65 protein-coding genes and 1 pseudogene (1 of these 66 running past the window's edge) are annotated in these 115,343 nt (G+C 59.5%); 35 read left to right on the forward strand and 31 right to left on the reverse strand.

Annotation, left to right across the window (positions count from 1 at the left end; all coding sequences use genetic code 11):
* Window positions 1-45 precede the first annotated feature (45 nt).
* Genes TBK1r_RS17765 through TBK1r_RS17775 form a run of 3 tightly spaced genes read right to left on the reverse strand, consistent with a single transcriptional unit; the run spans window position 46 to window position 5,547 of the window.
* Entirely contained in the window at window positions 46-936 is an 891-nt protein-coding gene (locus tag TBK1r_RS17765; protein ID WP_145213362.1) for a hypothetical protein, read from the reverse strand.
* Window positions 937-990: 54 nt separating this feature from the next.
* Complete coding sequence (locus TBK1r_RS17770) at window positions 991-2,457, reverse strand: DUF1501 domain-containing protein (RefSeq protein WP_145213365.1); 1,467 nt, start codon at window positions 2,455-2,457, stop codon at window positions 991-993.
* Window positions 2,458-5,547, reverse strand: a complete 3,090-nt coding sequence (locus TBK1r_RS17775; RefSeq protein ID WP_145213368.1) for a DUF1553 domain-containing protein — start codon at window positions 5,545-5,547, stop codon at window positions 2,458-2,460.
* Between the two features lie 114 nt (window positions 5,548-5,661).
* Between TBK1r_RS17775 and TBK1r_RS17780 the strand changes: the two genes are divergently transcribed.
* The gene (locus TBK1r_RS17780) at window positions 5,662-6,432 is read left to right on the forward strand and encodes an AraC family transcriptional regulator (RefSeq protein WP_145213371.1); all 771 of its coding nucleotides are present in this window, start codon (window positions 5,662-5,664) and stop codon (window positions 6,430-6,432) included.
* Here TBK1r_RS17780 and TBK1r_RS17785 read toward each other — a convergent pair.
* The 3 genes from TBK1r_RS17785 to TBK1r_RS17795 all read right to left on the reverse strand — a co-directional run bounded on the left by TBK1r_RS17785 (window position 6,424) and on the right by TBK1r_RS17795 (window position 12,318).
* The gene (locus TBK1r_RS17785; RefSeq protein ID WP_145213374.1) at window positions 6,424-9,483 is read right to left on the reverse strand and encodes an efflux RND transporter permease subunit; all 3,060 of its coding nucleotides are present in this window, start codon (window positions 9,481-9,483) and stop codon (window positions 6,424-6,426) included. The genes TBK1r_RS17780 and TBK1r_RS17785 overlap by 9 nt on opposite strands.
* A 92-nt stretch (window positions 9,484-9,575) precedes the next feature.
* Complete coding sequence (locus TBK1r_RS17790; RefSeq protein WP_145222788.1) at window positions 9,576-10,841, reverse strand: efflux RND transporter periplasmic adaptor subunit; 1,266 nt, start codon at window positions 10,839-10,841, stop codon at window positions 9,576-9,578.
* The gene (locus tag TBK1r_RS17795) at window positions 10,834-12,318 is read right to left on the reverse strand and encodes a TolC family protein (protein ID WP_145213377.1); all 1,485 of its coding nucleotides are present in this window, start codon (window positions 12,316-12,318) and stop codon (window positions 10,834-10,836) included. The genes TBK1r_RS17790 and TBK1r_RS17795 overlap by 8 nt, the downstream gene beginning before the upstream one ends.
* Window positions 12,319-13,285: 967 nt before the next feature.
* Here TBK1r_RS17795 and TBK1r_RS17805 point away from each other — a divergent pair.
* A complete protein-coding gene (locus tag TBK1r_RS17805; RefSeq protein WP_419581477.1) occupies window positions 13,286-16,792 on the forward strand; it encodes a PVC-type heme-binding CxxCH protein in 3,507 nt (1,168 codons plus the stop codon).
* A 3-nt stretch (window positions 16,793-16,795) separates the two neighbouring features.
* Here the strand turns inward: TBK1r_RS17805 and TBK1r_RS17810 are convergent, their stop codons facing one another.
* On the reverse strand, window positions 16,796-18,274 hold the full coding sequence (locus tag TBK1r_RS17810) for a sulfatase (protein WP_145213380.1): 1,479 nt from the start codon (window positions 18,272-18,274) through the stop codon (window positions 16,796-16,798).
* A gap of 109 nt (window positions 18,275-18,383) precedes the next feature.
* Here TBK1r_RS17810 and TBK1r_RS17815 point away from each other — a divergent pair, with 109 nt between their 5' ends.
* From TBK1r_RS17815 to TBK1r_RS17835, 5 genes are all read left to right on the forward strand, one after another.
* On the forward strand, window positions 18,384-18,650 hold the full coding sequence (locus TBK1r_RS17815) for a hypothetical protein (RefSeq protein WP_145213383.1): 267 nt from the start codon (window positions 18,384-18,386) through the stop codon (window positions 18,648-18,650).
* Window positions 18,651-19,057: 407 nt separating this feature from the next.
* Window positions 19,058-19,456 carry a BlaI/MecI/CopY family transcriptional regulator gene (locus tag TBK1r_RS17820; RefSeq protein ID WP_145213386.1) on the forward strand — a complete coding sequence of 133 codons (399 nt, stop codon included), beginning with the start codon at window positions 19,058-19,060 and terminating at the stop codon, window positions 19,454-19,456.
* Window positions 19,453-22,179: a M56 family metallopeptidase gene (locus tag TBK1r_RS17825; RefSeq protein WP_145213389.1), complete on the forward strand. Its 2,727-nt coding sequence runs from the start codon at window positions 19,453-19,455 to the stop codon at window positions 22,177-22,179. The genes TBK1r_RS17820 and TBK1r_RS17825 overlap by 4 nt, the downstream gene beginning before the upstream one ends.
* A 41-nt stretch (window positions 22,180-22,220) precedes the next feature.
* Window positions 22,221-24,680, forward strand: a complete 2,460-nt coding sequence (locus TBK1r_RS17830; RefSeq protein ID WP_145213393.1) for a DUF1549 and DUF1553 domain-containing protein — start codon at window positions 22,221-22,223, stop codon at window positions 24,678-24,680.
* Between the two features lie 75 nt (window positions 24,681-24,755).
* Window positions 24,756-26,024, forward strand: a complete 1,269-nt coding sequence (locus tag TBK1r_RS17835) for a DUF1501 domain-containing protein (RefSeq protein ID WP_145213396.1) — start codon at window positions 24,756-24,758, stop codon at window positions 26,022-26,024.
* Between the two features lie 47 nt (window positions 26,025-26,071).
* Here TBK1r_RS17835 and TBK1r_RS17840 read toward each other — a convergent pair whose 3' ends face one another.
* Window positions 26,072-28,960 (reverse strand): PVC-type heme-binding CxxCH protein, encoded by a 2,889-nt coding sequence (locus TBK1r_RS17840; RefSeq protein ID WP_145213399.1) that lies wholly within the window; start codon window positions 28,958-28,960, stop codon window positions 26,072-26,074.
* Between the two features lie 282 nt (window positions 28,961-29,242).
* On the opposite strand from TBK1r_RS17840, the gene TBK1r_RS17845 reads away from it, so the two are divergent.
* Both TBK1r_RS17845 and TBK1r_RS17850 read left to right on the forward strand, forming a co-directional pair.
* On the forward strand, window positions 29,243-33,343 hold the full coding sequence (locus TBK1r_RS17845) for a ThuA domain-containing protein (protein ID WP_419581478.1): 4,101 nt from the start codon (window positions 29,243-29,245) through the stop codon (window positions 33,341-33,343).
* Between the two features lie 115 nt (window positions 33,344-33,458).
* Window positions 33,459-35,483 (forward strand): sulfatase, encoded by a 2,025-nt coding sequence (locus tag TBK1r_RS17850; RefSeq protein WP_419581479.1) that lies wholly within the window; start codon window positions 33,459-33,461, stop codon window positions 35,481-35,483.
* A gap of 322 nt (window positions 35,484-35,805) precedes the next feature.
* Here TBK1r_RS17850 and TBK1r_RS17855 read toward each other — a convergent pair whose 3' ends face one another.
* Window positions 35,806-36,792, reverse strand: coding sequence for a PDZ domain-containing protein (locus TBK1r_RS17855; protein ID WP_145213405.1), 987 nt, complete (start codon window positions 36,790-36,792; stop codon window positions 35,806-35,808).
* 691 nt (window positions 36,793-37,483) lie between these two features.
* Here TBK1r_RS17855 and TBK1r_RS17860 point away from each other — a divergent pair.
* Window positions 37,484-38,080, forward strand: a complete 597-nt coding sequence (locus tag TBK1r_RS17860; protein ID WP_145213408.1) for a hypothetical protein — start codon at window positions 37,484-37,486, stop codon at window positions 38,078-38,080.
* A gap of 48 nt (window positions 38,081-38,128) precedes the next feature.
* On the opposite strand, the gene TBK1r_RS17865 is transcribed toward TBK1r_RS17860, so the two are convergent.
* Entirely contained in the window at window positions 38,129-40,930 is a 2,802-nt protein-coding gene (locus tag TBK1r_RS17865; RefSeq protein ID WP_145213412.1) for a sulfatase-like hydrolase/transferase, read from the reverse strand.
* A gap of 94 nt (window positions 40,931-41,024) precedes the next feature.
* On the opposite strand from TBK1r_RS17865, the gene TBK1r_RS17870 reads away from it, so the two are divergent.
* The 6 genes from TBK1r_RS17870 (at window position 41,025) to TBK1r_RS17895 (ending at window position 53,254) form a co-directional block, all read left to right on the forward strand.
* Window positions 41,025-41,633, forward strand: a complete 609-nt coding sequence (locus TBK1r_RS17870; RefSeq protein WP_145213415.1) for a sigma-70 family RNA polymerase sigma factor — start codon at window positions 41,025-41,027, stop codon at window positions 41,631-41,633.
* A gap of 233 nt (window positions 41,634-41,866) precedes the next feature.
* Window positions 41,867-43,735, forward strand: coding sequence for an EF-hand domain-containing protein (locus TBK1r_RS17875; protein ID WP_145213418.1), 1,869 nt, complete (start codon window positions 41,867-41,869; stop codon window positions 43,733-43,735).
* Window positions 43,736-43,982: 247 nt separating this feature from the next.
* Window positions 43,983-46,547 carry a serine/threonine-protein kinase gene (locus TBK1r_RS17880; RefSeq protein WP_145213421.1) on the forward strand — a complete coding sequence of 855 codons (2,565 nt, stop codon included), beginning with the start codon at window positions 43,983-43,985 and terminating at the stop codon, window positions 46,545-46,547.
* Window positions 46,548-46,747: 200 nt separating this feature from the next.
* Window positions 46,748-47,626 (forward strand): C1 family peptidase, encoded by an 879-nt coding sequence (locus tag TBK1r_RS17885; RefSeq protein WP_145213424.1) that lies wholly within the window; start codon window positions 46,748-46,750, stop codon window positions 47,624-47,626.
* Window positions 47,627-47,920: 294 nt separating this feature from the next.
* Window positions 47,921-51,631: a S8 family serine peptidase gene (locus TBK1r_RS17890; RefSeq protein WP_419581480.1), complete on the forward strand. Its 3,711-nt coding sequence runs from the start codon at window positions 47,921-47,923 to the stop codon at window positions 51,629-51,631.
* 9 nt (window positions 51,632-51,640) lie between these two features.
* Window positions 51,641-53,254: an MBL fold metallo-hydrolase gene (locus TBK1r_RS17895; RefSeq protein ID WP_145213431.1), complete on the forward strand. Its 1,614-nt coding sequence runs from the start codon at window positions 51,641-51,643 to the stop codon at window positions 53,252-53,254.
* 18 nt (window positions 53,255-53,272) lie between these two features.
* On the opposite strand, the gene TBK1r_RS17900 is transcribed toward TBK1r_RS17895, so the two are convergent.
* Complete coding sequence (locus TBK1r_RS17900; RefSeq protein WP_145213434.1) at window positions 53,273-54,553, reverse strand: polysaccharide pyruvyl transferase family protein; 1,281 nt, start codon at window positions 54,551-54,553, stop codon at window positions 53,273-53,275.
* Window positions 54,554-54,669: 116 nt separating this feature from the next.
* Between TBK1r_RS17900 and TBK1r_RS17905 the strand changes: the two genes are divergently transcribed.
* The 9 genes from TBK1r_RS17905 to TBK1r_RS17945 all read left to right on the forward strand — a co-directional run bounded on the left by TBK1r_RS17905 (window position 54,670) and on the right by TBK1r_RS17945 (window position 64,711).
* The gene (locus TBK1r_RS17905; protein ID WP_145213438.1) at window positions 54,670-55,068 is read left to right on the forward strand and encodes a hypothetical protein; all 399 of its coding nucleotides are present in this window, start codon (window positions 54,670-54,672) and stop codon (window positions 55,066-55,068) included.
* 254 nt (window positions 55,069-55,322) lie between these two features.
* Window positions 55,323-56,477 (forward strand): ABC transporter permease, encoded by a 1,155-nt coding sequence (locus TBK1r_RS17910; RefSeq protein WP_145213441.1) that lies wholly within the window; start codon window positions 55,323-55,325, stop codon window positions 56,475-56,477.
* 22 nt (window positions 56,478-56,499) lie between these two features.
* Complete coding sequence (locus TBK1r_RS17915; RefSeq protein ID WP_145213444.1) at window positions 56,500-57,027, forward strand: hypothetical protein; 528 nt, start codon at window positions 56,500-56,502, stop codon at window positions 57,025-57,027.
* 2 nt (window positions 57,028-57,029) lie between these two features.
* On the forward strand, window positions 57,030-58,589 hold the full coding sequence (locus TBK1r_RS17920; RefSeq protein WP_145213447.1) for a permuted SH3 domain-containing protein: 1,560 nt from the start codon (window positions 57,030-57,032) through the stop codon (window positions 58,587-58,589).
* Complete coding sequence (locus tag TBK1r_RS17925) at window positions 58,590-59,321, forward strand: ABC transporter ATP-binding protein (protein WP_145213450.1); 732 nt, start codon at window positions 58,590-58,592, stop codon at window positions 59,319-59,321.
* Window positions 59,322-59,562: 241 nt separating this feature from the next.
* Complete coding sequence (locus tag TBK1r_RS17930) at window positions 59,563-60,696, forward strand: ABC transporter permease (protein WP_145213452.1); 1,134 nt, start codon at window positions 59,563-59,565, stop codon at window positions 60,694-60,696.
* Between the two features lie 215 nt (window positions 60,697-60,911).
* On the forward strand, window positions 60,912-62,288 hold the full coding sequence (locus TBK1r_RS17935) for a neutral/alkaline non-lysosomal ceramidase N-terminal domain-containing protein (RefSeq protein WP_419581481.1): 1,377 nt from the start codon (window positions 60,912-60,914) through the stop codon (window positions 62,286-62,288).
* A gap of 219 nt (window positions 62,289-62,507) precedes the next feature.
* The gene (locus TBK1r_RS17940) at window positions 62,508-63,719 is read left to right on the forward strand and encodes a sialate O-acetylesterase (RefSeq protein ID WP_145213458.1); all 1,212 of its coding nucleotides are present in this window, start codon (window positions 62,508-62,510) and stop codon (window positions 63,717-63,719) included.
* A gap of 56 nt (window positions 63,720-63,775) precedes the next feature.
* Window positions 63,776-64,711 (forward strand): hypothetical protein, encoded by a 936-nt coding sequence (locus TBK1r_RS17945; protein WP_145213461.1) that lies wholly within the window; start codon window positions 63,776-63,778, stop codon window positions 64,709-64,711.
* Window positions 64,712-64,803: 92 nt separating this feature from the next.
* On the opposite strand, the gene TBK1r_RS17950 is transcribed toward TBK1r_RS17945, so the two are convergent.
* Window positions 64,804-68,043: a hypothetical protein gene (locus TBK1r_RS17950; protein WP_145213463.1), complete on the reverse strand. Its 3,240-nt coding sequence runs from the start codon at window positions 68,041-68,043 to the stop codon at window positions 64,804-64,806.
* A gap of 136 nt (window positions 68,044-68,179) precedes the next feature.
* A complete protein-coding gene (locus TBK1r_RS17955; protein WP_419581482.1) occupies window positions 68,180-68,590 on the reverse strand; it encodes an FKBP-type peptidyl-prolyl cis-trans isomerase in 411 nt (136 codons plus the stop codon).
* Window positions 68,591-68,833: 243 nt separating this feature from the next.
* Here TBK1r_RS17955 and TBK1r_RS17960 point away from each other — a divergent pair, with 243 nt between their 5' ends.
* Both TBK1r_RS17960 and TBK1r_RS17965 read left to right on the forward strand, forming a co-directional pair.
* Window positions 68,834-70,648: an ABC transporter substrate-binding protein gene (locus TBK1r_RS17960; protein ID WP_419581483.1), complete on the forward strand. Its 1,815-nt coding sequence runs from the start codon at window positions 68,834-68,836 to the stop codon at window positions 70,646-70,648.
* The gene (locus TBK1r_RS17965) at window positions 70,645-72,753 is read left to right on the forward strand and encodes a methyl-accepting chemotaxis protein (protein WP_145213466.1); all 2,109 of its coding nucleotides are present in this window, start codon (window positions 70,645-70,647) and stop codon (window positions 72,751-72,753) included. The genes TBK1r_RS17960 and TBK1r_RS17965 overlap by 4 nt, the downstream gene beginning before the upstream one ends.
* On the opposite strand, the gene TBK1r_RS17970 is transcribed toward TBK1r_RS17965, so the two are convergent.
* The 6 genes from TBK1r_RS17970 to TBK1r_RS17995 form a co-directional block, all read right to left on the reverse strand.
* Window positions 72,672-74,306, reverse strand: a complete 1,635-nt coding sequence (locus TBK1r_RS17970; protein WP_419581484.1) for a PAS domain-containing sensor histidine kinase — start codon at window positions 74,304-74,306, stop codon at window positions 72,672-72,674. The genes TBK1r_RS17965 and TBK1r_RS17970 overlap by 82 nt on opposite strands.
* A gap of 131 nt (window positions 74,307-74,437) precedes the next feature.
* Window positions 74,438-76,312: a C45 family autoproteolytic acyltransferase/hydrolase gene (locus TBK1r_RS17975; RefSeq protein ID WP_419581485.1), complete on the reverse strand. Its 1,875-nt coding sequence runs from the start codon at window positions 76,310-76,312 to the stop codon at window positions 74,438-74,440.
* An 82-nt stretch (window positions 76,313-76,394) separates the two neighbouring features.
* On the reverse strand, window positions 76,395-77,819 hold the full coding sequence (locus TBK1r_RS17980) for an MBL fold metallo-hydrolase (RefSeq protein WP_145213472.1): 1,425 nt from the start codon (window positions 77,817-77,819) through the stop codon (window positions 76,395-76,397).
* 34 nt (window positions 77,820-77,853) lie between these two features.
* Window positions 77,854-78,678, reverse strand: coding sequence for a sulfite exporter TauE/SafE family protein (locus TBK1r_RS17985; RefSeq protein WP_145213475.1), 825 nt, complete (start codon window positions 78,676-78,678; stop codon window positions 77,854-77,856).
* A complete protein-coding gene (locus TBK1r_RS17990) occupies window positions 78,666-79,220 on the reverse strand; it encodes a rhodanese-like domain-containing protein (protein WP_145213478.1) in 555 nt (184 codons plus the stop codon). The genes TBK1r_RS17985 and TBK1r_RS17990 overlap by 13 nt, the downstream gene beginning before the upstream one ends.
* A 123-nt stretch (window positions 79,221-79,343) precedes the next feature.
* Complete coding sequence (locus tag TBK1r_RS17995) at window positions 79,344-79,679, reverse strand: ArsR/SmtB family transcription factor (protein ID WP_145213481.1); 336 nt, start codon at window positions 79,677-79,679, stop codon at window positions 79,344-79,346.
* A gap of 183 nt (window positions 79,680-79,862) precedes the next feature.
* On the opposite strand from TBK1r_RS17995, the gene TBK1r_RS18000 reads away from it, so the two are divergent.
* The 5 genes and pseudogenes from TBK1r_RS18000 to TBK1r_RS18020 all read left to right on the forward strand — a co-directional run bounded on the left by TBK1r_RS18000 (window position 79,863) and on the right by TBK1r_RS18020 (window position 85,269).
* Window positions 79,863-80,858: a potassium channel family protein gene (locus TBK1r_RS18000; RefSeq protein WP_145213484.1), complete on the forward strand. Its 996-nt coding sequence runs from the start codon at window positions 79,863-79,865 to the stop codon at window positions 80,856-80,858.
* Between the two features lie 119 nt (window positions 80,859-80,977).
* A pseudogene (locus TBK1r_RS38650) lies at window positions 80,978-81,624 on the forward strand (CNNM domain-containing protein); the annotation flags it as partial.
* On the forward strand, window positions 81,610-81,966 hold the full coding sequence (locus TBK1r_RS38655; RefSeq protein WP_419581572.1) for a transporter associated domain-containing protein: 357 nt from the start codon (window positions 81,610-81,612) through the stop codon (window positions 81,964-81,966). The pseudogene TBK1r_RS38650 and the gene TBK1r_RS38655, both read left to right, overlap by 15 nt.
* 163 nt (window positions 81,967-82,129) lie before the next feature.
* Complete coding sequence (locus TBK1r_RS18015) at window positions 82,130-82,993, forward strand: 1-acyl-sn-glycerol-3-phosphate acyltransferase (RefSeq protein ID WP_145213490.1); 864 nt, start codon at window positions 82,130-82,132, stop codon at window positions 82,991-82,993.
* A gap of 17 nt (window positions 82,994-83,010) precedes the next feature.
* Entirely contained in the window at window positions 83,011-85,269 is a 2,259-nt protein-coding gene (locus tag TBK1r_RS18020) for a TIGR00730 family Rossman fold protein (protein ID WP_145213493.1), read from the forward strand.
* On the opposite strand, the gene TBK1r_RS18025 is transcribed toward TBK1r_RS18020, so the two are convergent.
* The 5 genes from TBK1r_RS18025 to TBK1r_RS18045 all read right to left on the reverse strand — a co-directional run bounded on the left by TBK1r_RS18025 (window position 85,270) and on the right by TBK1r_RS18045 (window position 90,657).
* Window positions 85,270-86,331, reverse strand: a complete 1,062-nt coding sequence (locus TBK1r_RS18025; RefSeq protein WP_145213496.1) for a CNNM domain-containing protein — start codon at window positions 86,329-86,331, stop codon at window positions 85,270-85,272.
* 135 nt (window positions 86,332-86,466) lie between these two features.
* Window positions 86,467-87,480: a twin-arginine translocation signal domain-containing protein gene (locus tag TBK1r_RS18030; protein WP_419581486.1), complete on the reverse strand. Its 1,014-nt coding sequence runs from the start codon at window positions 87,478-87,480 to the stop codon at window positions 86,467-86,469.
* A gap of 30 nt (window positions 87,481-87,510) precedes the next feature.
* A complete protein-coding gene (locus tag TBK1r_RS18035) occupies window positions 87,511-88,101 on the reverse strand; it encodes a hypothetical protein (protein ID WP_145213502.1) in 591 nt (196 codons plus the stop codon).
* Window positions 88,004-89,530, reverse strand: a complete 1,527-nt coding sequence (locus TBK1r_RS18040; RefSeq protein WP_145213505.1) for a PhnD/SsuA/transferrin family substrate-binding protein — start codon at window positions 89,528-89,530, stop codon at window positions 88,004-88,006. Before TBK1r_RS18040 ends, TBK1r_RS18035 begins: the two co-directional genes overlap by 98 nt.
* Entirely contained in the window at window positions 89,527-90,657 is a 1,131-nt protein-coding gene (locus TBK1r_RS18045) for an NHL repeat-containing protein (RefSeq protein WP_145213508.1), read from the reverse strand. Before TBK1r_RS18045 ends, TBK1r_RS18040 begins: the two co-directional genes overlap by 4 nt.
* 293 nt (window positions 90,658-90,950) lie before the next feature.
* Here TBK1r_RS18045 and TBK1r_RS18050 point away from each other — a divergent pair, with 293 nt between their 5' ends.
* A complete protein-coding gene (locus TBK1r_RS18050; protein WP_145213510.1) occupies window positions 90,951-92,375 on the forward strand; it encodes a TonB-dependent receptor in 1,425 nt (474 codons plus the stop codon).
* A 43-nt stretch (window positions 92,376-92,418) separates the two neighbouring features.
* Here the strand turns inward: TBK1r_RS18050 and TBK1r_RS18055 are convergent, their stop codons facing one another.
* The 6 genes from TBK1r_RS18055 to TBK1r_RS18080 all read right to left on the reverse strand — a co-directional run bounded on the left by TBK1r_RS18055 (window position 92,419) and on the right by TBK1r_RS18080 (window position 101,922).
* Window positions 92,419-93,126: a hypothetical protein gene (locus TBK1r_RS18055; RefSeq protein WP_145213513.1), complete on the reverse strand. Its 708-nt coding sequence runs from the start codon at window positions 93,124-93,126 to the stop codon at window positions 92,419-92,421.
* Window positions 93,127-93,442: 316 nt separating this feature from the next.
* Window positions 93,443-95,698, reverse strand: a complete 2,256-nt coding sequence (locus TBK1r_RS18060; RefSeq protein ID WP_145213516.1) for a glutamine synthetase III family protein — start codon at window positions 95,696-95,698, stop codon at window positions 93,443-93,445.
* Between the two features lie 488 nt (window positions 95,699-96,186).
* Window positions 96,187-98,163 (reverse strand): MutS family DNA mismatch repair protein, encoded by a 1,977-nt coding sequence (locus TBK1r_RS18065; RefSeq protein ID WP_145213519.1) that lies wholly within the window; start codon window positions 98,161-98,163, stop codon window positions 96,187-96,189.
* A gap of 18 nt (window positions 98,164-98,181) precedes the next feature.
* A complete protein-coding gene (locus tag TBK1r_RS18070) occupies window positions 98,182-99,816 on the reverse strand; it encodes a hypothetical protein (protein WP_145213522.1) in 1,635 nt (544 codons plus the stop codon).
* A 168-nt stretch (window positions 99,817-99,984) separates the two neighbouring features.
* Complete coding sequence (locus TBK1r_RS18075; RefSeq protein ID WP_145213525.1) at window positions 99,985-100,938, reverse strand: EamA family transporter; 954 nt, start codon at window positions 100,936-100,938, stop codon at window positions 99,985-99,987.
* 405 nt (window positions 100,939-101,343) lie between these two features.
* On the reverse strand, window positions 101,344-101,922 hold the full coding sequence (locus TBK1r_RS18080) for a hypothetical protein (protein WP_145213528.1): 579 nt from the start codon (window positions 101,920-101,922) through the stop codon (window positions 101,344-101,346).
* A 387-nt stretch (window positions 101,923-102,309) separates the two neighbouring features.
* Here TBK1r_RS18080 and TBK1r_RS18085 point away from each other — a divergent pair, with 387 nt between their 5' ends.
* A complete protein-coding gene (locus tag TBK1r_RS18085; protein WP_419581487.1) occupies window positions 102,310-112,290 on the forward strand; it encodes a S8 family serine peptidase in 9,981 nt (3,326 codons plus the stop codon).
* Window positions 112,291-113,036: 746 nt separating this feature from the next.
* Window positions 113,037-115,169, forward strand: coding sequence for a glycosyltransferase family 2 protein (locus TBK1r_RS18090; protein ID WP_145213535.1), 2,133 nt, complete (start codon window positions 113,037-113,039; stop codon window positions 115,167-115,169).
* 9 nt (window positions 115,170-115,178) lie between these two features.
* On the opposite strand, the gene TBK1r_RS18095 is transcribed toward TBK1r_RS18090, so the two are convergent.
* Window positions 115,179-115,343, reverse strand: the final stretch of a protein-coding gene (locus TBK1r_RS18095) for a class I SAM-dependent methyltransferase (protein WP_145213538.1). The gene runs 951 nt beyond the window's last position; the window shows 165 of its 1,116 coding nt (coding positions 952-1,116); its start codon lies off the right edge, out of view; it ends in the stop codon at window positions 115,179-115,181.

Raw genomic sequence — 115,343 nt, forward strand, 5'->3', positions numbered from 1 at the left:
CGATTGCATCGTGAACTCGTCAACAACCACCGGTAGGAGTAGTTGCTACTTCGCTTGCTTGACAAGGTGGATCGCGCGGACGTCGAATAAGGCACCTTTTGCGATTCTCGTAGCATCGATTCGCAATTGATACGTTCCCGGCTCGCTGACGGTGAGATCGCCGAGGTGGTTCCAGCGAAAGTTTTGAAAGTGCCCCGTGTCGATCGTTTGAAACGGCAGTTCGGCGACGATGGTCGCTTCGTCGCGAAGTGTGATCACGGCATCGCTGCCCCCCTGGCCTTGACCACAGCCTTGCAGCACCGCCACGGAATAACGCCCCGGCTGGTCCAGTTTCAAATCCCAAGTGGCATAGTCCTTGGCAACAGTCCAATAGCCGACGGTGTTCTTGTACCACTGTGGCTCAAAACGCAGCTTTTCGCCGAAGGTCGCAGCCTGATGCGCAAACAGCATGACCGAACCGTCGCCGTCAGGTTCCGCCGGCGAACTTTCACCGGGCAACAGCGGATCGCCGTCGAACACGACTTGGATCATCGAACCCGAATCGACAGGGGTTTTCCAGGAGAACCGCCAATGGTCCGGCTCAGGGACAAAATTAAGCTCGCGTTCGGCATCGCCGTGCCAGCGCAACGAACGGATTGGGGCGCAAAGCCGCGGAAGGTTGAGTTTGCGTGCTTCGATCGATTCCGCAGTCGGCTGCAACCACAACGTTTGCCCGTCGCGATAAACGTTCAACGCGTCGCTGCTAAGCGAAGCCATCCACTTCGCACTGTCCGGCATACTATCCGGCAGACTGTCCGGCAGATCCCTGGGCCGGTCAGCCGGTCGGGACGGAATCGAATCGGTCGATTGGCCGCTGACCGTTGCGATTGGCATCCAAGCTGTGGTGAAGGCGACAAACGCGATCAATACGATTGGGGTTGGGACGATGAAGTGCATGGTATTTGGTTGGACCGATGATGTTTCAAACGTGGGAGAGGCTTCCGCTTGAGTCTACGCCAGGATTTCGTTGACAACCCGTGCCGGTTCGACACCGGTCAGCCGGGCGTCCAAGCCTTGGAATTTGACAGACAGGCGGTGGTGGTCAATGCCCATCAAATGTAACAACGTCGCGTGGAAGTCTCGCACATGAACGCCATCGGCAACCACGTTGTAGCCGAACGGACAGGTTTCGCCGTGATTGACGCCGGGCTTCACGCCGCCGCCGGCCATCCACATGGTGAAGCAACGCGGATGATGGTCACGTCCGTAATTGGTGGCCGTCAACGTTCCTTGAGAATAATTCGTCCGTCCGAACTCGCCGCCCCAGATCACCAACGTGTCGTCCAGCAATCCGCGCTGCTGCAGGTCTTGCAGCAGTGCGGCGGACGGTTGATCGGTGTCCCGGCATTGGGTCTTCATGCCACCGGGGATGTTCCCGTGGTGATCCCAACCCTGGTGGTAAAGCTGAATGAAGCGAACGCCGCGTTCGGCCAACCGCCTGGCCAACAGACAATTGGCGGCAAACGATCCTGGTTTTGAAACGTCGGGTCCATAGAGATCTTTGACGCTTTGCGGTTCGTCGGCAAGGTTGGCGACATCCGGAACGCTCGATTGCATTCGATACGCCATCTCGTATTGTTCGATTCGCGTCGCCAGTGCGGGGTCACCCAATCGATCCTGTTCCAGTTGGTGCAAATCGTTGAGCCGATCGAGCATGTTGCGTCGGCTGCCCGCCGAAATACCAGGCGGATTGGACAGGTACAACACCGGCTCTTTGCCCGAGCGAAACTGGACGCCTTGATAACGTGCGGGCAGGAACCCCGAGCCCCACAACCGCGAATACAGTGGCTGGCCGCCTTTGCCTTTGGTCACCAGCACAACAAAGGTCGGCAGGTTGTCGTTCTCGCTACCCAGGCCATAGTGCAACCAGGAACCGATGCTGGGTCGGCCGGAGAGCTGGTTGCCGGTTTGCAAAAACGTGATCGCCGGATCGTGATTGATCGCTTCGGTGTACATCGATTTGATCACCGCGATCTGATCGACCTGCTTGGCCATGTGCGGCATCAACTCGCTGACCCAGGTGCCGTTTTCGCCGTGCCGATTGAACTTGTACATCGAACCGGCCAGCGGCAAAATCGCTTGATTACCCGACATGCCCGTCAAGCGTTGGCCTTGACGAACCGAGTCCGGCAACGGTTCACCCTGTTTCTCATTGAGCAGCGGTTTATAGTCCCAGGTTTCCAGCTGCGAGGGTCCGCCGGCTTGGAACAAATAAATCACTCGTTTGGCTTTCGGTGCGTGGTGAGTCGGGTTGACCACTCCGCCGCTGGGGATGCCGGGACCGTGCGAGCCGGCTGGGGCGGCGGCGGCAAGATCGCGTTGCAGCATGTGCGCTGCGGCGATCCCTCCGAACCCCATGCCAAACTGTTGCAGCCAGTGTCGTCGTGTGGTTGAAAAGTCCATGTCGTTACCGCTCATTTATCGGAGCATGATGGATTCGTCGTAGGCAAACAGGGCTTGAACCACGATGGTCGTCGCCGCCACATCCGTTCGCTCGGCCGCATCCTGCAGCGGCTGAGCGCCGACGTTGAGAAACTCGTCGGCGAGAGAATCGTTCTTCGAAAAATACGTCTGTTGTTCGTGATACAACTGGTTGATCACCTCTCGTTCACCGTCATTGGGTGGACGGCTGAGAACTTTGCGGAACAGTTCGTTCCAGCGTGCATCGTGGTCATCGGGATGCGTTTGCACCAAGGATTCCGCCAGCACACGTGACGCTTCGACGTATTGGGGGTCGTTTAGAAACACCAGTGCCTGCAGCGGCGTCGTCGTCAGCTCGCGTCGGGGCGTGCAGCTTTCGCGGCTGGTCGCATCGAGCGTCAACATCGTCGGCGGCGGTGCGGTCCGTTTCCAAAACGTGTACAAGCTGCGTCGGTACAGCCCGTCGCCCGTCGATTGGTTGTACGACTTGCCGGTGCCTGATTCTCGCCAAAGACCTGCCGGTTGGTACGGCATCACGCTGGGTCCGCCGATCTTTTTGACCAGCAATCCGCTAGCCGCCAGTACGGTGTCACGCAGCTGTTCGGCGGAGAGTCGATGCTTGGGGCCGCGAGTCAACCAGGTGTTGTCGCGATCACGCTGATAAAGTTGAGGGTCGTCGACTTTGGAAGACTGGCGATACGTCGACGAAAGCACGATCTCGCGACACAGCCAATGCAGATCCCAATCGTTGTTCATCAGCGACCGAGCGAGATGGTCCAGCAACTCGGGGTGCGTGGGTGGTGTTCCTTGGGAACCAAAATCTTCCAGCGTGACGACGATGCCGCGCCCAAAGAACAAATGCCACATGCGGTTGGCGATCACCCGGGACGTCAGCGGGTTCTGCGGATCGGTCATCCACTTGGCCAACGACAAGCGGTCGCCGTCGGCCTCGGGCAAGCCGCCGGCCAACGCGGGGGTGCCGGGGGAGACTCGTTCTGTCTTGTTCGTATATTCGCCACGACCGAGTACGTGCGTCGGCGGCGCGTTTTCGTAGTGACGCATCGTCATGATTTCTCGCACCCCCGTGACAAGCTCGTTTTCGATCTCGCGAGCTTTCGCCAGTCGGCGCCGCGCCTGGGCGACGGTTTCGTCAGCGGTGAGCAATTGATGCTGCAACGCGATCTCGGGGTCGACGGCGGGAGGAGTGTTTTCAGGTTGTACGGCTGCGAAGATTGAAAGCACCTCGGCCGTCGAGAGTTCGACGTCAAAGACTTTCAGGTCATCGACGCATCCGCCGCGGAATCCGATATCACGAAAACGCGCGCCCAACGCCAGCGACACTCGATCGACATCCAGATCACCCCATTCTGTTCGTTGCCGCACGTCGCGTGTCAGCTGGTCGCGAATGACTTCCACCTCGACGGATTTTCCGTTGACGAAAATCAGCACCCCGTCGGCACGACCGCTGCCGTCGTGCGTCACCGCAAGGTGTGTCCATCGTTCGGTCGGAATCTGTTCGACCGAACGGACCCTCATCGCATTGCCGGGCCAAAAGTGGATCATCGAGAATTGCGGGTGACCGTCGTCGAGGGTCAGTTCCAACCCACGGAAGGCGGCGTCTTCGGCGGCTCGGGATTGGTGCAGCACCATCATTCGCGGCCCTTGCGATTCGGGGCGAACCCAAAGGCTGTAGGAGAATTCCGATGTCCGCCCGAACAGGGGAGCGTCCTTGCACTCGATCGCGTCGTCACCGTTACAGACGGTCGCCTTGCCGACGACGCCGTCGACCGTTCCTTCCAACGGTGAAGCGAACACGGACTCACGGGGATCGGGCAACGTTTCGATCCATTCGTCCTGGCGCGACTCCCACTCAATGCGTGCCGTTTGGATCGCGGCCTCCAGCGATGCTTCGGCTTCCGCGATCGCTTGCTTTGCCGCTTCGTGCTTCTGTTGTTGGTCACCTTCATACAACAACATCGCCGGTGTGGGTGCGGAGAAGGTGAAGTGCGAGTAGAGGCCGAGTTCGTCGATGTCGGAAAAGTACGCCGAAAGCTGATAGAACTCCTTTTGTTTGATCGGGTCAAACTTGTGGTCATGACAGCGACAACATTCCATGGTCAGCCCCAGGAATGCGGTGCCCGCCGTCGTCGTCCGGTCGGTGATGCCGGTCAAACGAAATTCTTCAGCGACACTACCGCCTTCGTTGGTTTGTCGGTGCAGTCGATTGAATGTCGTGGCCAACCGCTGTGAGACCGTTGCATTGGGGATCAGGTCGCCGGCGATTTGTTCGGTGATGAACTGGTCGTACGGCATGTTGGAGTTGAATGCTTCGATCACCCACTGCCGCCACGGCCAGACTTCCATCGGAATATCGTTTTGGTAACCGAACGTGTCCGCATACCGCGCAACATCCAGCCACATCACCGCCATCCGTTCGCCGTAAGCCGGAGATGCCAACAGACGCCCCACCACTTTCTCGTACGCATCGTCTGACGAGTCGGCCAGGAACGCGTCCAGTTCAGACAACGTCGGTGGCAGCCCGGTCAGATCGAACGTGACTCGCCGCAGCCACGTCGCCTTGTCTGCTTCTTGGTTCGGCCGGAACTTTTTTTCCCGATGCTTCTGAGCCACGAAGGGGTCGACGGAGGTCCGCGGCCAATCATCCGCCGACTCTGGAATCGCAATCATCTCGGGCAGCGGTTCGAACGACCAATGCTTTTGGTATTCACCGCCCTGACGAATCCACTCCGCGAGCAACTCCTTTTGTGCCGCCGTCAGCGTCTTGCCGGTTTCCGGTGGCGGCATCAGCATGTCCGGATCCTCCGACACGATTCGCTCGATCAACAGACTTTCGTCCGGTTCCCCTTCGACGATCGCACCGTAGTCCAACGCGGGCTCACGTTGATCCAGCCTCAGATCTGCGGCACGGGTTTCTTCGTCCGGACCGTGGCAGGCGAAACAGTATTCCGACAAGATCGGGCGGATCTGCGAATTGAACGAGATCGGCGTCTGACACCATGCGGCCGGGCCGCCCCCGAGGGCCAGGGCCAAGCAGGCAGCGATGGTAAGATTTTTCAGTGCAACCATGTCGCAAGGATGAGGGGAAGGAAATGGCGGGAGGGCGTAGGGGAGCCTGTCATTATCGCAGTTTTTGACGGCGGGTCTTGTACCTGCTTGGATGGATTTTGGTACGATTTGCCGATGGCAAAGACATCCCCCCCGACCACCGGCAAGGCATTCCGCGATGCCTTTCTGAGGCAAAACCCGGGTGTCCGCAGTGTCACCGAACTGTTCGAGTCGTTGCCGCTGGTGCTCTTTTATGCCAAGGACAGCCAACAGCGCTACATCGCGGTGAATCCCCGCACCCTGACGGATGTATTCGGCTTGACCGACGTCGAAGAGCTTTACGGACGCACCGACAGCGAATTTCAACCGCCGGCGTTGGCCGACGCCTACCACGCCGAAGACCGACGCGTGATGCAATTAAAACGCACGATTCCGAATCAAGTCTGGCTGGTGCCACACGTCCGCGGTACGCCGCAATGGTATGTTTCGACCAAGACGCCGCTGTTCTCTGCCGACCAAGAAGTGATCGGGATCGCCGGCGCGATGTACCCGATCGCGACCCCCGCCGAAGAGGCCTCGTTCTTCAGTGAATTGGCACCCGCGATTCGGTTCATCGATGAGCATTATGCAACGCCCCTCTCGATGAAGGCGTTAGCCGCGATGACCGGTTTGTCCACGTCACAATTCAACCATCGCTTTCGTAGCGTGCTGCGAATGTCACCGACGGAGTACATTCTGTCACGACGCATCCAAGAGGCGCGAGACCGATTGACGCGGACGTCCGAATCAATCACCAACATTGGAGTCGAAGTCGGGTTCTTTGATCAGAGTCACTTCACCAAACGATTTCGCCGTTTCACCGGCATGACACCGTTGGCCTATCGCAAACGATTTCGGTCACAGTGAACGGCCGGCAGGTCGTCGGATGTCTTCAAGGATCAGGTACAGACAGGGGACCAGGACCAGGATGATGGCGGTGGCGAACAAGATGCCGAACCCGAGCGAGATCGCCATCGGGATGATGTATTGGGCTTGCAAAGAGTCTTCGAAAATCAGCGGCATCAACCCGCCGAAGGTGGTCAGCGTCGTCAATAGGATCGGGCGAAATCGCCGCAGCCCGGCTTGAGAAATCGCTTCAAACGCCGAGCGACCTTCCACGCGTCGGCGGTTGGCGTAGTCGATCATGATCAACGAATCGTTGATCACCACACCGGACAGGGCGATCACGCCCATCAGACTGACCAGCGACAAGTCATAACCGAGCAGGATGTGGCCGAGCACCGCACCGACGATCCCGAAAGGAATCGCGACCAACACGATCAAGGGTTGAACGTAACCGCGAAACGCGATGGCCAACAACGAATAGATCACCGCCAGGGCAAGACCGAACGATCCCCAAAGCGAAGCGGTCGCCTGACGCATCTCCGCGTCACTGCCTTCGAAACTCCACGTGATGCCGGGGTAGTCGGCGCGCAACCGGGGCAACGCTTCGGTGCGCAGCGCTTCGATCACTTGAGTCACCGCGCGTTTGGGTTCGACATCCATTGACACGTTGATCACCCGTCTTCCGTCGCGGCGGTCGATCGATCGAAAGGCCAGCGATTGCTCGAGTTCCGCGACGTCCAGCAGCGGCACTTCGGCCCCCGACGGCGTGCGAATGATCATGTCTTCGAGGTTGTAAATGTCTTCACGCTGGTCCTCGGGCAACTTGACGCGGACTTCGATTTCATTGGTGCCGCGCAACAGCCGCAGCGCCAGTGAACCGAAGAACGCGCCGCGAAGCTGTTCGCCCAATTCTTCATCGGTCAGCCCGAGCGCGCGGCCTTCGGGGCGGAGCCGAAAGTCGTATTGAACCTTGCCCTTGTTGTAGCTGTCGCTGACATCGCGGACGTTGGCAAAGCTTTCACATCGCTCGACCAAGGCTTGCGATGCCTTTTCCAACACGCCGATGTCGCTGTGGCTGAGGTCGATGCTGATCGCGCGACGAGCCCCGCCGGGACCTCGTTCGGCTTCAAAGGTCACTTGGCTGACGCCCGGCAAGTCCCCGATCGATTCGCGCCACAATTCGATCACTTCACCGGCGGTCATGTCGCGTTGATCCGGCGGCTTCATCACGATTTCCACATCGATAAAGCTCTCTCCACGGACGTTGGTCTTGATGCCCTCGGCGACTTTGTACAGGTCGTGCTCTTCGAACATCCGCAGACTGGCATCGGTCACGGCCTTGGCGATTTCGGCCGCTTGGGCTTGCGTGGTCCCGACCGGCATTCGCACACCGGCTTCGATTTCATCGGCGGAGACTTCGGGCATCAGGATCATGCCCATGTGGGAACTGGTGGCGTAGCCGCCGACGACCAGAAACAGACCCAGCGCGGTCGAGGCGGTGATGTAACGGAATCGCAAACACCCGAACAGCACGGGACGGAACACCACTTCGACCAGGCGATTGAACGCCCGACCGAATGCCTGTTGGCCGCGGTGCAGCGTGGCCCCCAAGCCACGGCCTTTTCGTCCACCGGCACGGGCATGCGCCAGGTGTGCGGGCAAAATAAACAGCGATTCAACCAGTGACAGGGACAGCACCAAGATCACGACGATCGGCAACGGCCCCCAAAACTTGCCGGTCTCCCCGGGGATAAACATCAGCGGGACAAAGGCCACGATGTTGGTCAGGATGCTGAAGACGACCGGACCGGCGACCTCGCGGGTCCCGTCGATCGCGGCTTGCTCGTCGTCGTCGCTTTCCTGTCGTTTTTCGTAGACGTTTTCGCCGACCACCACCGCGTCATCGACGACGATGCCCAACACGACCAGGAAACCGAACAGGGAAATCATGTTGATGCTGACATCGGCCAGGGGCAGCAACAAGATCCCGCCGATGAACGAGACGGCCATGCCCATCATCACCCAAAACGCGAGCCGCATCTCTAGAAACAACGCTAGAATCAACAGCACGATACAGACCGCCATCACCGCGTTTTTCAACACCAGATTCAAGCGGCGACGAAACTCTTCGGCGTTGTTGCGATCGATCCGCCACTTCACGCCCGGTGGCAACACGCCTTCAAAGTCTCGCATCGTCTGATGGACCGCATCGGCAACGTCGGTCGGCGACTGGGAACCGGTACGAAAGATGTCCAGTTCCACCGACGGCGTCTGGCTGAACTGGGAATGAAAGCCGACTTCTTCGAATCCGTCACGGATCGTGGCGATGTCACCGAGGGTGACGGCCGGACCGTCACGGCCGGAGACGATTTCCATGGCCGCAAATTCATCGGCCCACTGCTTGCGAGCCTTCACCCGCAACAAAATCTCTCCGCCACTGGTTTGCACCGAACCGGCCGCCACATCCTGGCTGGACGTTCGGATGATGTCCGCCACGTCGGGCAGCGTCAGCCCGTACTCGCGCAGCCGTTGACGCGGGATCTCGACGTGCGTGACGTAAGCCGGCACCCGTCGCAGTTCGACTTGTGTGATCTGGTCGTGAGCTTGCAACTGGTCCCGCAACTGTTCGGCCAACTTGCGCAAGGACCACACATCGATGGGACCGTAGATCGCCACCTGCATCGCTTCGCGCTGTTCGGACTGCAAGCGGACTTCGGGCTGTTCGATCTGATCGGGAAACGTGCGAATCCGGCTGACCGCTTGCTCGATGTCCTGGAACGCTTTCATCCGTTGCTGGCCGGCGACGATTTCGATCAGCACTTCGCCCCGACCTTCCCGTGCTTCGCTGGTGATTTCGCGGATGCCTTCGACCGATCGAACGGCGCCCTCGATCGGTCGCAAGATTCCCTGTTCGACCTCTTCCGGCGCGGCACCGGGATAGTCGACGCTGACTTCGACGATGTCCAGTTCGAATTGTGGAAAGACTTCCTTCTGGATCACGGCGGCCGACCAGACTCCGCCACCGAGCAGAATGATCATCAGCAGATTGGCCGCGATCGAATTGCGTGCCATCCAAGCGATCGGCCCAGCTGTCGACGGGCGGGCGGGCGACGCTGGAGTCGCCAAGTCCGGAGTCGCCGTTTTTGGATTCACCGCAGGCTGCTTCACGGGGCCGACTCCCCACCGATGATTTCCTCGGGATCCGAGGCGTCGTTGATCTTGCGCAGCCCGACCCCGTCTGCGACGGTCGCCAGCGTCGTCACGACCACTTCGTCGCCGTCGTCCAGACCGCTGCGGATGTAGGCGTAGTCGGCGTCGCGAAACACGATGTCGGTTTGTCGGATCTCTAACATTCCATCTTTCATCACCCAGACCGTGTCGCTATCGCGGACCAGTTTTCGTTCCAGTCGCACCACGTCTTCGATCGGTTTGCCTTCGATTTCTGTTTCGATCAACGTGTCCAAAATCAGCGGCGGGGCGTCGGACGATTGACCGAGCGGATCGGGCACGGTGACCAGGACTCGCGCCAAACGCGTCTGCTGATCCAGCGTGCCGATCATCCGCGCGATCTGCCCCAGACGCTCGGTTCCTTCGGGCCACGAACCGGGGTTTCGCAGCCGCACGGTCGACCCCAACGCGGTGACATCAGCCGCGTCGGATGCTGCCTGATCATTGGGATTGGGAAACTCGATCCAGGGCAAGCTGCGTACCGGGACGGCGGCCATCACCCAGTACTCTTCGATGCCGACCAGTCGGGCCAGCTCATCGCCGGGTGAAACCTGCGAACCGACGTTGACCGAACGGCTTAGGATCTGGGCGTCGAAGGGGGCGCTCACGCGGGTTCGCTCCAGGTCCAACTCGGCCCGCTCGACCGCCGCCTTGGCCGCGTTGAACTCGGCTCGGATCGATGCGATTTGCGGCTCGCGCAGCACCAGCGAACGGTTGGCTTCGCCGATCGTCCCTTCCAACAAGGCGAGTTCTTTTTCGGCCAGACTCTGCCGCCCCTGCTCGATCTCCAAGGAGGCTTGGGCTTGCTCCAATTCACTCTTGCGGATCGACAGAGCGTTTTCGAAGTCGGCCGGATCGATACGCAACAGCAAGTCACCTTCGCGAACCATTCCGCCGGGAACGAATCGGGGTGAAAGCTCGATCACCTGTCCGCTGACGCGTGGGCTGAGCACGATATCCTGGGCGGGCTGGACGGTGCCGAGCACGGACAAGCGGGGACGGTATGTTCCGCGACGCGCCGTGATTGTTTCGACCAGCGCGGCCGACTTGCGGGTGGCATTGATCGTTTGCGCCGTCGGTTCGGTCCGATTGATCACGACGATGGCGGCCGCCGACGCGCCGAGGATCGCGAAACAGACGAGCACATTGGCGATCAAGCGGAGCCAACGCCAAACGGGGCGTCGTTGCTGGGCGTCATTCATTTGCATCGCGGGCGGGAAACGGCTCCACGGACCTGAGCAGTTGTTCCAACTCAGAGGCCGGCTCCGGCAGCGACTCGATCTCCGAGCCGCCGTTCGCCTCCTCGACGGACACTTCTTCAGGCACAGCCAACCCCTGGAACTCTAACGGCTCTTGCGGACGGGTTTCAAAATCTCCGGCCAACGCCAGGTACAGCGCGACGCGGATGAGCAGTAAGTCTAGTCGGGCGGCCAACGTTTCGCGCTGCAATCTTTGTTCGGCCGTGGTCGCGCTGAGCACATCCAGGTAGTCGGCCTCCCTAAACAGGTAGCGTCGACGTAGCTGATCGGAGGCCTGTCTGGCATACTCCGATTGCGCTTCGAGATGTTTCAATCGTTCCAGCTGGTAGCGTTCCAGCGCCAGATTGTCCTCGACTTCGCGGAACGCGGTCAGCATGGTTTCGCCGTACTCGTTGAACCGCTGGCGAACCAAGGCGGCGGTGCGATCGATTTCGGCGCGTCGCTGTCCGCCGTCAAACAGCGGCGCGATCAGTTGCCCGCCGATGCCGACAAACCAGTCGCGGAGCAGCGTTTCGGGGTGATCGGCGACGCTGAGCACCGATGCGCTCAGATTCAGTCGCGGGTAGCGGGCGCTGATCGCCGATGCCAGATCGCGATCGGCGGCCATGAACGCCAGATAATCGCGGCGCACGTCGGGGCGGCGTTTCAGCAATTCCGATGGCAAGCCGGTGTCCGGCAGCGGCGGCAACCCGGGCAGTTCGGCGCCCGTGTAGAAGCTGGCTTGCTGGGGCAGCTGACCGCGCAACACGGCCAATTGATGTTCCAGCACGTCGATTCGGGACTTGACCACCGCCGATTGCTCCAGGGTCGATTCGACCAATTGACGCTGTCGAAGCACGTCAGGGCCGCCGACTTCCCCGGAACCGAACTTCAGCTCTTGGGCAATCACGCCGTTGCGGTTGGTTTCAATTTGTTCTTCGACCAACGCCAATTGGGCGCGGGCTTCGATCAGCGAGAACCAAGTGCGGGCAATCTCGGCCGATAACGTCAGTGCGATCGCGTGGTAGTCCGCAGCGGTCGCCGCCGCGCGAAGCCGTTCGGCCTCGACCCGCGATTCGATTTGCCCCCACAGGTCCACCTGGTAGGACGTATCGAGCCCCAGCGTGTAACTGGTTTGATCGCTGCCGGGACCGAAAACACCGCCGATTTCGGCCACGCCGTCGATGTCCGGCCACAAGTCCGAGGCTTCGCGACGGGTCAGCGCACGCGCCGCAGCTAACCTGTTAAGCGCAGCCGCCAATGAAAAATTGTCGCCCAGCGCGGCGTCGATCTGATGGTTCAGCCCGGGGTCGTCAAACGTCGTCCACCAGCGATCGGGCGTCACCGCCGTTCCGCTGGCCGAGAAGGGCGGCGGAGACTCGGTCCGGAAGGTGCCCGCAACGTCGGGACCGGCGCAGCCGGCTACCGACGAAAGAAGCATTAAGGCGGCCCACCCAAAGAGGCGGGTCCGGACTGGGGCGAGTCTGATCATGGCCCAGATCTAGAATTCCCCGCGGGCTGGCGACAAGATCAATCGCTGCGTTGAACTCGGGCCCGCGTCGAGGGGAATCCCCCCTTCCAGCGAGACGGACACCCCGGCGTCCCCCAACGCATCGACACCGCCCCCATTGATAGCAACATCCAACCAGGGACAGACCCCATCCAACCAGGGACAGACCCCATCCAACCAGGGACAGACCCCATCCAACCAGGGACAGACCCCATCCAACCAGGGACAGACCCCATCCAACCAGGGACAGACCCCATCCAACCAGGGACAGACCCCATCCGACCGGGGACAGACCCCATCCGACCGGGGACAGACCCCATCCGACCGGGGACAGACCCCATCCAACCGGGGACAGACCCCATCCAACCGGGGACAGACCCCATCCAACCGGGGACAGACCCCATCCAACCGGGACAGACCCCATCCAACCGGGGACAGACCCCATCCAACCGGGGACAGACCCCATCCAACCGGGGACAGACCCCATCCAACCGGGGACAGACCCCATCCAACCGGGGACAGACCCCATCCAACCGGGGACAGACCCCATCCAACCGGGGACAGACCCCATCCAACCGGGGACAGGCCCCATCCAACCGGGGACAGACCCCGACCGTCGACACCGCCCCCCATTGATAGCAATAACCGGCCGGGGACAACCGGCCGGGGACAGACCCCGACCGACCGCGCTGCTAGGAGGGTGAATCGCCAAAACAGCACCTCCGCGTCACGATTCTCCACCGCGCGCGGCACGATCCCTTCTGCACTTCGCCGTCTCGATTACAATCTCCGGATCTCCGCCCAGAAATTCTCCACCGACTCCATCGTTCGCCACCACGCGCTTTCCGCACGGGCATTGTTCGCTTTCGAGAACAGCCCCCCAATCAACAAGAGCCTCATGAACATCATCCGCAGCTTCGTTGCAATGCCGAAGAACACTCTTATTCCACTGTTGCTCGTCGGCGTTTTGTCCGCAGCGGTTTTTCATCCCTCGGCCGACGCTGCTGAACCGTTCGAATTTCAGCCCAACGACGTGGTTGCCGTTTACGGCAACGGCCTGGCCGACCGAATGCAGCACGATCCCTGGGTCGAAACGGTGCTGCAGAGCCATTTGAAGGGCATGAACGTCAGCTTTCGGAACATGAGCTTTTCCGGCGACATGGTCAACAAGAGACCCCGCAACCAGGGGTTCACCAATGATGCCGAATACTTGCAACACGTGGCACCGGACGTCGTTTTCACATTCTACGGCTACAACGAATCGTTTGCGGGGCCGGGCGGTGCGGATGCCTATCGTGCCGAGCTGGTGAAATTGGTCCAGCGCTACACGGATCTGCGCAAGCAAGCGGGAAAGCAAATTCGCTTTGTCCTGTTCAGCCCCATCGCCTACGAATTCACGGGTGATCGGCACTTGCCCGAGGGGAAAGAGCTGAACGCGAACCTGGCCGTCTACAGCGAAGCGACCCGCAAAGCCGCTGCGGAAACGGGAGCGACCTACGTCGACCTGTACACGCCGACCCTGCAGTTGTTCCAGTCCAGTGCCGATCGGTACACGATCAACGGCATCCATCTGAACGGCAACGGATACCAAAAACTCAGCGAAATCATCTCCGCCGCATTGCTCGGCAAAGCCGCACCGGCCGCCGACACCTTGGGCGATGTCTACGCCGCGGTCGAGGACAAGAACTGGCATTGGCACAATCGCTATCACGCCACCGACGGCAACGACATCTGGGGCGGCCGATCCACGCTGACCTTCGTCGATGGTCAAAGCAATGCCGACGTTCTCAAACACGAATTAGTGATGCTGGACGTGATGACCGCCAATCGTGACAAAGCGATTTGGGCTGCCGTCGAAGGCAAAGAATATGTCGTCGACGACAGCAACGTCCCGCCGCCGGTGAAAGTGATCTCCAACGTCGGCGGGGGCAGCAAAAGTTCCAGCGCCGCCAAAGAAGGCAGCATCGATTACTTGAGCCCCGAAGAATCGATGGCCAAGATCAACGTGCCCGAAGGCTACGAATTAAACCTGTTTGCGTCCGAAGTTCAATTTCCCGACTTGGCCAACCCCGTGCAGATGCAGGTCGACGCCAAAGGTCGTCTGTGGGCGGCAAGCTGGAACACGTATCCCAAGTGGGAACCCGGCAAGGAGATGAACGACAGCCTGATGATTTTTGAGGACACGGACAAAGACGGCACCGCGGACATCCGCAAGATCTTTGCCCACGTCCACAATCCGCTCGGCTTCGAATTCTGGGGCGGCGGAGTGATCGTCACCTCAGGCCCCGACCTGCTGTTCTTGAAGGATACCGATGGGGACGATGTGGCGGACGTGCGTTATCCCATTCTGCAAGGGCTTGGCACCGCCGACACGCACCATGCAGCGAACAACCTGGTGTACGGCCCGGACGGCGGCATCTATTGGCAAAGTGGGATTTTCCTGGTGCACAACCACGAAACGCCTTGGAAGCAAAACCTGCACATCGGCGCCTCGGGGATGTATCGCTTTGACCCACGCACCTTTGTGATCACCCCGCACGCCGGCAATTCACCCAACCCGCACGGCACCAGCTTTGACTACTGGGGTTACTGCTACGCCAACGACGGCACCGGCGGCAAGTCGTATCAGGTGCGTCCCGAAGGCAACGGATTCAAGATGCACACCCTGCTGGAGAAAGAATTCCGCCCGGTCGCGGCAAACGCGATTTTATCTTCCCAGCACTTTCCCGAGGAGTTGCAGGACGACTTCTTGATCTGCAACACGATCGGCTTCCTGGGTGTCAAACAGTACTCGCTGGATCGTGAAGGAAACGGCAAAGACCGCGCGTTCGGACACGTTTGGGGAACGCCGGGGATTGAATTGCTCAACAGCGAAGACCGCAACTTCCGTCCGACCGATGCGGTCATCGGCGAAGACGGCGCGTTGTACGTCTCCGACTGGCACAACGCCATCATCGGTCACATGCAACACAACATTCGCGACCCCAACCGCGACCACAAACATGGACGTATCTTCCGTCTGACGGTCAAGGGTCGACCGCTGCAAGAACCGGTCAAGATTGACGGCCAACCGATCGCCGCACTGCTGGAAAACCTCAAGCACCCGGTCAACGGGGTGCGTCACCGGACCCGCGTCGAACTCAGTGCCCGTGATTCCGACGAAGTGATCGCCGCGGCGCAACAATGGATCAAAGATTTTGACCCGAACGACGAAACCGAGGCCCATCACCTGCTCGAAGCCCTGTGGTTGCACCAACAGCACGGCGTTCGCAATGAAGCCTTGCTCGACGCGCTGTTAAGCTCCGACGTCAAGCACGCCGTTGTCGCGGCCAACACGGTCAAACACTTTTGGGAGAACGTGGACGCCACCGGAGCGAGCGGATTTGCCGCACCGGCCGAAGTCGAGTTCGTCAAGTTTGATCCCCCCAAGCACCTCAGTCGCGCCGATCGCAAGGTGTACAAACTGGGCGCGGAGGTTTTCCAACGCGAATCGCACTGTGCGACATGTCACCAAACCCACGGAAAAGGAAGCGCGAACATCTATCCGTCACTGATCGGCAGCCCCTGGGTTACCGGCAGCGAAGAGCGTCTGATCAAGATGACCTTGCACGGCCTGTGGGGCAAATTGACGGTCAACGGAAAAACCTATGACCCGTCGCGCGGCGTCCCGCCGATGACCGCGTTCCGCTCGCTGCTCAACGACGAAGAAATGGCCGCAGTGCTGACTTTCGTCCGCAACACCTGGGGCAACCAAGCCTCGCCGGTCCGTCCCGCCAGCGTCAAACAAGTCCGTCAACAGACGACCAGCCGTTCGACGTTTTGGACGCCCGACGACCTGCTCGCCGAACACCCGCTCGAGCAAGCCCTGATGACGAACGATCCGGCAGCCGACGTCGAGGAGTTCTCCAATCCAGCCCTGGAAGAGGAACTGCTCGGCACGCCGACCGCAGAACTGGTCAAGGTCGCGATCGAGCAAGGGAATCTGCGAAGAGGCAAGAAGGTCTTCTACCAGTCCGCCGCCGCCTGCTTTGCGTGCCATGACCCGCCGGGCGGGGCAGGCCGCTTGGGTCCTGATCTGGCAACCCTCAAGACCAAGCTAACCGCCGAGCAACTCGTCGAGGCGATCCTGGATCCTTCGAAGTTGATCGACAAGGCGTACGCACAAGTGAGTGTGCTGACCGCCGACGGCAAGGTTCACACGGGCGTGCGGATCTCCGAGAACGACGACGAGATGGTGTTGAGAAACCTCGCCGAACCCGAGCCGATCAAGATCGCCCAAGACGACATTGAAGACGTCAAAGAATCCAAGGTTTCCCTGATGCCGGCCAACTTGGTCCGGCAACTGAAGAGCCGCAAGGAATTCAATGACCTGATGCGGTACGTCATCGAAGTGCGAAAACAATAACGGCTACTTCTTGTTCTTCTTTTTGCCCTTGCCCACGATCGCGGCACGGTTGGTCGAAAACCCGGCCGCGTCGCGTTTGGCCAATAGCCGCGTTTGCATGCTCTGGAGCACGTCGGCGTACTCGGGGTTCTGGGCCTGGTTGGTGAATTCGCCGGGATCGTTTTTCAAATCGTAAAGCTCCATCCCATCGTCACCGAAGCCCCACTGAGTGAAACGCCAGTCGTCGGTGCGCAGCGACTCCCCGCCGCTGCGGCTGATCGTGAATGCGTGATCCTTCGTCCATGCGGGCGACTCGACATCCAAGAGCAGCGGTTTCAAACTGGTGCCCTGCAGCGTTTCGGGGGCGGGAACACCGGCCAACTCGGCCAGCGTCGGATACAGATCGACCAGCTCCGTGATCTTTGACGTTCCACGACCGTGTTGGTCCTCCAGCCACGGCACACTGATGATGAACGGAACCCGCGTCGCTTCTTCGAACAGGTGCTGCTTTTGAAATTTGTGATGATGCCCCAGCAGGTAACCGTGGTCGCTGGTGAACACCACGATGGTGTTGTCCCGCAAGCCATGTTTTTCAAGCGCATCTAACACGAGTCCGACTTGGGCATCCATGTAGGACACACTGGCGTAGTAAGCCTGCAACAATCCCTTGTGCAGTTCCGGTGTGACACCATACGTGGTGCTGTTGGCTTTGTAGCCGCGGATGATTCCCGGCACATCATCAAGATCCTTCTCCGGAACCCGCGGCGCTTCCATGGCTGACCGGTCGTAGCGATCAAAGTATTGCTCGGGGGCGACCAGTGGCACGTGCGGGCGGACAAAACCCACGGCCAGAAAGAACGGTTTGTCTTTGACGCGATCGAGAATCTCGATGGCTCGGTCGGCCGCCATGCCGTCGGCGTGGTCGTGATCCCCTGTCGATGCCACCACCCCGGTGAAACTCTGCGAGCCCTTGTCTTTGGGCGACCAGTTCGTCGATTCACCCGGCGCATGATGCTCGGGTGCTTTGATATTGATCGCCTCGTCCCAAGAAAATGGATCATCGCGTTCGGCAGTGCCGGCAATGATCTCATTGGGGATTCCCATGTGATAGATCTTGCTGACGCGTCCGGCATAGTAACCTCGCTTGCGAAAGGTTTGCGACAGCGTGACCACGTTCGGCATGCTGCCGCGCAAGGTGCCTGCATTGCCGAGTGTCAGATTCGAATACGGATACAGTCCCGACATGATCGAAGCTCGCGACGCACCGCAGACCGGATACTGGCAGTGCATGTTCTCAAACTTCACACCGCGATCCGCCAAACGATCCAGGTTCGGCGTTTTGCACTGCGGGTGCCCAAAACCACTCAGCGATGTATTCAGGTCATCGGCGATCAAGAATAAGACGTTCGGTTGCTCAGGCTCGGCGAGGGCGGGGGAAGTCGCTGCCATCTCCAGCACCGTCATCCCCAGCACAGCCGCAATGGCAAGGCAGGTGTTTTTCATGAATCGATCTTGTGTTTCACTTTCGGGGAAGCCGTCCGACGAACGAACAAACGATCGCTAGAGGCCCTGTTATGATACAGCGTGATCTACGCTGCCACTGACCATAGAGATGACGAAAGCTCCGATGTTGCAAAAATCGAGATTCAGGAAATGCGTTGTTCTGTTGATGCTTTTGTCGGCGCCGGTTGCGATGCAGGTCGCGGTGGCGCAGCAATCGGTGCAACTACCCGACCCCGACGGAAAGCCGGCGGCCGCTGACAAGTCCGTCTCACCCAGCGGCGCGGGATACCACTACAACCACAACGCCGAAACCTACATGGAAGTCGGCAATGCGCTGGGCTGGGCGATGGCGGAGTTGCTCGCTGGTGAAGACTGAATCGATCCGGACGGATCGCTGCTGAAACCACGCCCGCAGACGCAAGGGGCTGCGTCGCGATCGCGTAGATGCCTGGCCGTGCTGTCAGCGGCAGGGCGCGAGCCCAATACCACGACGCTAGGCGTCGTTTCTACGGATGGGGCCCGTAGGCTCGCGCCAAACGGCTGATCATCGTTTGAGATCAGCCGGTTCGCGCCAGCGCCCGGGCCTCCTCATCGGTAATTCATTCGCGGCAATGGGCGTTTGCCTTCGGTAGCCGAGCAATACCATTTCAACGGTTCTTCGCCCGATCTGCTTGACACCTGTTCTACAACCTGTAGTATTACACCCTGTAGATAAGAGCCGGAGGTCCGTTTTAACCGACACGGGCGTCGGCGCGTGTTTTCGAGGATTCGGAGTCTGCAACGATGAAGGCGATGAAACTTGGCGGGCGACAGTTGGCGGTCATCAAATTGCTGTGGGAACGCGGCGAGATGACGATCGCCGAATTGCAGGGTGCGTTGGATGTCGAGTCGCCGCTGGCGTATTCGACCGTCGCCACCGTCCTGGCGCGGATGGAAAAGAAAGGTTTGGTAACGCATCGTGACGAGGACCGCACTTACTACTACCGCGCGGCGGTTTCGCAAGAGCGTGCGGGGCAAACGATGGTCGGCGAATTCGTCGAGCGACTCTTTGGCGGTAAACCATCGGAACTGGTCAACCACTTACTCGACAGCGATCAGGTGGACTCTAAAGAATTACAGCGGATCAAAACGCTCGTGCAGCAGCATGAAGCGAAACTTAAGAAGCAGGAAGGTCGATCATGAGCGATCTCGCAAGCCTGACAGGAAACGTCGGCGTTTTTCTGTTGACCTATCTGTTGCACTCCACGCTGGCGTTCAGCTTCGTCGCCGCAGCAACCTATTTTCTCGGACGCCGACGCAATAGCGAATTGAGGGTGCTGGCATGGAAGATGGTGCTCTGTGTTCCGGTCGTCACCACGCTCGCAGTCACGGTGATGGACGTTCCCCATTTCGGGCTCCAGTTTCCAGTGCATATCGCGGTCAGCGAAGCGGCGGGAGAAACCAGTCGCGACAATCCGACGGCGTCCCAAGAGCGAACGGTGCCGGCGCCGCTCGTGTCGAAAGATGACAATCGCCCGCAAACCGCCGACGAAACATCGGCCAGCGGTGCCGACGGGCGATTCGCTTCGACGCCGTTCACGTCGGCCCGGGTTGCTGCCAGCGGTTCACCAAACGTCTCGCCGTTGAAGCCACCGACCGCCCGCTCCGGCTGGGGAATGGTCATGACAACTTGGTTGCTCGGAATCGTCGTTGGTGCGTTGGGGCTTGGCGTTCAAATGACACGGCTGTTGCAACTTCGCGAGCGGGCCTCGACGATTTCGACCGGCGATCTGTGTCGGTCGTTGAACCGATTGCGACGCAACCTAGGGATTCGCTGCCGCGTCGATCTATTGCGGACGGCCGATCTTCCCGGACCGGTCGCCGCGGGGATCCTGCGGCCGTTCATCTTGATCCCCCAAAACATCTGTCCCGACTCGGTAGCCGTCGGCGGTCGGGATGCCTCTCCGAGCACCGGTCGTGAACTCTCAGCGTCGGAGCGTGACGCGTTATTGGCTCACGAACTGGCGCACGTGGCTCAGTGCGACGCTTTGTGGAACCTGATCGTGCAGATCATCAGCCGCGTGTTCTTCTTCCAGCCGTTGAATTGGTGGGCCGGGCGAGAGCTTCGTAAAGAGATGGACTTCCTCGCCGATGCGCAGGCCGCGCTGGTGCTCGGTCACCGAACCGGGTTGGCGCATTGCCTGATCCGACTGGGAGACCAGATGAGCCGGGCGTCTGGGCCGGTCGGGCCGGTCGGGCCGGTCGGGCCGGTGCACCTTGCGGCCGGGATGGCGGCGTTTCGCTCCACGCTCGGCCAACGCATCGAAACGCTGCTGGACACCAACAACGACTTGCGTCGTATGCCGCGTTGGAGCCGATTGGCGGCGCTCGCGGTCATGCTTTCCGGATCGATTTTGGCGACGGTGATCGTGCCCCGCGCGATCGCCCGCGCGACTGAACCATCCCCTCCCCCAACGATACCCCACGAAGGAAACGAACCTATGAAGAAGCAAGTTGCAGCATTGGCCATGGCGACCGCCTTGGTCATCCCGGCTGCCGGCGACGAACCGGCGACCCGCCCCGCATCACCACCGCCGACGACGGAACTGAAAGCCACGCCGGACGCCTTGCCGCCGGGCATTCGCAAGTTCAATGGCATGGTCGTCGGTCGGCTGGCTGCCAAGGACATCGAACGCGGTACCTTCGTCGTCCACGTCGATGCGGTCTCGCGTGTGTGGCGCAACAGTCAAGCAGAAAACCCTCAAAGCATCGTCGGCAAGTCGGTCGCCGTCGGTGGCGTGTTCGGCAAGTTTTTGGACGTCTTGGTCGTCACTCGAATCGGTGAAACGATCGAGTTTGAGTGCAAGCACGACGGTGACGGGCTGAAGTTCCCCGGTGAAATGCTCCGCAAGGTCGCCCCCTATCGACCGGAAGACTATCCGAAGTTGCCCGAATCCTTTCGCGGTTTCCAGGGCTCGGTGATCGCGGACATCGTGAAGAAAGATCCCGAAGCGTTCGAAATGATCATCAAGGTCAGCAGCGTCAAAGAGGCCTGGAACAAGAACACGGCCAAGGAACCCCGCAGCATTGAAGGCCGAACGATGATGCTAGCCGGCTTCTGGAATCGCAAGGAGGTTTATCACAGCTTTAAACCGGGTGACCGCATCGAAGTGGGAATGCAGCACATCGGCCGCCAGAGCGAGCACCTGACGGTCGCCGAATTTGTCCGCAAGGCGGATGCCGGTTCGGAAAAAGCCGCCATGGAACCCATGAAGCGGATGGAGCGAGAGTCCGCCGCGGCGGACGGCTTGGCGTCAGGGCAAAACGGTTTCTGTGGGATGCTGGTCGGACGTCTGGTCCAAAAGGACGTCGAGCGCGGCACCTTCACCATCACCGTCGATGCCGTGCCACGGATCTGGAACAAGAACCGGGTTGACAACCCCAAGGCGATCGTCGGTCAAAACGTCCAAGCCGGCGGGGTGTCCGGCAAACTGCTCGATGTCTTGGTGGTGTCCCGCGCCGGAGAGACCATCGAGTTCGGGGCGCTGCACGAGGGCGGTCCGTTCATGCGAGTCGTGGAAGTGCTTCGCAAGGTGGCTCCGGTTTCGCCCGGTGACTATCCCGAGTTGCCCGAGGCGGTTCGTGGCATCAAAGCCGTGGTCACTGCAAAGGTCGTCAAGAAGGACCAAGAGATGATGGGATTGATCGTGGAGGTCACCCGTGTCGACGAGTTGCTGCCCGGCAGTGATGCAACGGATGCCGATTCGATCGTCGGACGACGGGTGATGCTGGACGGGTTCTGGAAACGCAAAGAACTCTATCAAGACCTCCGCGTGGGTGACGTGATCCGCTCCGGTGTCGCCCATCAGCAACGGCTGAGCGACAACTTGGCTGTCGCTGAATCGGTCAAGAAGATCGACGGCTGACGCGTGATGAGAAACCTCCCCCTAAGATCAACGGTGAGTCGATGATTCGAACGGTCTTGGCCGGTATGATCGGCGTCGTGACTTGTGTGCTGCTGTCGCATCCGCCGGCGCTGCGGGCGGAAACCGTCCCGTCGGTCAGCGAACGATTTGCGGCGGCCGAGACGGACGAGACGCCGGACTTCCAGCAACACGTCGTCCCGCTGCTGGGCCGGCTGGGGTGCAACGGACGATCCTGTCACGGTTCCTTCCAAGGACGTGGCGGGCTGCAGTTGTCCCTGTTCGGTTATGACTTCCAGATGGACTACCGCTCGCTGACCGACCAGACCTCCACCGGCGGCGACGGCCAATCCGACCGACGCGTCGATCGACGGCGGCCCGACGAAAGCCTGGTCTTGCAAAAACCGTTGCTGCAGGTCGACCACGACGGCGGTGATCGATTCGCCGAGGGATCGTGGGAGCATCACCTGTTACGACGTTGGATCGAAGACGGTGCCAAGCCGATCACGCAACCGCGTGTGCTGTCGCATCTGGAAGTCCAGCCGGCGGAAGTCGTCTTTGATTCTGGCGCCGCATCGGTGCCATTGAGTCCGGTACCGCTGCGAGTTGTCGCCGTCTGGGAACAGGGCCTGCGCGAGGACGTGACGCCGCTGTGTCGGTTTCGCACCAACGATGACTCTGTCGTCACGGTCGATTCCGATGGTCGATTAACCTCGACCGGCCCCGGCGATTCGCACGTGGTCGTGTTCTATGACAACGGGGTGGCGGCGGTGCCGGTGCTGCGTCCGTTGAACGATGCCCCGGACCGGGCAAGACGCGTCAACGATGCCGAAACGCAGCCGCCCAGTGTGGATCGATTCGTCCTCGCCAAACTGGACAAGTTGGGCATCGTCCCGTCGGACGTTTGCAGCGATGCGGAATTCTTGCGCCGCGTCAGCATCGACGTTTGCGGCACGTTGCCGACGCCCCAGGAGGTCGAGTCGTTTCTGGCCGACCGCTCGACCGACAAACGAGAACGCAAACTCGATGAGCTGTTGGAACGGCCCTCCTATGCGGCTTGGTGGGCCAACAAGCTGTGCGATTTCACCGGCTGCAACCCGAATCAACAGGCCGAACTGGGCCAGGAAACGTCGGTGCAGTGGTACATGTGGGTGTACCAGCGATTGCGTGAGAACGTACCCTACGACGAATTGGTGCGCCGGATCGTTTTGGCCAAGGGCCGTGAGTCCGGTCAGTCGTATCAGGACTACGCGCGTCAAGTCTCGGCGTATTTCCGTGATGATTCACCGGCCGACTTTGCCGAACGTGAAACGATGCCGCACTACTGGACACGTCGCAGCATGGAAAAGCCCGAAGATGCGGCGCAAGCGTTTGCGCAAAACTTCTTGGGCCTTCGTTTGCAGTGTGCCCAGTGCCACAAGCACCCCTTCGCGCCATGGACGCAAGGTGACTTCAACGAATTCAGCCGCTTCTTCGAAAACGTCGAATTCGGTGTCGAGCCGACGTCGCTGCCGCAGTACCGCGAATTGGCCAAGCAGGTCGGCTTGACGGTGCGAGGCGACGAGGGCACCGCGATTCGCAGCGACATCCTCCGCCAAGCCCAAAAGGGACGCATCGTTCCGTGGCGTGAACTGTACATCGACGCGCGCCCCGAGCCCGAGTCATTGTCCTTGTTGCGCAGCGGTTCGGTCACCTTGCAGGGGAACGATGATCCGCGTGAGCCGATCATGAATTGGATGACCGACCCGGCGAATCCGTGGTTTGCCCAAGCAATCGTCAACCGCGTTTGGGCGAGCTACTTTCACGTCGGCATCATCGATCCGCCCGATGATTTGAACCCGGCCAACCCGCCCAGCCATCCAGAGTTATTGGATTGGCTGACGCGCGAGTTCGTCCGACAAGACTACGACCTCAAATGGTTGCATCATCAAATTGCCACCAGCGACACGTATCAACGCAGTTGGAAACCGAACGAGACCAATCGCGATGACCGTCGCAATTTCAGCCGTGCGATTCCGCGCCGCCTGCCCGCCGAAGTGGTCTATGACAGTATCAAACAGGCGTTTGTGGCGAGTGATAAACTGATTGAAGTCCGCACCGATTTGACGCGACGTGCCATCGGGCACCTGTCGATGCGACTGGCCGGAACGCACGCGATGCAGGTGTTCGGCAAGCCGGATCGTGCGGTCAATTGCGACTGCGAGCGTGTCAACGAGCCGACCCTGTTGCAAGCGGTCTATCTGCAGAACGACCCGCTGGTGGATCAACAGCTCGAATCGAGCGGCTGGCTGCAGGAAATCCAAGCTCGCGAAGATGCCGGTGTTGCCTTGGATCCAACACGACTGATCGAAACCGCATGGTTGAGAACGGTCAGCCGGCCGCCCACCGATAAAGAAGTCGCTCGAGCCGAGCAGCATCTTGCAGCCGGCGACTCAACGACCAAGGCGATGCGCGACTTGCTGTGGTCACTGATCAACACGAAAGAGTTCATCTTGACGAAATAGCAAACTGATTCACGCCCACCAAGCGGCCTGAACGATCACGATTCCAATCTCACCAACAACGCAAAAGGCACATCGATGACTCTGAACCGAAGGCAATTGTTGCAAGTCGGCGCGCTCGGCGGCAGTCTTTCGCTGAGCCAGTTTCTGCGTTCGAACGCGGCCGCAGGCCACGCCGACTCGGGACGGTCCGCCATCCTGGTGTTCTTGGGCGGCGGTCCGTCGCACCAGGATACGTTCGACATGAAACCCGACGCGCCGGTCGAATACCGTGGTCAATTCAAACCGATCAGTACCCGCGTGCCCGGCATTCAGATCTGCGAGCACCTGCCGCGGTTGGCGCAGCGCACCGACAAATTGGCCATCATCCGGGGCATCACGCACAGTTTGGCCGATCACGGGCTGGGCACGCGGTACCTGATGACCGGCAATTTGCCGACTCCCGTTGTCAGCTATCCGATGTATGGGTCGGTCGTCAGCCGCGAGTTCCCTGCCGCGGCGGACCTGCCGTCATTCGTTTCGATCGATCGTCCTGTCGAGGGCCCGGGATACTTGGGCACGCAATACGGACCGATGTCGACCGGCGAAAAACCGCGTTATGGCCAGCCGTTTCGCGTCCGCGGCATCACGCTTGATGGCAGTCTAACGGTCGATGATTTCCGATCGCGACATCAATTGCGGGCGGACATCGACACCGCGTTTGACGGCTTCGAAAACCTGGACGACGCCGTCAGAGGATTGGATCGTTTCGCCCAGCAGGCGTATCGGATCATCAGCTCTCCGCGTTCGCGTGACGCGTTCGATTTGACCCGTGAACCGGAACAGCAGATTGACCGTTTCGGTCGCCACGAATACGGCCAGAGCACCATGTTGGCGGCGCGGTTGATCGAAGCCGGAGTGCGTTTCGTCACGGTGTTGTTGGAAGGCTGGGACACGCACATGGACAACTTCAACACGCTCGGCCGCGAATTGCTGCCCCAGCTCGACCAAAGTCTTTCCGCCATGTTGGATCGGCTGGAATCACGCGGTTTGTTGGAATCCACGTCCATTCTTGTCACCGGCGAATTCGGTCGCACACCGAAAGTCAACTCCAACGCCGGTCGCGATCACTGGTCTCGGGCGATGTGCGCGTTGATGGCCGGCGGGTCAGTGTCGGCCGGGCAAGTCGTCGGCGCGACGGACGACAAAGCCGCCGGCCCGGCCGGTGAGGGATTCACCCCCGACGATTTGGCCGCCACCTTTTTTCAAAACATCGGCATCGATCCCAAAACCGAGTACCAGGCCAGCGTCGGTCGCCCGATCACCCTGATCCGTGACGGATCGCCCATCCCCGGTGTGCTGAGTTAATGCGGCCGATGATGTTGGGGTGATCCATGACGAGACAGCGTCGACGACTACTCCGACGCGATCGGGCCTTGGGTCATCAGATAGGCGAACAAATTCGTGACGTCGGCTTCGCTCAGATAGGTCAGAATCCCGTCGGGCATCAATGATAATTGGGACAGTCTTCGTTCGGCGATCAATCCCTTGTCGACTTGTTCCACCCGCTTCTGCGTTTGCAGCGTGATGACGTTTTCGTTTTCGGCCGTCACCACGCCGGTCAAGACGCGTCCGTCGTCCAACAGCAAAACGCTCATCCGATACGCCGCCGGCACGACCGAACTGGGGTCAAAGATGTTGCCGAGCAAGTAGTCCAGGTTGTGCCGATCGCTGCCGGTCAGGTTGGGGCCGATCGGCTGGCCGTCACCGTAAAGCTGATGACAGGAAGCACATTGTTGCAGATAGATCGCTTTGCCCGCGACCGGATCGGCCGCCGCGATGCGCTGGGCGGTCATCCGTTTTTTCCATTGCGCCATTTCCTGCTTCTTCGCTTCGGGGGTCTCACGAACATTCCCCCAAACCTGTTGCAACCGCTCGCTCAGTTTTGCATCGCCATGGTTCTCGATCTGGCGTGCCTGGTAAGGCGAAATCGCGTCGGCCGGAATCTCACCCGCTTCGATGGCGTCGAGCAGATCGAATGCGTGCTGCTTTCTGGCGATCAATGAATCGATCGCGGCGTTGCGGTCCACGACGGACCGTTGCCAGCGATTGATCAGACGGAGCGAAACCCCTGGCGCCTCGTAGTGTGCCAACGCGCGAACGACCTCGCCCGCGATGACTTTGTCATTGATCGCGGCGAACAGCTTGGGCAGCAGATCTTCGCTCGGCTGTCGCATCAGACTGTCGATGGCTGCCCGTCGATTCGCCGGATCCGCCTCGGTGTCGAATGCCAGCTTGACGACGACTTCACGAGCACGCCCGTCGCCGAAAACCAACGAGAGTTCTTGAACCAATTGTTTTTCAAGGGACGAACCGTCACGCTGCACCGCGGCCACAACCGCATCCCAGTTCGAGGGCGCCGCGGCGCGAGCTCGGCCCCGCAGTCCCTGCCCCAATCCTTGCAGCACTTCGGGACGAATGCCGGTCCGGTGCGTTGCCAGAACCGACGCAAGCAAGCGTTCGACTGCTGCAGGTCGCTCGTCGAGTGATTCGCCGAGCCGACGTGCAATCAGGTGGCGGAGTTTGGGAATCCGTGTGTGCATCGCCAAACTCACCGCACCATCGGCGTGCTCGACCACCGCTTCTTCAATGCCGTACCAGATCATCAACGGTTGTTGACGGTCATCGGCATCCTCGCCTCGCGCGCACAGTGACGCGGCGACTTCGATTCGACGATCGATCGGCAGACGTTGCAAGCCCGCGGCCACTTCGACTCGCACCAGACCCGACGAGTCGGTTCGGGCAATGCGAATCAGACGATCGATCGCTGTTGACTCCGCGTCAAGATCTTCACACAAGAAACGCACGCCCATCGCGCGGCGGGCGTCGTCCTCGGAATCGAGCAGTGCGTTGATGTGCTCGATCCCAAAATCCGACCGCGCCCGGGAGGTCAACCAGTCGCCGTGTTCGGGTTTTACGTCGCCCTTGGCATCGCCCTCATAGACCACTCGATAGATCCGGCCGCTGGACCGGTGCAGCCCGGTGTTGTCGTGGCACTCCCCGGTGTCCGACCAATCATTGATCCACATCTGGCCATCCGGCCCGGCGAGGACGTCCAACCCGCGGAAGAACGGATCTTTCATCAACATGAAATCTTCGCCGTGATGGGCGACATAACCACAACCATCACGCTCCAAGAGATCCCGATTGATGCGACGGCCGTGAAGGTTGCAGGTGAACAGATTGCCCGCGTACTCCTCGGGCCACACGCCGCTTTTGTAGATCAGGCATCCCATGTGGGCGTGCCCGCCGCCGAGCGCCGACGTGCTGCTGCTCAGGCCGTCGCGGATCGTGTTCCAGTCTTCTTTGCCGGTATCCCAATGAAAGTGATCCGCGGTTTGCGAGATCACGTCATAGGCATGCGGATTCACCGCGGCGCCGAACATGCGCTCGTAGTAAGCACCGGGCAAGGCGTGCCACAGATGGCCGATCACCGTGTTGGTGTAAAACAACTGACCGTCGGCGTTCCAATCCAGCCCCCAAGGGTTCGTTCCGCCGTAACAAAACACTTCGAACGACTTCCGCTGCATGTGATAACGCCAGATCGCGGTGTTGACCGGCGTGCGTCGATTGTCGGGCGTTCCCGGTTGACCGACCATGGAGACGGACAAAATTCCATGCCGACCGTACAGCCAACCATCAGGTCCGACTTTTAAACCGTTGGCGACATTGTGGCTGGTCGTGTCGACTTCAAATCCGTCCAAGACCACTTCCGGCTCGCCGTCGGGAACATCATCCCCATCGGCATCGGCGATAAACAGCAATTGCGGTGGACACAGCGCATAAACACCGCCGTCGACGCAAGCGACGCTGGTCAAACGATTTGCCTGGTCCCAAAACACGTCCCGTTTATCGGCCCGTCCGTCGCCGTTGGTGTCTTCCAAGATGATGATGCGATCGCGCAGATCCTCCGCCCAACGATCGGGTCGCTCGGAGTACGTGTAGCACTCGGCGACCCACAACCGGCCGCGACCGTCAAAGCACATCGCAATCGGTTGCTGAACGTCCGGTTCGCTGGCGAACACTTGGCAGCGAAACCCAGGCGGCAACACCGCCGTCGCCGCCGCCTGTTCGGCCGACATCGGCGAGGTCTTTTCCGGCTCGCTGTCGTACGGTTCCGGGAAGTCGGACTTGCGGTTTTCCGTAGAGGTGGAAACCGATGTCTGAGCCGAGACGCAGGGGATGAAAAACGCTCCGCAGATCAGAACAGCGACGAAGAAAGTGAGCGGTTTCAATAAAGTCATCGGTGATCCTTTGAGAAAATTTCCCAAGTCAGGCGGGGAGCGGCATCGCGGAGGGCACACATCATACAACGGTAGGTCACGCTGTGCGTGACAGATCGTCTGATGGCATGCACAGCATGCCTTACGGCGACTGCTCCACCTCGCGAGACCCAGCGTCGATTGAATCGTTCATCCGCGCGAGACAACGCACCAACCTGGCACATGTGGACAGGCTACAATACGGGACGCCTTCCCCCGAGCCCGATCGGCTCACCATCATTTGCCCCATTGGTAAAGCTGCGGATGTCCATGCGCATCGTTCGAACTCTTTCGCTGCTCGGATTGACTCTCATCGCTGGACTTTCGCCGGCGAAAAACCCACCGGTGCCGGCGATTCCCGAGTTGAGTGGGCTGGTCTTGCACCTCGATGCTGGCGAACTGGCAAAATCACAGCGGCCGGGGCCGGTCAACACGTGGCAGAACCTCGCCGCCGGTGTGCACGATTTTTCGCAAACAACAGAGGACCATCAACCGACGCTTGTGGAAGTGGCGGAATCGCACGTGGTGCGGTTTGATGGCTCGCACCTGCGCAGCGCCGGCAACGACCTCACGTCGAAATCGCTCACTGTTTTCACCGTTGTGGCGGCACATGCGAACCCCGGCGAGTTCCGTGGTTGGCTCTCGTCCAATGCACCGGGCGGACGCGACTACGAAACCGGATTCAATTTGGACCTCGGTCCGGGACCGACGCGTAAGCTTGACGTGATCAATGCCGAGGGACGTGGTTTCGGCGGGTTTCGCGATCTGTCGGAAGGCAGTCGCGCGTTCGGAACGCTGCATCAAGTCACCCTGCACGTCGATGCAACATCAGAGACGGTTTCGTTGAGGGTCGACGGCAAAGACACCGGCCGGCGGGCTTATCAACCGTCCGAGATCTCTCTGGTGGAGATGACGCTGGGCGCTCGCTTTCACACCAACGGCCCGGGCAAGCTGCAGGTTCACGGTCAGCTGCCGTGCGACATCGCGGAGGTGTTGGTTTATGAGCGAACGTTAACGGACGAAGAAACGGGGGCGGTCGAGCGTTATCTAGCAGCGAAGCATGCAAACCTCGCTGAAGAGTTGCCGGGCGCGCTGAAGCTGGATCAGGATTCGGTCGAACTGGTCAAGGTCGAAAACCCACCGGTGATCCAGATGCTGGTCCCAGGTTTCGAGGTCCACGAGATTCCCGTCGAGCTGACGAACGTCAACAACGTCCGATTCCGGGACGACGGTAAACTGTTTACGTTGGGATACAACGGTGACGTCCACTTGTTGAGCGACAGCGACGGCGACGGACTGGAAGACCGGGCGGAACTGTTTTGGAAGAACGAGGGGTCGCTGCGGGGACCGATCGGCATGCTGGTCACGCCAACGGACTATCCGCACGGCCAAGGCATCTTCACGCCCAGCAAAGGCAAGGTGTCGTTGATCGTTGACACCGACGGCGACGATCGGGCAGATGAAGAGATGGTGGTAGCAACGGGCTGGGACGAGATTCCCCAAAACGTCGACGCCACCGGAATCGCCATGGGCTCCGACGGGTCCTTGTACTTCGGCCTGGGGACGGCGAACTATGCCAACGCCTACTTGATCGACGATCAAGGTGTCGCGAAGTACGACCTGCAAAGCGACCGAGGCACCGTGCAGCGTGTCTCTCCGGACTTCAAGACCCGTGAAACGGTTTGCACCGGCATTCGTTTCCCGATCGCATTCGCCTTCAACCGGCACGGCGACTTGTTCTGTGCCGAGCAAGAAGGTGCGACGTGGCTGCCCAACGGAAATCCGTTCGATGAACTCCTACATATCGTCCCGGATCGTCATTACGGTTTTCCGCCACGGCATCCGCGACACAATCCAGACGTCATCGACGAACCGTCGGTGTTCGATTACGCCCCACAACATCAATCGACGTGCGGGATGGTTTTCAACGGTGACGGTGTGTCGGCGGCTCGTTTCGGTCCGAGCGGTTGGGCGGAAAACGCGATTGTTTGCGGCGAGTCGCGTGGCAAGCTCTGGCGAACCCAACTCGCCAAAACACAATCCGGCTATGTTGCAACCACCCAGTTGTTGGCGTGCTTACAAATGCTGACCATCGATGCCTGCGTCGCCCCGAACGGTGACTTGGTGGTCGCGTGCCACAGCGGACCGCCGGACTGGGGCACCGGACCGACGGGCAAAGGCAAACTGTTTCGCATCCGCATGACCGATCCGGACATCGCCCGCCCCCTTCAAGCCTGGGCAAATTCGTCGCGTGAAATTCAGATCGCGTTCGATCGCCCGCTGGACGCCGCGATGTTGCAAAACATCGCCGATCAAATCGCGATTCAGTATGGCCCCTTCGTCCGCGCCGGAGATCAATTCGAAACGCTGGCCCCACCCTACGCGGTCGTCCAGCGGCAATTGGCGACGCCGCGCCGAAACCTCGCCATCCGCGGCATGGCGTTGTCCGCCGACCGTCGCAACGTACTGTTGCAAACCGATCCGATGCTGGCCAATTCACACTACGCCGTTTCGATCCCGTATCAACCCCTCGAAAACCAATCGACAGAGGGATCGATCGAACAGCTCCAATCGATCGATCTGGACCTGACGCTCGGAGGTGTCGAAGCAACGTTCGCCCGTCACGCCGATGACGGGGCGGACGCGGTTCGATGGACGGGTTGGTTGCCGCACGTCAACTGGCAGGTGTCCGACGAATTTACGCGTGAAAGTGCGATCCATGATCACCTCCGCTTGCTGTTGCCGGACGGGGGCGAGATGACGCTGAAGACGCGGCTAGACGTGACGGACCTGCTGCGACCGAAAGTCCAACCGGGTTCGACGTTGGATTACCAGTGGCCCGAAGAAATCGTCACGCTGACCGCAAGTTCGTCCCAGCCGATGAGTCTTGAAATCGCAGACCGGCAACTCGCGGCGACTCGGGGGGATGACGGAAGATTCACTGCCCGCGTCGAGATTGCCCCCGAGTCGGCCGACAGCGTTTCGCTGACGCTGCGTGCGCGGGTGGCCGCGAACTCCACGCCCGATTGGTCGCTCGCCGCATCCACCAACGAAGACTCGCGTTTGCGTGCCCTGCCACTGCGCCGTTTCTCCTTGCCGTGGACCTCGAAGTCGGGTTCGGATACCGAGCCGGTTGAATCAAAAAACATCGCTGAGATCGAAGGCGGGAACTGGGGCCGGGGACGACGCGTGTTCCACAGTGACGCGGCGGGTTGTTTCAAGTGTCACGCGATTCATGGCGGCGGCCCTAACATCGGGCCCGACCTGACCAATTTGGTGCATCGCGACTATGCGTCGGTGGAACGTGACATCAAGCATCCAAGTTTTGCGATCAACCCGGACTACCTGGGCAACACCGTGTTGACCACCGATGGCCGCGTGTTGACCGGAACGCTGCAAACCCAGCAAGGGCATTTGATCTTGGGGGATGCCGACGGCAAGACCACGCGGTTGACCAGAGCGGAGATCGACACGATCAAGCCGGCCGACGTGTCCGTGATGCCCAAGGGCCTGGACGAAAAACTGACGCCGGACCAGTTCCGTGACCTGATGACGTTCTTGCTGACCCCGCCGCCACACATGCCGCTGGATTCGCCGCTCGAAGCGCCACCGGTACGCACCCAAGCCGAAGTCGCTGCCGTCCTGGCCGGGTCGCAGCCGCTACCGAGCCCGCTCGACCCGATCCACATTGTCTTGGTGGCGGGCAAGAAAGATCATGGCCCGGGTGAACACGACTACCCGGCGTGGCAGATTCAGTGGGGGCAGTTGCTTGCAGCCGCCGAAGCCGTACACGTCGATGCGGCCTGGGACTTTCCTGATGACAAACAACTCGCGACCGCTGACGTCCTAGTGTTTTTTCAAAAGGGCGATTGGAATGATCAGCGACAAAGCAAGATGGACCAGTTTTTCGAACGCGGTGGCGGAGCGGTTTACATCCATTGGGCGGTCAACGGAAACGATCGAGCCGGCGAGTTTGCCAGACGGATCGGATTGGCGTCCAAGGGGGGCAGCATCGGTTACCGGCACGGACCGCTGGCGTTGAACGTCCACAACACCGACCATCCGATCATGCGCAACATCGAGCCGCTGCAGCTGTATGATGAAAGCTATTGGCGACTGACGGGACAGCCACAGGACGTCACCTTGTTCGCGACCAGCATCGAAGACGGCGAGGCGCGTCCGCAGATGTGGTCGTACGAGCGTTCGGCGGGTAGAGTCTTTGTCAGCATTCCCGGCCATTACAGCTGGACCTTCGACGATCCGATCTTCCGCACGATCTTGATGCGTGCGATGGCGTGGACGGCCCGCCAGCCGATCGACCGCTTCAATGAACTCATCCCGCTCGGTGCGCGGATGTCAAAGTAGTGTGTCAAAATCGACAGGGGCTTCCCGCCTGATTGTCCGAGTTTTATACGCCTGGACGTCCATCCAGCGGAATGTTTCGACAAGGTTCTCTTCTTTTCCTCCAGTTGTCAGTCGCATGAAAACACAACGACTTACGATCATTTGGTTCGGCGTCCTGATCGCGGGAATGAGCGTCACGACGGCGATGACGGTGTGCGCCGCCGATGCATCACCGGCAGCCCAACCCAACATCGTCCTGTTTCTGGTCGACGACATGGGCTGGATGGACAGCACGCCTTACGGGTCAAAGTATTACGAAACGCCGAACATGAAACGGTTGCAACAGCAATCGATGCGTTTCACCAATGCCTACGCCGTCCCGTTGTGCTCACCGACGCGTGCCTCGATCTTGAGCGGCCAGTACTCCTCTCGCCATCGCGTCACGTCCGCCTCCGGACATCAGCCGGCAGCGCCCGCCGATGCGTCTGCGTATCCCGCCCGAGCGCCTGCCAACCGTCCGTTGATCTACGCCAACAGCAAGAACAACTTGGACCTCAATCTGATCAGCTTGGCGGAAGCGTTACGCGGCGCGGGTTACCGGACGGGGCATTTCGGGAAATGGCACTTGGGTTTGAGCCAAGAGCATTGGCCCGAACAGCACGGTTTTGAAGTCGCGTTTCACGCCGAACCGAGCCCCGGTCCGGCCAGCTACTTTTCGCCCTATGGCGTCCATGCCAACGGAGTGCCTTCGGGAAGACACCACGTCGGAACGATCACCGATGGTCCGGCGGGGGAATACATCACCGACCGGCTCACCGACGAAGCGATTCGATTTGTCGAAAGCCACCAAAACGAACCGTTCTTTCTGAACTTCTGGCACTTCGCCGTTCACGGCCCGTGGGGGCACAAGGAGGAGTACACCAAACGATTTGCCGAAAAGACCGACCCACGCGGCCGACAGAACAATCCGATCATGGCATCGATGCTCAAGAGCGTCGATGAAAGCCTCGGCCGCGTGTTGGACACGTTCGATGAACTCGAATTGACCGACAACACGCTGTTCATCTTCTATAGCGACAACGGCGGCAACACGCACAGCAACGTGCCCGGTAGCCGGCAGATGAAAAACATCAAACCGGGACATCCGAAATGGGACTTCGTCCAGGACTGGAAAAAATGGGCCGGTGAACAGCCACCGACCAACAACGCGCCGCTGCGTGAAGGCAAAGGAAAAATCTATGAAGGAGGTCAGCGCGTTCCCTTGATGGTGCGTCTGCCCGGCCAGGTCCAGCCCGGTTCGACCAGCGATGCCATCGTCGGACCGATCGATCTGTACCCGACGATCCTCCAGGTCGCGGGCCTGAAGCAGCCCGAAGGACACATCGTCGACGGCGAATCGTTGCTGCCCGTGTTGAAACAAACCGGCCGGCTCAAACGGCAAGCCTACTTCACGTGGTTTCCACACTTGATTCCCGCCGTGTCGGTCCGCCAAGGCGATTGGAAATTGATTCGGCGGTTCGAGCCGCATCCCCAATATCCCGCCGTCCGCGAACTCTACAACCTGACCGACGACATTGGTGAAACACAAAACCTGGCAAACGCGATGCCACAGAAAGTGGAAGAGCTGGATGGGTTGATCGACCAATTCATCCGCGACACCGGAGCGTTGGCCCCAAAACCGAACCCCGACTTCAACGCAGACTCCAAAGCGGGTTCCACGGGAACGCCCGCATCATCCGACATCACCTTGGGTTTGGTTGCCCGCAACTGCGAACTCGTCAAGACGGATGGGGCGATCCGGGTCGTGGGCCGGGGACGTCAGCCGTTTTTGGGGACGGCCCAAGTCAAATCCGACGGCCCGCTGACCCTGCGGCTTCGTGCCCGCAGCGCGACAGGCGGTGAAGGACGAATTCAATGGAAGACCGCAGGTCAGGAAACCTTTCCCGAGTCGGGCCAAATGGTCCGCTTCGATCTTTCGGCAGGAGCATCCTGGCAAGACATCACCGTCCAGATCCCCGTCAATGGCAGGACGAGCGTCGTGCGGTTGTATCTTCCGGCCGAGGAAAGTGTGGTGGATGTTCAATCGATCGATTTTCGAGACAAAAGCGGTCGCGGGAAATCATGGGACTTTTCAGCTCAAACAATGCAACCCCAACCTTAAAAGTGGTTGAAGTAGCATTGCTCCGTCAACTCTTAGTTGTAGGGTGCCGCGGAAAAAGAACAGGCGGTCAATTGCGGAACGATGAAACGATTACTGGGCCCACGGATGGCACTTTCGATGGGTAGCCCGTTGAGAATGCTGGTGTGCTACCCCAGACGATTCACTTCAGCAATTTCATCGCTTCCTTTCAGCTGGAAACGAAAAAAACCCGCCGAGAACCGCAACGTCTGTTTCCAGGCATCGCGTTCATCGGCGGGATATGATTCAGCGCATCCGCGGGGATGCGGCTGAATGAAACGCGTCGATCAGTGATCGAGCGGGATTAGTTATCGAGCGAACCTTCCAAGTCGGCATCGGTCGAAGCCGATCCACTTGCATCGACATCGAGACCGGAATCGAGTGACACGTCGGCTTCAAGCGATCCGTCGGCGTTGAGCGACGTGTTTCGATCACGACGACTTTGGCCGTTGTCTTGGATATTGCCTTGGACATCGCCTTGGACATCGAACTCGCCACGCAATTGGTCGATCGTCGACTTCAATCGCTCGATTTCGTCTTCCAGTGCCGTGATGCGTGCTTCATAGGCTGCCGACGCGTTGGCCGAACCGTCCATGGCGGGTTTGTTTGCACGATAGCGGTCATTCTGTTGTTGGCGTGCCGCCAACGATGCGGTCACCGCTTGCTCTTGACCGTTACGCAACACCTTCATTTGCAACTGGGCGTTGGCATCGGCATCGCGGACAATTTGCGCCAACTGATCGGTCGACGTGATCGCTTGACCGTTGGTGCTGATCACGACGTCACCGGCTTGCAGCCCCGCTCGCGCGGCCGCACTGCCTTGTGTGACGTTGGTGATTCGGATGCCTTGATCGCTGCTTTGCAATCCGATTCCCAATCGAGCGCGTTGTTGCGCGGCAACGTTGGAACCGGCGATGTTGCGGTTGCCGTTGACGTTAGCGTTGGCGTCGACGTTGGCATTGATGTTGGCGTTCGGCAGAACCTGCCGGGTCGCCTGATTGACGCCTTCGCGGATCGCTTGGTCGGCGCCTTGACGCAGCGCTTGGTCGGCGCCTTGACGCAGCGCTTGGTCGGCGCCTTGCTGAATCGCACCGCGGACGCTTCCGCCTTGCCGAATCTGATCGGCGGCGGCTCCGATTCCGCTGCGGACCGCATTATCGACGGCGTTGCCGAGACCGTTTTGGGTGGTCGGAACGGCTTGGCCGAGGTCTTGCGCGGTGGTGTTGCCGGTCGGCAATGCCATGCTCGCACCAGCCAACGCGGTGACACACAGTAGGTTTTTGACTCGCATTAAATAAGCTCCTTTGATTTGCTATTGAAGAGTCGCCGGACAAGGATTCCCTTGCCCGATCAGGCCATCAAATGACCTTGGGGTTGATGCCCCCAAGACAACGAAACATCGACAACGATGCGTTGTCCGTGGCAAGCAGTCGGCTGCAGAAGTCGTGCCATTGATGTCGTAACGACGAAATCACGGTCGATTGATCGAAAGACGTTCAACCATCGCTCGCTAAACCGACAAGCTGATCGACGAACACCGCCGGGCCGCCTCGCGGTGTTCCAAACAGGGTGGCCACGCATTGCCCTCCGCCGGTGCGTCCGAAGGCGGTCGGCCCGTTCCGCCTTGAACCCGACGGCCACCGACAGGCGGTTGCGCACAACTGTTCACTTGGCATTCCTTGGTCCAGCACGTCAATCATGAATTCAGGACGCAAATCGATTGAATTCCTTTGCTGGCAACCTTATAGTGAAAGAAATGGCCGTTGGGGGGTTTGGCTATCCGACCGTTAAGGGAAGCACCAACACGATTGAATCGAGGCCGGGGCATGGCATTGAAACAGTTCTCATCGCACGTGGAAAACGTGCCTCATCGCGTACGTCTCGCTTTTCTCCCGCTTTTGACTGCGATTGACTATGCTTGTCAATCGAACTGTGACCGCTGGCAATTTGCTGTGGAGATAGAACAGTTAACGGCATTGGACATGGCGCCGAATGATTTTCGTTGGCTGGTGCGAAATGGCTGGGTCCAACATCAGCGTGAAGTGACGTTGGAGAGCGACGACGGGCGGACGTTTTTGCCGTCGGGTGAGTTGACGTTTCCCGAGCGAACCTGTTTTGTGCTCACCGACCGGGGCATCGAGTTGGCGCAAGGGTTGTTGGCCAATCATCAACCCGCTGCACCCGAGAGACAACCTTCGATTCAGCCGCGGCGGGAAGCGACCGAGGCCGTGTTGGCCGGCGGTGTCAACTTGCGAGCCGTCAACGGCAGTCGTCCCCACGCGGGGCAGCGACCGCGTTGGGATTCGGAGCGTCGTGTGTTGGGCATAGGCGGCACGATTGTCAAGCGTTTCAAATGGGTCGCAGTCAACCAGCAAGCGATCTTGTGTGCGTTCGAAGAAGAAGGATGGCCGCCGAGGATCGATGATCCGCTCCCACCGCATCCCGAGCAGGACGCCAAGCGCCGGCTGAGTGACACGATCAAATGTCTCAATCGAAAGCAGACCAACCCGTTGGTCCATTTTCGCGGCGACGGCACCGGCGAAGGCGTCGTCTGGGAATTCGTCGATCTCGGTGACTGAGTTGACGGTGGCAGGTTCTGCGCACGATCCACGCTCTGGTGAGCGTCGCTACCGTCCCGGACGATGGTTGGTATCAACCTGTCCCCAGTATCCTCCGATGATGTGCGGGTATTGGCCGGGGGTGACGTGATAGTGGGGACCGCGATCGGGGTCTTCGTGAAGATTGAAGTCGTTGAGTGGGTTCTTGGTATCGTCTTTGGCGAGCAAGCCTTTTGATTCGTATGGCCCGTAGACAGGAAACCCGTCGAACGCGAACCCGATCACACCGGAATGGGAGTGGCCTTCGTCGCTCCAAGGAGTTTTCACGCAAACCGGATACTTGTGATAGTGGTACTGTTGGCGTGGGCTTGGGTGGCCGCAACAGCGATCGAGTCGCCACACGGCATCGGTTTCAAAGATGTGGTCGAAGGGATTGAAGAAGATCACGCCGTTGGTCGCGACACCAATCGCCCCCATGGGTAACGCCTGGTTGGAGTTCTTTTCGTCCATTGCGATCGCATCGGGATTACGCTTCGGCTGCAATGGAATATGCCACGTATTCGCCTGCTCTTTGATGTACGACGGGTTGCCGTCCAGCATTCGCCAGCGATCGGGGAACGTCGCGGTGGGGTGATTGGGCAGATTTCGACTTCGCATGACGAGATGCTCGTCCGTGAAGGTGATGATGACGGCATAAGGTTTGTACTGGTCCTTGGCGACTTCGTCACCGTTGAAATCGAGGTAGCCGGCACGCAACCACGAACTCATGTTGCCCGCAAACGGCGCGTGGTAGCGAGCCGCCTTGTAGAGCAGTTGTTCTGCGTTGGTGTAGTCGAACTGTTTGGGTGCTTGGCGCTGTCCAGCTTTCGGTTCGAAGTACCAGCGACCGCCCAGGGCGATCAGCTTCGATTCATCCGGTTGTGGGAAGTCTTGGATGGTCGGTTTGGCTGCTTCGTAGTCGGCGGGTGCGTCGATGGGTTTGATGTCCATCGAATTGACCCAAAACTCAGTTTTCCCCGCTTGGGCTTTCCCGTTGGCAAACCCGACACTCAGCTTCACCGTATCGACTTCCGCAAATGGGGTTCGGAAATCCATTGCGTAGGTTCGCCAAGTCGCATGTCCCAGACTCTCGTTGGTGGCGTTATCGAACAGGTCGTTTCGTTCCCGCGAGACCTGTGGGTAAATCCGTTCTTTGATCAGGTCCAGTGAATCGGTGCCGTTCTTTTGGAAAAACTCGACTTTTAAATACAGGTCATCCTGATCGACGGCGAAGTCATCTTGAGCGAGCCCAGAGATGTAGAAGCGATACCAACGTTGGTCGGGGGAGAGGTCGTCGCTGACCAGCGACGCTTCGCCTGCAAGTGTGCCGTTGCCGTCGGTATCTTCGCCAGAAAACAATCGGATGCCACGTCCATTCGATTCAACTCGCCGATCGCCTAGCACTCCATACGTTGCATCGCCAACGATCGTTGCCGCCGCCAGGGATTCCCCTTCTTGCAGATCCTGGGCTGTGGTTGCGGCAAGGGTGTGTCGGCGGGAGACCACGTCCCGGCCAACGGAGCGACTGTCGCCAGACGGTGGTGCGGGACCATCCGTTTGAACGATCACTTGGTACTGAGCGAGTGTGGACTGTAGTTGCGAGGCGACCTGTTGCTCCGCATCCGCCACGTTCTTGGCTTCCGTCGGATCAGTCCGCAAGTTGAACAGCTCCGTGCCACCGTCGGCAAACTGAATCAACTTCCAATCGTCGTGAATGATGGCGTGATCGTTCTCGGCAATCACGATGGTTCGCGACTTCGCCTTGCCACCGACCAAGTGCGACCAAAGACTCACTCCGTCGAGCGGTTTTGCCGATGCGATCGGAACTCCGGTGGCCGCCGCGAGCGTGGGGAACAGATCATGAATCGCGCAGAGCTGTTCACTTTCGGTTCCGGCGTTCAACAAACCGGGTGCACGAATGACGCACGGGACGTGAATCCCGCCCTCGTAGACTTCCCGCTTCTGCCCGCGAAACGGCTGGTTCGTTCCGGCTCGCGCCGCACCGTTATCTGACGCAAAAACGACGATCGTCTCGTCGCGAAGTTGTTTGGCATCGATTGCGTCAAGAATGCGTCCGATGCCTTGATCCATCGAGTCGACCATCGCCGCATACGTCACTTGGTGTGCGTTCAATTTGTCCTGATACTTTTCGATCAAACTCTCGGGAGCTTGAAACGGCGAGTGCGGCGCGTTGAACGCGACAACGATACAAAAAGGCTTTCCCGAGTCGTTGCCTTCGATTTGCCGCACTGCTTCATCGGCCAGCAAGTCGGTTGAGTAGCCTTCCTCATCGATCGTGGTTCCATCGCGTTGCCAATCAATCTGTCCCCGACCAGCAGTGTGTTCGTAGTAGTCGATCGACGCATCCAGAAAGCCATAGAAGTGATCGAAACCTCGGTGGTTGGGATGCGACTTGTCCCCCGCCAGCCCAAGGTGCCACTTACCGATCAGACTTGTTGCGTAACCCGCATTTTGAAACGCAGCGGGCAGCAACGGTTCGCTCATCGGCAAACCCTGGTCGCGAGGTCGCACGGGACCGGAGATTCCATAGCGGTGCGGGAATCGACCGGTCAACATCGCGGCACGTGCTGGGCTACACGCCGGATAGGCGTAAAACCGATTCAGTCGCACACCGTCTTGGGCCAGCGAATCAATGTTTGGCGTGTCGGCGGTTCCTCCGTGGAATCCCACGTCGCCCCAGCCGAGATCATCGGCCAACAAGATCACAATGTTCTTTTTCGTTGGCGAACCGTCCGCGGCGAGAACAGCATTTGCCACCAGAACAGATGCCACGAACAACACAAGCGTGGCAATGGCGAGAGTCGGTTTCATCAAGATCGGCCTCGGATACAATGGGCGGTACAACTATCACACGGCCTGAAACCCCCGCGATGGCAGGCATCTACAGCCAATCGGCAACTTTTCTGTGAATACCAACGTCGGAAACATCGAGCAGCAACTCAAGCAGGGCGATTTGTCACTGTTTGCCGATGCATTTTCCCGCCATCGCCCCCGATTGTGGCAGATCATCCATTTTCGGCTCAGCGATCAGATTCGCGGCCGCGTTGATGCCGATGATGTCTTACAGGATGTCTATTTAGATGCAGAAAAACGACTGAGTCACTTTGTCGAGGGCGATTTCCCGTCACTATTCCTTTGGCTACGACTCGTCACCGGACAGACGCTTAGCCGGATTCATCGCCGACATCTGGCCACCCAATCACGTTCGACGTTGCGTGAATCCACTCCGAACGACGAAAATCTGTGGGGCAACACCTCGCTGTGTCTTTCACAGCGTTTCATGGCGCATCTGACTTCACCGAGCCAAGCGGCGGTGAAGGTCGAATTGATTGCGGAGGTGCGATCGGCGCTGAGTGGAATGAGCGAGATGGATCGCGAAGTCGTTGCGCTGCGTCATTTTGAAGAACTGACCAACCAAGAAGTCGCCATGGAACTTGGCATCACGCCGAAAGCCGCCAGCATTCGGTATGTGCGAGCGTTGGAGCGGCTGCGGTCGGTGCTGGAGAAGATTTGAGTTCCGTTCGTGGCGGAAGTAGGGTGTTGAAATTGAAAAAGTCAAATTGAGAAATGAAAAATGCAAAGTGGACAGATCGGTCGCAGTCATTTTTCACTTTTCAGTTGTCAATTTACAATTTTCAATCTGCGCCGGAATCTTTCAAAAATCTTTCTGAGTTTCCGGTAGATGTTTGCTCGTGGTGGGGTTTAAGCCCGTGAATCCTCCTCTCTAAACATCCCACGGGACTCGTCATGAAGCGTCTGTCGTTGCTCACTGTTTTCTGCGCATTGGCTTTGTTGCTAAGCGAATCACTTGCCAACGCGCAGCCTCCGGGGGGGCGTCCCGGCCAAGGCGGCGGACGACAGGGAGCTGGTCCTGGCGGTGGACGTGGACCAGGCATGGGGGGCCCCAATGGGCAACCCCGCGGTCAACAAACACCACCGTTGCTTCGCATCTTTGATGCAGATGGCGACGGCGAACTTTCGCCGAATGAGATCGACGCGGCATCCGTTGCACTGCGAAAGCTCGATCGGAATGGCGATGGAAAGCTGACCACCGAAGAATTCCGACCAACGGGAACAGCCGGATCACAGGGTCGCCAGGGATCAGGCCGCGGAGCACCACGCGGTGCCATGCAAGGTGGCCAGCCTGGTCCCGGTCGTCCCGGTGCCGGCGGTAGACCTGCCGGCGGTGGAGGACGCGGCGGCGACCCGGCTCAGGCGGATACTGCGTTCGCCGAGCAAATCATGGCCTTCGATGAAAACAAGGACGGCTCGCTCGACAAGTCCGAATTGCCCGAGCACATGCATCAAGCGTTTGCAATCGCAGACGCCAATCAAGACGGCTCGCTCGACGAAGCCGAGCGACTTGTGCTGGCGTCGCAGTTTCGCCGCAACAAACTGAATCCGACCGGCGATGCTCCCGTGAATTCGCCGTCTCAAGCTGGACCGCGTGCCGGTGGTCAGCGTGGTGCCGGTCAAGCTCGTCCGGGACAGGGCGGCCGGCCTCGTGATCGCGTTCGTCCGCGTGACATCGAATTTAGCGAGAAATTTCCCATCGGAGCCGAACTGCCTGAGGATCTGCAGGTCTACAACGTCGATCGGAAGTTGGTGCCAGTGAACAGCATCTTCCAGTCGAAGTACACCGTGATCGTCGGTGGCTGTTTGACATGTCCCGAGTTCCGAAATTCCTATCCCGAGATTGAGGCGGTCGCCCGCGACTTCAAGGATCGAGGCGTTGATTTTTACTTCCTGTACCAATCGCTGACACACCCAGAGAATTGGGGATTCGTGCAACCGTCTTCGATCGAAGACCGATTTGCCCAAGTCGACCATGCCAAGGAACTCTTGCAGACCCAAATCCCGTGGTTGACTGATCCGATTGATAACCAGCTAAAGACGTATTTCGTCTTGACTCCGAATTCACAGTTCGTGTTCGACCGGTCGGGCAAAGTGGTGCATCGAAACTCGTGGGGACGCGGCTCAAGCCTGCGTGAATCGCTGGAGCCCCTGGTTGGCAAGCCGGAAACACTGACCACCGTCCAAGACCTGAACCTGCCACGTTTCGAACGTCACCTGACACCCCAAAGCGAAATGCTGTTGGAACGAGTCAGCGTGGAAGGGAAAGCGATTGCGTTGCGGGTCGAGTCTGGCGGGGAAACCAACCCCGTCTCTGCATTGCGTTCAATCGATTTCCATCCGTCCAATCGTTATGTGAAACTTCGACCGGAAGCAGACCGACAATTGCTCGAGACCGGGACGGGGACACTGTATCTTGGTTTTCGCCAAGACCCGGTGCTGGGAGCAAGTTGGAATAACCTGGCTAGTCCACCCGAGTATAAGATCGTTGCCGACGGTGCGACGGTCTCACCCGCCACGGGGCATTCCAAGCGATTGGACGTCGAATCCGACAATGAGCCGCGTGAGTTTTTGGTCGACGTGAAGGACTGGCACTCGGACGAACCGATTTCGGTCAAGATCCAGTACTTTGCGTGTAATAAAGAAAAAGGTTGGTGCAAGTCCGTGCAACAAGAATTCACTGTTTGGCTGGACGAAGATGAATCGGCCGGAATGGTCAACGGGCGGAGTCATTTTCCAGGCGGTGGCAGGAGGCGGAATTGAAGGGAAGGAATTGAAAAAGGTAAATTGAAAATTGGAAACTGCAAATTGGAGAGGATCGTTTCAGTGCTTACGTAGATTCGCTTTTGCGGTGACCACTGATCTGCCAATGATGTTATCCACGGTTGCTCCTCCGTTAATTTACAATTTAACTTTTTCAATCTAACTCTCGTGATTTCACCCCTGCAAGAGGATTCCCGGCATCTCAACCGACGACGACATTTCAATCGACGACGACACCTACGCCACCGTGGACATCCTCGCCAGCGATTTCGTGGCACGCTATCGCAACGGTGATCGACCCACCGTAGAAGAGTACGCGAATCGTCATCCCGATCTGAGCGAGTCCATCCGGCGCGTCTTTCCGCTGGTGCTCTCGGTCGAAAAGGTCAAGGTTGATCAACAATCCGAAGGCGACGGAAGTGCAACACTTGCCGGGCGAGTGTTTGAACGACTTGGTGATTTCCGGCTGCTGCGAGAGATCGGACGTGGCGGCATGGGGATCGTCTACGAGGCGGAACAGGAGTCGCTCGGACGCCGTGTCGCGATCAAGGTTCTGCCAAAGCAGTCTTTACTGGACGACGATGCGTTGCAACGTTTCCGGCGAGAAGCCAGCACCGCGGCGGCGATGCATCATTCCAACATCGTGCCTATCTTCGGGACGGGCCAATGTGATGGAACTCATTATCTGGTGATGCAACTGATTCGAGGCGAGTCGCTCGATCGTCTCATCTCGACCGCAGAGACGCACGGCAAAGCGTCGGAACCACCCTCCGGCGATGGTAGCGACAAGTCGAGCAACGAGACGCCAATCCAAACATCCGATTGTCGCGCCGCGGCTGAAATCGCCGCCCAGATTTCCGACGGACTGGCTTACGCTCACGGAAACGGCGTCCTCCATCGTGACGTGAAACCCGCCAATATCCTTCTCGACGAAGATGGCGTCGCCCAGCTGACCGACTTCGGAATTGCGCGGAACACGCGGGACGATCCGACCATGACGCAAGCACTCAGCGGCAGCCCTCGCTACATGGCACCGGAACGCTTTCAAGGCCAATCGGATCAGCGGTCCGACGTGTACGGTGTTGGATTGACGCTCTACGAAATGCTCGCCGGAACCCCCGCATTCAAAGACCTGACTCCACATCAACTGCCCGAGGCTATCAAGCTTCATCTGATCAAGCCACTGAAGGAGGTTCGCGACGACGTCCCCCCGGACTTGCAAACGATCGTCGCCAAAGCGATCAATCCCGAGCCGGCACATCGGTATCAATCCGCGTCCGATTTGCGTGACGATCTGAATCGTTTTTTGAAAGACGAGCCGATTCTTGCTCGACGCACCACGGCGTTGCAGAGACTGGTTCGTTGGCGTCGTCGCAACCCGAAACTCGCCGGCGTCACGGGCATCGCCATCGCATCGATGCTGACTGCGACCGTCGCGTCGTCGGTCGGCTTCGCGATGACATCCGCCGCCAACAAGCGGACCAGCAAGGCACTTGCACAGTCCGAACAGACCGTCGAACTCGCACTGCAATCGCTCGACGGCGTTGTGGACGTCGTTTCCATTCCGGCTTCGGCGATGGGCGAAGCGGACATGGGAGAGTTGGATTCAGCACTGTTTCTGCTGAACCCATCACCGCATGCGGCACGCGTGTTGGAAAACATCCAGCCACTCTACGAACGCCTTGCCAATCAGGCGCCGACTCGACCAGACATCGTTCGGCAAATGATCGAAGCGAGCCTTCGGCTTTCCAGGATTCAACAACAACTCGGACAAACCAACGCTGCGATCACGACGCTCGACGAAAGCATTGAACTATTGCGAACGCGCGGCGACTTGGCCGGTTTGCCGAACAAGGAGCAACGACTTCTGATCGTGCGTCTGCACAACGAGCTTGGCAAAGTCTATGCACTGAAATTGGACTATGCGAATTCGGACGAAGCCTACGCCATGGCGATCCGGTCCGGCGAAGCTGTCGCCGATCCCGACGATCGTCTGAAACTGCAACTCGCCTATGCGTTTGTTGCACTCGGTGATCCGCCTCCCCAGCGTCGTCGCGACCAAACCCGATTGCCCATTGAATCGCGAATCGCCCGTGAGCGATTGTCGACAGCCAAAACGCTCCTTCGCGAATTAAATCCTTCGCTGCATGAGGCCAGTGAAGTTGCCGTGCTGCGCGCGCGGATTCACCTCGCCGATTCACGCCGAGCAAAGCGGCCCGCGATTCGACAGTCCGAGTTCTTATCCGCCACCGACATCCTGCGTGAACGACTGACTCAATCACCAGACGATGCCCGCGTTCGGTTTGCCTTGGTCGAAGTACTCGCCAGCGTGAATCTGCGCCGACAGTTCGGTTCGCAACGGATGGCCGACGAAGCGGGCGAGCGACTTCATGAAGCGCTCGCCGAATTAGAACCGCTCCGATCGATCAATCCCAAGACGCAACTGTTCGCGGTCTCCGAAGTCCACATTCTGCACAAGCTATCCAACCTCGCTCGTTCGAACGGCGACTTCGACCTTACACTCGAACGCCTCGCAAAAGCAATTGCCATCCAGTCGTCGTTGGTCGATGCATCGCCCGGCAGCATGCCCCACCGATGTTGGCGAGCGCTGCTGTACAGAAGTCTCGCTGAAGTTCACCGACGGCAAGGCGACACCGACGCAGAACGTGAAGCAATCGGCGCTGCGGTTGCCGACTTGGACGCGATCGCCCCAGAGTCGAAGGCTCATCCGTTCGCAGTTCAGACTCAACAGATCATTCAAAAGCTGTCCACCGAAGGAATCGACGATCCAGCGAACAGCGACACGCTGTAGTGGAAGAATGTATCCAGGGGTAGTTGACCGAGAACGGTTCCGTGGTTTCCGCCCCCCTGTTCGTCTCCCCGCCCGATTCTCATTGGCTTCCGTTGAAAAAGACGTGCCGTCTTGTCGAATGAAGGTCGTGCCGATTCTGCGTTGCGCGGTTCGGCGACGATTCGGTTTTCGTTTGCATCACGTTTTCCCTTGAGTCCGCCGTGTCAACGTTTGTGCCACTCGGGTTCGGTTGGCAGCCAGATCTGCCCGACGGTCGCGATCGGACGTACCGCGATTGCGAGATCATGGACACGTTAAAACGCTTGCCCGACCCAACGGGAGCAGCGTTGCCGGACGTGGTCGATTTACGTCGCGACTGTGGAGGTGTTTATTTCACCGACGTTGATGATCAGGGACCGCTGAACGCTTCGTCGGCGTTTGCCGTGCTGGCAATGGTGGAATACTTCCAGCGACGGATTCACGCCCGCACCTTCGACGGATCGAAACTGTTCCTGTATCAGGCGACCCGCCATCGCCTGACGGCATCGCAACAGCCGCCGGCCGACGCGGGCGCCGAGATCCGCGGCACACTGAAGACCCTGATGCAAATCGGGGTGCCGGTGGAAACGCGCTGGCCCTACCAGACGGAACGGTTTGCCACCGAGCCGAGTCCCTTTGTCGTTGCCGACGCCAAACGGCTCGCCAACGTCCTCTATCTGCGACTGGATGAACCCAACCGCCCGGGCGCGCGAACGTGGGCCATCGTGAAATCGTTTCTCGCCGCCGGATTCCCCGTCGTCTTCGGCTTTTCGGTTCCCTCCTCGATAACGTTCGACGCCCACATCCCCTACCGCCCCGAGCGCGATGCCACCCGCGGCGGCCAAACGGTCGTTGCCATCGGGTACCACGCCAACCGCTACGGTCCGGATCAGGATGCGCTGCTGATTCGAAGTTCTTGGGGAAGACGCTGGGGAGACAATGGGAACGGCTGGCTTCCCGCCGCCTTCATCCGCCGTCAGCTGGCACGCGATTTTTGGACCCTGATTTCAGCGGACTGGCTGGATAGCGGTGAATTGAGCCGACCGGCAGTCTGCGGATAACACCGGCGTCCAGACGGCAGCCACCACAGGTTCATTCGTCCGGTTCCTTTCCGTAGTCGATCCGTGGATTGACGCTTCAAAATCATCGGCAACCGATCACACCGACAATGCAGAGCATGCGACGGAAGAATTGAAGAGTCAGACGGCTTCGCTGGCGTCTGGGGAGTTCTCCATGACCTCCGACCAGCAGTTGGCCAAACGGATCAAGTCCGATAATCCAGAAGGCGTCTTGTATGCCCCTGCCGAACGGATGCTCGCTTCGATCCCTTGTCAAACTCTTGAATGATCCGACCCATGAGTGACCCGTCGAATTCGCCGATCAATGGTTTCCTGATACGACTGCCCACCGCTGCATCCGGCGCGTTGGCCGCTTCGGGTGATGCATTGAAAGCCGCCGGCAACGAGTTTGAATTCGAGCCGCTTTTTTCAACGTCCTCATCGACGCTCGGACTCGCCGCAGCCGATGGCAAGGATTGGATACTCGCGCGGCCCAAGAAATCCTTCGGTGGCGGCAATCCGTGGGACATGGTGCACGAGGCGCGCGAGATGATGGCCGGCGGATTGGGGCTGGCGTCGGACGCGCCCCCCGACCTGATCGAACCGGATCTTGTGCAGGACTGGTTGCCAACGATTCCCGGACAACCCGCGACACTTGCCGCGGCGGGCGAGGCTTGTGCATTTGAGGACCAAAATCTAGAGCTGCCCACTCGCCCGGGTCAGTTCGCCTGGCATTTGGGTGACAGGTTTTCCCAGTTGGCCGGCGCCCGCAATCTGGTCGGTTCCCCCCAGGCGATCGTGCGTGTTGCCCATTTGGATACCGGCTATGACCCCGACCACCAGACCTTGCAAACGGACTTCGTCGAAAACGGACTTCAGCGCAACTTCATCGACGGCAGTCCATCCAACGATGCGCGTGACCCCGGCAACACCGGCCCGTTGCGAAACCCCGGCCACGGCACGGCGACACTGGCACTGCTCGCCGGCGGACACCTTCGGTTCAACGGCTCGGGGTATCAATTCGATGGTCTGCTGGGAGGAGCGCCTCAGGCCCGCGTCGTGCCGGTGCGCGTCGGCAATTCCGTCGTGCAATTGACGACCAGCAGTGTCGCTCGAGGCATTCAATACACGGTCGAACTGTGCACGGAGACACAAACTGCTGTGCACGTGATTTCGATGAGCATGGGGGGAGTCGCATCGCAAGCGTGGGCCGATGCGGTCAATCAAGCCTATGAAGCCGGGATCGTCTACGTGGCGGCAGCGGGTAACAATTTTTCGGCGGGCTTTTTTGGAGTCCCCACGCACCAAATTGTTTACCCCGCACGGTTCCGACGTGTCATCGCCGCCTGCGGCGTGATGGCCGACCGCACGCCCTACTACGACCTCAGCTTCGGAACGATGCAGGGCAACTGGGGACCACAATCGGCGATGGCCACTGCGATCAGCGCGTACACGCCCAACGTCCCCTGGGCCCGCATCGGCTGCAACGAACTGGTCAGCATGGACGGTGCCGGCACGTCATCGGCAACCCCACAAATCGCCGCCGCAGCCGCGTTGTATCTGCAGATCCACGCGGACGACTTGTTCGATTCGCAGAAATACCCGGAACCGTGGATGCGTGTCGAAGCGGTCCGCCGGGCGCTGTTTCTGTCGGCCGACAAGACCGCCGATGGTGGCAGCCGCGAAAAACTGGGCAACGGCATCCTGCAGGCGCTTCGGGCGTTGGAAGTCGCACCGGCCGACCGCGACACGCTGCGCAAGACTCCGAGGGACTCGGCCGGCTTCCCGTTCCTCAACGTCTTGTTCCGACGCGGACTCGCTCCATCGCCGGAAGACAAGATGCTTCAATTGGAAGCCACCCAGCTGATCCAGCGCTGGAACAGTACTCAGGAAGAAAACCCACTCGATCGAGCCGTCGACGATCCCGATCGGCCCGCCGAAGACGTGTCGCAAGACCAGATCATCGCGTTTCTCGATCACGTCAGCCAGCACCCTGATGCATCGAAGGTCTTGAAAGCCAGGGCCAAAGAGTACTTGGACGCGACGGCGAGAAAGCCGCCCCGACCGACCCGACCGAAGCCTCCTGCGACCGAGACGCCGCCGGCGGAAACTGACAAGACCGCTCCGCCGGCGAGCGTTTTCCAACCGCCGTCTCCACCCTTTCGAACCCTCCGCGCTTACGCCGTCGATCCCAGTCTAACGACGTCCCTGGAAACGGCCGGCATCAGCGAGGTCACACTGAAACTGCCCTGGGAAAAACTTCACCCCGGACCGATCGGTGAGTACTTGGAAGTAGTCGATGTCGATCCGCCCAGCGGCTGCTTCTACGAACCGATCGATTTGGATGCCCCGGCCTTGCTGGCCCAGGACGGATTGCCCCCGTCGGAAGGATCGCCGCAGTTTCATCAGCAGATGGTGTATTCCGTTTGCAGCCTGACGATCAAACACTTCGAACGGGCACTCGGACGCAAATCACTGTGGCGACCGGGCCCGCCGGCTGAAGGCGCCCATCGAAAAAACGACGCCCACTTTGTCCCCCGGCTACGCGTCTACCCGCACGCGCTGCGCGAAGCCAATGCGTATTATTCGCCATCGAAAGTGGCATTGTTGTTCGGCTACTTCAATGCCTCGCGCGATCGCCCCGGCGACCAATTGCCGGGCGGGCGCATCTTCACCTGTCTATCGCACGACATCATCGCCCACGAAACCACGCATGCCTTGCTCGACGGCATGCACCGTCAGTTTCTGTTGCCCAGTAATCGCGACGTCCATGCCTTTCACGAGGGCTTTGCCGATTGCGTCGCAATGTTGCAGCATTTTACGTTTCCAGAACTGGTCACCCATCAGATCGCCAACACACGTGGGGCGATCGACTCGCAAGAAAACTTACTGGTGCAATTGGCATCCCAGTTCGGTCATGCGACCGGCCGAAGAATGGCACTGCGTGATGCGATCGGCAAAGTCAACCAAGCCGGACGATGGCAGCTGCGCGAGCCCGACCCGCAGGAATACGAGACCACCGAAGAATCCCACGCCCGCGGACGGATCCTCGTCTCGGCCGTGTTCGACGCTTTCCTGTCGATCTACAAACGCCGCACCGCCGATTTGCTGCGGTTGGCCACCGGCGGCACGGGCATCCTCAGCCCCGGCGCCATCCACCCCGATCTGGTGGACCGCCTGGCACGCGAAGTCACACGCTCAGCCCAGCATGTGTTGACGATGTGTATCCGAGCCTTGGATTACTGCCCACCGACCGACATCACCTTCGGCGAATACCTGCGGGCGATCATCACCGCCGATCACGACTTGGTCACCAACGACGACTTGGGGTATCGAGTTTCGTTCATCGAAGCATTCCGGCGGCGTGGCATCTATCCACACGACGTCCGCACACTCAGCGAAGCCAGTTTGCGCTGGCGATCACCCGAGTCGGAAGACCCGCTGCCCTCCGAAGGCCTGATGCGATATCTGAAAAGTCTGCGCGCCGCGGGTAACGAGCATCTGTATGCGGATTCGCGAGAAGAGATTTTTAGACTGCAACGAAAGATGCGTTACGAGCTTCACACGTGGCTCAGTCGACACCTGAAATCGGCAGTCGACAGGCAGCGTGATGCCCGGTTCCTGGGGCTCGATCCAAGTAAGTCGTTCGAAGTTCATTCGGCGCGGATCGCCTGTCGCGTCAGCCCCGATGGCGACGTGCTGCCCCAGCTGTTGATGGGACTGCTGCAAACGACCACACAGCCCGTGGATCCCAGTGACCCCAAGGGTCCCAGCATGTCGTTTGAAGGCGGCTGCACCGTCGTCGCCGATCTGCGCGCCAGCAGTGTGCGTTACTGCATTCGAAAAAGCCTGAAAAGTTCTTCGCGGCTGGCCCGGCAACAGGAGTTTGCACTCGGCGAATTCGATTCCTTGCAGGCGACCTACTTGGGCGCACGCTCGCTGAACGCGGAGTCGCCCGCACAGGGCGATGAGCCGTTCGCACTCCTCCACCGTGGTCCCTCCCTCTAGGCAACTCCCATGGCAAAACGCAAATCAGCCAGTAAAAAAGTCAAGACGTGGTCACACGCCTCGACCAAGGCGGGGCAAACCAAATCCAAGCGTACCAATCGTAAACGCGTGACCCCAAAAGCCGCCAAAGGAAAGACGACTAAACGCAAGTCCACGAAGCGCAAGGCGTCTCCAACGCGGAGCGACCTGCCCGCCGTCCGCGTGCGGATGTTTCGTCAGGGGCTCGGGGACTGTTTCCTGGTGACGTTTGATGTCGGCGGCGACGAGCGTCACATGCTGATCGATTGTGGCACACTGGGTAATAAAAACTCCGATGTCAAAACCGACGACATCGTCAAGCACCTCGAATCGACGATCCTGGACAACGGTCGGCTGGACGTCGTGGTCGCGACGCACGAGCATCAAGACCATTTGTCCGCGTTCCGGACCAAGGCCATGAAAGCGTTGGTCGGCAACGTCAATCACGTCTGGTTGGCCTGGACCGAAGACCCCGCCGATCCGGATGCCAAGACACTCGCCAAGTACCGCAACGATTTGGGACAGGCGTTGGCAGAGATCGCTCTTGCGTCACCCGATACCGAGGTCGGCAAGCAGGTGCATGACTTGATGGGCTTTGCCGGCGAGGCGTCCGACGATCCATTAGGCTTTGCCAAGACCGTCAACGAAGCGATGGATTTCGTCCGTACGGGACTCGGCGCCAAGCCGACTTATCACAATCAGGGCGATCTGATCGAAACGGACTGGTTGCCGGGCTTTCGCATTTATGTGCTCGGACCTCCTCGTGACAAGGATCTATTGAAGGATCTCGGCGAGCACGGCAGCGATGAACTGTACGGGCTGATGCGAGCGGCGAAATTAAGCGCGGCGACGGCGGCAAGTCCGGCGTCGGCTGCCGACGAAGAGGCATCGGAGTTGGAACAGCCGTTCGATTCGCGATTTCGCCTCCGCGATGAAACGCAAAAACGTCGTCTGTATCCCGGCTACTGTGAGACGAAGCAGGACTGGCGATCGGTCGATTTCGGCTGGATGAACGCGGCCACCCATTTCGCACTCCAGCTCGATAGTCTGACCAACAACACCTCACTGGCGCTTGCGATCGAGCGGATCGCCGACGGAAAGGTGTTGCTGTTTCCCGCCGACGCCCAGCAAGGGAATTGGCTGTCCTGGCACGACCCGGAACTTCATTGGTCCGTCCCCGATGCGGACGGCGCTGTTGGCAAGGTGACGGCCGCGGACTTGCTCTCGCGAACGGTGTTTTACAAGGTGGGACACCACGCCAGCCACAACGCCACCGCCCGCGGACAGGGACTCGAACTGATGGCCAACGAAGACGAATTAACGGCCTTCATCCCGGTCGATCGCAAACTGGCGCTCACTCGCAACCCGAAGGGATCCTGGCAAATGCCCGCCCGCCCCCTGTACTTACGTCTGCTCCAAAAATGTCAAGGCCGCGTCGTCCGAGCCGACACCGGCTGGGCAGCGAAAGCCAAGTCAGGCGACGCGACGGAGAAAGCACTAAAAGACCTGGCCGACGATGATCAATGGGCCGCCTGGCAGAAATCGCAATCCTCAGCCAAACACGTCAAAGAGAACGAGCTGTTCATCGAGTACACGTTGGAATAGACGTGTCGATAGGCAGCTTCATCGGAGTTCGTCTCGCAGCACCGCCATCGTCTCGGCTTGATAGCGTTCGACTCGCTGTTGCGCCGCCCGCGCTTTCTGTCGAGCCGACTCCAGGTTGCGGGCCAGATCCAGGATGGCCGGGACGATGTCGGGCACGTCGGCGGGGTCATCGAGGTTGAACAGCCATTCGCCCAGTCCGATGTCTTCCCACATGTAACCCTTGGATGTCTGTTCGGCCCATCGGCAGACGATCGCGGGAACCCCGTGGCCGATGCACATGATCGGGGAATGCATCTCGTTGCCGAACAGACCTGCACTGCGGACATAAACGCTCACCGCCTCGCCGGTCAACCAGTAATTCGGCCGCCAGACCACCCGTTGGCGGACGTCTGCGGGCAAGCGATCCAAGATTAGGTCTTTGCCCACCTGCATTTGCGTTTGGTCTTCGGGACAGAGCAAGACTTTCAAGTCGGTCGTCTTTGTGATCTCCATGATCGCCGCCCGCAACTGTGCGTGGTCGTGTTCCTTCATCTGCTCATTGCGCGCGTGTTTGACCGGGTCAAACGGACGGTCTTTGATCAACCAGTAGGGCGTGTAGCGAAGTCTGGGAATGCAGCACAGGAACTTGCCGGTTTCCAAACCGTGCTCGGCCAGAAACGCATCCGCCTTTTCGTCGTCTCGCAAATCACAGGCGAACGCGCCGTCGGGACCGAACTGCATGATCGGCGTCTTGCACCCCTTGGCTTTGGCGAGTGCCAATGAGTGTGAATCGCGGAAAAACACAAACGCCGCGTCGCTGAGCACACGAATCGTTTCGGCCATCGCCGCGGCCGAAGTCGCTTGGGTCGCGCTCGATTTTTTCGGTGGCAGGGTGATCCCATAGATTCCGTACGGTTTGCCCGTTTCCTTCGCCCAGCGAACAACATCTCGCTCGGCGACCAAGGACGCCCCCGATCCATGCAGCAGAAAATCGCAATCGTCAAACGCGGCCTTGAGCTGGTCCGGTCGTTTGGCGATTCGCAGCTTCGGGAAGCGTGACGTCAATAATGCTTCGACGCCGTTGTCCACCTTGCTCGGCCACAACGTGACCTTCACCTCGGGAAGATGCGTTTCCAAAATCCGCAACACGCCGGGGGTATGGGCGATGTCGCCGATGTTGACGGTCTGCCACGAAGATCGCAGCAAAATATGCTTCGGGCCCGCCGGTTCTGCGCCGGTGACGCTCTGGCTTGTTGCCGTCGCTGCGAGCAAGGCCAGTAGTTTTCTACGGCTGATCGAGTTGCGTTCCAATGACGCCATCTTTCATTCCTGGGAAAAGAGTGTGGGGGTCTAGAGATTAGCCACTTCTCGGGCAACATCGTAGTTGCCGAGGCATCGAACTTGCCAGTTGTGTGACCGAGAGCTAGAATCATTGCATGAACTCCCCTTTTCTTGCCCTGCTGTTGATCGTCAACTTGTTGGCGTGTCCGGTGCGTTGCCTATCGTGTGAGACGAAGGTGACGGTGGGCGAGGACCGCCCGGTGGAGACGTGTTCGTGTTGTTCACATGACGACCAGGCTCCCGCCTCGGAGCAGCCCGCCCCCTGCGGCGATGACTGCAGTTGCCAAAGCTGCATCTGCGAAGGGGCCGTCATTCAGGCCGATAGTGAGTTGCCGGACACGGAACTCCTGGTCAGCTGGGAACAACTGCCCCCGGCGACGGTCGCTTGCCTCGCCGGACAAGGCGACTTTCTGACGCGTCACGCGTTCGCCTCGGCCGGGCAACTTCTTTGCGGTCGCGATGTGCGCGTAGCGCATCAATCTTGGCTGATTTGAACTAGCCAGAACATTTGAACCGGATGGACGAATGTAGGGCATGCTGTGCTGTAGGGCATGCTGTGCATGCCAACTGTCACGCACAGCGTGACCTACCCGTCTGATCGATCGGTCGATCCCCGAGCGGATGAACCCCGAGCGGATGAACAAATGTGGGGCATGCTGTGCATGTCATCTATCACGAGGGCATGCCGTGCATGCCAACCGTCACGCACAGCGTGACCTACCGAATACAACGTTTGAGTTTTCATTTGATGTTACTTCCCTGGGAATACGGTGTTCGCAATCTGGCTCGTCGGCCGGTGCGGACGGCATTGACGCTCGTCGCCTTGGCGACGGTGGTGATGCTCGTATTCGTGGTCGTCGGTTTCATTCGTGGCTTGGAACAATCACTGTCTGTCAGCGGTGACCCCGACGTCGTCTTGGTCTATTCGGTGAACTCCGAAGAAAACATCGAGAACTCGTCGATCGCCGCTCGAACTCCGGCCCTGTTGACCGCCAGTTTGCAAGGGACGGTCAAACGGTTCGGCGTGACCCATGTTTCGCCTGAGCTGTATCTGGGGACACGGGTCAAAAGCGAATCGGCCGACGGAGGTCTGGGACTGGTTCGTGGCGTCACCCTGGCCGCACCGCTGGTCCGCCGGTCGGTCCGGTTGACCGGTGGCGACTGGCCGGATGCGGGCGAAGTGATGGTGGGCCGGTTGGCGGCGGCAAAACTGGGCAGCTCGGACGAAGCGATGGCGGTCGGCCAAACCATCGAGTTTGAAGGCCGGTCGTGGAGGATCAGCGGTCGCTTTGCCGCGGGCGGTGCGGCGTACGAGTCGGAGATCTGGTGCAACCTGGGCGACTTGCAAACGGCAACGAAGCGTCAGGATTTGAGTCTCGCGGCGATGCTGTTGACACCGGGCAGTTCGCCCGCGGAAGTCAAACTGTTCTGCAAGGAACGCACCGACTTGGAACTGCGTGCGAGCCGCGAAACCGATTACTACGCGACCCTGCAACAGCACTATAAACCGGTTCGATTGCTGGCCTGGTTCGTCGTCGCTCTGGTGTCCGGTGCGGGGGTCTTTGCGGGTTTGAACATGATGTACGGCGCGGTGGCTGGACGGGTTCGTGAAATTGCGACGCTGCAAGCGATCGGATTTCGTCGACGTGCGATCCTCGTCAGCCTGATCCAGGAAGCCGTCTTGTTGGCGGCGGCCGGTTCACTGCTCTCGGGTGGGATCGCGTTGACAATGCTCAACGGCATGGCCGTGCGTTTCACGATGGGTGCGTTCACATTGCGCATCGACAGCGTCGCAATCTTGATCGGTTGCGGCGTCGGATTGTTACTGGGCGTCTTGGGCGCGTTGCCCCCGGCGTTGAAAGCGTTGCGATTGCAAGTCGCAACGAGTTTGAAAGCAGTTTAGAAATTTACCAAGGAGATTGAGAATGAAGTCGTTTTTTAACTTCGGTCTGGCCGCATTGCTATTGATCGCGTCGGGATGCAGCGACAAGGCTGACGTCGCATCGACGCCAAACCAAGAGACCGCGACCGCGGCGGCGTCGCCGTATGCCGCCGAAAGCGAACCCGACGGAGCGATACCGGTCGGCGAAGCACGCGAGAACACCGAGGACGGCCAGGATGTCACTTTGGTCGGCCTGGTCGGCGGATCGAGCGAACCGTTTGTCGACGGCTTGGCCGCATTCACCATCGTGGATCCCAAAGTGCCCTACTGTGCCGACGACGAAGGATGCCCGACGCCTTGGGATTATTGCTGCCAAACGGATGCGGTGAAAGACAACATTGCGACCGTCAAGATTGTCGACGACACGGGCAATCCGGTGGCCCAAGACGCCCGCGAGTTTCTAAGCGTCAAAGAACTGTCCACCGTGGTCGTCACCGGAAAAGCCCAGCGCGATGACCAAGGCAATCTGACCGTTGCGGCCAAACAAGTCTTCGTCCGACCGGGCAAGTAGTCATGGCGAACACTCCGCTCGACCTCAGCCAACTGGCACTCGACCGTTCGCCTCGGGAAGACGCGACGCCGACCAAACCGCGCCGCAAGCGTTGGTTGACTCGGTACGTGTTGCCGATCGGGATCCTGTGCGCGTTCCTTGCCTTGTTGGCTGCCGCCGCGGGCCGGGGGCTGATGCCACGGCCCTCGGTCACGGTCGTGCCGGTGGTCGTCAAGCGAGCGGAGGTTCAGCAAGCCGGAACGACGTTGTTTCAATCGCCCGGCTGGATCGAGCCCCGGCCCACCGCGATCAGCGTCCCCGCGTTGGCGCCGGGCGTGATCGAAGAACTGCTGGTCGTCGCGGGACAACATGTCAAAAGAGACGAAGCGATCGCCAAATTGATTTCGATCGACGCAGAACTGAACGTCCAGCAAGCAAAGAACTTGCTGGCGATTCGGCAAGGCGAACTCAAGCGGGCCATCGCCGAGCGCGACGCCGCCAAAATCCGTTTGGACAACCCCGTGCATTTGCAGGTGCAACTGGCCGACGCACAAAGCATGTTGGCGAAATCCAAAACGGAACTCGCCAAGCTACCCTTCCTGATCGATGCCGCCCAAGCGAACGTCCAATACACCCTCAGCAGCATGGAAGGCAAACGCTCAGCCAAGGGAGCCATCTCAGGAAACATCATCGCGCGGGCCGAAAGCGATCACGCTGCCGCGCTGGCAACGCTGCAAGAATTGCAGCAGCGCCAACCGCACTTGCAGCGTGAAGCCGATGCGTTGAACGAAAAGGTGACCGCGCTCAAGCGGCAGCTCGAACTGCTGATCGAGGAAACACGCCAATTGCAAGAGGCCGAAGCCAAGGTTCAAGCGGCCGAGGCGTTGCGAGATGAAGCCAAACTACAAGTGCGACAGGCCGAACTGTTGCTACAGCGCAATACCATTCGTGCACCGATGGACGGTCGGGTGCTACGGCTGATCGCGGCACCGGGGACACGTGTGATGGGACTGACATCCAACGGCAGCCACAGTTCGAGTACGGTGATTGAAATGTACAACCCCGATCGCTTACAGGTGCGCGCCGATGTCCGGCTGGAAGACCTTCCCTTGGTGACGCCGGGGCAACCCGTTCAAATCCAAACAGCTTCCTCGGCAGAGATTATCCAAGGTCGCATGCTGCAAACGACCAGTTCCGCGAATGTTCAAAAAAACACATTGGAAGTCAAAGTGGAATTGATCCAGCCGCCGTCGACGGTCAGCCCTGAAATGCTGGTCACGGCGACATTTCTCGCCCCGGCGGTTGCGAAATCAACCAATGAGTCGACCGAAACCGAACGCATGTTTGTCCCCAGTCGCCTCGTTCAGTCGGGCGATTCGGGGACATTCGTCTGGGTCGTCGACGCCGACGACATCGCGCGTCGGCGGACCGTGGAACGAGGCGGATCGGGCGATGGCGGATTGGTCGAAATTAAATCGGGACTGAACGTGACCGACAAGCTGATCAGCAGTGGCTTGGACGCAGTCAAACAAGACAGCTCCGTTCGCGTGACAGGCGACGATCAAAACATGGGGATCAAATAAATGGCATTGGTAGAACTGCGTGGCGTGTGCAAAAGTTTTCGCAAGGGCGATGAAACAATCACACCGCTGGACCACATCGATTTGGACATCGACGCGGGAGAGTTTGTCTCGTTGATGGGTCCGAGCGGCACGGGCAAGAGCACATTGCTTAATCTGGTCAGCGGCATCGACCGACCCGATGCAGGGACGATCACCGTCGCCGGAACCGAAGTGACGAAACTGTCGCGAAGCAAACTGGCCGACTGGCGGGCGGCAAACCTCGGTTACATCTTCCAGACGCACAATCTGATTCCCGTCCTGACCGCGTATGAGAATGTGGAACTTCCGACGCTGTTGTTGAAATTAACTTCAACAGAACGTCGACAACGTGTCGAGTTGGCGTTGGAGGCGGTGGGGCTGAGCGATCGCGCCGACCATTACCCACGCCAACTCTCCGGCGGACAAGAGCAACGCGTCGGCATCGCCCGTGCAATCGTGGCCCACCCACAAGTCGTCGTGGCCGACGAGCCGACCGGCAGCCTGGACACGGAAACCAGCGAGCAGGTGCAAACGCTGCTGCAACGATTGAACAAAGAACTCGATATCACGATGCTGATGGTCACCCACGACAGTGATGTCGCCGCGATCGCATCCAGACAGTTGGTGCTCGATCGCGGAAAGTTTTTGGAACAGAGCGGAACAACACCCACGAGAAAAGCGGAGGGCGACGAGATGATCAAGCAGTTCGGATAGTGGGCCGGGCCTGGACGGTCGATTTACGTTGTCGACCCATTTCCGCCGAACCGGTTCCGCAATTTGCCAACGACGACGGTCATCAGCCGATTCGCGCAAGCGTTCGGGCCTCCGTTTGATGGCCGCTGCGAAAATCAGGTAAGAAGATTTACCTCTCCACCGAGCCCAATCAAGTCGCTGGAATTCAGGGTCGAAGGCGGAATGCCCGGGCCTCGAAATCCGTTTCACCGCAGATTGAACCATGACCACTTACGTTCTGAAAACCCTTTGGCGTCACCGCACGCGAACGTTGCTGACCGTGACCGGTGCGGCGGTGGCCATGTTCGTGTTCTGCTTTGTCGGTTCGGTGCAAGAAGGCTTGCATCGGCTGACGACGGGAGCGGACGCCGATCGCAGCTTGATCGTGTTTCAAGAGAGTCGGTTCTGTCCGACCAGCAGCCGATTGCCGGAAGACTACTCGCGAAAGATCAAGGAGGTTGCCGGCGTACGGGAGGTGATGCCGATTCAGGTTTGGACCAACAACTGCCGCGCCAGTTTGGACATCGTTGTGTTTCAGGGAGCGGACCCGGAGCAGATCCGGAGAACGAGGCCCCTGACGTTGACCGAAGGCGATTGGCAAACCTTTTCATCCCAGCGTGACGCCGCGATCGTCGGCCGCAATGTTGCCCAGCGGCGCGGGTTGAAGAAAGGGGACCAGTTTTCGATCGGAGAGATTTCGGTCAACGTCACGGGCATCTTTGAATCTTCGGTACCCTCGGAAGAAAACCTGATTTACACCAGTCTGGCATTTCTGCAGTACACACGCGGACTGGACGCGGCGGGACTGGTCACGCAACACGAAGTTCGGTTGACCGATGACGCCGATCCGGATCGTGTTGCCAGCGAAATCGATGCCGTCTTGCGATCCGGCCCCGTTGCCACGCGGACACGACGCAAAGGTGCGTTTCAGGCCAGCACGCTGTCGGATCTGGTCGACTTGATCGGCTTTGCCCATTGGCTCGGATACGCCTGTGTCGGCTTGGTGCTGTCCCTCGTCGCCACCACGACTGTGATGAGTGTTCAAGACCGCATCAAGGAATACGCGGTGCTGCAAACGATCGGCGTGCGACCGCTGCGGGCGATGCGGTTGGTGTTGGCCGAAAGCACGATCTTATGCGTCGCCGGGGGCATCAGCGGCACGCTGCTGGCGCTGGCGGCGCTCGAAATCGGCGGCTTCGCCATCGGTGCCGAAGGCGCCACGATTTCATTTCAGCCTTCGCTGGCGTTGGCCGTCACCGGCACGCTGGTTTCGGTGTTCGTGGGCTTGGCCGCGGGAATCGCACCGGCGGTTCAGGCCGCCAGCGTCCCGATCGTCAACGCGTTGCGGCAAGCCTAGTCGTCTACCGCGGCTCAATATTCGGGTAGTGGACGAGGCGACGAGTCCTCTGTAGTCGGCATCTTGGCAAGGACTCGTCGCCTCGTCCACTACCGCCTACCCGAAAACCAAGGTGTGGCGGAATACTAGCGTCCCTCGCTCGTCGAGAACCGCTTACGGGTACAATGCTCGATCTCAACTTGACCCACAAACGCGTTCGATGGAACCTATCAACGATGCTCAAACGTTACATCCTTGCTCCCGTCTTGATGCTGCTCTTGATCGCTCCCGCGCGGGCGGACGAGGGATGGCAAGCGGGTGTCGCGAAGCAGAACATCACGCCGGACGGTGCGATGTGGATGGCCGGTTATGGCAGTCGCGATCATCCCTCGGAAGGTAAATTGACCGACTTGTGGGCCAAGGCCCTGGTGCTTCAAGACACGTCGGGCAATCAAGTCGTGCTGATCACGTTGGACCTGGTCGGCATCGATCGCGAATTGGCGATGGCGATCACCGACCAGATCCAGAGCGTCCACCAGCTCGATCGATCGCAGATTGCGATCTGCTGTTCACACACACACACCGGCCCGGCGCTTAAGAAGAACCTCGCACCGCTGCACTACCTGATCGTCGATTCGGATCAGCAGCAGAAGATCGAGGCATACGAGGAGCGTCTGCAGCACCAAATCCTGGCCGCCGTCGATGATGCCTTCGCGCACCGACAACCGGCCGAACTCTCCTGGGGCTCGGGAACAGCGACCTTCGCGACCAATCGGCGTGAGAACCGGCCCGAAGGCAACGTTCCGCAGTGGCGACGGGAAGGGACATTGAAAGGCCCCGTCGATCATGATGTCCCGGTGTTGGCGGTCAGGGACCGCCAAGGAAAACTGATCAGCGTGGTCTTCGGCTATGCCTGTCACGCGACCGTGCTGGGCGTTTATTCCTGGTCGGGCGACTACCCCGGTTTCGCCTGCGCGGCGTTGGAAGCATCGCATCCCGATTCGATCGCGTTGTTTTGGGCGGGCTGTGGTGCGGATCAAAATCCGCTGCCGCGGCGAACCGTTGAACTCGCCAAACACTACGGGCGACGACTCGCGACGGCCGTCGAAACGGTGTTGATGACGATTCAGATGCAGCCGCTTGCCCCGAAGCTGAAATCGAGTTTTCGTGAGATCGATCTGCCGTTGGGAACGCTTCCGTCGCGTGAGCAGATCGAAGCAAACTCGCGATCGAAGAACAAATGGGAGGCGGCGAGGGCAACGATGTTGCTCGAAAAACTCGATCGCGGCGAGTCGCTGGCGCAGACGTATCCCTACGCCGTCGGCAGCTGGACGTTGGGTGACGACATCGACATGGTGTTTCTCGGTGGCGAAGTCGTCATCGATTACGCGTTGCGTTTGAAAAGCGAATTGCGTGGGCAACAGTCGTGGATCGCGGGTTACGCCAACGACGTCATGGCGTACATCCCCTCGCGGCGCGTGTTGCAGGAAGGTGGCTACGAAGGCGGCAGCTCGATGGTCTACTACGGTCTTCCGGCCCACTGGTCACCCGAGGTCGAACGCCACATCGTCGACGAAGTGCATCGGCAATTGGCGGATTCCGGGAGCGAATAGACCCGTCGCGATCGATCGACGCGCCAATCGGTCATGCGATTCGTGACACCCGCTTCGCGACGAGACGCATGCGAGTTGGCCCATTCCCGATTCCAACGCCCGGTCAACAGACGCGTTACAATCGTCTGCGTGCCCACCCGAGCGTCACCTCGCCCGCCCGAATGTTCGTCGTTTCGTTTCCTTCATCGCCCCCATCCCGCGGCAGCAAGGCTCACCCCCATGAGAACGCAATCCATTGTCTTCCTCACGCTTTGCCTGTTCTTCGTCCCGCACCTTGATGCGAAGGAACCGCTCAAGGTCTACATCCTTGCCGGTCAGTCGAACATGCAAGGGCATGCTCAGCTTTCGACCTTTGACCACCTCGCCATGGATCCTCGGACGGCGCCGATCTTGGCCGAGATGCGAACGGCCGACGGAACACCACGGATCTGTGACCAGGTCTGGATCTCATCGATCGGCAACGACGGAACCGAACAGGAACACCACGGTCGATTGACGGCCGGTTATGGAGCGATGGGTCGGGAGCCCAAAATCGGCCCCGAGTTAACCTTCGGGATCTACATGCAGAAACAGCTCGATGAACCGATCCTGATCATCAAAACGGCGTGGGGCGGCAAATCGCTGCACACCGATTTCCGACCCCCGAGTGCCGGTCCCTATGAATTCAATGAATCGCAGTTGGCGTCGATGCAAAAGCAGGGCAAAGACATCGACCAGATCAAGCGAGACCGTGCCGAGGCAACCGGCCGCTATTACCGGCTGATGATTGATCACGTGAACCAAGTCGTCGGCGACATCCAACGTGTCTACCCGGATTACGATCCGCAGGCAGGGTACGAGATCGCCGGCTTCGTTTGGTTCCAGGGATGGAACGATATGGTCGCCCGAGACGTGTATCCCAACCGGGACAAACCCGGTGGGTACGATCTTTACAGCCGCTTGCTGGCCGACTTCATTCGCGACGTCCGCAAAGATCTTTCGGCACCCGAAATGCCATTCGTGATCGGCGTGATGGGGGTCGGCGGTCCGATCGACAAGTACGGCCCCAGCCAGCAGCGATACAAAAGCACCCACGATGGTTTTCGAAAGGCCATGGCCGCACCGGCCGCGATGCCGGAGTTCCAGGGGAATGTCGCGGCCGTCCTGACCGAAAACTACTGGGACGCCGAACTGGACGAACTAAAGAGCCGCGGCGGCAAGATCAAAGCGAAGTCCCAGGAATTAAACAAAGACCCCAGCCTCAGCCGCCAGCAACGCGAACAGGCCTTGGCCAAATTCCGCGAAGAACTCTATTCGCCACGCGAGCTGGAAATTTTAAAGGGAAGCTCCAATGCCCAATACCATTACAATGGATCTGCCAAAATCATGGCACAGATCGGCAAGGGATTCGCCGAAGCGATGGCCAAGCTGAGCGAATCAGGGACTGAGTAAGGTTCTCACGGAATGAAACGCGGATTTTGAGTACTGAACACCAACCTGGGCGAGTGATGATGAAACGATTGAATCAATGGTCGGTCCGCGCACCACGAATCGCATTAGTGATCGCCGCGGCGTGGGTCTTGTGCTCGTTTGCGTCGTCAAGTGATGCCGCTGACAACAACGACAAGTCAACATTCTCCAAAAAGCTGGCAGCCGACCAACCGTACGGCGACACGCACACGCCAACCAATTTCTCGTCCGCCAGCGCATCGAGTTCGTCTTCTTCACAGAGCGATTCCAATGGCCGGACCCGAAGTCGCAGCGAAGCGACGGCGACCGCCACCGGAAACGCGGCCAGTTCGGCAGCGGCGAACGGTCAAGCCCGTTCGCTCAGAAAGCAAGACGGACAAGCGGCGCAGAAAAATCGAGCCGCGAGTTCGGCGCGGGCGAAAGCCAAAGGCGACGCGGCACCGACCGATCGCTATCCCAATTTAAAATCGCCGCAAGAAAACACGCTCGCGACTTCCACCGCAACGGTGGTCAAAAACGGCATCAAGATCACACGGTCGATCAAAGCGACTGACGAGGGAACGGTGACGACCTTGGATGTGGTGACCAAGACGGATGAGCTTTCGGTGCTCGACGGCCGCGACGGCTCGATCGAGGTCCGTGTCCGCGATCGCAACAAGAACGCCGCCGGAAAGATCGATGAGCAAGTTTATTCCGCCGCGTCCCGTGACGAACTCAGGAAGCAATCACCGAAACTGGTTCGCAAAATCGAGGCCTTTGAAAAAATTGCAGGCACGGTCCGTGCATCGGTGGATCCCCCCTCGGCGAACGCGTTCGGCAAAACCGCCGACGATCCTTTGCAACCACTGGAATTTGGGCAAGCCGGCAAGGCCAAGCAAATGATGAAGCAGCAACTCGAAAACATGCTCCAGCAGAACCCGGACAACCCGGAACTGCAAAAGATGATTCGCAAGCTGCTCGATCAGCAGCGCTAACTGCCATCGCCGCCGATCAACGCCATCGCCGCCGATCAACGCCATCGCCGCCGATCAACGCCATCGCCGCCGATCAACGCCATCGCCGGTGATCAGCGCAATCGCCAGCGGACACTGCTGCGAAGTCCGTCGTCCTCGAATTGCATGTTCAGCTGGATCGAATCGATCCGGTTCATCAATCCGAAAGGCTGCTGCGGGTCGAACGCCGGTTGACGCTGCCGGGTCGGTTCACCGTAGGTGTCGCTGACCATTCGGAAATCGGTCCAACGCCATTGGTCACCGGCCAGTTGGCGGGGATAGAACCCGTACAATCGCTGATGTTCCGCCGCCGCCTGTTGCACGCTCTCGGATCCACTAAGCATGAAGGGATAGAGCCGGCCGAGTCCAGACATGACGGCTTGGCGATTGGCGTCCGACGCGGCGGCGAAAAGCCCCGGCAGTTGTTCCTTGCAGGCCGACGGAGAGACCTGCAGCAGGGCGGCATTCAAATCAGCCGGTGCGACACTGACCACCCGATCGTTGCTGGACCAGGGGATATTGCGAATCACCAAGTAGTTGTCGACCACTTCGACGCCATACCGCAGCTTCACGACGCCCAACACGTCCATCGTCCAAACCCATTCGTCCCGATCTCCGACTTGGTAGAACGAAGCCCGGAAGTCGCGGTCACGTCGCTCGCTCGAGAGACCCGACAGAGCTGCTTGTCGCAGGTATTGCGACGTCCGCTCGGGCGACTTCGTTTCGACCAGAATGCTGCAGGGACGCGTCAACATGGACAGCGCGACCGGGATCATCATCATTTGGCTGCCACCGCCCCGCAGCACATTGCCGCCGAAGGCACCGAAGATGTCGCCACTTCCCATCGCAATGATCGGATCGGCGTCAAAGACTGCGACGTGCACGCTGGGGCCAAAATCGTCCATCATCGCCGGGCTTGCGCCGGAATAACGTGTGAAGAACTCCGAGAAATTCCCGGCCACCACCTGCCAGGCCATGTCTTTTAAATTTGCCGAAAACTGCAGCACCGGTGTCGGTTCCACGATCGGCACACGCAGCGTGGTCTGGTCGTCCTGGTGCGCCATGAACATCTTCAGTCCGTTGTAGATCGAATTGTCGACCAGCGGCAGAATGAACGTGGACAGTTCCAGTTGATCGCGACCGACATCATCCAATCGAATCGCGATCGGATCGAAAAAGCGACGCCAATACCGGGAGTAGTTTTCGACATACTGACGGTACGCTTCCGCTTCGGCCGGCGTCACTTTGTCCAACGGCACTTCGGGCAACGTCCGCATGCGAGGCAAAGAATCATAGTGCTCGCTGCGCACCAGTCCGTTGGCGTCGACCATCATGTCCTCACGCTGCCAGCCTTGCGGAAGGTGCCCGCTGTCCACCAGGGCGGGCAGCGAATCAATGTTGGCATGACCATCCAATCGCGCGAGCATGACTTGGGCGGTCAGCGCCTCCATCTTGGCCTTGGCAATCACCCGCCTGCGTTGACCGATCTTCATTCGCGGCCCCACCAGTCGTCGCACGAACGGATCGGACAGATACGCATACAAACGTGTTTCTTCGTTGACCGGCAATTGCGTCAACATGTAGCGAAACTCCGCGCTCGCCCCCAGACTGTCCGCACCGTCTCGCGCGTGCAGATCGATGGCTTGTTGCAGTTCACCGCGGTGGGTACTGGCGAACAAAAGGTCGTCTCGGAGGGCTAAATACGCCGGGTCACCCGATTGAGTCGGCAACTCCATGACGGACTCGGTGCCCAGATCGGATGCGCCGAGCAGTCCCAGCAGGTTGCGCAATAGTTGTGGCTGTCTCAATCGCGCCACAATCGTCACATCGGTGCCATCGATAAAAAACAGATCCGGCGCGAACAACGCCAGCTCGCTGGTCAAGCCAGACGTCAACACGGCATCCACCCAATCCCGGGTCATTCCCAGTCGTGCGAGATAACGCGATTGCAGGTTGTACTGAAGGCAATTGCCCGTCAGCGTGGTACCGATGCTGGCGATGAAGGGTGCCCCGGTATCCAGCAGCGCCGAAATCGACTCGGGTTTGCCCACGTAAACAAAGAAGCGGTCCGGCGGCACACAACGGGCCATGTCGAGACTGCCGCCCGGCTGCCCGTCCAACATCTTTTCAAACGGATGCGATTTGACTTCGACACCCGCAAGTGAATCCACATCGATCGTCGCCGCTTGGCCCGAATCGGTCGCGCGCAGCTGTTGCAGTTGAAGGGTTTCTTCGATGGCGGCGCGGCCTCCCAAGACGGAAAACGTCGAGAGATTGCGTGGCGGATCGGCGTCCTGCTGAGCGGTCCGGCCCGTCTGATCCCAGACCTGTAACACACCCCCGTCGGCTGCGATCGCGTAGGGTCTCCACGCGAATTTCCTGGCGTCGGCCAGTCGCTGGCGCAGGTCCGCGTAGGACGATTCGGATCCGTTTGTGGCGTCCCACCGAATCGTCTGCTCAGTGTTCAGCACTTGGTTGTCGACCTGCAGTTCCAGCGGTTGGACAAGCGGTTCGCCGGACACCAGCACCAATCGGTACTGCAAGTTGGGTTGCTCGGCGGCGAGTTTGGCGCTGTCACGGTTGATGATCGGGCGAATCTTCACCTGCTGGGCTTGAATCAATTGCGGGTCAATGGCGACGCGTTCGCATTGGCCGTCGGTGTACAGCACCCAGTGTTTTCCGTCGTCGACAAACGGGCGCACTTGGAACGCCAAGACGGATCGATTTTCGCGCGCGACGGTTTGTCGCTGCTTCGGTTGGGACGGGGAAAACTGGAACCGGACGTTGGGGATCAAATGAACAAAGGGACCTTCCAGCGGCTCGCTGTCGATGAAATCGGTGAGCTCCTCGATCCGGAAATTGGCGGTCCCCCAACGCTGTGCCACGTAGTCCCACCGCTTGTCCTTGGCCAAGTCGGCGATCGAGCCTGGTCCCACGCCCTGTCCGTCCTGGGCGTACTGACGACAGGCCTCGAACCCCATTTGCACCTGCCAGCGACCGTTACGGATTTGACGTTCTTCCAATGCCGCGTACATCCGCTTGCCCAGCTGCCGCAGCCGCGAGGGTTCGGTCGGCATCAGGTACAACTCGCGGACAGCAGCGTGGGACTCGGGCGTCCGGATTCGCCACAGGCCATCGGCCGGTAGTGCAATGGTCCCGACGTAGGCATGCAGTGGTCCGTCGGCGATCCGGCCATGTGACGTGTCACCGACGACCGTCTCGGCCTTGCCCGAAACCGTCAGCAACTGCAGCGTGACCAGACAGGCGACAACTCGAGATCCGATTGGCCAGGAGGGGAGTGTTCGATGGCACATGACAGCGGTTCCTGGAACGAGATGCAACACGAGTCGTGAGCCGAAAGCTCATTCTCGACGGTTCAGCCTATGGCATCAGGGAGCCCGTGGCGAACGGCAGCGTGTGCAAAATCTTCGGAATCGCCAAATCGTGCGTTCAGAAGACGCGAATCACTTCCACGACAAAATGGAGTGTGGCGTTGGGCGGAATGAGGGGCGCGCGGCCATCCTCACCGTAGCCCAATTCCGCTGGAATCTCCAACTCGATCATTCCGCCTTCACCGACCAGCTGTAACCCTTCGGTGAATCCCGGGACGACTTTTTGAAGCGAGAAAATCACCGGCTCTCCCTGGGAATAAGAGCTGTCGAAGACGGTTCCGTCATCCAGTTTTCCCAAGTAATGGACACGCACATGGCCACCAGGCTGAGCTGTCTTTCCGTCCGACCGACGCAACACCCGATACTTCAGCCCTGATTTCGTCGTCGTAAACTCCTGCGGCGCGTCCGCGTCGGCCGGCCCCGGACCGGGCATCAATCCGGAACATCCGGTCGCCAAACAGAGAGCCATGCAAAGTAAGCCGACCCGTGACATCCCAACGGTGTGCATGGTGTGCGATCCTGACGAAAGTTTTAAAAGCAGAGGAAAGGGCGACCGATTCGGGCACGCGCGGAGAGCGGCCATCGGGCCGGACAAAGCATAGATTCACGGGAAAGCCTTTCACAAGCCCGGTAGAAATCGCATCATCGGATACGGCCAGCAGCTATCATAAACGGAGGGGGAGTGCGTGTCCCACGAGCCAAAGGTGCTCCAATGAGTTCAACAACCTTGGAAAATCGCCTCGGGGTGCTGTGCACCCTGATGGCTGCGATGTGGTTTGCGTGGCCGCTGGGCCAGCCGGCACTGTGTCAGCCGGCACTGGGGCAATCTGCGCTCGGTCAGCCGGCGCTCGGTCAGCCGGCGCTCGGTCAGCCGGCATTGGGTCAGCCGGCGGCACGGCAACGCATCCAGCCGGTCAGATTGAGAGACGACGATGCCGGCCAGCGGTTCGTGGACCGTCTGGTCCCCGGCTCGCACGTCAAGGTTTTCATTCCCAGTCTGCCCTACATCTACATCTCGCACGCCATCAATGGTGCGATGATCAAGCCCAGCGACAATGCCCGGGGCTGGGATTACGACATGGCGACGTCGCATGAGCAGATCGACGACACCACCTACGAATTCAAACTCCGCCAAGGCGTTCAGTTTCAGGATGGGACGCGTTTCGATGCCGATGCGGTGGTCAGGAACATGGACGCCTTCAAACTGGCTCCCACACTTTACAGCAAAATCGACCAGGTCTTTGATCGCTGCGAAAAAGTCGACGAGTTCACGGTCAGGTTTTTGCTGAAAGAAAAGTACGGCTGTTTCATGAACGATCTGATCTGGATGCAGTTCTACAGTGACGAATACCTGAAGCTCAATGGATGGAATGGAAAGGCAACCTGCCCCAATCTTTCCGCTCCCGGACCCTACGGCCTGGGCCCCTACATCTTGACCGAAGGTTACGTCGAAGGCGATCGCCAAACCCCTAAAGCCGTCCTCAAAGCGAACCCGAACTATTGGGACCAGCGGTATCCCAAAATCGAAACGATCACCGTATTCACGGAACTGGACAGTCGGCGGGCGAAGAACAGTGTCTTGGAAACCGAGGGCGAGCTGGACATCGCCTTCATCCCGCCGGAATACAAAGTCGACACGATCCTGTCCCCATACGCCAAACTCGTCACCTCGCCGACGACGAACAACATCGCGATCCACATGAACCTGATCAACGGCAATCCCAAGCTGTTGGAGGTTGACGTCCGCCGCGCACTCAACGAAGCCTTGCACCAACGCAATCTCTGGCACTTCGTCTTCGATCGTGAAGCCACGTTGTCTCCGACCCAGGCGTCACCCTTCTTTCCCGGCATGCGAAAAGCCACCCAGTTGTTGAAGCCGTACTCCGAACTAGAAGACCCGTACGATGCCGCCAAGCGAGCTCAATTGAAACGGCGGCTCAACGGGCTGCGTCTCAAAGTCCTGACGCAAAACCGCTACATGGATTTGTGGCGCAGCATCGAAACCCAATTGGGCTACGTCGGCGTGACGTTGGACATCGAGGAAGTCAAAAGCGAAAAGGAAATCTTTGATCCGTTACTGACCACCAATCGAGATCAAAACGAAGTCCAATGGGATCTGTTGGTGTGGGGCAACGACGACTGGTTTTTCAACCATCCCTTCACCGCCTTTCTCGTCTATCGGACGCACAACGTTTGGAGCACGATTTTCCCGGATCCCATCTTGGATGGTTACATCGAAGAAATGTTCCAGGCGAGTGTCGAAGATCCGGGATTCGACGAGATCACCTACAAGATTGTCAAACGCGTCTACGACCAGGCCTACATGCTGTTCGTGCCAACGCCAAACAATGTCTTTGCGGTCAACAAAGAAGTCGGGTTCAAACCGTACCGCATGGCCTGTTATCCGTTGTGGAAAATCCAGGTGACTGACCAGCACTGGTCGGTCCGCAAGGGAGCTTACCCGGAAGCAAGAAAAGAGCCGATGAAAGTGACGCGCATTCAATTCGACGCCGGAGAGAGCCCATGAAAAACCGAGGCGTACTGGGAAAACTGTTGCTGCTAGTGGGGATTTCTGTCGTCGCGTTCTGTGCGGTGGGCATCTTCGGCATCGTCAGCAACAAGAGAATTCACGATTCGGTCGACCGTGTTCGCTTGTCGGCCGAACAGTTTCAAAAGGGCGCATTGAACATCACCGATCCGCTCAGCGAACTCAGGCAACTGACGCTGACGATGGTGATGGCGCCGAATTTGGAACTGCAGGAGCAACTCAACGACGAGCAGCGATTGCTGACCAATCGGCTGGACCAGACGTTCAACCAGTGGGACCTTGCGGCGAACAGCCGACGTGAGAAGGAAGCGTTCCAGAACCTCCGCGCCAGCTGGGAGGACTACCGCGAGATCAAAGATTTCACCGTCGACAAGGTCATGGGCGGATACCGTGAGGAGGCGTTCATCAATGCGATCCGGGCGGAAAACGAACAATTCCAGGTGGTCAACGACCACGTGCAAGGATGGCAGCAGGCGATCATCGCCGACGCCGAAGCCGTCAATCAGTCAGCCGGCGAGATTGCCGACAATGCCTTCCTCGTGTTCATCTTGGCGATCGTGATCGCCACCGCACTGATCGGCGGATTCGGTTTCATCACCACCCGCAGGATCGTCGGTCCGATCGAAACGTTGAAGAAGACGGCATCAAAGATCGCCGAGCACGCGTCGAGTGCGACGATCGGCGAGGCACTGGACGAACGCATTGATGTTCATTCCAACGACGAACTCGGCGCGCTCGCACGCGCCTTCAACACGATGATCGGGAACATGCACGCGGCGATGGAAAAACTGGACGTGGCCGAGAAACGCACCCAAGCGATCTTAAATTCGACGGCCGATGGCATCCTGACGATCGATGCCAAGGGCACCATCCAATCGCTCAACGCGTCCTGCGAATCGCTGTTGAAATACCGGGCGTCGGAGTTGCGTGGGCAGGCGGTCACCGCCATCATCCCCAGCTTTCGATTCAACGGACGCGCCCCGGCTTCGACCGCCGCCACTGCCAGCGCCACCACCACCGCCACGGGCCGAGCCCCCCGATCCGATCGCCATGGCGATGAGAGTGAAGCCTACGGCGTGGACAAGCAGGGCCGCCAGGTCCCCATCGCGCTGCGAGTGACCCAAATGGAGTTTTCAGGAGAACGGATCTTTATCGCGACGCTCCAAGACATCGAGCGTCGTAAACAAGACGAGCAGGAACGAACGCGATTGTTTGAAGCCATTCGGGAAACCGTCAGCCACCTGTCGGTCGCCAGTTCCGAAATCTCCGCGACCATGAAACAGCAATCCCTGGGGATCGAAGAACAGGCCAGCGCGGTCACGCAAACGTCGTCGGCCGTGGAAGAAGCCGCCCGAACGGCCCAGGAGTCCATGCATCTGGCCAACGAGGTTGCCGAAGCCTCGCGGCGGGCCGACGAAGTCGGACGCTCGGGACGCAAGGCGATTGAAGACACCCGGGTTTCGATGAACACCGTGCGGGAACGGGTCGAATCGACCGCCGACAGCATTCTGATGTTGGCCGAACGCGCACAAGCGATCGGAGAAATCATCACGACCGTCAACGAAATCGCCGACCAAACGAATCTGCTGGCACTCAACGCGGCCATTGAAGCCTCCCGCGCGGGCGAAGCCGGCAAGGGGTTTTCGGTCGTCGCCGCGGAGGTCAAATCGCTGGCCCAACAAGCCAGGCAATCCACCGGCCAAATCCGCGAGATCTTGAGCGAGATTCAGCATGCCACCAACCACGCGGTGCTGGCGACCGAACAGGGCACCCAATCGGTCGGCGATGCCAGCGGCGTCGTCGTCAAAGCCGAGCAGACGATCGAAGCGTTGGTGACCATGGTCGGCGAGGCATCACGCGTTGCCACGCGGATCGTGACCGCGTCCAGCCAGCAAGCGACCAGCATGGACCAGATCACCGAGTCGATGAACCAGATCGATCGGACAACCCGGCAGGCGATGGCGGCCACTCACCAAACCGCCCATTCGGCCGAAGACTTGAATCATCTGGGAAGTCGTTTGGCCGAACTGTTGGCAGACGATGCCTCGGTCGATCGACTTACCCCGGCATCACATTCGGCCTGAGTTTCGGCCTGAGCATTGGACTCTCCCGGCGAGTGCGGCAAGGTGAAATGGACGACCAATCCGCCCTGCCGATGCGGGGTCGCCCAGATCCGGCCGTCGTGGGCTTCGACGATCGTGCGGCTGATCGACAACCCCATCCCCAGCCCGTCTTGTTTGGATGTGAAGAACGCGTCAAACAATTGGTCCTGCTCCTGCTCCGGCACGCCAATCCCCGTGTCCTCCACCGAGACCTGGACCATTGCCTCGTCCAACGCAGTCCGTACCGTGATCCTACGGAGTTCGCGGCCGGTGACCGCTTCAAGTCCGTTGCGAACCAGATTGACGACGACTTGCTCCAACTGCACACGATCGGCATAGACGATGATCGACGATGGCGATAATTCCAGACGGATCGATGCGTCCGCGACGTGTGTCATTGGCGTCAGAATTGCCACCGCATCGCGAATCACCGCATTCATGTCCAGCGTGGAACGGACTCCATCGGTTTTGCCCACGAACGCTCGCAAACGCCGGATGATCTCGCCGGCTCGCACCGCCTGCTCGGCGATCAGGCGATTCAATTCTTGCAGCGTTTGCCCCAATTCGTCCGGGCAGTTTTCGAGCTTCTTCTCGGCGACGGCCGCAAAGTTGGCAATCGCGTAGAGCGGTTGATTGACCTCGTGCGCAATACCGGCGACCAACTCTCCCATCGTCGAAAGCCGTGACACATGCGCGAGCTGGGCCTCTTTTTCGCGCAGCTGATTTTCCGCCTGCTTGCGCTGGGTGACATCACTCATGAAACAATAGTGGCCGTCGTGCTCGCCTCGCGCATCGAAGGTTTTCACCAACAACAATTGCTTGAAGAACACCGATCCGTCTTTACGCCGCGCGCGGCATTCCAGCGTGGCACGGCCCTCACGCAACATCGTTTCATAGCCTTCGCGGGCCAGCGGTACACCGTCTTCGGGGACGGTCACCGTCCAGGACTGACCGAGCAACTCCTCGGGCTGATACCCCAACATCTCGGCGTACTGCGGCTTGACCATGATGAAACGCCCCTCCCGGTCCAGCCGCGAGATGCCTTGCATCGCATTCTCAATCGCCAGATTCAGCTGGTCGAGTTCCTCGTTCGCTCGCTTTTGGTCGGTGATATCAATGTCGATTCCGATGAAGCCGGTCGGGTTCCCGGACTTGTCGGTGACCAGCGAAATGATCGTGGATGCCCAAAACCTGGATCCGTCTTTTCGCCGCTGCTGATACACGCCTTTCCAAGATCCGGTCTCAAAGACCTGCCGCATGCGTTCACGTTCGACCCGCTCTTCGTCCGGCTCGACGATAAACGTGACGGGTTTACCCACGACCTCTTCCGGCGTGTAGCCGTACAATTCCTGGGCGCCGCGTCCCCAGTACGTCACCTCGCCGTCCAGGTTGGTGCCGATGACCGATTCTTGCACGCTATCGAGCAACTGCGACTGATAGTGCTCGCTCGTCGTCGGCTGGCCTGGTCGGTTCGCAGATTCGAACTCAGCCAGCTGCGTGCGCAGCGATTCGATTTCGTTTTTTAATTCATCCATGGCCGCACGATGACACCGTATCTTGGGTGCTAATCCGCCTAGCATAGCAGATTTGTCCCACGTAAACGTTGCCGTTCTCGCATCCGATCAAACGTGAAGTCAGCCAGGTGCTGCTACAGCAGCGAAACTCATCATCGGCGCGGATGATTCACGGAGGGAGCTAACGTCAACAGTTCACGCAGATCCAAACGAACATAGGGGCGTTCTGCGGCGGGGTGTCGGTGGTCGGCGTTGGACACGTACATCACTTGATCGGCGGGAACGAACAGCACGTTGTGCAGATTCGACTGCATCGCGACCGGTCGGCTCATCAGCCATTTGCCCACGTCGGCATCGATCTGACCATACTTTTCTTGAACTCGCTGCCGCAGGACTTTCAGACGATCACCCGCTGAAAGGACCACGGCGTCCTGGATGCCTTCGCCCAGTCGTCGATCGGCTTGGCCCGGCTGAATGAACTCGATCGAGTCGGGGTCGGCGGCGACACCGACGGCGCGATTGGTCTTGCCATCGGCGAAGACATAGTAATATTCGCAGGTCCGGGGGCTGTCACGCCACAACGCGATCACTTCATCGAGTGTGCTGCACTCTTCGAGCGCCCGCCGCATCAACGTCGCCATGGGCACACCGTCCCAGCGGCCTTCGCCGCCGCCACCCATTTCACCGAGCGAGATGGCTTGGGCGTTCATCCCGCTGACGCTGCCGATGAAACCGGCGTATCCGACGTTGGCAAAAGGAATCTGCCCGTCGGCGGCAACAATGAAGGTGGTCGCCGAATCTTGCAAGCCGATGGTGGTCATGTAATCCAGCACCCGGCCATGGTAAAGCTTGCCATCTCGCGTCGCCTCACCGAAGACCGCAAAGCCGCTGCAATGAAACAGTTCCGGAAAGACGTTCAGCGAATCAACCAAATCTTCATCCAGTCCGAGTGCCCGGGCCATCGCCCGCGTCTCGATTCGATGCCGATCGGGGATGTGTGGCGACAATCGTGCGAAGGCGGCATCCAAGTCGTGGCGGAACCATCGGCCCGTGCGAATCGTTTGCACGACGCCGAACGCGTGCAGCACCGAGTCGATGCAGGCCTGCGCTTCGTCGGTCAACAATTCGCCGTGGGCGCGACCGATTTCGCGAGGTGAACCGGAGAGTAAAACGACGCGATGCCCGTCGATCCACCGCAACCGACCGTTGGCGGTTTCCCGATCTCGCTTGCTCGGGCTCGTCAGCACCTTCGACGGCGCCAAAACCTCAACCGCTCGCCGGACCCCGCGGACCAATGTCCGCTCCAATTCGTCTCGCGGGATTTCAAGCTGTTTCATGGCGGGCCAGTCGTCCACGCCGGCCATGGCGCTGGGTTGATCGGCAAGGACCAGATCCAACTGCACATCATCCGCCCGGACCTGCAGCGAACCGCCGGACTGAAAGGAAAACGCTGCCGAGTCGCCTGCGCGTCCGTGCCGCGTCGCGGGATCATAGGTGATGCCGGCAAAGGCCTTTAGTGCGGCCGTGATGGCAGCCGCGTCCGGGGACGCCAACAACGGCGCGTACGTCGAAAGCGTCGTCCGCGTGGAAATCAATCGTTGCGACAATCCACTGGGCGACAGCGAATCGGCCACCGTCGCATCGCCTCGACCGACAAACACCACGCCGTGTTTGGGCAGCGCGAATGCCGTGGCACCCTCGCGGCGGCGAATGCGTGCCTCGTAGTCCTTGTGTTCCAGATCCAGATCGAACGCATGGATTCCATAACGGGCAAGTCGAATCTTGATCGTCTGCACGTCGCCATCGATCGGCACGTCCGCACGGCAGTGAATTTCAAATTCCTGCTGCGAACCTGAAAGCAGATCCAGATACGGCTGCAATTTCACAGCCAGCGGATCGATCGTCGATCCGGTATCGCCGCCGCGGGCCGTACCGGACAGCAACACGAGCCCCAGCAGCATCGTCGGATAAAGAAAACAGAAACGCCTGAACCAATGCCGGCGAGTGCCCCGAGAAAAACCTGCCACGATCGCGCTCCAGTAAATGAGAATCCGCCAATTCCAACCGGCGCGATTGTACACGATCCGGCCGTCTCCACGGACCAACCAGTCAGCTGCTCATCGCCGGTTGCGGTTTCACGCTCGGCAATCCGTCGGCTTTCCAAGCGGTGTATCCGCCGTTCAGATTGACGACGTTTTTGAAACCCGCGGCCTGCAAAACGCTCGCTCCGATCGCCGAACGTGCACCGCTGCGACACTGGACGACCAGCGTCTGGTCGTGTGGCAACTGGTCGGCGCTGGCCGGCAATCGCCCCAGGAAGTGATGTCGGGCTTGATCGATGTGCCCGGCATTCCATTCGTCCTGTGACCGCACATCGATCAGTTGCACGCCACCCGATTCGATGCTGTGTGACAACTCGGCCGGCGACCCGGTGGCGTAGGCTTCGGTCGCCATCCCGGATGCTCGCACCGCTTCCACGTCGTAGCCGCCCGCAATCTCTTCGACGCCGATCTTGTGTAGCACCCGAGCCGCTTCCTCCAATTGCTCGGGCCGGCAAATCAGGTACGCCGGCCGGTCGTAATCGACCAGCCATCCCGCCCAAGCGGACAGCATGTCCAGTGGAATGTTGACCGTCCCGGGAACGTGCCCCTGGGCAAACTGCGGCGATGGCGTCAGATCGACCACCGTCCCCAGGCGGACGGCATCGGCAAGTCCGTCGACATCGAGCATCTTGTGGTGATGCCCCTTGCCGAGGATGCGTGGGCCCTCTTTATTCACACGTTTCATCACCGCAAAGTATTTGGGAGCCTCGGGCTGGTCGGCCAGAATGTATTGCACGAATGCTTCTTCGTCGCTGAACTGAAGCGCGGGGTTGAACCGTTTCTCGTAACCCACCGTGGACGATGGGATCGCGCCGAGCCCCTTGCCGCAGGCGCTGCCGGCGCCATGGGCGGGCCAGACCTGCAGATAATCCGGCAGCGTCTTGAACCGCTCGACCGACTCGAACAGATCACGGGCACCGCTCTGCGCCGTGCCCACCATTCCCGCCGCTTCTTCGAGCAAATCCGGCCGCCCGATCGAACCGACGAACACAAAGTCGCCGGTGAAGATGCCCATCGGTTTGTCCGCACCACCGCCTTGGTCGGTCAACACGAACGAGATGCTTTCGGGCGTGTGTCCGGGTGTGTGCATGACGTCGAAGCGGATGTTGCCGACCATGAAGTGATCGCCGTCGTGTAAACCTTCGCTGTCGTATCCGTCGAGAAATTGGTACTTCCACGCATCGGGACCTTCATCGGACACGTACAGTTTGGCGCCGACACGGTCGGCAAGCTCACGGGCCCCGGAAACATAGTCGGCATGAATGTGTGTCTCGGCGACCGCGGTGACTTTGAACCCTTCTTGATCCGCCATCGCCAGGTACTCTTCGATGTCGCGGCCGGGATCTACGACCACGGCCACGCCGGCCCGTTGGCAGCCGACCATGTAAGACGCGTGGGCGAGTTTCTGGTCGTAAAAATACTTGAGCAACATGATTCGTGTTCCCTCCTGAAGTGACGGGTTTGGATTACAACACCACTGATTTGAAGATCACAAAGACCGCGACCAACACGACCGCGATCGAAAATGTTTTTTGAAGCGTGGGACCTTTTAGACGCGTCGCGACGACGCCGCCCAGCCACATGCCCGCAAAACCACCCACCAGGAATTGCAGCGTCGTTTGCAGCGACAATTCGTTGCCGCCTACGATGTGCGATGCCACCCCGCTGATGCTGACCAGGACGATCACAAACAGCGACGTTCCGACGGCTTGATGGATCGCCATCCCGCTGAACAACACCAGCGCCGGGACGATCACAAACCCACCACCGACGCCGAACATGCCCGACAGCACGCCCGTCATCAGCCCCACGTAGACCAGCAACCGGGCACACCGAGAGGTCAACCGCAACTTCCCGTCGGCGTCCCGCTGACAGGCGCTCCGGTCCCGCCCCGGTTCGCTTTCGGTCGTGCAAACGCCGCTGGCCACCTTCGGGTTTTTGGCCTTGGCCCACATCCGCGACGCGACGACGAACATCAGCAGCGCGAACATCACCAGCAAGGCGTTCTCGGGGACGAGCTTCGACAGGTACGAACCCAGCGGCGCGCCCAGCATCCCGGCGATTGCGAATAAGAAACCCGTTCGCAATTCGATCTCGCCGCGAACCAGCCGCGGAATCGCCCCAAAGAATGCCGTTCCGCCGACCGCCGCCAGCGAGATCCCGACCGCCTCGCGCGGTGCGACCCCCAAGCCGTAAACCAACAACGGGACCGCGAACACGCCGCCACCGCCGCCGGTCAAACCCAACGCAAAGCCGACGAGACTGCCGAACAGGATGGCTAGGCCGAACATGACCCTTCGCAACCTCCGTCGCCACACTGGTTCCAGGGCATCTTGGCGATCATCGATGACATCGGGCAGTAACCCGTCAGCCCGGCGAACACCAAACCCGCCCCGATGAACGCGGAGAGCGCCACGAAGCCAGGGTGCACGAACTGCGCCAAGACCACGCCCAACACCGTCAACGTCCCGGCGGTGATTTGCATCTGCTGCCCAAGCGGCAACGATTTCTTGCCCCGCACAACAGGTAGCCCCGCTTTGTCCCACGCCAACGTGCCGCCTTCGACGTTGACCACGTTTTCAAACCCCGCGTCGATGAATCTCTGGCACGCCTGTTTCGAACGGTTCCCGCCGCGACAGATGACATACAAAGGCCGATCGGCAGCCCCGTTTCGCTCGGACATCACCCGGCGGGGGTCAAGCGATTCCAACGGAACGTTCCGCGCACACTCCGCGTGGACGGCGCGATACTCCGTCGGCATGCGGACGTCGATGACGTCGATTTCGGTGCGTTGCAGTTCTTCGGCCATACGCTTCATGTCAATGGTCTGCATTCGATTCTCCTGTCGTTTCCGATTGTGATTCCAATAGATCCCCACCTCGCAAGGCGACGATATGTCATATTCGCAACGGGCGATCCATGAGTGCCGTGGATCGGCGGAGCGATGGGGGCCGTGCTATTCCATTCCGCAGGTCAAAAACCTTCCTTCGATGCACGCCATCAATTGGGCCAGGTGGGGTTCGGCGACTTGGTAGTAAACCTTTCGGCCTTCCCGTTGACTGACCAAAAACCCACAGCGTTGCAACAGCCGCAAGTGCTCCGACGCCACGTTGTCCTGGATCTCACAGTCCTGGGCGATTTCGCCGACGGTATATCGACCGTGCAGCAACAACTGGACCGCCCGCAGTCGGACCGGGTGGGCGAGCGTTTTCAAGCACTCTGCGGCCGCGACAAAGTCACCGACATGCCCAGGCGGTTTGGTCTGTTCTTTGGGGTTCGTTCTTGTGGCCATCACTTCTCCGTGGTTCTCTTAATTCAATATATCGCCATGTCACGAGATGTCAATGCATCATTCTCGGCCGAAACGCAGGTTTTTGTCTCCGAACCGATGGAGCAAGGTCACGACGGACCGCGTATGCTGGTGGCTGCGAGGCCGGCTGTTTGCCTATGAAATCCCTCCACCACTTGAGAATCTATGCGTCGACTGGCTTGGACCATCACCGTGCTTGTGATCTTGACGCTGGTCGGTGTCGGCTGGTTTTGGTTGGTGGAAGGGTGGTCGCTGCTGGATTCGGCGTACATGACGGTGATCACGTTGAGCACGGTGGGTTACGACGAAGTCCGGCCGCTGACGGCCAGAGGCCGCATCTTCGTGATGGTCTATCTGGTCTTTGGATTGGGTGTGTTTCTATTCGCCGTCGTGCAATTCGGCGAAATGATTGTACGCGCCGAATTAAGAACTTGGTTGAGGAGACGAGGCATGAACTCGGCATTGAAGGCGATGAAGGACCATTTCATTATCTGCGGCTTTGGCCGCATGGGGCGGACGCTTTGTCGCCACCTGGCCGAGCGAAAGTTAAAGTTCGTTGTCATCGACCACAACGAGGAAAAACTGGCCCGCTGCGAAGAGCTCGGATGGCCCTGCGTGCGTGACGACGCGACCAGCGACCGCACGCTGCTGGACGCCGGCATCGAGCGCGCCCGCGGCATGGCGGTCGTCTTGGACAGCGATGCCGACAACCTGTACGTCGTGTTGTCGGCCCGCCTGATCGCGCCAAAGTTGCAGATCATTGTTCGGGCGATGGACGAGGACAGTGCGCACAAGATGGAAAAGGCAGGCGCCAACCGCGTGGTCAGTCTGCTCAGCTCCGGTGCCGCGACGATGGCGCAACTGCTGATCAATCCACAGGTCGAAGACTTTTTCGAGTTCGTCACCGGCACCGGTTCGGGCACCGCGTTGGACCTGGCCGAGATCCGTGTGACGGCCGAATCGCCGTGCGCGAATCATCCGCTGTCGGCAACCGATTTTCGTAACCGCGGGGTCATCATCGTCGCCATCCGACGGGCCGACGGGGAGATCCTGCTGCCGCCAACGGCGGAGACGATCATTCGCCCCGATGACGTGTTGATCGCCCTCGGGAAAGTTTCTGCCGTGTCCCAGTTCCTGACCAGCGAACAACTCTCCTCGTAACGGACGACCGGAGAGATGCCCCGCGAGAAACCATGAACGAACTGATTCCCGCCGTCAGCATTTGGCAGACGATTGCCGACTACTTTGCGTTGGATACCTCGCAGGTGTTCCAGACGGACATGTTGCTACGTTATCTGATTCAGGTGATCCTGCTGTTTGGTTCGGCGTTCTTCTCCGGTTCTGAGACGGCGCTGTTTTCTCTCTCCCACGTGGACTTTCAATACTTACGTCAAACGAGGCATCGACACGCCGAAAAACTGCAGGCACTGCTGGACGAACCGCGGCGTCTGATCGTGTCGATTCTGTGCGGAATCGATGGGGAGATCTGTATGCGTTTGTGTTCTTCACCCCGTTGCTGCTGATTCTCGGTGAGATCGTGCCCAAGAGTATCTATCAACAGGAATCCGACCGGATCGCGCCGATCGTCGTCTTTCCCCTCAGCGCGTTTGCGTGGATTTTTGCGCCGATCGTTTATCTGTTTTCGCGGATCGCACGGGGTGCCGCGTGGCTGGCCGGCGGCGGTGCGACGTCCCATCATTTGTTTATCACGCGCGACCAACTTCGCAGCGTCATTGAAATGGCCGATCGCGCCTCGGACACCACCGCAAAACCGCTTTCACAGCTCATCCAGCCGGCCCATTATGTCTCGCCCCACGACCCGCTCGAAGAAGTCCTGCCGACGTTGCGGGATCGCGAGGACAAAATGGCGATCGTCGTCGACGAATACGGATCGACGATCGGCATGATCGCGATGGAAGATCTCGTCGAGGCGGTCGTCGGAGACATCGATGTCGGAGACATCGATGTCGGAAACGGAGGCGCGGAACCGTCGTCACGACAAGCCCGCAGGTGTCAAAAACTGTCCGAAGATTCCTATCTGATGGACGGCCGACTCACTATTCACGAAGCGAACGATGTGTTGGGACTGAACCTGCCCGCCACTGAATTTCACACCGTCGGCGGCATGTTGGTCGCTCGGTTGCATCATCTCGCCAAACCAGGCGAGTCCGTCGTCGAAGGCGGCTACCGTTTCACCGTCGAAGAAGCATCAGAAACTTCCGTTCGAAGCGTCAAGGTCACGCGGGAATCGTTTGGCGAAGCAGACTAGTGCTTTGTCACAACTTAATCTTCGGGTGGCTCGTTTGATCGGAAACGGGGTCAGGAACCAAAAACCAAATGGCTTAAAGGGTGCTTTGCATTTTTGATTCCTGATCCCCCTTTCCGCAGACAATCCTAAAAACTAGCTGTGACAAAGCACCAGAAGAGCTGACATGTATGAATCCAATCAAGAACCGCTGCCCGAGGGTGACGCGGCAGAAGTCTTTGCCAGCCAACTCGCCGACTTGCAACGTCAAGCGAGTGCACATGACCACGAGGAGCTGACTCCCGACAACGTGGTTCGCTGGGGCAATCAGAATCGCCCCCTGGTTGCCGGGCTGTGTCGCCGGTTGCTGTTGCCCGGCAGCAAAATCACCGGGCTCTCCAACTTTCGCCAATTGGTCCGACACGCCAAGGACGGACACGGATGTCTGCTCTGTCTCAACCACCGTTCCAACCTGGATGTCCCCACCTTCGATACACTGCTGACCGATCACGGCCAGGCCGATCTTTTTGATTCGGTGATCTGGGTCGCCGGTCGAACGTTGGAAGAAGACACCGGGGTGACCCGGATGTTGGTGCAGTGTTTCAATCGCGTGATCGTGACGCCCCACCGTTGGTTCCACAGCGGTCGCAACGATGCCCAGATTCATGAAGCCCGACTCATCAATATCGCGGCCGAACGCGCCATTTCACGGTTGCGCCACGAGGGGTGGGTCTGTGCTCTGTTTCCTTCCGGCACTCGGATCCGGCCGGATGACGAAACCACGAAACAGGCCATCGCCGAGACCGACAGCTACCTGCGTCTGTTCGACTATCTGCTGCTCTGCAACATCGATGGCTGCACGTTGCCGGTCTCGCGCGATCGAGATTTTGCCCACGAAATCCCCAAACTCGATCGCGTCGTGTTCACGTTCGGATCGGTCCACCGCGTCCAGCAGTGGCGTGCCGAGATGGCTGAGCGGTTCCCCGATGAAGACCAACGCACGGCGTCGGCCCTGGCCATCCGTGAAGAAATCGAAGCACTTGCCCCGTGACAAAACCCCATCAAACCATGAAGATCACATTCCTGGGCGCCAACCGTAATGTCACCGGATCGCGCTACTGTCTGGAAGTCGGCCAGCAACGCATCCTGATTGACTGTGGGATGGTGCAGGAACGCGACTACGCAGCGCGAAACTGGGAACCGTGCCCCGTCGACGCGTCGAGCATCGCTGCGTTGGTCGTCACGCACGCGCACCTGGACCACATCGGGTTGATTCCCAAGTTCGTGGCCGACGGTTTTGACGGCAAAATTTACGCGACCAGGCCGACGGTCGCGCTGGCCGAGGTGATGCTCAGAGACGCGGCAAAAATCCTGGCCGAAGACGTCAAGTACAAACGTCGGCGTCATCGCGAAGAAGGCCGCAAGGGGCCGCATCCCGCCGTGCCGTTGTATACCGACAAGGATGTCGACAACTCCCTGCACCTGTTCCGCGGCGTCGGCTATCGCACCCCGACCGAAATCGTCCCCGGAGTCACGGTCACCTGGCATGACGCCGGACACATCCTCGGCTCCGCTTCACTCGAAGTCACGATCAGTGAGTCCGGCCGAGAACGAACGCTGATCTTCTCCGGTGATCTTGGTCAGCACGACACACCGTTGATTCACGACCCGACTTACTTTCGACAGGCCGACTATGTCGTCATGGAATCGACCTACGGCGACCGTGACCACGAACACCACGGCGATGTCGAAGACCAACTCGCTACGATCGTCGGCGAAACCATCGGTCGAGGCGGGAACCTGGTGATTCCCGTGTTCGCGGTCGAACGGGCCCAGGAAATGATGCACTACTTCGGGCGTTTGGTTCATCACAATCGGATCCCCAAGGTGCCCATCTTTCTGGACAGCCCGATGGCGTCGGACGTCACGGACATCTTTCGACGATTCACGAGTTGGCTGGATCAGGAAACACGCCGCGCGATCGAGGCCGACCAGGCGCCGCTGCAGTTCCCGGGGCTGACCTTGACACGCACCGTCGATGAGTCAAAGTCGATCAACCACGTCAAACAACCTTGCATCATCATGGCCCCTGCCGGCATGTGCAACGCCGGGCGGATCAAGCATCACCTGCGAAACAACCTGCGCCGCCCCGAATCGACACTCCTGTTCGTCGGTTTCCAAGCCAATGGAACGCTCGGCCGGCGGATCCTCGATGGAGAGAAATGCGTTCGGATCCACGGCCGCGAGTATCACGTCGAGGCACACGTCGCGCAGCTGTTTGGATTCTCGGGACACGCCGACCGGACCGGGTTGCTCAACTGGCTGGGGAACTTCGAACAATCGCCCCGCAAGCTGTTCTTGACCCATGGCGAAGAAGACGTCGCCCTGGCGTTACAAGAAACGGTGCGCAAGCGTTTCGCGTTTGACGTGTCCGTCCCCGAGTACGCGTCCGAAGTGCTTCTCGACGACGACGGCCCCAGTCTGGTGGAACCGGGCCGAGAGATCGCGATCAACGTCCGTCGCCCCGTTGCGAAAGAATCGGAACCGCAAAGAATCGCCCCCGTCGCAACGTCCGATCTTGATGCCTCGCGTCAGACAACTGAAGCTTCGCCGCCGATTGAAAGTCCGCAACACGATCCCGATCGAGAGTTTCTCGACAGCAGCGTGCGTCGGCCCATCAGTTTCTTGCACGAGGATCCCTGGCGCGTCTTGCGAATTCAAAGCGACTTGATCCAGGGAATCGAAACGATGACCCGCGCGCTCGATGGGCGCCGTCGAGCGGTGACCGTTTTCGGCAGCGCCCGTCTGCCGGAGAGTGATCCCTCCTACCAATTCGCCCGGCGGACGACTCAACGACTCGGCCAGCGAGGGTTTGGCATCATCACCGGCGGCGGCCCGGGAATCATGGAAGCGGCCAACCGCGGCGCGCGTGAAGCCGGCAGTTTGTCGATCGGGCTGAATATTGAATTGCCGCGCGAGCAATCGCTGAATCCCTATTGTGACGCGTCCTACACCTGCCGCTATTTCTTCGTCCGCAAAATGATGTTCGCCAAGTACGCGCGTGGCTTCGTGATCTTCCCGGGCGGCTTCGGCACGTTCGATGAATTCTTTGAATCGTTGACATTGATTCAAACCGAAAAACTAGCCCACTTTCCGGTCGTCTTGGCCGGAACACAGTTCTGGCAACCCATGGTCCAGTGGCTACAACAGTCGGTTCAAGAAGCGGGCTGTATCGACGAGCATGACATCCGACGATTTCGTGTCATGGATGACGCCGACGAAATCGCCGAGTGGCTCGATGCGGTCATCGACGGCAGCGAACCGTAATCACGACGGGTTGCCACGGTCGCCATTGGACTGGCGCTGTTCCCGTTGCCGCGCCAGCTCCTGCATGTCGACAACGACGTCCACCTCGTCAACGATTTCCTCTCCGATCAAAGACTCCATTACGTCTTCCAGGGTCACGACCCCCACGACGGTGCCGGACTCGTTCACGACGCCAAACAGATGCGACCGTTTGCTCACAAACGACTTCAACAGGACGTGCCCCGGCGTGTTCATGGGCACCCGGTGCAGCGGTTTGGCCAGTGACCCCAGGGTGCGATCGAATTCATCGCGGGCCAGATGCGCCAGCACGTCGCGTCGCAACACCACTCCGCTCCAAACGTCATCGTCTTTGGGATCGGTCACCGGTACGCGGGCGTTGGTCCATCGGATCCGTCCGGCAGCCATCTCTTGACTTATTTCTTGCAGCGTGGTGTCGGCCGGGAATCGTCTGACCACCGATCGCGGCGTCATGATTTCTGCGGCGGTCACCTCGTTCAGCTTCAAAACCTGCTGAACCAATTCGGCTTCGATCGGCAAGATACTCCCTTCTTCGGCACTCATGCGGGCCATCTGGCCGACTTCCTCTTCGGGTGCCGCGAACACGGGACCGGAAGGTTTCACGACGTCGGCCAACTTATGGATGACCCACACCAGCGGGAACAATGCATGCACGGCAATGGTCAACGGCATCGCGACCAGCACCGCAATCCGATCGCTGTACGCGACGCCCAGGATCTTGGGAATGATCTCCGAGAAAAACAGAACGCCGAGGGTAAACACGGCGGAGAACCAAAGAATGAACGACTGACCGAGCACAACTTCCGCCTGCGCCCCGGCGAGTGCCGCGCCAGCCGTATTGGCCACCGTGTTGATGATCAGGATCGCCGAAATCGGCCGCTCCATGTTCTGCTTCATGCGATCGAGCACTTGACCGGCGGCGCTGCCCGATTCGCTGAGCGACCGCACATACGACGGCCGCACCGCGTACAGTGCTGCTTCGGTCACCGAACAGAGCGCCGAAACAACCAGAACACACAAGACCGATACAATCAAAAGTGTCATTTGACAGCCTTTTAGGATTCGCCTAATCAACGAGCGCTAAATAAGTGGGATAGGCTTCCAGCCTGTCGACGCTGGAATGACGAGTCTGGGAGCCTATCCCACTCGTAAGATCTGACACTTATTCTCCGTTCGTTGCTAGCCGAGTCGATAGAGAATCAATTCCCGCGCCGCGGCGTGCAGAACCCAAAGATGGTTGTCGCTGGACAACGCCAAATCAATCCCACCAACCCCGCACTTCAAATCCGGGTCTTCTCGATCCAAGACAGCCGGTGCCTCGATTGATTCCGGTCCGGCGAGCTGTTGAAGGAATCGGCCGTTGGAATCGAATCGTTTGATTCGCACTTGACCGGCTTCGGCCGTGACCCAGCTACCGTCGGCGAGCCGGACGGTGGCCATCGGATTGCAACAACCTTGAAATCCATCGATCTGACGAGAACGTTTTCCCCAGACGCCAAGCCGCGTGCCACGCTGGTCGACCATCAGCACACGGTGACGAGCGGGATCCGTGATCGCCAGCCCGCCACGCGAGGAAGGTGCGATGCGTCCCGCTGCATGGATGGGGCTGTCGACGTTTTCCACACCACGCCACTGGCGTTCTGCCGAATCGAGGTCCAGTTGCAGCAGACGCGACGCCGCCACGTCGGTCGCCATCAAGCGATTGCCTTGCTTGACGATGTCGCCGACCAAACAGCCCACACCGAGCGACGGCAGGGGTTGTGAATCGCCGGAAGGAAAATCAAACCGAATCACGCGGTCCCTGACACCGACAAACAGATCTTGTCGATCCACGCACAGGCACCTGACCGGGCGCGGAAACTGGGACTGCCACAACAGATTGCCGTCAGGATCGACTCGTTGCACGGAATTGCCGGTCGCGACAAAAACCGTCTGATCGGCCGCGGCGGCGATGCGCCGCGGCGACAGAGCCAGCAGCGGTATCCGTTTCACTTCACGCGGCGTCGGCTGGACCATCCCGACCGCCCCACCTCTCTCGGCCGCCCCGTCCATTCCGACCGCCCCGTCCATTCCGACCGCCCCGTCCATCCCGACCGCTCTGTCCGCTCCAACGACGGCCAATGCGGTTGCGCCACAGGCGGACCCCTTCAGGAATCCGCGACGACTGTCGTCATACTTCGTCGTTCGGTTCATGGTCGTCTCTCGCATACATCAAGGTTCACGTTAAGGAATTTCAATACAGATCAATTCGAATTGGCTGCGCAAGTACAAACGATCGCCCACGATCGCTGGATGCGACATGCTTTCGGGGTGCTCGCCTTGCATCGGCCGCCACTGGGAAACGATCGTCAACCCGTCGGCGGTTGCGTCGAGCAGCAAGAGATCACATTCGGATCCCCACAACAGCACGCGTCGGTTGCCAGCGATCAAGCAGGTGTGATCGTAAAACCGCTCATCGGCTTCGCTCCACAACGTTTCCAGCTGATTGGTGCCGTCGATGCAGAACAATTCTCCATACGCCGTACAGAAGACACGCGACTGGTCCTCCAACTCGACAACCACCGGTGTGCAGGTGTCGGGAGCGCAATCCAAGTTGTGCCAAACCGGTTGCGGGTCGATCTGTCCATCGTCTTTGAACTGATACCACCGCATCGCATTGTTTTCGGTCGCCAGCAAAACACCGTCTTGAAAGGGAACCGGCGTTCCGACATGGAAGTCACTCTTTTCCGGCGGAATCAGTTCCCACAGACGTCGCCAGGTCCCATCCGCCCAGTCCCGGCGAATCGTAGCCGATGATTTGTTTGCGTCCGCCAAACGATCCGTAAATAAACGGCGCGTAAGCCGGCGCGTGTCCTTTCGTTTTCCAAAGCGTGGCGCCGGATTCCAAACTCAACGCCGCCAGCGACGCATCCGCGCTGCCGGGCGCGACCACCACCCGATCACCGACGACCAGTGGCGGCACACTGAAGCCCCACGTCGGAACCTCGCCGCCGAAATCGGCCACCAAATCGCGTGTCCAAATCGGTCGTCCCGTCGCCAGTTCGACGCACATCAGCTTTCCGAATGCACTTTGCAGCAACACCCGATCTGCAACGATCACCGGCGTCGCGCGAGGCGCGTTGGTGTACTCCATCCGGGCGTCGGCATGATGCCGGACTTCCCAGACCGACTTGCCCGTTGCGGCGTCGAAGGCGCGAAACAGGTCTTGTTGAAAATCAGCCGACTTGTCGGCAACCACCACCCAGCGTTCGGTCGCAGAGATGCCCGCCATCGCCGGGCCGGTCACTTTTGTTCGCCAAAGGACCTTGGGCTGATCGTCCAACGACGCCGGTAGCTCCGCGAACTGGCCCGTCCGGTCTGGCCCACGCCAATCCGTCCACCCACGGCCGCCTCGACCTGAATCCGCTCCGGACGTCACGGGAACGAACCCACCCTGCGACTCCAAAGCATCGTTGATCGCCGGATCAGCGGCGGCCGATGCGATGGCCGAGTTCAGTGATTCTTGCACCGATGACGGAAGGTTCGCAGCAAAGAAGAACTGCACACCGCGACAGGGTCGGGTTTCAGCAATCGTCTTGGTCGCGTTCTTTTCCAGCTTGCCACAGGCCTCCAACAGTGGCGGTAAGTAGTCGGTGACTACGACCGCGTCGACTTCTTGGTCGGCAAAGGCATAGACCGCTGATTCGAGACTGTCATGACCGATCAAGGAGGCGTCGATCTGGCGGGACCGAAATAATTCTTTCGACAGCGCGTGGCATTCGGCATGTTCGGGCGATCCGATCGCGACCTTCTTGCCGGCCAGTTGCAGCACCGAGTCGATCGCACTGTTTTTTGTGACCAACAACACGCCGCGAATTTCCGTCGCGCCGTGACGATCTGTTAAATCGCAAGACGCTTGCAACTCAACCCCGGTCGCCTCGGCGTCGCCGAGCACGACGGATCGTTTTCCAACGACCAGATCAATGCTCGGCAAACCACGACGCTTGGCCAACTGCAAACTTTCCTCATAAACGAGATTGATCTTCCGGCCGATCGCAGCCTCCAAGTGCTCGACCAACGGTTCATAACGCCGCTGCCCGATTCCATCGACACACGCACACGAAAGCGGCAGTGACAACGGGTCCATCACAACCAGATTCAGCATGGACTTGGCGTCGGAGTCGGCCTGCTGCCCCCAGGTCGCTCCCGCGCAACAAACGACCAGGATGGCAACGGATCGAAGGACGACACGGATGGCTTTCATGACTCGATCCGCTGGAGAACACGAATCAGATTCGCCCTGACGTCCATCACATAAATCCGATTGCCATCGGCCGACACTTCGACGGGGATGTAGCAACTGGCCGCGGCGATGCGACTGCCGCGATCGAACTTCGTCGTGTCGACGTATCCGATCAACTGCTTGAACGTTCCATCGGAGTGAAACTCTTTGACGCGTCCGATTCCGGATTCGGCAGTCACCAGGCGGCCGTCGATCAGATCAAAATTGACAGGATTGCAGCAGGCGCCAAACCCTTCGATGCCCGTCCGATCTCGCTGACCCCAGCGTCCCAGCAATTCGCCATCGAACGAAAAACGGTTGACGCGATGGCGCGAGTTTTCGGCGACCAACAAGGCGTCACCGTCGATCGCCAGGTCGATGTGGGAACAACAACCGAATTGTCGCTCCACGATCATCGTCGGATTTTTTAGATCCCTGGTCAGCCGGACGATGTCCTCGGTCGCACGCAGGCTGCGTCCGCTGCCGATGGCGACGAACAAGTATTGATCATTGACCGCGATGCCGCTGATGTGCGTGTCAGCGTTGGTGTTGGGGATCACGTCGACGATCTTGACTTTCTCGACCAGTTTTCCGTCACGGTCGATTTTGGCGATCAGGTACTCACCGCCCAGATAGATCGAGCCATCATCGGTTCCACAAATCTGCAGCGGAACGACGTTCTCGATCTCGATTTTCCGCAGTTCGGTGCCGTCGCCATCGAGCACTCGGATTTCACGCCGCTCGGACCAGTAATCCCAAAACGTGGGGTCATCGGTCGCCGGCGGATCACCTTCGGCGGTCGGCTTTTTCACCAGCCAGGTGACCGCGGCCAGCAACTCACCGGCCTGGTTCATCGCCATCGTCTCCAACCGGCCCTCGGTGCCGATTTCCAGCTTGATCGATTCGACCTCGCGGTGTGTCGGCTGCTCGCGGTGTGTCGGCTGCTCGCTGGCAGTCGGCTGCTCGCTGGCAGTCGGCTGCTCGCTGGCAGTCGGCTGCTCGCCGTCCGTGGGCTGCTCGCCGTCGTCAGCGGCCAGCCCAGCCGAACTCGCGATCAGCAGCAAGACCGGCAATGCCGATCGGATCAGACGTCGGGTCCGCTGAATCATGGGCAATCAAACGATCGAGAAAAGGGAAACGGGCGCAGCGGTTCAGGCGGGCCGTGCCATCCCATTGAAACAGATTTGGGCGGCGTCGGTATCGAACAAACCGCCGTGCGAAGGCGAGAATTGGCGAGATCGATCGTCCGCAACGGGATACCTCTGATGGACCGCGGCCCTTAAACACGCCCTAACGGTCAACCATCGACCAACGTGAACGCCCGCCCCAAACACGCGACTTGCATCCATTAGACTGCCGATGTTGAAACGGCTTTGCTCCCTTCCGCTGACCCGAAGATTCCATGCCCAGCACTTATCCCATCAGGACCTCGGTCGAAACCCTGAGCACTCGCCAAAAGGCACTCGACGTGAATCTCGATACGCGTCGCTATGGAACGTTTGCCGAAATCGGAGCCGGCCAGGAAGTGGTGCGATGGTTCTTTCGCGTCGGTGCGGCTGCCGGAACGATCGCCAAAAGCATCTCGGCATACGACATGAAGGTCAGCGATGCGATCTATGGGCGCGCGTCGCGGTATGTCTGTCGCGAGCGATTGCAAGCGATGTTGGACTACGAACACGCCTTGAATCTGGATCGGCTGCGTGAAACTCGCGGCGACACCACGGCGTTCTTTGCCTTTGCCGATACCGTCTCGGCACGAAATTTCCACGGCACCAATCAATGCCACGGCTGGATGGGCATCAAATTCCAGGCACACCCGCGTGACGAAGACAGCCAGATCATCATCCACGTGCGGATGTTGGACAACGAAGCATCGCTACAGCAGGAGGCGTTGGGGATTGTCGGTGTGAATCTGGTCTACGGCGCCGCGGCACTCAACCATGAACCCGAATTGCTGGTCGATTCCCTGCTGGACGGATTGACGACCTCTCGGATCGAGATCGACATGATCGAGTTTTCCGGGATCGCGTTTCGACACGTCGACAACCGCCTGATGAGTCTGAAACTGGTCGAATTGGGGCTCAGCGGTGCGGCGATGTTTGCCGCCAACGGCGAGGTGTTGCAACCGTCTGAATTTTTCTATCGCAAAGCAATCCTGGTCGAACGGGGCAGCTTTCGACCGGTGTGCAACGTCAACCTGGACATGCTGCGATGCGCCCACGAAAAGTTCTCCGAAATGCCCAGCGTGCAAGGCAAGGAAATCACGCAGGTGATGGAAATCACTATGAACAACTTGAAGTCCTCCGGCGAAATCGACCTCCGCGATTTCCTCGCCCGGGCCGATGTCATCGCCGCCTGCGGCATGCCGGTCTTGATCTCCGACTATTTCCAGTACTACCGCTTGGCCGCGTACCTGTGCGGTTACACCAAGGAACCGATCGCGATCACGATGGGTGCGGCAAGCATGAAGGACTTGTTTGATGAAAAGTACTACACCAAGCTGCAGGGCGGCGTGCTCGAATCGTTCGGCAGACTGTTCAAGAATGACTTAAAAATCTTCTGCTACCCGATGGAAAACCGCGAGACCGGCGAACTGTTGACGTCCGAGAATTTTAAAACAAAACCCGAACTGCAACAGTTGTACGACTACATTCGTCATCGCGGCGACATCATCAACCTGGACAACTTCGATCCGTCCTGCTTGAAAGTCTTCTCACGCGATGTGCTGGAACTGATCAAGAAAGGCGATTCCGAATGGGAAACCAAGGTGCCGCTGCCGGTTGCGGAAGTGATCAAATCCAAGGCCTATTTCGGGCTGCCGACCTAGCCGGACGTGATGCACCGCATCACCGACCAACCCCATCCCCGATTCACTCCGATTCGGGCTCGGTCTCACCATCGCCCGGGGTTGCTTCGGCTTCGGTCGCTGTGTTTTCTTCTTTCACCGCGGCGGGCTGAGGCTCGATCGCTTTTTCCTCGTTCTGGCGACGCTCTTCTTCACGCTCCTTCTTTTCTTGGGCGAGCGCCTCTTGGGCGGCCTTCAGTTGGCGGTTGGCCGCTTGGGCGCGTTGTTTCAGATTCGCGTTTTGTTCTTGGGCTTGTTCGAGTTGCGCTTTGGCTTCGGCCGCTGCCTGACTGGCGGCTTTCTCGGCCTTTGCGGCAGCCTGTTTCGCCTTTGCAGCAGCCTCTTTGACCTCTGCCAACTCTTTCGTCACCGCGTCGGCACGCTTGGTTTGCTCGGCCAACTGGGCCGCTTGTTCGTCCAGCTCGGCTTGCAGCTTTTCGGCCAACTGCTCGGACGCAGCGAGCGCCTCATCTTTTTCGGCCGCTTGGGTTTTCATCTCTTCCAGCTGTTCACGCAGCGCGACCAGCTCGGTGGTCAGCATGATGTTGAGTTCGCTGGGTTGATCGACGTGAGACGACGTCCCGCAGGCAGCTGGGGCACACGCCGACTTGCAGGGTCGCCGCAGCAGACGGGCGAGCGGACCGCCACAATCGGCGGCGGCACAATGCGTCACCGCACAATCGGTCACGAGCAGTGCCATCAGGGTGAACGTTGCGGTCAGGGTGGTTTTCATCGTCTTGGCTTGATCGGGGGGGGATAGGGGTGGGATGGCCGGCGACGTTCCGACGCGGGACACCCCTATCCTAATCACGAATCTCAGATGTAAAGACGGGACGTGAAAGAAGCCCCAACGGACTGAGATCGCCCCCGCGACAAACTGTCGTCGAGGCCTCCGCGAGAAACCAACGTGGGATCGGTTTTCAGTCGGCCGCGCGAGCACGCTCGGCTGAAAGCCGTGTCCCAGGTCGGAGCTTGACAGGCCGACCGGATAGCGAATTGACCGTACCACACTACGGATGCTTCGCTATCCGGCGACCTTGCCAAGTGCATCATTTGATGAACAGCATTTCCTGGTAGGTCGGCAGCGGCCAGATGTCATCGGCCACGACTTCCTCCAGCTTGTCCACCGTTTCACGCAGGGCCAGCATCGACGGCAAGATCGCGTCGCAGCAGTGCCGGCACTCGTCGTCCGGCGTGGTGGCCGAGACGTCGTTGATCGCATGCTCGAGCGTTGCGATGCCTTCCTGCAAGGCCTTGACCAGCGCGGTCATCGAATCCAACGTGTCGGTGTCAAAGTCGTAGCCGACAGCTTTGAGGTTGGCACACGTCGATGCCAATTCGTTTTGATACCGAATCGCCGCCGGGAAAATCAGCGTGCGGGCGATCGACAGCGCCAGACTGGCTTCGACACTGACGGTCATGCAGTACTGTTCTTGGTACGTTTCCAAACGGCTTTCCAGTTCCCGCTCGGACAACACACCATACTTGGCGAACATCTCGATCGTCTCGGGCGTCGCCAATTGTGGCAGCGCGTCGGCCGTCGTTTTCAAATTCAACAGCCCACGTTTTTCGGCTTCCTTGTGCCACTCTTCGGAGTAGCCGTCGCCGTTGAAGATGATCGGCGAACACTCCGTGATGATCTCCGAGAGCAGCGTCTGGATGGCACCGTTGAGTCCATCGGGATTTTTCGCGATCGCTTCTTCCAGTTTGGTCGCACAGTAGTCGACCGAATCGGCAATGATCGTGTTCATCGCGACCAACGGGCCCGAAATCGATTGGTTCGATCCGACGGCACGGAACTCGAAACGGTTTCCGGTGAAGGCAAACGGGCTGGTCCGGTTTCGGTCGCCGGCGTCCTTGGGCAACGGCGGCAAGACATCGACGCCCACTTCCAACGTCCCCGACGGCAGCGAGCTGTTCGCGCCGCCGGCTTTGATCTGCTCAAACACATCGGTCAATTGATCCCCGAGGAAAATCGAGATGATCGCCGGAGGTGCTTCGTTGGCGCCCAGACGGTGGTCATTGCCGGCACTGGCGACGACGGCCCGAAGCAATCCCTGGTGCTTGTAGACGGCACGAATGATGGCCGCACAAAAGACCAAGAACTGGGCGTTGTCGTGCGGCGTGTCGCCCGGATCCAGCAGGTTTCCTTGCGAGGAACTGCCCAGCGACCAGTTGACATGCTTGCCCGAACCGTTGACACCCGCGAAGGGCTTTTCGTGCATCAAGCACGCCATGCCGTATTTCTCGGCCGTCTTACGCAACGTCAACATCATCAATTGCTGGTGATCCGCCGCGACGTTGGCCGATTCGAATACCGGTGCCACTTCGAACTGCCCCGGCGCGACTTCGTTGTGACGCGTCTTGACGGGAATCCCCAACTTAAACAGCTCGCGTTCGGCCTCGCACATGAACGCCAACACGCGTTCGGGAATCGCGCCGAAATAGTGGTCGTCGAACTCCTGTCCCTTGGGCGGCTTGGCCCCGAACAGTGTTCGGCCCGCATTGAGCAAGTCGGGGCGTGCGTAGTAAAAGTTGCGGTCGACGAGAAAGTATTCCTGTTCCGGACCGGCGGTCGATGCCACGAACGCGCCGTCCTCATGACCGAAAATGTTGAGGATCCGCTGCGCCTGCTTGTTGAGCGCCTGCATCGAACGCAACACCGGCGTCTTCTTGTCCAGAGCCTCGCCCGTCCACGAAACAAACGCCGTCGGAATGCACAACGTCGTCCCGTTGGGGTTCTCTAAAATGTAGGCCGGACTGGTGACGTCCCAAATCGTGTAGCCCCGGGCCTGGGACGTGACGCGAATCCCGCCGCTGGGGAAACTCGATCCGTCAGGTTCGCCTTGGCAAAGTTGCTTGCCGCTGAATTCGGAAAGGGTGCCGCCGTCGGAGGTCGGCGACAGAAAACTGTCGTGCTTCTCCGCGGTCGCGCCGGTCAACGGATAAAACACGTGGGCATAGTGCGTCGCGCCTTTTTCCATCGCCCAATCCTTGATCGCCGACGCCACGACGTCTGCGATTTCCGGATCCAGCTTCTCGCCCGAATCGATCGTGCGAATCAACGACTTGAAGACGCTCTTGGGCAAGCGGTCTTTCATCACCGACTTGGTGAAGACGTTGGCCGAATAATACTCTTGGGCAGGAACGTCAACGAACTCGATCGTTTGCGGGCTCGAGATTCGGTTGATGACCGCGGCCACCGCGGTTCGTCGCGGTGTCGATCCGCCGCTGCTCGTGCTGGAGCCGCCGGCGGCACCTTTGGATGAGTTGGTGTCAACGGGATTGGCAAATGCTGTGCTCATGAAAAATCCTGATCATCAGGCGCGGTGAAAAAGTGGGGAAATCGACCAATGGCCTTCCATGATTTCGAACGACGCAAGCTCCACAGAAGGTTCGCCTGAGTGCCTGACGAGCGATTCAACGTGATTCGATAAAGACGAGGGACGCAATTCATTTCCAGTCCCCCAGACCGTCAAGGCACGTCTCGTACCGAGGCGGTGCGCGATTCCGCCAGCTCCCCGGCTGGGGAACTCTGAAAGCCGTGCGGTAGCGGCTAAGGGTCTGGACCAGCCCCTAAAAAAGGACCTGCGACGCCGGCTGGAAGAACCGCGCCGACGGGTTGCGGAGAGAATAGGCGACCGCTGCTTGATTTCTGCGCCATCGCAGCGCCGCTTTCCCGGGCCCACTGGACCACCGACGGACGCCAGCCTGGCGCAACGATCGTGAAATGGGACACATCGGACTCATCAGTCGCATCAGTCCCATCCAGCGTTGGCCCCTTCGACCGAACCTAAGGCTGTTGCGATCCCAAGCCGACGATTTCCAACAACCGCAGCGCGTTGGTCGTGGGGCTGACGCCGGAATGCATCTGATAGTCGAACGTCATCTGCTCGTTGCCCGAAGCGTCCGGGGTGATCGTCTCGCGAAAGTGCACGATCTCCGACACCGCCTGCAACTCCGGTTCATCGGCAAGCTCCAAGTCGTGCGTGCTGATCGCTCCGATCGCGCCGCATTCGATCAGATGACGCAGGACCTGGGTGACGGCAATTTGGCGTTCGCGAGAATTGGTTCCCTGCAGGATCTCGTCGAGTAGAAACATCGAGACACAGCGTTTGTTGGATGCCATCGCCCGAGCCCGATCGACGACCCCTTTGAGCCGATGCAGCTCGGCCATGTAGAACGAAACACCTTCGGCCAGATTATCACGGACGCGGATGCTGGTTGCCAATTCGGTCGAAGGCAGACTCAGTGACGTCGCACACACCGGCGCGCCGGCGCCGGCCAAGGCGACGTTCAAACCGACGCTCCGCAGCATCGTGCTCTTGCCCGACATGTTGCTTCCGGTGACCAGCAACACCGTCCCGGCCGGCCCGACCGTGACGTCGTTGCAAACACGACTGTCATCCGGCAGCAACGGATGCCCCAGCGCGACGGATTGGAACACCGCCGATTGGATTTCATCGGCACCGGCGTCGGCCCAACGCGGAAAGACCCAATCGGGGTTCTCGTCGCAAACCGCCGCCAGCGACATCAGCGCCTCCAGTTCCCCGAACGCGTCAAACCAACGCGGCACCGATTGGGCATAGGTTTTCTGCCAGGCTTCCAGTTTCTGCAGGACTCGAATGTCCCACAAGGAGAGGGCCTGCAGCGGCAAATAAAGCAGGAACGTGGACGCGGACGATCGCAACGACCCGAGCGATGCGACGCGTGCCAGCGCGTTCATCCCCAGACGGGCTGATTGTTCCGGGTCATCCAACAGCACACGATGCAGATGGTCCAGCCGATCCCCCGGGGAGTGTTCGTCGGGCTGATCGTCCGCTTCACTTTCCAACCATTCGGCCGCGGAGAACAGTTCGCGATACTCATCGACCGACTGACGACTGGCCATGGCGATCGAAAAAATCTGATGCACCGGCCCCAGCATGACCGTGGTGATGACGACGTTGATCACGATCAACCCGATCGCCACCGCGAGCGCAATCTGTGCGACGACTGTGGGTACCACGCCGATCCGCGACGCGATCAGCACCAGGACGGAGACGATCGCCGCCAGGGCGGAGGCGTTCGCCCAAGTCGACAGCCAGCGGTTCTTGTCCAACCACGAATCGGATTGCGACCAACGGATGAATTCATCGGGGTCGCCGGTTCCCTCGCCGACATGTGCGGCCAGTGAATAAAAACGAAAACGCTCGTCTCTCCGCGGCGTCAACCGTTGGACCGCTGCACTGCGGCCCCGCGCGACCTCTGCGTCGGCGACCCCGGTCAACCAATTCGCCAACGTGCGCACTCCGATCGTCGTGCCGGCCATCGAAACGAATTGGAACAGCGAACTTTTGCCGAGCAGATCCAAATCATCGGCGACGTCTTTCTGGTGTTCTTCCAGCTGGACGGTTTTTAATTTCGCCCGTGTCGTTTTCCAATCCAATGCGTCCCAGTCCCGGCGGGTCCGCGCCAACAGCCGCTCGGTCACCTTGTTCGCCCGCGTCTGTTCGGCCATCGCGTCGCGAATCGGTTCGTTCAAGATCGCCGCGACCAGAAAGCCGGCCAACAAACCAAACCCGACGATCCAGCCCGGTGTCCCGAGATGGGCAAAGAACGTGAACGCGAGCACGGCCACCGCGGCGCCGAACAACGCCAAGCGGATCATCGCAAACAGGGAATCCCGTGAGCGGAGTGCTTTGAGCCGTTCCGCCGACGCCTGGAGCAGGCTTTGGTAGCGGTCCGCGGCGCGCTCTGCTGCCGCCTGGCTCTGTGGAGAATCAACCATGTTCGCTTCTTGCTCTTGCTAGACCGTCTGGATTCCGCCGGCAGTCCCTGATTGCCGCACCGCCTCGGATCGTCCCCGCTGGACGACCTTCAACGCAACCCGATCCTGTAAGTTCGGCCGAAAGATAGTCAGCAACAGCAGTGGCAGGAACCACGCGATGTACAACCCGCCGCCATAGCCATGCCAAAATTGAACCGCAACCATCACCGCGGCCGAACAACCGATCAGCGTGCCCAAGTTTTTCGGCGACGGCCAAGCGGCGAACAGCGTGCAAAGAATGCCAAAGGCGACGATCACCGGCAACCGCCAGCGAGGATCCCAGCCTAAGCCCCAAATCCCGCGGGGCTCCTTCGTCGGCAAAAACAACCCGAACATGCGACGCAGGTGGTCGACCAGCGAATCGGTGCCGCCGAAGGTCAACAGCATGACCAGGATCGCCAACGTCACGATCACGCCGATGGCAAACCGGCGGACGCCACGCTGCCAGTAAAAACTGCACCACAGCGGCAACAAGAACAACGGGTAATAGACCAAACCGGCCGCCAGCCCCAGAAAAATCCCGGCGAAAATCGGTCGGCGATAATTGAGCACCGCCCACAACAACAGTGCAGCCGGCAGCGCATGATCCACACGGCCGGTCATCTGCGCCGTGTAGGGCAGCATCAAATACAACAGTGAGCAACCGACGCCGCTGCGCAAGTTGCCGAAGTGGCGATTGCCGATCAACACCAGACCCACGATGATCGCCAAGTGCGCCGAGATCACCAGCACCTTGGCCAGAATCGTCCAGCTCCGCCTGCTCTGGTCCAACTCGTCCGCCGTGGGTTCCTCTTCGCCGCCAAGCGCCTGGCTGACCGGACGCGTTGTGATCGTCGGCAAGCGATGCATCAACGCATACCCCGGACCCAGCTCCGGACCCTGCCAGACGCTCATTCGCGGCGTGCTGGTGGCGACGTTGACCATCATGAAGATAAACAGGCAGATGCTGATGAAGTACAAACCGCCGACGGTCAGGTTGGGGTCCAGCAACGGACGCCGCACCATCAGCGGATCGATCATCAAGCGGATCAAAATCATCATCTCGACCGCGAACAGCATGATGAACCCGCTGCGTTGCAGTTGTTTGGCCGAAAGCTCGGCATCGGATTCGGTCTGGCCGGGGTCCAACGACGTCGCTTCCAACCGCTCATCGAGCGCATGCCGTTCTGTCTGCAACGGCAGGTTGGTTTCCTCATGGATCGTCGGCCGTACTTTGCCCGTTGGGCCCGCCGATTCCGAACCGGCCGTCTGCATGACAGGGGTCGTGACCAAGACCGAGGCCGAATCCGCAGTGAATGGACGATCGGCCGAATCGGAGGATTCCAGATCCCGCAAGGGCGACGGGACGATGTGCCGGGGACGGGCCGACTCGGTGTCCGGATCCGCTTGACCGCGCGTCGCAATCTCGCCCGATTCCATCTCCCGGAGATGCCGCCGGCGGCCCTCATGAACCATCAGCAACCCCGGCGCCAGCAAAATCAGCAGGACGATGTCCAGGTTGCGGACACTCCAGAACCGGTGAAAGACGAAGTACAACCCGATCGTCAGGAACGATGAAAGATAGACCCAGGTCGTCGGGTCCGGCCGCTTGTAATAAAGCAGAAACTCGCTCATGGGACGTTTGCGACGGTGTCCTACCGCCCGCCTCGGTCAAACCCGTTGGAAGAATCGCAGCAAAAGTCGTTCCAATACAATCGCCCTAGCATACGTGCCCCGGGCAGGCGTGAAAACCACTGTGAAAGACCACCGTGCCGGAAAATCCGCCATCGGATGCACTTGCACTCAACCGTGCCACGTCAGCAGCACCACGCCCAGCAAAATGACGGCGACACAGGCCGATTTGGCTCGGAAATTCGCCTCACTGAGCGCTTTTGCCCCAAATCCCAACGCGATCACCACGCTGCTGCGGCGGACGACCGAAACGACCGACACCAGCGCTTCGGGGTCAGAAAGTGCGACGAAATAAAACCAATCGGCCAGAATCAGCAGTGGGCTGACCAACGCAATGCTCCACCGCCACCGGAAGGGCTGCGACAGGCGTTCGCCGACGTCTGCCGTTGGACTCGGTGACCCCGCAGATCGTTTCGGTGCATCGAACCGGTACCACCAGATCGCCAGCGGCACCATCACCGGAACCAAATCGATCGTAAACCAAGCCTGCATCGTGACCGGATCAAACCCCGCGTGCTGCAGCAGCCATTTGTCATAGATCGAACTGCATGCCCCCAGCAACGTCGCCATCGTCATCATCGCGACCCAGCGATTGCGGGTGAACCGAATCCCCTCGCGCCGGCCGACTAAGGTGAATCGCCAAAATCCGATCAACACGATGACGATGCCCGTCCATTGCAGCGGCGTCGGACGTTCCCCGAAAAACAAGATCGCAATCACGATCGTCCAAAACGGGCTCGTGGCGCGAATCGGAGCAGCGATCGAAAGCGGCAAGTGCTTCAGCGCCGAAAACGCAAACGTCCACGACGCCCCCACCAGCACGCTTTTCGATGCGATCAATCCATGCTCGCGCCAACTCAGCGGACGAACGACGAACGAGTCAAACGGGATGGTCTGCCCCCCGAACGTCGACCACACCACCAGTGGCAAATACAGCACCGCACCGATCGAGACACTGACCAGCAACACGATCGGAACCGCATTGGCCTGGACCGACCACTTCTTCGCGGCGTCGTAGACCCCCAACAACACGGCCGAAACGATGCTCAATAAGATCCAATTCATGCGTGAGAGCATGAAGGTAAACCGCGGCGCTGAGAACCACCAGAATTGCAAGGCCGCCCCAAGATGCATTGTCCAAGCCCGTAGGTGATGCTGCGCATCACACACGCTCGGAGTGTTCCAACCAACCGCAACGGGCAACGCAGTGAAGCATTGTTAGCGGCAGGGCGCGAGCCCTCCGGTCCGTTAATGCGTTTTCAACGCCGAAACCGGACGGCTCGCGCCGTTCCGCTAACACGATTCGTATCACTGTACGGTGGCATAGGCCGCGAACCCTCCGGTCTTGTCGATCGAAAAAAAATAGCACGGTCGCTTTCACGACCGTGCTATCGGTAGATTTGCATCACGTTTCATCCGGTCGGCACGTGAAGTGCGCGACTTGATTTCAACGCAACCAGCAATCGGTGCTCAGTTGAGCATCTTGTTAACGACTTTCATGACACCGGCAACGTTGACCTTTTCGGCCGTGTTGAACTTGCGTGCCGCAACCACTTTGCTGTCGTTGGCCAAGACAACCGTGATGGCCGCCTTTTCGTCGATCTTGTAGTTACTCGGTCCGGTCACGTTGTCTTTGGCGATCACGACGGGAACGGAGGTGGCACCGGAAGTCTGTGCGACTTTGGCGGCGGTTTCCTTCAGTGCCGAGGCGTCTTCGCCCATCAACGTGACAAAGCCTTTCAGTTCGGCGTCTTCGTTCGCTTTGACGGCCGCATCAATTTCCTTGACCAATTCGTTGAGCTTGCCACCGGTGTCACGTGCGAACACCATCACCATCGGGCGTGAACCATACTTGCAGCGATAGCAAAGCTGCTCACCTTGTTCGACACCGTCATCCTCGGCACCGGCAACTTTGGTGACGTAGAACGCGCCGATCGAATCGCCGGCCTTCAAACCTTTCGCAGCTTTCTTCTTCGTCTGCTCCTCAGCCGAAACCACCGAGCAAACCAGCAAACCAAAGACAGCCAAAGGCAACATCAAACGAGACATACGTTGAATCTCCAACAGGAAGGGAGGCAAAAAAGGGGGGGACGTTTTCTCTTTCAGTGAGAGGGGTCCCTCGAGACCGCTCTCACGGAAATGGGCAGAGCATCTTACCATCCGCCAGCACGATCCGCATAATCGCCCCCCAAAATCAGAAAAAAAGTGGAGATTCGGGACAGGGGTCGATTGCAAGCACTTCGACGGCACGCCACAGCCGCAGAGTCTCCGCTCTTCTCTCTCACACGCGAAGTGTCAACTCCCGCGATCTTGAATCGGTCAACCGGCCCCATCGCGGATTTACTGACCGGTACAATCGACGCCTGTTCAGTTTTGTTCTTCTCCCACGGGCCGCTTCACGGACGAATGCCAGGTGTTTTGTCACGGCCAAGGCAAATGACTCGACCGATCCAGATCCGCTCTCGCTCGTCCATCCGTTCCTCTTCTCGACGACACCATCGGGCCGTCGCCGGTCGTCCCCTGCGGCTGGAAGCTTTGGAACGGCGCTGCCTGCTTGCCGCACAACTTTCCGTTGACACACCATCGGATCGTGACGGAGATTCCCCCGGGGCGGTGTGGACCGCGTTTGACGACAACGATGCGCCGCAACGCGATGCGCCGCAAAGCGATGTCGGCGAAATTCTCTGGGACGGCAACGTCGCCAAGGTCGTGCAAGGCCAATGGATTGTGCACCTGGACCGACCCGCGGCCCCACCAGATTCAGACGGGCAATCGACCGATCCGTCGGCCGACTCGCGATCGCACAATCCCTTTGACCTCTATGACACCCGCGGTGCCAGCGACCTGGCCCGCCGATTGCTCGCGCGGCGCAACCCGATACGGCGGATCGCGCAGACCGACAACACCGATCAATGGGTGTATGCGTTTGAAGACGTGATCATGACCAGGGCGATGCTGGACGCGTTTTCGCAGATTCCGGAAGTCCGCAGCGTCGAACCCGATTATGCCGTCGAACTTGATTTGACTCCCAACGACCCTTCGTTCCATTCACTGTGGGGATTGAACAACGGCTCCGACGTGGACATCGATGCCCCCGAAGCCTGGGAGTTGACGACCGGATCCGGCAGTCTGGTCGTCGGTGTCATCGATACCGGCGTCGATTACACGCACCCCGACCTTCGGAACAACATGTGGGTCAATCCGATCGAATGTCCGGCGGGCAATGGGACGTGCGTGGAAGACGGCATCGACAATGACAACAACGGCTATATCGATGACATCTATGGCTGGGACTTTTACAACGATGACAACGATCCGTTTGATGATCACAGCCATGGGACGCACGTCGCCGGGACAATTGCCGCGGTCGGCAATAACGCCGAAGGCGTCGTCGGGGTCAACTGGAACGCCAAAATCATGGCGCTCAAGTTTATCGGTCGCGGCGGAACGGGGCGGACGTCGGGGGCCGTCGAAGCGATTCAATACGCCAACATGATGAAACGCGACTACGGAGTCGACATCCAATTGACCAACAATTCCTGGGGCGGCGGCAGCTACTCGCAATCGCTGGACGATGCGATCGAAGCCAACCGCAGTCAAGGGATGTTGTTCGTCGCGGCGGCAGGGAATGATTCCGAGGACAACGATACAACGCCGCACTATCCGTCCAGCTACGACCATGACAACATCGTCGCGGTCGCATCGATCACCTCTTCGGGATCGCTTTCTTCATTTTCAAACACGGGACCGACCACGGTGGATGTGGGTGCCCCCGGCTCGAACATCTACAGTACCGTGCCGGGCGGCCAGTACGGCCGCAAGAGTGGAACGTCGATGGCCAGTCCACACGTTGCCGGTGTTGCCGCGTTGGCTTGGTCGACGGACAAGAATGCGAGTTACACCAAGGTTCGTGACGCCGTCCTTGGCGGTTCGGTCGCCTTGCCATCACTCGCCGGCCAGACTGTCACGGGAGGATTGGTCAATGCCTTGGCCGCTGTCGAGCGGATGGGGTTCTTCGCCACCGCCGCGTTTCCCACCGAGTCTCAATTGCTCGACGTCGCTCCCACTCAATTCACGATCGATTTTTCCGACGCGGTGAATCTGGCCAGCGTGAACGCGAGTGACTTGAGAGTCAATTCGATCCCGGCGGACAGCTTTTCGTTTGTCGATAACGATACCGTTGAATTTCATTTCAGCTCGACACCGGTGACCACCGAAGGCGCACAGACGCTTTCGATCACCGCCGGCACCGTGGCCCAGGCATCGAGCGGCGCGGGAGTGGCCGGATTGGACAATACGTTTTATTTCGATCCGACGCCGCTGCGTGTTGCAAGCACGACTCCCGATGCCGGCGGGCTGCTGTCGGTGTCCGCTCCGGCGCTGACGATCGACTTCACCGAGCCTTTCTCGCCCGGTTCGCTAACACATCAAGACATCGTGCTCAGCGACGGCCGTGTGGACGGCTACACGATCCTGGACAACGACACGGTCCGCTTTACCTTCGCCGAACTCCACAACGAATCCAACCTGTCCGTTTCGATTGCCCCCGGCGCGATCACCGACAGCGACGGTTTTCCCATCGAAGGATTCTCGCGGACCTACGTGCTGGATCTCAGTTCGATCGATCTCGCAGACCGCTTTAAAACAGTCGGAGCACCCGGAGTTGGTATCCAGGCCGCAACGGTTCCCGGGCTCTTTCATGACGCGGGTGACAGCGACGAATACTCGTTCGAGATGGAAGCCGGGCAGATTGCCGGCATCCGGGTGACGCCTCGAGCGGGCACCCCGCCGAATGCCAGTCACGCCAACTTGAGAGTCATCGACCCGAGCGGATCGCAAGTCGTGCTCGCCTCGGCCGCACCCGGCGAACCCACGCTGCTGTCAAGCTTTCGGGCCGCCAACGCGGGCACCTACCGTCTCTCCGTGGAGAACGCGGCGTCGACGGCCGGTCAATACGAATTGGAGGTCCGCGTGGGATCGGCCATCGAAACCGGCGACTCGGCGGCGTCCGGCGCGGGCGGCAATGACTCGCTGGCCAACGCGGAGTCAATCGAGTCAGCTTGGGTTGCCGGCCCATCGCACGATCAAGTGACTGTCAGTGGAAGTCTCGATGGCGGCTTGACGTCGGACTGGTACCGTTTGAGCCCTCCCGGCGGCTCGCAGGTTTCATTTCTGCTTCAATTGCCCGAAGAATCCGAAGCCTCGCTCTCATTGCACCGGAGTGACGGATCCACGGTCGCGACCGGCGTCCGCGACGGGGACGCGTTGCAAATCGACGCGGAGCAGTACACCGTCGGCCAAGATTGGTTTGTTCAGATTAACGGTGTCGGTCCAGCCGACTATGTGTTGTCGGCAATCGTCGACGCGAGTTTTGAACAGGACCAATCGGGCGCTGACCGCAACGGTTCGGTGGTGAACGCGCAAGCCTTTGGCAGCACCGATCGGATCATCGGACACGTCGGTGGAACGGGCTCGTCGGGCCCGGGAATCGGCATCCAATCGCAAGCGATCGACAGCTCACCAGTCACGGAACTGATCTCGCTTGATTCTGCTCCCGAGGGAGATCAAATCCGCGACGTCATCTACACGCCTGATGGCCTGCACTACTTGATCGCACACCCCTACAGCCACAACGTGTTGGTCTATGAATCGTCGACCGGTAACGTTGTCGCGGACATTGCGACCGGCCGCGCGGTTGATGTCGAAGTGACGCCCGACGGTGCGTATGCCTTGACCGCCAACACCGACAGCGGAACCGTCTCCGTCATCAACCTGGCCAACTTCACGAAGGTCGCCGACATTCCCCTCTCGGCCTCGTGGCCGTATCGCGTGCACGTCACATCCGACAGCGGTCAAGCGATCGTGGCCAGCGGCGACGACAAGTTCGCCGTCATCTCGCTCGCCACGATGCAGGAAACCCGCGCGTTTTCCGTCCCCGGCCACGGACAGATCTCCTGGCAAACAGGCTTTGAATCGGAACGCTTGTTGCGCCGCTACAGCGACTTCGTGATCTCGGGTGACGATCTCAAGATCGCGATTCCGGTCTTGATCGACGGTGACGGATCCGTAGACATCTACCAGCTCTCGACGGGGAACCGACTGGCGTCCATCGCGGTCCCCAACGGCAGGCCAACTCTGGCGATCAACTCCGATCGATCAAAGGTCTTTGCGACCAGTCGAAACGGCGTGACCGACAGCACCATCACCGATATTGATTTGTCGACAAACGTCAAGCTGCGCGACATCGCCGGTCCCGACCTGTGGGACGATGACACGTTGCTGACGCCTGACGATCAATACCTGGTGGCGGGGGGATTCAACGCGCTCGTTTTCATCGATTTGGCCGATGGGTCGGTCAGCAGTTCGATTGACCAAGGATCGACCAAAGCCTTTGCCTTGACCCACGACGGCCAATTCATTCTCTCGCGTCAAGTGATCGATGTCGCCACGCAAACGAAAGTGGGCAATCTGCCGACTTTCTTGTGGCATGAACTGGTCGCGACCAGTCCGACCGAATTGAAAGGGATCCAAGCGTCGACCTTTGCGGATGAAGATTACACGGTCATCGACCTCAGCGGATCGACACCCTCGGTGCTGGCCGATCGCACGGCCGGGGCGGCGGACGAAGGCGACACGGTGATGGGAATGCAGCTTTCGGCGGATCAGACCATCGCCGTCACCGCCAACTTGGATTCGAACAATCTATCCGTCATTGATTTGGTGACCAACACGGTCACCCGCTACATCGACCTCGGCTTTGAACCGAACAGCCTGGCGATCACGCCCGACGCGACCTATGCCGTGGCGGCATCATCCTACGAATCCAACAATCCCGTTGCGTTTGTCAACTTGGTCACCGGTGCCGTCGAGGCAACTTTGCCGGTCAGTACGCGACCGCGCGACGTTGCGATTTCGAGCGACGGCGCGAAGGCCTATGCCGTCTCGACCGGTTCGAACGACTCCGACGCGATCCATTTTTTTGACGTCAACGGTGCCGCGACACAGGCCACAAGCGTCTTGCCTGTGGGGAACACCGCGAACGGCACGACGTCCTCCTTCACGCGTTTGACGCTGTCTCCCGATGGCAGCATCTTGGCGGTTCCGGTTTCACGAGACGGCGAACTGGTGCTTGTCGATACGGCCGGTGAGACCGAGATCGCCAGGGTCCGCGCCGGTTCATTCCCGACCGAAGCCCTCTTCTCGCCGGACGGAAAAGTCGTCTACGTGCAGAGCGAGAACGGCGGTTCGGTGACATCGGTGTTGATCGATGGCGCCAACACGTCGATTCGCGGAACGGCGAACGGCTTAGAACGGAACGTCGCCATGACTCTCGATTCGTCGGGCGACTACCTGTACGTCGCCGGACGCGACACCAGCGCAATGGCGGTCTTGTACGTGGTCGACGCGTCATCGATGGATCTGGTCAAGACGATTGATCTGGGCGTCCAAGGGTCTCCCAGTCGACTCGTTCGGGTCGACGATTCGATCCAAGTGGTGATCTCGCCTTGGGGCTCTACCGATGTCCCCAACGGATTGCCCCAAGACGTTCTGGTTCGTGTCTTTGCCGATGGGCCGAATTCATCGCTCATCGACCAGACGACGCTCGGCGGACAATCCAGGTTGATCCGACACAGTGATTCACTTCGCAAGACGGTCGTCGCCTTGCATGATGTCGATGCGTTGCAACTCGTTGACTACTCGGGCGTCGATTATGGCGACGAAGATTATTTCCGCTTCCTCCCGCAAGTCGGCGACGAAGTGACAATCCATCTGCAGGTGCCTTGGACCGAACCGGGTTTGATCGACAACCCGTTGGATCTCGGGTTTGAAGTGCTCGGGCCGGGTGGATCATCGCTGGGCACGATTCTCCTGGACGCCAACGTCGAAGATCAATTTCGATTCACCGCAACGAGTGATGCCTCGCACACCGTGCGTGTGTTCGCGCGGAACTTCACGTCCGGCGAGTATCTGATTGATCTTTCAGGGGTCACCGAAGCAGACACGGGGATGGACTTCGGTGATGCCCCCGCTCCGTACCGAGTCCTGGATTCCCAAGGCGGCGCGAAGCACGTCGCGACCGGGCCTCGACTCGGTGCACGTCGGGACGGAGAGGCCGATGGGGTGCCGTCGGCGCAGGCCGATGCGGATGACTTGGCCGGCGAAGACGATGAAGACGGTGTCACGTTCGAAAACCTGCAAGCCGGATCGAATACGGCGTCCATCGTGGTCGACGCGCAAAACATCAGCGGACAAGCTTTCATCGACGCTTGGATCGACTTCGATCATGACGGTGTCTGGGCTGGAGCGTTTGAAAGGATCGCCGATTCGGTTCCGGTCACTCAGGGGATCCACACGATCGAGTTCATGGTGCCACCCTCGGCGGCGGGCAGCGACACTTACGCACGGGTCCGCATCAGTTCGACCGGCCAGTTGGCTCCCGGCGGCGAGGCGAGTGACGGAGAAGTCGAAGACTATCGCGTTGCCATCCTTCCGCCAGCCGCCTCGTCGACCGACTTCACTCGCGAGATCATCTTCGAAGATGCGAACGTCCGGGGTTCGCGACTTGCCGCAGTCGATCTGGACGGCGACGGTGACACGGACGTCGTCTTTCCCGACGGACCGTTTTCAAATTTGGTCTGGCTAGAGAATGACGGAACCGGCCAGTTCACATCCCGACAAATCAGCAGCGGCCTCTCCGCGACCCGAGTCGCCGTCGGTGACATCGACGGAGACGGACACGTCGATATCGTCGCTGCGTCACCCTTCTCGAACAAGGAAGTCGCGTGGTTTCGGAACGACGGCGCCCAGAATTTCCAAGAGATGACGATTGCCTCTGGAATCACTCAAGTGGAACAACTGGTGCTGGCAGATTCCGACCAAGACGGCGATTTGGACGTGTATCTGATGACGTACCGATCCGACGCGACCGTTTTACACTTTGAGAATCAGGGAGGCGTCTTCGTCGCGCAGACGCTGCTGACAAACGTCTCGGCTGCAAACATGGAAGTGATCGACGTTGACCGAGACGGCGACTTGGATATCGTTGCCGGCGATGACGGACTCAGCTGGTTCGAAAATACCGCCACCGGGTTCAATCAGGTCGTGCTTGACGCCGGTTTTTACTCCCAGGTACATGCGGTCGATCTAGACGGAGATCATGACATCGACATCGTTGCCAGTGAAGGTTCGGTGCTGAGACTGTTCCTCAACGATGACAACCAGGCGTTCAGCCAAGTGGTCATCGGTAACGTGTTTGCCCCGCGGGCGATCCGTAGCGGCGATCTCGATGGCGACGGCGACACGGACCTGGCCTTCGCTTCGCAAGGCGGCAGCCCCACCGCTCCCCACACGCATTTGTGGCTGGAAAACCAAGGCAATCAACAGTTCGTCCGACACTTGCTGGCCGAAAAACCGCTTGGCGGCAGCGACTTGATTCTTGTCGACTTTGATGGCGACGCCGATTTGGACATCGCATCGGATCGCTATCCCAACGGAATGCATTGGTTTGAAAACATCAACGGCATCGCGCCCCAATTACTTGCTCAGACACCGGCGGCAGGGACGGCCATGGTCGATCCGAGTGCGAACTTGGCGTTGACGTTTGACGGTGACGTTTCTAAGGGTGCCGGAGATATCCGCATTGTCTTGGCGAGCGACGACTCGGTCCTTGCGACAATCGATGTCAGTTCACCGTCGGTGACGATCAACGGCAACGTCGTCACGATCGATCCTCCACAGGACTTGCCGATCAATGCCGCCGTCTACGCCTTGGTCGAGCCGCGCGTGTTTCGAGACGGCGATGGCGACGCGTTCCAGGGCATCACCGACGAGCGTTGGACGTTCGAAACGGCCGACACCGGTGTCGATTTCGGTGACGCACCGGATACGGCCAGTGGCGTTGGCCCCGGCGATTATCAATCCGTCGCCGCCGACGGTGGCCCCTCCAACATCCTCACACCCGGACTGTACCTCGGCTACTTTGCCGACGGGGATGACGGGACGAACCAGAATGCCGTTGCGACGGCGGACGATCGCGATGCGGCTCGCGACGACGAAGACGGCGTGATGAGCCCTTGGGATTTGATACTGACGACCGGCGTCGCCCCTACCATTTCGGTGGTCGCGACGAATCTGACCGCCCAATCCGCCGAGTTGGTGGGCTGGATTGACTACAACCAAAACGGCCAGTTCGAACCGTCCGAGTCGGCGCAAGCCGTCGTCGGCATCGGTACGTTGCGGACACCGATCACGCTGACCTTTCCCGCCGTGCCGAGTTCACTGCAAAGTTCTACGGTGTTGAGATTGCGTTACGGTCATGACGTCAGTTCTGTCGGGCCCGTCGGCACGGGAACGGCGGGCGAGACGGAAGACCACCTTGTTTCCGTCCTGCAGCCCGGCCTGGGTTCGGGAGCGAACACCGTCGAAATTGCCGATCTGGTCGGCGGCGGTCCTGATCTGAGCCCCAATGACGCGTTCGGTTCATCGGTCGCGGCGATCGGCGATGTGGATGGCGACGGCATCCATGACATCGCGGTCGGTGCGATGCAAGACGACGGTTTTCAATCCGACGCCGGCGCGGTTTATGTGCTGCTATTGAACGCCGATGGCAGTGTCAAAACGCTGCAAAAGATCTTGCCCGACGGGGCGGGGACCGCGTTCTATCGCAACAATCGCTTCGGGATCGGTGTCGCACCGGCAGGAGACATCGATCATGACGGGGTGCCAGACCTGGCCGTTCTCTCCCTCTCGCACGGGGGCAGCGGGACGAGTTCCTTGAGCATCGTGTTGCTCAATGCGGACGGTTCGGTGAAGGATCACGACGATCCGCGACTGTATCTCAATTTCGAATCGATCTCCGTCGAGAAGCTTGCCGCGATCGGGGACCTCAACGGCGATGGGCTGCCTGATTTCGCCGTCTCGGATGGCGATCTCAGTGTCACCGGTTCGCGCATCGGAGGCGTCCACATCGTTTGGGGCACCGTGAATGGGTCTGGTCTTCGCTCTCAATTGATCACCAACACGATCGGCAACGGGCCTGCCTACACGCCGGCCGACCGATTCGGCTCGTCGGTCACGGCAATTGGAGACATTGACGGCGACGGCATCATCGATCTGGCAGTCGGCGCCGAGGGCGACTCCACCTCGCATGCTTCCGGCGGCGCCGTCTACGTGTTGCGGATGAACATGGACGGAACGGTGAAAACCCACCACAAGATCAGTGAGTTGGATCTCCAATCACCTGTCCTGAAAGACTCCAGCAACTTCGGCTCGTCGATCGCGGCGATCGGAGACCGAGACGGCGACGGCGTCAACGACTTACTGGTCGGCGCCGCGCGTCACTCATTCAGCGGGGCTGCAAACGTGGGGGCCGCGTTCGTCGTCTTTCTCAATTCCGATGGAACCGTCAAGGGTTACACGGCGATCGGAGACGAAGCCGGCCACCCAGAATTCGCCACGCTCGAGTCGCTTGCGGCGATCGGGGACATCAACGGTGATGGGCAAATGGACTTGGCGTTTGGAAACCGTCGCGCCGGCGCCGACAATGAAGGCTCGGTCAGTCTCATGTTTCTCGATGCGATCGCCGCCCCCACCGACATTCTCCTCTCCGTCGATTCGGTGGTGGAATCGGTCGACACCTCGCCAATGGATGTCTTGCTGGGAACGCTGCAGACATTGGATCTGTCACCCAATGACACGCACGTCTATGAATTGGTCCCTGGTGAAGGAGATCGTCACAACGCGATGTTCCGCGTCGTCGGCGCCGAACTCTACCTGCGTCAGCACGCATTGATCGACTATACGTTGGACGACGTGCTGTCGTTGCGAATCAGAGTCACCGATTCGACCGATCAAAGCTTAGAAAAGTCGTTTGATATCCAGGTCTTGAACGTACCCGAGGTGATCAACGTCGACGTCAATGAAGGCCAGATGTCGCGTTCGCACCTGACATCGCTGCGTGTCACGTTCGACGGAATCCTGGCCGAACCGAACTTGGCCTCGGCGTTTCAGATTCACAACCGAGACCCGCTCAAGGCCGATCCGCAAACCAGCTTTTCTGTTGATCATTCGTCGGGGCGAACCATCGTAACGTTCGGATTCCTGTCGCAGTTGGTTGACAACGGGAACTATCAGATGGCAATCAACGGCAGCCAGGTTCGTTCCGACGTGGGGATTGTCATGGACGACGATTTTGCCTTCGGTGAATCGGCGACGGATCGATTCTTCCGGCTGTATGGTGATTCCGACGGCGACCGTGACGTCGACGGGCAAGACTACGGCCGGTTCGGCCGGAGCTTTCTCAGGGGCCTCGGAGACCCGGACTACAACCCGCAATTCGACTCCGACTTGGACGGCGACGTCGACGGACAAGACTACGGCCGCTTTGGGCTGAACTTCTTGAAACGGTTGCCTTTCTAGTACGGGTGTCGATCACCTGTAGCACGGCCACAAGTGTTGGTGTCTAGCCTTCAGGCGATTCCCGGTCGCTGCTCCGCAGCGAGACGGGGCGGCTGAAGCCTGCACACCAGCGCACGTTGGTGTCTAGCCTTCAGGCGATTCTCGGTCGCTGCTCCGCAGCGAGACGGGGCGGCTGAAGCCTGCACACCAGCGCAGGTTGGTGTTTAGCCTTCAGGCGATTCCCGGTCGCTGCTCCGCAGCGAGACGGGGCGGCTGAAGCCTGCACACCAGCACACGTTGGTGTTTAGCCTTCAGGCGATTCCCGGTCGCTGCTCCGCAGCGAGACGTGGCGGCTAAAGCCTGCACACCAGCGCACGTTGGTGTCTAGCCTTCAGGCGATTCTCGGTCGCTGCTCCGCAGCGAGACGGGGCGGCTGAAGCCTGCACACCAGCACACGTTGGTGTTTAGCCTTCAGGCGATTCCCGGTCGCTGCTCCGCAGCGACAATGGGCGGCTGAAGCCTGCACACCAGCACACGTTGGTGTCTAGCCTTCAGGCGATTCTCGGTCGCTGCTCCGCAGCGACAATGGGCGGCTGAAGCCTGCACACCAGCGCTGGTGCCCGTGCCATTGCGACCCGCCCCCTTTTCCGGGGCTGCTTCGATCGGTCTATGGGGGCAACCTGAATGTCCGTACAATTCGGCTTTCAAGCTGCAACCCAGAGCTGCACTCACCTGCAATCGATCGCCAAGCGTAAAGGAATCTGCCGATGGGGCATTCGCAACGACTCTCCGTTATCGTGCCAACCCACGGTCGAGTGGACCTGTTTTCCAAATCGCTCGCCTCGATCGAGGCTCAAACCTGTGACGACTTTGAGCTGATCGTCACCGACGACTCGACGAAACCGGAGGATCAGCAGGCGATTGAAGCTGCCGTCGGCCAGTACCGCGATCGGACCGGCCGCACCGCCGAGTACGTGTTTAGCTCACCGCGTCTCGGTCAGGCAGCCAACACCAACCAGGGGATGTTCGCGGCCACCCGCTCGGTGCTGCGAATTCTGCACAGCGACGACCTGGTGCGGCCGGGATGTTTTCAGTGGGAAATCGACCAATTTGAACGGTTTCCCGAGATCAGTCTGCTATTCCAGGACTGTCTGCCGTTCCACGAGGAAGACGAAATCCGCTGGAACGATTCGCCGACCCTGCGACTGGTCGAACCGGCCGACTACTTTCGCCAGTTCCTCTCGATCAGCACGGCGTTGCCCTCGGGGATGTTGTTCACCAAGGAGGCGCTCGACAGCGTCGGCGGGATGCGTGAAGACTGGAGTTTCCTGTGCGATTGGGAATTCTTTGCCAATCTCCTGTTGCGATCCGTTCGGCAACGCCAATTCGCCGGTTACGCCACCGCCGGAAACTACGCGTGGCGTTTACACGAAGATTCGACGACGACGACGAAATGGCGGCAGCACTACAGCGAACACGCCGACCTGATGAAGCAGTGGCGGGAATCTCTGAGTGAAAACGACGTCGACCTGTTCGTCAGCAAAGCCGATTTCGACAACTTCCTGTTGCGTGGCGACTTGTATCGAAACAAACGACTGATTCAAGACGTGTCCCAAATTTCCAGTGCAGACTTTCGAGCGTCGCTGTCCTGGTTCCGCTCCAATCTCACCGCGTCCCTGCAACGCAAGATTCTTCGCAAGGCCGCTCCCAAGGTCTTGAAGCGACAGATCCGGGCAACCCTGGGCACCACCAAGCTCAAAGCGAGCGGCGCGTCAAACGCGTCGTCACCGACCGAGCAGGACGTGATCACCAGCGACTGGGTTCCAGATCTCGTCATCACCGCACTGCACGGCGAACCGGATTCCGCCCCCTGCCGGACCAATATCGTCGTCCCCTACGACAATTCGATCAACCTTTGGCCGATGCGGGAAAACATTGCCGCCGCCAAAAAAATCCGGATCACCAATCCCAACCTGAACCGTTTCTATCTGCTGACGGTTTCGGAGTGCTTGAAGTACATCCAGCCCGACGCCGAAATCGAATTCGTTTTTCACGACAACCAGCATTTGACTTGGTTCGGGTTAAAAGCCGTCATCAACCAGGTCGCCGCCGGGCGATTCGAACTGACCTACCAAAGCCAGAACCCACGCGAAGGCACGGAGAAGGGTTTTTCCAAATGGAGTCTCCGCTATCGCTGTCTGCGAGCAGACGCCCCCTGGCATACCGAACCGATGACGGGGCTGACGATCGGCGTGTTGACGCTCGGTGATCGGATGGAAGAGCTGAACGAATTGGTCGACACCGCACGGAAGCATTGTGACGTTCCCTACGAAATCGTGTTGATCGCGCCACACAAGATCGAAGCCTTTGACGGGCACGACGACGTGCGGCAAATCCAATTCAGCGAGCGTGACGATCTGGGCTGGATCACACGCAAGAAGAATTTGATTTGCCAAGACGCCGCGTACAGCGACATTGTCGTCTGTCACGACCGCTTCGCCTTCACCGAGTCGTTCTTCGCCGCCTTCCGCAGCTGGGGCTGGGCCTATGGCATTGCCGCGGTTCGTCTACAGTTACCCGACGGGAAACGCGCCCTCGACTGGGGTGTCGTCCGCGGCGACAACCACAGCTGGTGCCAGGGCGGATTGCTGAACTACCGGGATTATTCGCGATTCAGTTATGTCCCCGGCGGCGTGACGTTGATCCGCAAATCGTTCTGGCAACAGTTTCCCTGGTGCGAAGACCTGTACTGGAATGAACACGAAGACGTTGAACTGTGTCGGCGCATCCAACGCGCCGGCACCAGAATCAGCTTCTTCCCCGGCTTGATGATCACCTCACGCGATCGCTGGGTCGACGAAAATCCGCTGATCGATTTTTCCGATCAACAGGATCTTTGACGACGACCGCTAAACCGCTTGCCGCACGGTCATCTCACGGCAGGTGTGCAGGATGTTTGGATCGATCCCCTTGGTCACCGCAACGATTCGGTTGCGGGTATGGATCGAAAACGGCTGGGTCCCGGTCGCTTGGGCGGCAAAGTGCACGGCTTTGGCCACCGCTTCGCACTGCGT

The organism is Stieleria magnilauensis (genome assembly GCA_007753675.1).
GTDB lineage: Bacteria > Planctomycetota > Planctomycetia > Pirellulales > Pirellulaceae > Stieleria > Stieleria magnilauensis.

What these genes read in the sequence shown, in the direction of transcription:
- TBK1r_RS18000 (WP_145213484.1), top strand. Translation starts at nt 79,863, where the DNA reads ATGCGTCGACTGGCTTGGACCATCACCGTGCTTGTGATCTTGACGCTG.
- TBK1r_RS17900 (WP_145213434.1), bottom strand. Translation starts at nt 54,553, where the DNA reads ATGGCGTCATTGGAACGCAACTCGATCAGCCGTAGAAAACTACTGGCC.
- TBK1r_RS17980 (WP_145213472.1), bottom strand. Translation starts at nt 77,819, where the DNA reads ATGTTGCTCAAGTATTTTTACGACCAGAAACTCGCCCACGCGTCTTAC.
- TBK1r_RS18080 (WP_145213528.1), bottom strand. Translation starts at nt 101,922, where the DNA reads ATGTCTCGTTTGATGTTGCCTTTGGCTGTCTTTGGTTTGCTGGTTTGC.
- TBK1r_RS17960 (WP_419581483.1), top strand. Translation starts at nt 68,834, where the DNA reads ATGAGTTCAACAACCTTGGAAAATCGCCTCGGGGTGCTGTGCACCCTG.
- TBK1r_RS17905 (WP_145213438.1), top strand. Translation starts at nt 54,670, where the DNA reads ATGAACTCCCCTTTTCTTGCCCTGCTGTTGATCGTCAACTTGTTGGCG.
- TBK1r_RS17775 (WP_145213368.1), bottom strand. Translation starts at nt 5,547, where the DNA reads ATGGTTGCACTGAAAAATCTTACCATCGCTGCCTGCTTGGCCCTGGCC.
- TBK1r_RS17995 (WP_145213481.1), bottom strand. Translation starts at nt 79,679, where the DNA reads ATGGCCACAAGAACGAACCCCAAAGAACAGACCAAACCGCCTGGGCAT.
- TBK1r_RS17765 (WP_145213362.1), bottom strand. Translation starts at nt 936, where the DNA reads ATGCACTTCATCGTCCCAACCCCAATCGTATTGATCGCGTTTGTCGCC.
- TBK1r_RS17930 (WP_145213452.1), top strand. Translation starts at nt 59,563, where the DNA reads ATGACCACTTACGTTCTGAAAACCCTTTGGCGTCACCGCACGCGAACG.
- TBK1r_RS18090 (WP_145213535.1), top strand. Translation starts at nt 113,037, where the DNA reads ATGGGGCATTCGCAACGACTCTCCGTTATCGTGCCAACCCACGGTCGA.
- TBK1r_RS18075 (WP_145213525.1), bottom strand. Translation starts at nt 100,938, where the DNA reads ATGAATTGGATCTTATTGAGCATCGTTTCGGCCGTGTTGTTGGGGGTC.
- TBK1r_RS17950 (WP_145213463.1), bottom strand. Translation starts at nt 68,043, where the DNA reads ATGTGCCATCGAACACTCCCCTCCTGGCCAATCGGATCTCGAGTTGTC.
- TBK1r_RS18085 (WP_419581487.1), top strand. Translation starts at nt 102,310, where the DNA reads ATGACTCGACCGATCCAGATCCGCTCTCGCTCGTCCATCCGTTCCTCT.
- TBK1r_RS18070 (WP_145213522.1), bottom strand. Translation starts at nt 99,816, where the DNA reads ATGAGCGAGTTTCTGCTTTATTACAAGCGGCCGGACCCGACGACCTGG.
- TBK1r_RS17920 (WP_145213447.1), top strand. Translation starts at nt 57,030, where the DNA reads ATGGCGAACACTCCGCTCGACCTCAGCCAACTGGCACTCGACCGTTCG.
- TBK1r_RS18015 (WP_145213490.1), top strand. Translation starts at nt 82,130, where the DNA reads ATGTATGAATCCAATCAAGAACCGCTGCCCGAGGGTGACGCGGCAGAA.
- TBK1r_RS17780 (WP_145213371.1), top strand. Translation starts at nt 5,662, where the DNA reads ATGGCAAAGACATCCCCCCCGACCACCGGCAAGGCATTCCGCGATGCC.
- TBK1r_RS17955 (WP_419581482.1), bottom strand. Translation starts at nt 68,590, where the DNA reads ATGGCTCTCTGTTTGGCGACCGGATGTTCCGGATTGATGCCCGGTCCG.
- TBK1r_RS18030 (WP_419581486.1), bottom strand. Translation starts at nt 87,480, where the DNA reads ATGAACCGAACGACGAAGTATGACGACAGTCGTCGCGGATTCCTGAAG.
- TBK1r_RS17820 (WP_145213386.1), top strand. Translation starts at nt 19,058, where the DNA reads ATGAAGGCGATGAAACTTGGCGGGCGACAGTTGGCGGTCATCAAATTG.
- TBK1r_RS17855 (WP_145213405.1), bottom strand. Translation starts at nt 36,792, where the DNA reads ATGCGAGTCAAAAACCTACTGTGTGTCACCGCGTTGGCTGGTGCGAGC.
- TBK1r_RS17805 (WP_419581477.1), top strand. Translation starts at nt 13,286, where the DNA reads ATGAACATCATCCGCAGCTTCGTTGCAATGCCGAAGAACACTCTTATT.
- TBK1r_RS17840 (WP_145213399.1), bottom strand. Translation starts at nt 28,960, where the DNA reads ATGACTTTATTGAAACCGCTCACTTTCTTCGTCGCTGTTCTGATCTGC.
- TBK1r_RS17890 (WP_419581480.1), top strand. Translation starts at nt 47,921, where the DNA reads ATGAGTGACCCGTCGAATTCGCCGATCAATGGTTTCCTGATACGACTG.
- TBK1r_RS17915 (WP_145213444.1), top strand. Translation starts at nt 56,500, where the DNA reads ATGAAGTCGTTTTTTAACTTCGGTCTGGCCGCATTGCTATTGATCGCG.
- TBK1r_RS17965 (WP_145213466.1), top strand. Translation starts at nt 70,645, where the DNA reads ATGAAAAACCGAGGCGTACTGGGAAAACTGTTGCTGCTAGTGGGGATT.
- TBK1r_RS18020 (WP_145213493.1), top strand. Translation starts at nt 83,011, where the DNA reads ATGAAGATCACATTCCTGGGCGCCAACCGTAATGTCACCGGATCGCGC.
- TBK1r_RS17770 (WP_145213365.1), bottom strand. Translation starts at nt 2,457, where the DNA reads ATGAGCGGTAACGACATGGACTTTTCAACCACACGACGACACTGGCTG.
- TBK1r_RS17895 (WP_145213431.1), top strand. Translation starts at nt 51,641, where the DNA reads ATGGCAAAACGCAAATCAGCCAGTAAAAAAGTCAAGACGTGGTCACAC.
- TBK1r_RS17935 (WP_419581481.1), top strand. Translation starts at nt 60,912, where the DNA reads ATGCTCAAACGTTACATCCTTGCTCCCGTCTTGATGCTGCTCTTGATC.
- TBK1r_RS17825 (WP_145213389.1), top strand. Translation starts at nt 19,453, where the DNA reads ATGAGCGATCTCGCAAGCCTGACAGGAAACGTCGGCGTTTTTCTGTTG.
- TBK1r_RS18065 (WP_145213519.1), bottom strand. Translation starts at nt 98,163, where the DNA reads ATGGTTGATTCTCCACAGAGCCAGGCGGCAGCAGAGCGCGCCGCGGAC.
- TBK1r_RS17860 (WP_145213408.1), top strand. Translation starts at nt 37,484, where the DNA reads ATGGCGCCGAATGATTTTCGTTGGCTGGTGCGAAATGGCTGGGTCCAA.
- TBK1r_RS17925 (WP_145213450.1), top strand. Translation starts at nt 58,590, where the DNA reads ATGGCATTGGTAGAACTGCGTGGCGTGTGCAAAAGTTTTCGCAAGGGC.
- TBK1r_RS17785 (WP_145213374.1), bottom strand. Translation starts at nt 9,483, where the DNA reads ATGGCACGCAATTCGATCGCGGCCAATCTGCTGATGATCATTCTGCTC.
- TBK1r_RS17970 (WP_419581484.1), bottom strand. Translation starts at nt 74,306, where the DNA reads ATGGATGAATTAAAAAACGAAATCGAATCGCTGCGCACGCAGCTGGCT.
- TBK1r_RS17790 (WP_145222788.1), bottom strand. Translation starts at nt 10,841, where the DNA reads ATGAATGACGCCCAGCAACGACGCCCCGTTTGGCGTTGGCTCCGCTTG.
- TBK1r_RS17845 (WP_419581478.1), top strand. Translation starts at nt 29,243, where the DNA reads ATGTCCATGCGCATCGTTCGAACTCTTTCGCTGCTCGGATTGACTCTC.
- TBK1r_RS18050 (WP_145213510.1), top strand. Translation starts at nt 90,951, where the DNA reads ATGCCCAGCACTTATCCCATCAGGACCTCGGTCGAAACCCTGAGCACT.
- TBK1r_RS17865 (WP_145213412.1), bottom strand. Translation starts at nt 40,930, where the DNA reads ATGAAACCGACTCTCGCCATTGCCACGCTTGTGTTGTTCGTGGCATCT.
- TBK1r_RS17945 (WP_145213461.1), top strand. Translation starts at nt 63,776, where the DNA reads ATGATGAAACGATTGAATCAATGGTCGGTCCGCGCACCACGAATCGCA.
- TBK1r_RS17985 (WP_145213475.1), bottom strand. Translation starts at nt 78,678, where the DNA reads ATGTTCGGCCTAGCCATCCTGTTCGGCAGTCTCGTCGGCTTTGCGTTG.
- TBK1r_RS18025 (WP_145213496.1), bottom strand. Translation starts at nt 86,331, where the DNA reads ATGACACTTTTGATTGTATCGGTCTTGTGTGTTCTGGTTGTTTCGGCG.
- TBK1r_RS17830 (WP_145213393.1), top strand. Translation starts at nt 22,221, where the DNA reads ATGATTCGAACGGTCTTGGCCGGTATGATCGGCGTCGTGACTTGTGTG.
- TBK1r_RS17795 (WP_145213377.1), bottom strand. Translation starts at nt 12,318, where the DNA reads ATGCTTCTTTCGTCGGTAGCCGGCTGCGCCGGTCCCGACGTTGCGGGC.
- TBK1r_RS17940 (WP_145213458.1), top strand. Translation starts at nt 62,508, where the DNA reads ATGAGAACGCAATCCATTGTCTTCCTCACGCTTTGCCTGTTCTTCGTC.
- TBK1r_RS17850 (WP_419581479.1), top strand. Translation starts at nt 33,459, where the DNA reads ATGAAAACACAACGACTTACGATCATTTGGTTCGGCGTCCTGATCGCG.
- TBK1r_RS18055 (WP_145213513.1), bottom strand. Translation starts at nt 93,126, where the DNA reads ATGAAAACCACCCTGACCGCAACGTTCACCCTGATGGCACTGCTCGTG.
- TBK1r_RS17910 (WP_145213441.1), top strand. Translation starts at nt 55,323, where the DNA reads ATGTTACTTCCCTGGGAATACGGTGTTCGCAATCTGGCTCGTCGGCCG.
- TBK1r_RS17810 (WP_145213380.1), bottom strand. Translation starts at nt 18,274, where the DNA reads ATGAAAAACACCTGCCTTGCCATTGCGGCTGTGCTGGGGATGACGGTG.
- TBK1r_RS38655 (WP_419581572.1), top strand. Translation starts at nt 81,610, where the DNA reads ATGGAAGATCTCGTCGAGGCGGTCGTCGGAGACATCGATGTCGGAGAC.
- TBK1r_RS17990 (WP_145213478.1), bottom strand. Translation starts at nt 79,220, where the DNA reads ATGCAGACCATTGACATGAAGCGTATGGCCGAAGAACTGCAACGCACC.
- TBK1r_RS18060 (WP_145213516.1), bottom strand. Translation starts at nt 95,698, where the DNA reads ATGAGCACAGCATTTGCCAATCCCGTTGACACCAACTCATCCAAAGGT.
- TBK1r_RS18040 (WP_145213505.1), bottom strand. Translation starts at nt 89,530, where the DNA reads ATGAAAGCCATCCGTGTCGTCCTTCGATCCGTTGCCATCCTGGTCGTT.
- TBK1r_RS17835 (WP_145213396.1), top strand. Translation starts at nt 24,756, where the DNA reads ATGACTCTGAACCGAAGGCAATTGTTGCAAGTCGGCGCGCTCGGCGGC.
- TBK1r_RS17815 (WP_145213383.1), top strand. Translation starts at nt 18,384, where the DNA reads ATGACGAAAGCTCCGATGTTGCAAAAATCGAGATTCAGGAAATGCGTT.
- TBK1r_RS17875 (WP_145213418.1), top strand. Translation starts at nt 41,867, where the DNA reads ATGAAGCGTCTGTCGTTGCTCACTGTTTTCTGCGCATTGGCTTTGTTG.
- TBK1r_RS18045 (WP_145213508.1), bottom strand. Translation starts at nt 90,657, where the DNA reads ATGATTCAGCGGACCCGACGTCTGATCCGATCGGCATTGCCGGTCTTG.